A 115343-nucleotide genomic window follows, 5' to 3' on the forward strand; every position below is an offset into this window, starting at 1 on the left:
GTGTGCCCTTTCGGCGATTGGTTGAACTGTTGCAGGAGTTGACGAACGAGAAAAGAGAAGGATCGACACCAAACCCGTGAGCATTCCGACGCCGGCACAGAAGACCAACGGCCACAGCAAGGCGAACTCGTCCGGACCGACGAAGAGCGAGCCGCACAACGCAATTCCGACGGCAAGCCCGAATTGACGCGACGAGTTGGCTGTTGCCGAAGCCGTCCCGGCGCGCTCTGCCGGGGCGTCCGACATCGCGGCACCCGGCAGCACCGGCGACACCATCGCCGAACCGACACCGGTCAGAATCAGCCCGGCGATCAGTGCGGGCCAGAGCGGCTCGGCGAGAACGTACAGCATGGCCACGCAACCGATTCCGCAAAGGATCGTCCCGAATCCGAGCGACAGTCGAAGGTCGACTCGCTGAAGCCGTGATCCACACAAGGCCGATACGAAGACAAAAGCGAGCGGTTGAATCGAGAGCACGAGTGCGGCCGCCGATGCCGACAGTTCCAGCCCGTTCTGCAGCCACAGTGAAAGGACTACGAGCGGGCCGTAGGCCGCGAGGTAGTACCCGAAAGCAGCGACGAGGACGCCGTCGAATTTCAGGGATCGGAACAATGCCGGATCGAGCATCGGACTGCTGCCTCGACGCTGCCAGAACACAAACGCCGTCAGCGCACCGATTGCGATCAGGAAGGCAAGAGCTGTCGACGACGAAGCCCACCCGATGTCGCCGCCCCACGTCACGCCGAGAACCGCGGCAACGGCAGCGAGGGTGAACAAAACGATTCCGGCCCAGTCGATGTTGTCGTCGCCGCGCTCACTGTCGGCGAAACAGAACACAGCCATTGCGAGCGCCACTGCGGCCACGGGGATTCCGGAATAGAAGACCGCACGCCAGTCGAAGAACTGCGTCAGCAGCCCTCCTGCAACATTGCCGATTCCCGCCGCCAATCCAGCGACGGCACCCCACGCGGCAAAAGCCACGTGCCGATCGCGGCCCGAATATGCCTCGCCGAGCAGAGGCAGGAGTGTCGCGAACATCGCCGCACCGGCAATTCCTTGCGCGCCGCGAGCAACGACCAGAACCGTGACGTCCGGAGCAATCGCGCACACGGCCGTTGCAACCAGGAACACGACCAGTCCGCAGATGTAGAGGCGTTTGCGTCCCCACGCATCGCCGAGTGCGCCCATGCCCACAAGAAGCGCGGCAAGAGCCAGCGTGTAGGCGTCGACGACCCATGACATCGCGCCCGTACTGCCGTCCAAACCGACTGCGATGGCCGGCACCGCGATCGTTGTGATCGTGGCGTACGTCAGTAACAGGAAAGTTCCGATGCATGCGGCGATGAGCGGCAGCCATCGTCGTGCCGACATGGTCAACCTCCGGAATAAGGCGGTAAGTGCGCCCTAACTATGAAGGTTCAAGTGAACTTGAAGTCAAGCGCCGCTTCGACACGAATGTCGAGCTGCTCGAGCAACCACGGGCACTGCATCGGACGCTCTTGCCGACACGTCAGGTGATGCTCGAGGATCAGCTTCGCTCGCGTAGCAGCGGCGATCTGTGCCTCGAGTGTCGACACTTGATCTGCGAGAACCGTCGAGAACTGGTCGGACGTGGTGTCGGTTTCGATGAAGGACCGCACCTGTTCCAAGGACATTCCCGTCTCGGTGTACATCCGGATCAATGCCAGCCGGCGCAGCTCACGCTGCCCGTACCAGCGTTTGCCGCCAGTTCGCGACCGCGCGGACAGCAGTCCTTCGTCCTCGTAATACCGCAAGGTCGACGCCGCGATTCCGAACGATTTTGCAACCTCGCCGATCGGGATCAAGTGCTCACGCATTCACCGATCGTAGGCTGAACGCGTAGGCGGTTCCGGCAGTTATGTGTGACTTGGCATACTGACTAACGGAAGGGGTCGCGTAAGTGATCTCACGGCAAAATGCTGGATGCGCTCGTTGAACGAGGGAGAGCTGTGCTGGATCCAACGCGACCTGTCGGGCCGTACTCGTCAGGAGTGCCCGCCACTGCCCTCGAAGTCCACATGCCGGACCTCGAACGCTTCGGCCTCGCCCAGTTGTGGCGTTCCGCGATCATCGCCGTCGTGTTGTCGACGTCGATCATGCTGGCACTGATCGTGTGGCCTTTCCGCAAGCGTGGACGCACGTGGGCTGACGCCGCCTCCGACGGGATGGTCGACGGCTTCATCGCGCTGGGTCCCACCTTCGTCAAGCTCGGGCAACTGGTCGCGTCGTCGTCAGGCCTGTTCCCCGCCCCCGTCGCCAATGCATGCCTACGTTGCCTCGACGACGTTCCGTCATTTCCTGCCGAGCAGGCCAGAAGCGTCGTGCACGAAGACCTCGGATACTCCGTAGACGACCTGTTCGCGAAATTCGACGACGTACCTCTCGCGGCCGCGTCGGTAGCGCAGGTACACGCGTGCGTTCTGCACGATGGCCGCGAGGCCGTCATCAAGATCCAGCGTCCGGACATCTATGCGCGGATGCTGATCGACCTGCGGGCGGCGTACTGGGGCGCGAACATCCTCGAGAAATTTGTCGAGTTCCTTCGAATTGCCAATGCCACCGCCATCATTCGCGATCTGCACAACGCCACGATGACGGAATTGAACAGCGCGGTCGAGGCCGACCGGCAAACCACTTTCCGGAACAACATCAGTGCGTTCGGCGACAACAAAGGAGTCACGACACCGGAGGTTTACTGGGACTACTGCGGCCCCCGAGTCATCTGTATGGAACGCATGCGAGGCGTTCCGCTCGATCGGTTCGTCGCCGGTCCGGACGGTATCGACGAAGCCCGCATGCTGATCCGACGCGGAGTGAAGGTCTGGCTCGAATCAGTCATCGTTCACGGTCCGTTCCACGGAGATGTACACGCGGGAAATTTGTGGGTCCTCGACGACGGCCGGATAGCGATGCTCGACTTCGGCATCGTCGGCGTCCTTCCCGAGACCTGGAGATCCATTCTTTCCGACATGTTCCGAGCCACCCTCATCGACGGTGATTTCGCCCGTGTCGCCCGCGGAATTCGATCCTTGGGATATGCAACCGACTACGAAGTCGACGACGATCAGCTCGGTATGCAGGTCGCAACGGCTCTGGCCCCAATTCTCGGCCGTGACCTCGGTGAACTCAAGCTCAGTGAATTGATCATGGCACTGATTCAGTTGGGCAAGCAGTGGGGTGTTGCGAGTCCCGAGGAATTGGTTCTTTTCGGTAAACAACTCGGATACTTCGAGCGATATGCGACGGCGTTGGCACCTGGTTGGGTGATCGGACAAGACCTTTATCTGTTCAAGAACGTTTTTCCAGAGGCAGTCGCCGAAAAGGTGCAGGAACTCGGCATCACCATGCCTGACGAATAAATTTGTCCCCTATTTCCTTATTCTGCATTTCGTCTGTCGGGGTTAGCCTGTAATGACCCACTGGCCGAGGAGCAAATGTGCAGCCACTTTCTGTAGCCCTCCCGCAAGCGTCGACAGGTCCGAGGAATAACGGGCCGAGTGTCGGCACCACCCTCGGCGCCCTCATGCATTCCACGGACAAGTCCGTGATCGAGCTTCTGGAAAGCCCGGACGGACTCGATGTCGAAATCCGTTCGATCGCCCTCGTCGAGTCCTCCGATATCGACGGCACCGACAGCCGTGGTGCGATCTCCGACATCTACCTCCCCGTGGGGGTTCCCGAATCGACGTTGACGCAGTGGTTGCGAAAGTTCGAAGGCAGGCCGGCGAGGCGTCGTCCGAAGCTCTTGCTCGTCAAGAATGCGCGCGAGGCGACGACGCTTCTCACCGCCGCACGCAACATCGGAATCGCAGTGGCCGCGGTACATCCACAGGCTAGTTCCGGACACGTCTATTCACTCGTACAACGACTTCTGACACAGAGCATGTACCGTTCGCGGGCCGTCTCAGGAGCTGTGGCCGGTGGCGATTCGGATCTGTTCGCGCTCTCGGAGACGATCGCCGAATTGACCGGCGGACTCGTGACGATCGACGACACGGCACTCCATGTCATCGCATATTCAGCTGCTCACGAAGGTGAAGACGAACTCCGTCAGCTCTCCATACTGGGCCGGGAGTGGCCGATCGAATACACCGAATGGATAGAGCGCAGAGGCGTGTTCGAGCATCTCAGGCGATCGGACGAGGTCATCAGTCTGCCCTCCGAGCCGAGCATCGGAGCCGCGCACAGGTTGGCTGTGAGCATCACCCGCCCGGACCTGTCAGCGCCGACGGGTTCTGTTGCACACCAACACAGTCTCGGCAGCATCTGGGTGCAGCGCGCCTCTGAACCTCTTTCCGATGACGCCCAAGCGGTATTGCGGGGTGCAGCGGCAGTCGCCGCACGCATTCTCATGCGAACCTTGGACGCCTCCAGCCGCGAGAATGCCCAATTGCAAAGGCTGTTCGGCGTTCGCTCCGGCGGAGTCGACATGCACTCGCTGGCCGGCTCCTTCGGCATCAACACCGACGGACCGTCTGCGGTCATCGGATTTGCGACATCACTCGCGCCCGGATCGAATCTCGATCGAATCACCAACGCCTTGCGCCTGCGCGCCAGCGCATTCCGCAGCGACGCGGTCACAACGATCATCGACAACCGGATCTACGTGCTGTTTCCTCAGGCCGAACACGAGGTCGCGATCAGCGACTGGGCTTACGACACCGTGGGAGTAGTCGAGGCCCGTGCGGGCATCAGCGTGCGCGCCGCCGTCGCGGTCCCGATCGCGCGATTGCACGGCGTACCCGAGGCGCGTCGAGAAGTGGACCGCGTGCTCGATACCACTGATGATCACGAAACCTCGAAGGTCACCACACTCGCGGCGTCACGCACCGCGGTGTTGCTGGGCGAGATACTCGACCTCGTTGCTGATCACGAGCGATTGCGGGACCCTCGTATCGACAGACTCGTCTCGTACGACGACAAGAACACCTCTGACATGCAGTTCACGCTCACGGCCTACCTGACAGCTTTCGGGGATGTGAAGAAGGCCGCCTCGTCTCTGAAAGTACATCCGAACACGCTGCGCTACCGCATTCGGCGCGCTGAACAGATCATGGGCATTTCGTTGGACGAGCCGGATACGCGACTGCTCACCGAACTGCAACTCGCCATCTTGGGACGCACCCCGGACGGGTCTGAAAGATACGAAACGTCCGATCAGTGAGATAGGCCTCGAGCCCGTCCTGAACTCTCGAGTAGACAACTGAGGAAGCCGAAGAACAACTCTTACCTCAGGAGATACCTTGCGCACTCGTGGAGCCGTCATTCGCCAAGCACCAGGCACATACGAGGTGGTCGATCTCGAACTCGATTCACCCCGCAGCGGCGAACTCACTGTCAAAATGGTCGCCTCAGGCCTGTGCCACTCGGACGATCACATCGCCAGCGGCGACCACGGAGTCGGCCGCTACCCCATCTGCGGCGGACACGAAGGCGCCGGAATCGTCGTCGAGGTCGGGCCGAACACGGAAGGATGGTCCGAGGGCGATCATGTCGTGTTCTCGTTCCTTGCCGCCTGCGGCCGTTGCCGTTGGTGTGCAAGCGGAATCCAGAACCTCTGCGACAACGGCGCCGCCATCATGACTGGCAGCAGACCCGGCGAAACCTCGAGTTACAGAATGTCTCTCGACGGTCAGCCCGTCGCACAAACCTGCGGCCTGTCCACCTTCAGTGAATACACCACGGTCAGCACTCTCTCGGCTGTGAAAGTCGACAAGCACCTGCCACTCGACGCTTTGTGTCTGCTCGGCTGCGGCGTCGGAACCGGTTGGGGCGCCGCGGTCAACTCCGCTCAGGTGTATCCCGGGCAGACGGTCATCGTCATGGGCGTCGGCGGAATCGGAATCAACGCGGTGCAGGGCGCCTCGCATGCCGGCGCCGCCCACGTGATCGCGGTGGACCCGGTTGCGTTCAAGCGCGACAGTGCATTGAAGTTGGGCGCCACCCATGCCGTGGCCACCATGGAGGAAGCCACCGACATAGCGCGCTCGTTCACCAACGGCCAGGGCGCGGATTCGGCCATCGTCACCGTCGGCGTGACCACCGGAGAACATGTCGCGCAGGCATTCTCGTCGATCCGCAAGGCAGGAACCTGCGTCGTCACCGGCCTCGGGAAGATGACGGACGTCGGAATTCCCGTGAGCCTGATGGAACTCACGCTGTACCAGAAGAGAATTCAGGGATCCCTGTTCGGTGCATCCAATCCCACCGCCGACATTCCCTGGATGATCGATCTCTACACCAGCGGCAAGCTCGAACTCGACGGACTGATCACCAACCGATACACCCTCGACCAGATCAACGACGGTTTCGCCGACATGCATGCCGGTCGCAACCTCCGTGGAATCATCGCCTTCTGAGCGAGTTCTCTCCGGACTTTCGATCGAGAGCAAGTCCGGAGAGATCCTCACTACAGCTTCACCAGGCGTTCATGGTGTCGAGGATTTGTCCTCTGGCCATCCACAATTCAGCAGACCAATACGGCCACGAGTGAATTCCGGCGGGCGGAAAGCTGTACGTCGCTGGGATTCCCAAGGATTTCAGGCGAATTTCGAATGCACGCGCGTGCACCCACGAGAGCGCCTCGAGCCCCATACCCGTCGCCGTGTGGAAGTAATCGATCGGCGCAGAGGGATGATCGTACGGTCCCGGGATGCCGTTGGACGACGAAATGTACATCGACAGTCCGCGAAGCGATTCCGCGTTGACGAACGGGTCGTTGCGAAGCCATCCGGATGACCACGGCGGGCCCCACATCGAATCGACGTTGTACCGGCCGGCGTCGAACATGGCTACGCGGATCGCTTCACGCATACCCGGACCCGAGATATTGATGTAGCCGGACAGCGAGCCGGCGAACTTGAACTGATCCCGATGATGCCCCGCCAGGTTCAACGCGGCACTGCCGCCCATCGACAACCCGATGATCGCATTGTTGGTTGGTGAAACACCATACCCTGCAAGGAAGTCCGGAAGCTCGCGGGTGAGGAACGTTTCCCACCTGTACGTTATCGGCTGAGCGTTGAAATTGGACGGCGCGTACCAATCCGTGTAGAAACTCGACTCACCGCCGACCGGCATCACCAACGTGATGTTGTCATTGCGGTACTGATCGAGTGCGTTCGTTTCGAAACTCCAAGCATTTCTGTCGTTTTGCGCGCGAAGACCGTCGAGCAGGTACAACGCGGCGTTGCCACCGCGCGCGGCCCACTGCACCTGAACCTTGATGTTTCCCATCGAAGACGGGACCCACAACTCGTCGTACCCACCCCATGGCGCCGAGCGCGCCGGAGTAGCACTCGCGGCGGTCGGACCGAACATACCGCCGAGCAGGAATATCGACAACAACGCCGCTACGAGCACCCGCACCCGCCGTGTATTGCGTTCGGGCAACGTGAATCTGATTCTCTGCAAGGTTGTGTCTTTCCCCGAAACTGCGCATCAAGAAACTCGCTTCGGTAAGTGCATCGTCGGTTCCACTGTCGACGTGTTTGTCCCTTTCCGGGGGCTCCGGTGTTACAAAGTCGAGGTCATCGCAACAATCGGACAACTGTCGTGCCGAGCGAATCCAGGTGGCGAAAAGCACAATTCACGAAGCACGCTGAATGCGCTCACTCAGCCGAGTGACGAAGCGATCGCATCACGACCTGCGGCAGCACACGCTTGGTCCTGCATTCCGTCTGGAGCGCCACCGACACCGATACCGGCGATCGACCCGGCTCCAGCCTTCAATGTGACTCCACCTGCAAGGAAGAGAGTGCCGGGAAGGTCGGCGATGGTTGATCCTTCGCCTTTGGTACGCTGCGAGAGGTCACTGGTGTCGGCTCCGAAAGCTGCAGAGGTGTATGCCTTCTCGCGTGAGGCTTCCACCGTGTGCTGGGCTGCGTTGTCGCCGCGCACCATGGCGATGACATTTCCCGCGCGGTCTACGACGGAGACGGTGACGAAGCCGAGACCGTCGGCGCGGCATTTCGCCAGGGCCGCACCAGCAGCCTTCGCTGCTGCGTCGGCACTGAGTCGATTCTGAGTGACAATCGCCGAATCACCGGTCGCGGCAGGCTGCTGCGTGGCAGTAATCGACGTCGTGCTCGATGCGTTCGCCACCGGTGTGTCGGTGGTCGAGCATGCGGCGCTGGCAAGGATTGCGACAACCGGAACGGCGACAGCGAGCGTACGGGGAAGTCGTGTGTAAATGCGGTGGTTCATGTCGGGCACACTTTCAATCGAATGGTTCGAAACCGTCCACTACAGCGTCGCGTCCGGGGGCGGGTGCGCACATCGGGCGCTCGGGTGACGAACCGTGCCCCCTACGGCTACCCGGATATCATCCGAATGGTTGATACGACGGCCTGGTGCCCTCCGTAACATTCGAGGGATGAGTAACGGAGCCATGAACGCCGACGCCGAACGCGGCCTACGCGGCCCGTTGGCGTATGCGATCCACGCGTCGTTCTTCGTACTGCTGTCTACATCGGGAGTTCGGTACGTCACAGTCCACGGGACCAGCGGTCGGTTCGGGGTTGTACTCGTCCTGGCCGTGGTCCTCGCCCTGCTCTACGCCGTCATGGCCACGGTGTCCTCGCGAGATGTGGTTCGCCAACGGCTGTGGATGTGGCCGGTACTGAGCGCATGGGCAGCGCTGGTCTGGCTTGCCCCGAGTTTCGCGTGGTGTGCGTTTCCCGTTCTCTTCCTCTGCATTCGTCTGTATCCGAGCAAGATCGCCTACCCCCTCGTCGGGATCCTGGGCGTCCTCGCCGGTATCGCGTTCTACCGGGTCACCGGTCGTGCCGAATTGGTGACACTTCTCGGGCCGCTGTGCACCGCGGCACTGGTCGCGGCCGCGTACGGGCAGATGGAACGCGATGCCCGAGAACGCCTTCGGCTTCTGCGTCAGGTAGCAGAAGCGCAATCTGCATTGGCAGATACCGAACGCGCTGCCGGCGTTGCCGCTGAGCGAGAGCGCCTCGCGCGCGAAATCCACGACACAGTTACCCAGGGACTGGCGAGCGCCCTTCTACGGCTCGAGGCAGCCGAACAAACGTGGAATACAACGGGTTCGCCGTCTCGAGCCGATGTCGATGCCGCAGCAGAGAACATCCGAACGAGCTTGATGCAGAGTCGCGACCTCGTCCACGATCTGGCGCCGACCAAGGGCGGTACGGGCGACTTCGACGCCTTGGTCGTGGCCGCCGCCCGCCAGTTCGTCCCGGCCGTTCGGATCCGCACCGTCGGTGAAGCCGTCATCTTGCCCTCGGACGTAGCTCATGCCGTCGTGCGAGTGGTCTCGAGCGCGTCCTCCAACATCGCCCGCCACGCTCGCGCCGAAACGGCGGGCGTGACGATCACGTATCTCGACCACTCCGTCTCCGTAGACATCTTCGACGACGGCGTCGGCTTCGATCCGGGAAAGCTCGCCGACCATTCTCGGTACGGTGGATACGGCCTGCGTGCGATGCGAAGCCGCGTCGCACAGCTCGGCGGATCGTTCACCGTGGAAAGTGCACCGGGAGACGGCACCGTCGTCGCGGCCCAGTTCCCTCTCGAACGGAGGATCCGGTGACCACCATCATTCGCGTGTTCCTCGTCGACGATCATCTGGTCGTGCGAGCCGGGCTGAGAGCGCTGCTGAACACTCAGCCGGACGTCGAAGTAGTAGGCGAAGCATCGTCCGGCGAGGAGGCGGCCACGGCGATACCGTCGGCCTCACCGGATCTGGTGATGATGGATCTGGACATGGGCACCGGCATGCACGGTGCAGAAGCGATCAAACGCCTGCGAAGCGACGGTGTCGATGTTCCCGTACTGGTTTTCACGACGTATGACACCGACGCCGACGTCGTGCGGGCCGTGGACGCCGGTGCCATCGGTTACCTACTCAAGGACTCGACTCCTGACGAGATCTTCGGCGCGGTGCGCGGCGCGCTCGCCGGGCGCAGCGTCCTCTCCCCCGCCGTGGCCTCTCGTCTCGTCCAGCAGATGCAGCGCCCGCAGGAAGCGCTCACCGCCCGTGAGTCCGAACTGCTCAGCCTGCTCGCCGAGGGGATGACCAACCGCGAGCTGGGTAAAGCGCTCTTCATCAGCGAAGCGACGGTGAAAACACACCTCGGGCACATCTACGCCAAACTCGGTGTCGATAACCGCTCTGCCGCAGTGTCCGTCGCACTACGTCGCGACGGAATACGCTGACCTCGGTGGCAGCCGAACAGCTCAGCCGCCCATCGCCTTACGCACTCCGTCGATCAGTTCGAGGAATTCAGCCTTGGGAGCAAAGTCGACATACTCCGAGTCGTCGATCGCTCCGGGAACGTGACCGGGTGCCCAGTAGAACACGTCGCCGGCATCGTAGGTTTGCCGACCTGCTTCGGAATCTGTGTAGATCCTTCCTTTCAAGACGTATCCGTAGTGCGGACATTGACAGCGCCCGCCTTCCAATTGTGCGAACGGTTCGGCGAAGTCTGCACCAGCAGGAATTTTGACGAAGTTGACGATCATGTCGCCTTCTTCTCGCATCCGCAATTCGAATTCGCCGTCCTGCAACACGATGGGAAGATCGTGAGCCGAGATGGTGTGCATAGGAGTACCTTTCGACTTCAGAAGGGGAAGGTCTGCGCCGCTGGCCGGCTGGTTCGCCACTGCCAGGTGGTGAATTCGTCCCAACTGCTTTGAGTTCCGAATCTCGCGCCGTTTCCGGAGGCACCCGTGCCACCGAATGGTGCATAGGCATCGTTGTTCAAAGTCTGATCGTTGATGTGCACGATGCCGGTACGCAGTCGGTCCGCGATCCGCTCGCCGCGTTCAACCGATCCTGTTTGAATGGCGGCAACCAGACCGTATTCGCTGTCATTGGCCGACCTGACTGCCTCGTCTTCGTCCTTGACGATCACGACGGGCGCCACGGGCCCGAAGATTTCTTCACGGAACGCGGGCATGTCCGAGGTGACTCCGGCCAGGACGGTCGGCTGATAGAAGAGCCCTTCGTATGTTCCACCGGCGCGGATTTCGGCGCCGGCCGCCTTGGTGCCCTGGACGATTCGATCGACGTTCGCAATCTGCCGCGCGTTGATGAGCGGTCCGAGAGCGACGTCGCCTGTATTGGGATCCCCGACCGGCAGGACCGCTGCGCGCTTGGCCAGCAGATCCAGGTACTGATCGGCGATCGATTCCAACACGATGTGGCGGCCTGCGGTCATGCAGACCTGCCCCTGATGCAGGAACGAACCCCACGCGCCCGCCGAGCTCGCGGCATCCAGGTCTGCGTCGTCGAGGACGATCAGCGCATTGTTCCCACCCAGTTCCAGCGAGACACGCTTGAGCGTGCGACCGGCAGTTGCCCCGACCTGACGGCCGACGGCGGTCGAACCCGTGAAGGACACCATCGCGATGCTCGGGCTCTCGCACAATGCCTGACCAGGTGCCGCGTCACCGGCGAGCACATGCAGGAGGCCTTCGGGAAGACCTGCGGACGTGAACAATTCCGCGATGACCGCACCCCCGCTGATCGCGGTTTGAACATCCGGCTTGAGAACGACGCCATTTCCGAGTGCCAAGGCGGGGGCGACAGCGCGCATGGCGAGGAGAAGCGGGAAATTCCACGGGCTGATCACGCCGACCACACCCAGAGGCACCCGGCGACCGATGCTCGTGCGCCCCTCCTGGCTGGCGGGCAGGAGGTGCCCGAACGGCTGTGTCGGCAGTGCCGAGGCTTCCCACAGTTCGGAGATGACAAGATCAACTTCGAATGCGGCTTTCCCTGGTACGGAACCACCTTCACGGATCAGCCAGCGCTCCACCTCGGCTCGCTCGGCTTCCAAAATCTGCGCTGCCTTACGGATCACCGAAGCGCGAGCCTGCCCGATCGTCGCCGCCCACGCCGGCTGCGCGGCCGACGCGATGTGTGCCGCTCGATCGATATCCGCAGCAGTCGCCGTGCCGATCACACCGAGCACCTCGCCGGTAGCCGGTTCGAGCGACTCGACGGTGTCACCGCCTCCGTCGATCCATTGGCCGTCGAAAATCTTTCCGTGCCATTGCTGATGAGCGAGCAGATTCGTCATGCGTTCCTCGATTCGTAGCTTTCGCTGCGGTCCTCGCTGTTCGTGGACCTGAGCTCTTCGTGAGCCTGAAAAAGCGATCTGAAACACACTCTGCCCCGGTATTCGGGCTCCCAGTTGTCGTGATCGGACACGTTTGTTGTTCGGATGCGACAGATCAGTGACGTTCGCGGGCGTTCGGATCAGGCGAGTTACGTACTTCCGACGGCGCCGCACCGAATTCCGCTTTGAACGCACGCGAAAACGCTGGTGCGTCATGGAAACACCATCGTGCGGCCAGGATGGAGATCGAATGACCCCGCAGTGAGACGTCGGTGAGATCGCGGCGTACGCGGATCAACCGTTCGCGGCGAATCAGCGCACTGAGGGTCAGATCCCCGTCACCGAAGTGACGCTGAACGGTTCGCGGCGACAGGTGCAACGCACCGGCGATCGACGCGACCGAGAGGTCTGGTGAGTCGAGATTCCGAAGCGCATATCGCAAGATCTCCTCTCGCGTCGAACGTCCGGGTGTCGCGGGCGCAGATCCTTGCATCAGAACTGCCGAAGCGAGATTGACTCCAGCATCTCCGAGAAGCCCGGCTGCGCTGCCGTCGACCTGGGATGCAACAGCGCCCGAGATGAAATTTTCCAGCAATGCACCGGACCCACGCCGACCGTCGTGGGTGCGCTCGAGCGCGCAATTCAGTTCTCGCTCGGTCAGACTCACCGCACTGCGCGGTAGGGTCATGACGGTGCACGACCAGTGACCGTCGAAGCGCAGCGCGTACGAATGCTCGACGTCGTAGAGAATCATCGCGCCGGGCGGGGCCGTCAACTCGCGGTCCGATTGGCGCAGTATCGCGCTCCCGGTTCGGACCGTGCAGATCTTGAGCAGATCACTACCGTGTCGCTTTGCTGCGCGTGCGCTCCGCCGCAGTATCTGCGGTGAACCGGAGATGTCGAAAGCGCCTACGTCCCCGAGACTTACGCCGCTGACCGTACCGACAGGCGCGGCATCGACGGAACTCTCGGGGCACAGGCCACCGAAGGTCTCCGACATCTCGCAGTGCCACTGCTGCACAGATTCCGGCAGGCTCGCAGGCGTGGCAGACACGGCAGACATGGCGGGCTACTTGATCGAAGATCCGTGCTGCGTCAACGGCATGACCTCGATGGTCATGTACGGGAACAGGGGCAGGTTCCAGAGAATCTCATGGAGTTCGTCAGCCGACTCGACATCGAAGATGCTGATGTTGCTGAACTGTCCCACAATTCGCCACAGATGCACCCACTTTCCCTGTCGCTGAAGGTCTTGCGAGTACGCCTTCTCCGTTGCGACGGTATCGGCGCGTATTTCCGGATCCAGGTCGCGCGGAATATCGACGTCCATCCGAACGTGAAAGAGTGCCATGTTCTTCTATCCTCTAGTTCCTGGTCCAGGTCTTGACGGCGTCCATGTTCAGTTCGACTCCCAGGCCAGGTCCGGCGGGGAGGTGCAACTGACCCTCGGAATACTTCAGGGGTTCCTGAAGCAACTCTTCACTGAAGAGCAGTGGGCCGAAAAGCTCTGTTCCGAAGTTGATTCCGGGCTCGGCGCACGCGAAGTGCAACGAAGCGGCGGTGCCGATCGGGCCTTCGATGGACGTCGCACCGTGGCACGCGATACCGGCGGCCTTGGCAATCGCGACGATGTCGCGGCTGCGCTGGAGGCCACCACATTTGGTGGTCTTGAGGGCGATGACATCGGCGGCGCTCCGGCGGGCGATTTCCAGAGCGTCGTGTGGGGTCTGCACACTCTCGTCGGCCATGATCGGAATCGGTAGAAGCCTACTGAGTTCGGCGAGGACCTCGATTTGGTCTGCCGGAGTGGGTTGTTCGATCAGTTCGACTCCACCCTCGGCGAGTTGTGGCAAGTACCGCAGGGCAGTGAAGCGATCCCACCGTGCGTTGACGTCGACACGGACTCCGGCGTGGCCGTCCAGCGCCTGCGCGATGTTGACGATGCGCGCGACGTCGACTGCTGGATCGAGTGCTCCCATCTTGAGTTTGAAGCTGAAATTGAGCCGGGATTCGAGCTTTTCGTGAGCTTCCTCGATGATCTCGTCCGCCGGCGCAGCACCCAGTGCCCACGTGACGTCGACACTCTCGCGGAAAGCCCCGCCGAGGAGCGTGTGCACGGGGACTCCCAGGCTACGCGCCCAGGCGTCGTGCAACGCCACGTCGACGGCGGCCTTCGCGAATCGTGCATTGGCAACAACTTTTTCGATGTCGGCCATGATCGCGGTGATGTGATCCACGCGCCTGCCGACCACCACGGGAGCGATGTACTTCTCGATGATGACCTGCATCGTCTCCACCGATTCGCCACCCCACCACGGCCCGCCCGGAACGACTCCTTCGCCGTATCCGATCACCCCGTCGGAGGTGCGAATCGCGACCAGCAACAACGGCTGCGCCGTCATCGACGTGGTGGCGAACTTGTGGGGGCGAACCAGCGGAACGTCGAGGATGGTCGTCTCGATGGAGACGATCGACAGGTCTGTCATCAAATCACTTTCTTCAGAGCAGTTGTGGATCAGGCCGGATCGAGCACGAAGTCGTATGTGACCCGGTTGGTTCCGTCGGCACCTGGCTTCGGATCGAGAATCAGTTCGGGCTTCGTCGCCGTTGCCACGTCGTTCTCGATCCACTCTCCATCCTTGAAATAGAGCTGGGTGGTGATGGTGCGCTTACCGGGAGCCTTCACCATGAGGTGCAGGTGAGCCGGACGCCACGGGTGCCAGCCGGCCTTCTCGATGAACCAGCCGGTGGGGCCGTCGGTCGGGATCTGGTACGGCGCAGGCTGAATCGTGGTGATCTCGAAGCGTCCCTCGTCGTCGGCGACGATCGTTCCGCGGAGGTTGCCGTCGGGGATGTGCGGCGCGAAATGGGAGTAGTAGCCCTCGTCGTCCGCGTGCCAGAGTTCGACGGTTGCACCGCCCAACCCCTTGCCGTCGAGATCGCGAACCTGGCCCTCGAAGACCAGCTTCGATCCAACCTCGTTGTCACGCATCGGAAGTTCACACTTGGCAGGCAACGTCTTGGCATCGGCAACGTAGTACGGGCCCTCGATGCTTCCCTTGGTGCCGTGCTGGCCGCGGTACGCGACCTCCTCGACGTTGTGCTCGAGGAAGACGTCCAGCCACAGGGGCCACTCGCCGAACTGGCCGATGTCGATGAGCCACTGCTTGAGGACGCGGTACTCGGGGTAGGTGATGCCGTGCTTGTCGATGACGCCTGCGAGTGCCTCGAGCACGTCCTTGGCGATGGCCGAGACGCGTTCGGGCGGGGTGTCCGCGCTGACTCGTTCCTGGAGGAACTTGTCGGTGGCGGCAGTACCCGAACCTACTGCGGTGGGGCTCTCGGAAGTGGTCATGTGGTCCTCCTCGGGGCCGTATGTGGCTGTTACCGGGTGGGTGCCGTACTGCTGGGCTGCGTCGGCTCCCCAAGTTTGGGTTGTACGCTCTGCGTACATCTGTTACGCTGTGCGTACGCTTGTACTGTGCGCCCAGTCACAAGGTTTGTCAACCTTCGAAGGCGTCGATCGGGCATACCCGCAGATGAAAGGCCATTCCGTGAGCGAGAACGATCGCGATTACATCCAGAGCATCGAGCGTGGATTTGCTGTGCTGACGGCCTTCGACGAGAAGAACCCCAACCCGTCGCTCGCCGATCTTGCCGCCGAAACGGGTCTCTCCCGCCCCGCGGTCCGGCGCATCCTCCTCACGCTGCAGAAGCTCGGATACGTCACCGGCAACAACAGTCGGTGGTCGCTCACCCCACGCGTTCTGAGTATCGGGCAGCACTTCTCGGCATCACATGCTTTGACAGAGGCGGCGCTCCCTCGTCTGTTGGAGATCGCAGAACACACCCACGAGTCGGCGTCGCTCGGGGTGCTCGACGGTGTCGACGTGGTCTACGCCGCGCGTGTACCCGTCCGGCGGATCATGAGCATCAACGTCAGCGTCGGCACCCGAGTGCCTGCATATGCCACCTCCATGGGTCGAGCCCTGCTAGCTTGGGCGCCAACCGAAATCGTCGACAACGTCATCGCGAACTCCACGTTCGACGCCCTCACACCCACCACGATCACCGACGAAGGCGCATTCCATACCGCCCTCCGGGTGGTGCGCGAGCAGGGATACGCGCTCACATCGGAGGAACTGGAAGACGGCCTGATTTCCCTCGCTGCTCCCGTCCGCGACGCCGGTGGAAGCGTCGTCGGAGTGACAGCGTGTTCGACCTCGGCCGGACGAACATCCCCGGAAGCTTTCCGCGCCGACGTCGCGCCTTTCCTCGTCGAGAAGGCGAACCAACTCAGCGCGGACATGGGGTACCGAAGCTAGCGCCTCAACACCTCGGAAGGCAGCAATCCGTACTTACGCCGAAAGGACGACGCGAACCGTCCGGTGTGCGTGAAACCCCATCTCACAGCGACATCGGTGACCGTCGTCGAGTCGTCGGCATCCACCAGATCTGCATGGACCCGCGCGAGACGGATGTCGAGCAGGCATTCCGACGGACTCCGGCCCACGTACTGCCGAAATCCCTCCTGCAATCTCCGTACGCTGACGCCCGCCACCTCCGCCATCTCGGCTGCGGTCCACACGCGGGCCGGGTCGTCGTGCATCTCGTCGAGCACCCGCTTGACGATGCGTGGCCTGGCGTGTCGCACCGCGTCCTCGCTTTCGGGCATTGCGGCAAGGACGAATGCCGTGACCACGGCGCCGGAGAGCTGACCTGCGACCAGTTCGTTGTGCAGCACGCCGACCGGGCCGAGTATCTGATCCGACAGTGAGCGAACAAATTTCAGCCATCTGGCTCCGTCGTCGCCCCGAAGATCCACCTGATCAGGCAAGTGCATTCCGGGTCGACCGAGAACCTTTTCCATCTCACGGTCGAGGTACTGACGGTCCATCCGGACTCCGACGATCTCGCAGTCCGCACTCCACCGCGTAATTCTTGTCGTGATGTCGGGTGGACATACCGTCGCAACACCCTGCGTCGAGAGCACGTGCGAGCCCGCGAACACCGACTCGAGCTCGCCCGAGAGCGGGATGTTCACCCCATAGGCACCGGGATGATCGGATTCGACGGCGACGTCTGCTCCCCACCGAATATGAGCGATCCTCAGCGGTCCCAACTCGGTGGTGCACACCCCGACTCCACTGGCCGCATGCCGAGACAACGGCGTCAGCGTGTGCGGAAAGTAGGCGTCCGAAACCGCATGACACGCCTCGTCCCAGTCGCGGGGAGCAGTACCGATCATGGAGTCGACCATCGTCCTTCTTCACCTTCCAAACCCGTGACCAGCCACATTGCCGAGCAAGGGCGCTGAACATCATTGAACACTGTGTCCCCGGTCACTTCCAAGAGAAAACGGGTACGGGCCGCGATCGGGTGCGCAATCCGGATAGCCACCGCGCTGTACGGATCGACCGAAGCCTGCGCCCGCCGTACGTTCGTCTTCACTCCCGGCGCGAGTCGCCCACTACTTCCCTCCCGCACTTCGCGGCACTCTCACTCAACCGCCATCCGACAAGGAGGTCCGGTCATGGAACAAAATCAGCTTCGAGGAATCTTCGGTCAATTCGCGAGCGGCGTCACCGTCATCACCTGTACCAATGCCGACGGTCAACCACACGGAGCCACGGTCACCGCATTCACGGCCATTTCCCTGGAACCACGGCTGTGCCAGATCACGATGACTCGCAAGTCCAAGGCGTGCGGCTACCTCGGCAACGCGCCGTTTGCGGTCAACATCCTTGCCTCCGACCAAGTGGACACGGCCATGCATTTTGCCGGCCGACCGCAGCGCACCGAACCGAGGTGGATCGACGGACCGACCGCTCCCCTGCTCGACGGCGCCGCAGCAACCATCTCGTGCGTCCCGTGGAGGGAGTACGACGGCGGTGACCACATCATCTTCATCGGCGAGATCGTCGACGCTCAGTCGAGTGGCAAGGATCCGCTTCTGTTCTACCGAAGCACTTTTCACGATCTAGGCGCTACCTCGTCGACCACAGTCTGGAACGGAAGTCAGGACGACCCCCACAGCGGCTGGTTCGACGCCACCACTTCGTTCACCCCGATTCATCTTCAGCCCGCACCCCAAACGATCTGAAAGGCTTTGCCATGACGACCACCGAAATTCCTCCCACCGGCGTCGATCCCGCAGATTCCGGAGCGCCACAGGTCAATCCGGCCGCCGACTGCGAAGCCAACCGTACGAAGAACTTCGCCACCCGACCGATGACCGGTGACGAGTACATCTCGAGCCTGCAGGACGGCCGCGAGATCTGGCTTCACGGTGATCGCGTCAAGGACGTCACGACGCACCCCGCGTTCCGGAATCCGATCCGCATGACCGCGAGGCTGTACGACGCTCTGCATACGGGCGAGCACGTGGACGCCTTGACCGTTCCGACGGACACGGGCAACGGCGGTGTCACCATGCCGTTCTTCCGCACTCCGACGTCGTCGGCCGATCTGCTCAAGGAACGCGATGCCATAGCGACGTGGGCTCGTATGACCTACGGCTGGATGGGCCGTTCCCCCGACTACAAGGCGAGTTTCCTGGGCACCCTCCACGCCAACAAGGAGTTGTACGCACCGTTCCAGGACAACGCCGAACGCTGGTACCGCGAATCGCAGGAGAAAGTTCTGTACTGGAACCACGCGATCATCAATCCCCCGGTGGATCGCCAACTTCCACCGGACGAGGTCGGTGACGTCTTCATGAAGGTGGAGAAGGAAACCGACGCAGGTTTGATCGTCAGCGGCGCCAAAGTGGTCGCCACCGGATCGGCGATCACGAACTACAACTTCATCGCTCACTACGGTCTGCCGATCAAGAAGAAGCAGTTCGCCCTGATCTGCACGGTACCGATGGACGCGCCGGGTGTGAAGCTGATCTGCCGCACCTCGTACACCGAACATGCTGCGGTGATGGGCAGTCCGTTCGATTATCCGCTGTCGAGTCGCATGGACGAGAACGACACCATCTTCGTCTTCGACAAGGTGTTGGTTCCGTGGGAAAACGTCTTCATGTACGGCGACGTCGACCGGATCAACGCATTCTTCCCTCAATCAGGCTTCCTGCCGCGCTTCACCTTTCAGGGCTGCACTCGCCTGGCCGTCAAGCTCGACTTCATCGCCGGACTGTTGATGAAGGCACTCGAAGCCACCGGCGCCGGCGGCTTCCGCGGAGTCCAGACCCGTGTCGGTGAGGTGATCGGGTGGCGAAACCTCTTCTGGTCGTTGACCGAATCGATGGCACGCGATCCCGAACAGTGGGTCGGCGATTCGGTGATCCCGAAGCTCGAGTACGGCCTCACCTATCGAATGTTCATGATCCAGGGGTACCCGCGGATCAAGGAGATCATCGAACAGGACGTCGCGTCGGGCTTGATCTACCTGCCTTCGAGTTCACTCGACTTCAAGAGCCCGGACGTGCGTCCGTACCTCGACAAGTACGTTCGCGGTTCCGACGGCATCACCGCCGTCGACCGCGTGAAAGTCATGAAGGCGCTGTGGGATTCGATCGGGACCGAGTTCGGCGGCCGACACGAACTCTACGAGCGCAACTACTCCGGCAATCACGAGAACGTCAAAGCCGAACTGCTGTTCGCAGCCCAGAATCGTGGACACGCAAGTTCCATGAAGGGACTGGCCGAGCAGTGCTTGAGTGAATACGACCTCGACGGCTGGACGGTCCCTGACCTCATCGGCAACGACGACGTCTCGTTCTTCAAGAACCGGTAATCCCCTCGGCAGGTAGGGCGGACTCGCGATGTCGAGTCCGCCCTGCTCGTCGTCTTCAGCAGGCATGGCCCATCAGCAGAATTCGACGAACACTGCACCCTTGGTCAGGACTAGGCAATTGCCTAGTGTGACCCGAGACACACGATGTCAAGGTGAATTCAGTACCGGACGCAGCCCCGTCCGGAAAGCGGGTCCCACCGATTTGGTCCGACAGCCCTCGGCTTTCTCGGTAGGCGCCCACTCTTATCTGGAGGACACCCATGACGGATATGTTGGATGCTGCCCGCGGCACCGACCAGTTCGCGAACATCCGCGCCGCCCTCGACGACGCGCTCGTCGAGGACCCGGAGACCGGCCGCTACCAGGTGCGGCGCAGCGTCTTCACGGACGAGCAACTGTTCGAACTCGAGATGACGCACATCTTCGAAGGCAATTGGATCTACCTCGCGCACGAGAGCCAGATCCCGAACGTCGGCGACTACTTCACCACCTACATGGGCCGTCAGCCCATCGTGATCACCCGCAACAAGGACGGCGAATTGGGTGCGCTGATCAACGCATGCAGCCACCGCGGTGCGATGCTCTGTCGCCGTAAGACCGACAACCGAACCACCTTCACCTGCCCGTTCCACGGCTGGACCTTCAACAACAGCGGAAAACTCCTCAAGGCCAAGGACGCTCGCACCGGTGGCTATCCGGAGCAGTTCAACAAAGACGGCTCACACGACCTGACCCGGGTGGCGCGGTTCGAGAACTATCGCGGCTTCCTCTTCGGCAGCCTCAACCCCGACGTGCTGCCACTCGAAGAGCACCTCGGTGACACCACGAAGGTCATCGACATGATCGTCGATCAGTCACCTGACGGACTCGAAGTTCTGCGCGGTGCATCCACCTACACCTACGACGGCAACTGGAAGTTGCAGACCGAGAACGGTGCCGACGGCTACCACGTGTCTTCGACGCACTGGAACTACGCCGCTACCACCGCTCGCCGCACCGCCGGTGAATCGTCCAACGAGACCAAAGCCATGGACGCCGGCACCTGGGGGAAGCAGGGCGGTGGATACTTCTCCTACGACTACGGCCACCTCCTGCTCTGGATGTGGTGGGGCAATCCCGAGGACCGACCCCTGTTCGAACGCAAAGCAGAACTGGAGGCTCAGTTCGGTTCCAAGAAGGCCGAATTCATGGTCGGTGCGTCGAGAAACCTCTGCCTGTATCCGAACGTCTACCTCATGGATCAATTCAGCAGCCAGATCCGGCACTTCCGTCCGATCTCCGTGGACCAGACCGAAGTCACCATCTACTGCATCGCGCCCAAGGGAGAGAGCGCCGAAGCGCGCAGCAACCGCATCCGTCAGTACGAGGACTTCTTCAATGCCAGCGGTATGGCCACCCCGGACGATCTCGAAGAGTTCCGTTCCTGCCAGAAGACCTACCAGGCAGCCGGCGCCCCGTGGAACGACCTCAGCCGTGGCGTCACACACCAGATTCCCGGTCCGAACGACGTCGCGAAGGATCTCGGCATGAATCGCGTGCTCTCGAGCGGAGCCAAGACCGAGGACGAAGGCTTGTATCCCATTCAGCACGGGTACTGGCGCGACGCCATGCTTGCGGCCGTAGATGCCGAGCAAGCCGCTTCCAACCGGACCATCTGAGGACGATCACCATGACTGTCACCACCACCAATGCCGTCGCCCTCGAAACAGTGCAGCAGTTTCTCTACCGTGAGGCTCGCTATCTGGACGATCGCGAGTTCGAGAAGTGGATCGAGTGCTACCACCCCGATTCCGAGTACTGGATGCCCGCATGGGCGGACGACGGCGAGCTGACCACGGACCCGGCCGCAGAGATCTCCCTGATCTACTACCCGAATCGCGGCGGTATCGAGGACCGCGTGTTCCGAATCAGGACTGACCGTTCCAGCGCGACAAGCCTTCCCGAGCCCCGCACCGGTCACAACATCACCAACGTGGAAGTGATCGAAGAACGCGGCTTCGTCGTCGACGTCCGCTTCAATTGGTTCACGCTGTACTTCCGCTACAACACAGTCGACACCTACTTCGGCACCTCGCACTACACGATCGACTTCTCGGGCGAGCAGCCGTTGATCATGAAGAAGAAGGTAGTCCTCAAGAACGACTACATCCATCACGTGGTCGACATCTACCACTTCTGACACGACTTCCCTTCGAATCGAGCTGTTTCCCATGAGCATTCAAGCTGCGCCGACCTTTCAAGTAGCCCTGAGTTTCGAAGACGGCATCACCCGCTTCGTCGAATGCAACACCGACGAGACCGTCGCGGACGCATCGTACCGCGCACGAATCAACATTCCGCTCGACTGCCGCGACGGAGCATGTGGCACCTGCAAATCACTCTGTGAGTCAGGTACTTTCGACGCCGGCGACTACATCGAGGAGGCCCTGACGGACGACGAGGCCGAGCAGGGATACTGCCTTCCGTGCCAGATGGTGCCGGAATCTGATCTCGTGCTGCAGATTCCCACCACGTCGGCGGTCGCCAAGACCACTGCCGGTTCGTACACGTCCACCATCACCGAGATCATTCGCCATTCGGATTCCACGGTGGGTTTCACCGTCGCAGTCGACAACCGCGCAGATCTGGTCTTCCTCCCCGGTCAGTACGTGAACATCCTCGTTCCCGGAACCGAAGCGACGCGGTCGTACTCGTTCAGCTCCGGCCCTGAGGTCGCGTCGGCGTCGTTCCTGGTCAAGATCACCCCGGGTGGTCTGATGTCCGAGTATCTCAGTCAGCGTGCGCAGGTAGGCGACACTCTCGAATTGACCGGACCGATGGGTAGCTTCTTCCTCCGGTCAGGTCAACGGAGAGCCCTACTGCTTGCCGGTGGAACCGGCTTGGCCCCGCTGCTCTCCATACTGGAGAAGATGCGTACCGAAAGCTCCACTCGGCCCGTCCATCTGGTCTACGGCGTCAGCTCCAACACCGATCTCGTCGAACTCGACAAACTGCACGACTACGCGAAGTCTCTACCCCAGTTCACCTTCGACTACTGCGTATCCGATCCCGACAGCACAGCACCGAACAAGGGCTATGTCACGGGCTTGATCGAGCCCGATCACCTCGACGACGGCAACGTAGACGTCTACCTGTGCGGCCCGCCGCCGATGGTCGAAGCCGTACGTCTGCACTTCAAGGACGTATCGATCACACCCACGAACTTCTACTTCGAAAAGTTCAACAATGCGGCAGCACCGGCTGATTCACCGGCAGCCTCGGCCGAAGAATCAGCTGCCGGCACGTACGAGATCGGTGAAGAACATCTGCCGGTCACGGAGTCGGACGCACAGTTCGACGCTCGGATGGCCCTCGAACTCGGAGCAATGGAACTCACGATCGGCCGCCTCACTCCGGCACAGTTGACGGAGTACCGCATTCTGGCGGAGAACTCGGCTGCTTCCATCGACCGCGATCACTTCACGGACGCAGCGGCATTCACCGAAACCAATGCCCTGTTCCACGACTTCCTCTTCCGCTGCACCGGAAACGAAGTGCTGCTGCAGGCATACCACCGTCTCGAGGTCACACAACTGATGAACCGAGTGCTCCGCACCGCCGATTGGGTGGACGAACATGTCGCGGAGGATCACTCACGTATCGTGAGTGCATTCGAGCAGAATGATCGCGCCGCGGCCCGTGATCTGATCGTCCAGCACAGCGAACACGCCAAGTCGACGATGCACCGCGCAATCACCGACGCTCGGGAAAGTGTGGCGTCGTGAGCACGAGATTCTTCGCCGGCCGGTTCGACGACCGGGTCGTGGTCGTCACCGGAGCGGCTCAGGGGATCGGGCGCAGCGTTGCCGAAAGAGTCTCCGCAGAAGGTGGTTCCGTCGCGCTTGTGGATCGAGCTGAACTGGTTCACGACATCGCGACACCGCTGGAGCGTTCCCATTCGGTGACCGCGGACCTCGAGACGTTCGAAGGTGCCCAGAATGCAATAGATTCCGCATTGGAGCGCTTCGGACGCATCGACGTCCTGATCAACAACGTCGGTGGGACCATCTGGGCCAAACCCTACGAGCACTACACGCCGCAGCAGATACAAGCCGAGGTCACACGATCACTGTTCCCCACGCTCTGGACGTGTCGCGCCGTACTGCCCCATCTGATCGAGCAGGCGAGCGGCACCATCGTCAACGTCTCCTCGGTCGCCACCCGCGGTGTCAACCGTGTTCCTTACGCGGCGGCCAAGGGCGGGGTCAGCGCGATCACCGCTGCACTGGCGATGGAAGTCGCACAGTACGGAATACGCGTCGTGGCAACCGCTCCCGGCGGAACCGAGGCGCCACCACGCGTCGTGGCACGCGGGCCGGGTGCCGAGACCGACGAGGAGAAGGCCTGGTACCAGCAGATCGTCGACCAGACCGTCGACTCGTCGCTACTCAAGCGTTACGGCACCCTGGACGAACAGGCTGCTGCTATCACTTTCCTTGCCTCCGAAGAGGCTTCGTATGTCACCGGAACGGTTCTGCCCGTCGCCGGTGGCGACCTCGGCTGAATCCAGCCTCCCCCGATTCCTGATCTCTCGAACGGAGATTCGCCATGTCCTCGATCGAACGTGGTTCCTGGGCCAGTGCCCGCCATCGCTCGTCAGTGTTGTGGGTGGTCACCATCGCCGCCATTGCCATTCTGTTCGACGGATACGACCTGGTCGTGTACGGCACGATCCTGCCCGTACTCATGGACGACCCCAGCCATATCGGCACCTTGACCGCATCTCAGGCCGGCGCGTTGGGTTCGTATGCACTCGTCGGAGTGATGGTCGGCGCACTGACGTGTGGAGCTATCGGCGATCACTTCGGTCGCCGAAAGATGATGCTGGTCAACATCATCTGGTTCTCGGTCGGAATGGCACTGGCAGCGTTCGCCACCAGCATCACCACCTTCGGTCTGCTGCGGTTCTTCACCGGCATCGGAGTCGGTGGGCTTGTCGCCACCGCCGGAGCCATGATTGCCGAGTTCGCGCCGCCGGGACGCCGCAATCTGTTCAACGCCATCGTCTACAGCGGTGTCCCGGCCGGTGGCGTCATGGCTTCCGTCCTGGCGATCGTTCTCCGTGATTCCATCGGATGGCGCGGACTGTTCCTCGTCGGCGCCCTGCCATTGGTGTTCCTGTTCCCACTCGCCTGGTTCAAACTGCCCGAGTCTCCCGCGTGGCTGATTGCTCGCGGACGTGTCGACGAAGCTCGCGCCATTTCCTCGAAAACCGGAATTCCATTGCCTGCCGGTACAGATCGACCCAACGACGCCGTAGCTGAGAAGGTCGGCTTCCGAGCGTTGGCGAGCAGACAATATGTCTGGGGCACCGCGCTTCTCGGCCTCATGAGCTTCGCCGGCCTCCTCCTGACCTACGGACTGAACACCTGGCTGCCCAAGATCATGGAAAACGCGGGATACAACGCGAAGGGTTCGCTCTCGTTCCTGTTGGTACTCAACGGCGGTGCCATCATCGGTGGACTTCTCGCCTCCAAGATCGCGGACGTCACCGGTCCACAGCGGGTTGTCGCAACCACCTTCGGCCTGGCCGCACTCGCCCTGCTCCTGTTCACATTCGGGTTCCCGCTTCCCGTACTCCTCGCCTCCGTTGCCATCGCGGGTGTCGGAACCATCGGTACTCAGGTTCTGATCTACGGATTCGTGTCCAACTACTATTCGACGGCCGCTCGGGCCGCAGGTGTCGCGTGGTGCGCCGGATTCGGACGTCTGGGCGGGATATTCGGGCCACTGATCGGCGGAAGTTTGATCAGCGCCGGAATCAGTTCCGAATCGGCGTTCTACGTCTTCGCCGGCATCGCGGTGATTGGCGCCATCGTCACCTTCTTCGTGCCGAAGCAAGCACCCGACCTGGGTGCCACTGCACTTCGATCCGATGGAGACCGTGCCGAAAAGGAAACCCGTGGTGAGCCCGGCGTTACGGTAGTCGGGTGACACTTCGTGACCTGTTGCTCGGCCGAGAACGCGAGCTCGCCGTTCTCGGCCGAGCCTTGGCCGCGGCAGAGACAGGAGTGCCGACTCTCGTGCTGGTCGAGGGCGATGCCGGTAGCGGTAAGTCCACTCTCGTCGACCGGTTCGCCGAAATCTCTTCCGCTCATACGCTCCGCCGCGCTCGTGGGCTGGAGTGGGAATCGAACACTGCCTTCGGAGTGATCGATCAACTACTCGAACGTCCGGTTTCCAACTCGGACCCGGTCGCCGTTGCACACGAGATCGTCGACGCAGCGGAGCAACTGACCCTGATCGTCGTCGACGATGCCCATCACAGCGATGTCAGCTCGCTTCAGGCAATCACCTCCGCCCTCCATCGAGGCCGAACGGCACCACTGCTGTTCGTCCTCGTCGCCGAGGAAACGCCGTTCCTGCGCGAGGATGTCAGGCAGATTCTCGACCTGCACTGGTCGACGCGATTGCACATCAGCCCGATCGACGCACCCGTCATCATCGACATCGCGCGCATGCGAAGCGGAATCGACCTCAGCTCCGGCGTCGCGCTTGCCCTTCAGGACTTCACCGCGGGCAACACACTCGACATCGTCTCGCTTCTCGACGAGCTGCCACCTACCTATTGGACCCAGTGGCACCGAACTTTGCCCGTCCCTCGCCATCGTGCAGTATCGATCGCCGCCGCCCTCGCTACGTGTTCGGCGGGAGCACTAACGTTGATCGAAGCCGCAGCAGTTGTCGGGCGCAGCACGACGTTGTCGCATCTTGCTCAGCTGGCCGAAATCGACGACGTGGTCGGCGCCTTGGACAGCGCCTTCGCCAGCGGCCTCCTTTCTGTCCACGAGCAGCACGGCAGCACCGAGGTGTCACTGAGCAGCACGATGGTCACGGCCGCAGTGCGCGGGGCGTTGGGACCCGCGCACTTGCATCTGCTGCACACACGCGCAGCCGAGATCGCTTGGGGAGAAGGTGAACGGCTTTTCCACCTTGCCGCTGCCAGCACCACCCATGACGAGGACCTCGCCGCCGAACTCGTTGCGTACGCATCACTACGAGCATCCGACGGCGCGTGGTCGGAAGTCGCCGACGCCATGGTCACGGCAAGCCGTCTCACCACGGCCCGAACCGAACACGAGGACCGACTGCTCCGCGGAGTCGACGCGCTGACCGGATCGGGTGACATCCCCCGCGCCATGGTCTTCGTGCCGGAGATCGAGAGTATTTCGCGCGGGCCTCTCCGCGACGCCGTCCTCGGCTACCTCGCCATCCATAGAGGGCGACCGACCGAGGCCGCCGATCTTCTGACCAGAGCGTGGGACAGCTGCAGCGTGGATCGTGAGCCAGGCATCGCTGCGATGATCGCCCAACGAATGGTCCTGCATTCTCTGGCTCGGCTCGATGGCACGGCGCTCGTCGAGTGGGTTGACCGCGCAGTCGAATTGGTGGGCCCTTCTGATCCCGCAGCAGTGGAGTCCGAAGCGATCAAGGGTCTCGGGCTCGGTGCTACCGGAAGAACCGAGAATGCGCTCGCGGCATACGCCGAACTCTCCGATCGTGTCCGCCCCGGAGCCCAAGCACAGCGCTTCCAGATGGGACGCGGATGGCTCGAGCTTGCGTTGGACCACCCGGAGTCCGCCAGACGCGACCTCGAAAGCGCGGTGTCCACAGAGTTTTCCAGTGGTTCGGCAAGAATCTCACTGTGGGCACAGGCCTGGCTCGCCCGCACTCAATTCGCTCTCGGCGCCTGGGACGAAGCGCTCTCGACCGTCGAGGGCGCCGGTGCCGAGGTGGATCGGTTCGAGATCGAGATCATCCGGCCGTTGGTCCACTGGTCGGGAGCACAGATTCACGCTCTGCGCGGCAACTGGGAACTGGCCCGTGACCATGTGCGACGTGCGTACGCCGGCATTCACGCCTACGAAATCATGTATGTTCCTGCACTTCTCGCCAGGGCCCAGGTTGCCGAGGCCGCCGCCGACTACGCCGAAGTTCTGGTGGCGCTGGCTCCGCTCACCTCGAGCAAGGCGCAACAATGGCTCGACGAGCCGGGCTTCTGGCCGTGGGTCGATCTCTACGCCAATGCATTGGTCATGGTCGGGCGAGCTGATGATGCCGACGCCTTTCTGCAACCACACGAGCAGACCGCACGACGTCGGGAGCACCGCTCAGCTGCGGCACGTCTCGGCTACGTTCGCGGCCGGATCCACGGCGCACGGGGCGAACTCGACTCGGCAAGAGAAAGTTTCGATGCTGCACTACTCGGCATCGAGACGCTGCCGCTCCCCTACGACCGAGCCCGAATCAATTTTGCCTACGGCCAAACTCTCCGCCGGGCCGGGAAACGCGCGGAGGCCGACGTCGTCCTCCGCGCCGCCCGCGAGCTGTATCACTCGTTGGGCGCCGCTACTTACGTCGAGCGCTGCGAGCGCGAACTCCGCGCGGGCGGGTTGAACCTCTCGCGGACGGAGAAGGGAATCACCGACCTGACCCCGCAAGAACGAGCCGTCGCCGACCTTGTCGCAGCGGGCAAGTCCAACAAGGAAGCTGCCGGCGAATTGTTCCTCTCCGTCAAGACCATTCAATATCACCTCACGCGCGCGTACGCGAAACTCGGACTGCGATCACGGAGCGAACTCGCGGCTTTGTTCCGCGACCGAGGGCTTTCGGATCCGCATCAGGAGAACTGAGAACATGCCGGACACTACGACGACCGCGCCCGTTCGCGTCGTCACCGAGCCACTCCCCCAACCGCTCTACGGCCCGAAGCGGGTCTTGCGCGACTTCGGCGGAACGTCCATTGCCAACGGAATCATCGGCATCGTCTTCTCGGCCACCGGGCCGGTGGCGGTCATTCTCGCTGCGGGGTTGGCGGGTGGACTGAGTCAAGCTCAATTGGCCTCTTGGCTTTTCGGTGCCTTCTTCGTCAACGGAATTCTCACCATCACGGCTTCCTGGCTGTACCGGCAGCCGCTGGCCTTCTTCTGGACGATTCCCGGAACCGTTGTCGTCGGAGCGTCGTTGGAGCATCTGCCGTGGGAGCAAGTGCTCGGAGCGTTCTTCGCGACCGGCGCCCTGATCTTGCTGTTGGGATTGACAGGGTGGGTCACACCGATCATGGCCGCATTACCCTTGCCCATCGTAATGGCAATGGTGGCAGGCGTTTTCCTTCATTTCGGAACGGATTTGGTCGAAGCGCCCGCCCACGACGCGGTGATCGCCCTGCCGATGATCGCCACCTTTGTCGCTCTGAGCGTGTTCGCCAAGCTGGGAAGATTCGTTCCGCCCGTTCTCGGCGCGTTGATCGTCGGCGTGGTCGTGATACTCGCGGCCGGAAGATTCAACTCCGCCGGCGACGCGCACGAGTGGCTGGCGCATCCGATGCTGACCCCGCCAACCTGGTCTTGGCAGGCGATGATCGAACTGGTTGTACCGCTGGCGATCACAGTCGTCGTCGTGCAGAACGGCCAAGGAATCGCAGTCCTCCGCGCAGCGGGTCATCAACCGCCGATCGGGGCAGCAACGGTTGCCTGCGGTGTGTTCTCTCTCGTGAACGCGGCGGTGGGTTGTGTCTCGACGTGCCTTACCGGGCCGACGAACGCATTGCTCACGGCGTCGGGAGAGCGGACACGCCAATACACCGCCGGAATCTTCTGCGGCTTACTCGCCGTCGTCTTCGGACTGTTCGCCCAGACTTTCGTCGCGATGATGTTGGGAACTCCGACGGCATTCATCGTCACTCTGGGTGGTCTGGCCATGCTCAAGGCCTTACAGGGAGCCTTCGTGACCGCATTCGGCGGGAAATTCACCTTCGGCGCTTTGATCGCGTTCCTCGTGACGATCTCCGACATCGAACTACTCAATATCGGAGCCGCTTTCTGGGGACTCGTCTTCGGGGTCATCGCCTCGCGCATGCTCGAACGAGCCGACTACACCTGACATGCGAATATTCGCATACTCGACTTTGACAATCATTTACATTAAGCAGTAGATCTATACCCATGCACCTCAACACCCGCATGTCGCGGCGCCTCACCCTTGCCACATCAGTAGGCCTCTCACTCGCCCTCGTTACGGGTTGCTCGTCCGACAACAAGGACTCCGCCCAGTCCGAAACCACGACCACGACGTCGGCCGCACCAACCGAACAGGCCTCGGCAACACCACGTCTCGCCGTGTCGTACGACGGCGGCGTCCTGGTGCTGGATGCAACTTCCCTCGACGTGGTCGGCGAGACCGAGATCGACGGCTTCACCCGACTCAACCCGGCCGGCGACGGTCGCCACGTCATGATCTCTGCCGGCGAAGCATTCAAGGTGCTCGACACCGGCACGTGGTCTTCGGCTCACGGTGATCATTCTCATTACTACACAGCCGATCCCGCGATGTCCGAGGTCGAGTTCGCAGCCAACGAGCCCGGACACGTCGTACGCCATGCCGGAAAAACCGTTCTCTTCAACGACGGCTCGGGACTCGTCGAGATCTTCGATCCGGCGCAGTTGGCAAAACGCCAACCCCGCGTCGAGACGTACACCACGCCAGAACCCCATCACGGCGTTGCGGTCGCACTTGCCGACGGCAGCCTGTTGACGACCATCGGAAATTCGGAGTCCCGCAACGGCATTGCCATCCTCGATGCCGACCGCAAGGAAATCCTGCGCAACGAACAGTGCCCCGGTGTCCACGGCGAAGCAGTCGCTGCCGGCGAAGCCATCGTGCTGGGCTGCCAGGACGGGTTGCTCGTGTACAAGAACGGAGCGATCACCAAGGTCCAGAGTCCGGATGCATACGGCCGCATCGGAAATCAGGCAGGCTCAGAGGAGTCGGACATCGTCCTGGGTGACTACAAGACTGACAAGGACGCCGAACTCGAACGTCCGCAACGGGTCTCGCTGACCAACACGACCACGTCCGAACTCAAGCTCGTCGACCTCGGCACCAGCTACACCTTCCGCTCACTCGGCCGCGGACCACACGGAGAGGCACTGGTGCTCGGCACCGACGGCGCCATCCACGTCATCGACCCGAACACCGGCGTCGTCACCAAGAAGATCGCCGTCATAGACGCATGGACCGAGCCCACCAAATGGCAAGAGCCCAGGCCCGCGCTCTTCGTAGAAGATCACACCGCTTACGTCACCGACCCAGCGTCGAAGAAGCTGATCGCAGTCGACCTCGAGGACGGCAGCATCCTGACCGAGACCACTCTCGATCACGCCCCCAACGAATTGACCGGTGTCACCGGCTGATTCCCACCCTCGCTTCGGCCCCCATCTCACACCGAGATGGGGGCCGAAGCCGTTCTCGTCCTTCGCCTACTGACCAGGGAATCTCGATACCCAGGCAATCCTCGAGGTGCTACGAGGCGCACCTCAGAGAATCGAAGCCGTTGTCGCCAGCTCTGCTGGAGCTGAGCGATGAGCAGGACCACGATTGACCGCGGCACAAGTCAGCATGGAATAACTCCGTGTGGAGGTTCGTTGGAGATGGTGTCGGTGTTCGGTTCTTTGCCCCGGGTACCACCCCAGAATTGCCACTTCGAGTGGCCACTTGCCGAGAGGCGCAAGACGGGCACCGACGCGCTGGAGCCGCTGGACACCTGCAGGTGTCCGGCGGCTTCGTCGTGTCCGGGGTCGGACCTCGGTCCGTGACGGTCGAGGTCCACGATGTCGACCGCCGAATCTGCAATAACCGAAAACGCGTGGTTTTCCTACCGGAGGGTGGACACTCGATCATGCGCCAAAGCAGCTATGACCGTCCCTCTGCCGACAGGGCACTCCGATGGCTACTGCTGACATGGGGCCTCGGCAACTCTGTGGTGTGGTGGATCCACCTTTCACGGCGAGGCAGTCGCGCAGTCGAGACGTCACCGATACAGCCGGGCCCGTTCGGGGAGGCCAACTGGCTCGATATGGGAGGTTTCCTCGCATACTCCTCGGCCGCAACCTTGTTGATCATCGCGATTTGGTACGTCGCGGCCCGCAGGTGATCCGCACCGATAGTGTCCATGACATGGACGCCCTTTCACAGTCCGAACGGGAGAATTCGCTAGAGACCGACCGACTGCTTCTGCGACCGTTCCGTGTGCCCGATGCCGTTGTCTTGCGGGAGCTCTGGGGTGAGCGCGATCCTCGTGTCCCACCGCATCGTCGGATCGATTCCGATGGTCGACCCTCCATCGGAGACATCGAGGACCAGATTCGCAGTCGCTCACACCAACCCGGTCTACTGGCGGTGGAGCGTAAAGGATCCCATGACGTCATCGGCTACTGCGGCCTGATCGAGACTGAGCACGGACCTGACGGAGAGCCTGAACTGGCATTCGAATTTCTCCGTAGGGCATGGTGTCAGGGATATGCGACTGAGGCCTCATGGGCGGTAATCCAATGGGCGCAGGCATCAGGCTATCGACGTCTGTGGGCCACGGTCCGTGACTGGAACGGCGCTTCTCGCCGTGTGCTGGAAAAACTCGTATTCGTGGCGACCGACCATGCGGAGCCTCACGAAATCCACGGGGACCTGCTGTTCACGACAAAGGCACTGTGACTGCCTCGGCGACACAGGACTCGATGCCGCAATGACGAAGGTGCTGCGACGCGGTGACTCGGAACGCGCGCCGCAGCACGGGGAGTAGCTAGGCCGGGTTTTCGCCGGCAGCGACGTCGAGGATCCACGTCACCCCGAACGCATCGGTGAGCATGCCGAAACCGGGGCTCCACGCCGCGGCGGCAAGACCCTCGATGATCGATGCACCAGCAGAGAGTTTGGCCCAGTAGTTCTGCACCTCTTCGAGGGTTTCACCGCGAACCGAGACGAAGAACGGTTGGTCAGTGATCGTGGTGCCGTTCTCGCGGTGTGTCGAGCCTGCGTTGCCGGCCGAGCCGCCCGACTGTCCAGGGATGTCGTATGCCATCACACAGAAGCCGTCCTCTGTCTCCACCTGGCCGAACACGACGTTCTCAGCGCCGGGCACCTCCTTGGGCATCCCGAAGTCGCCGTAGGTTGCGATCGTGACCTGGCCACCGAAGACGGACTGGTAGAACTCCAGAGCCTCGCGGGCGTCTCCGCGGAAGTTGAGGTGGGTCGTTGTCTTGATGCTCATGTCTGCTCCTGGTACGAACGTCGCTCGGGTTTTCCCTGACAACGTCGACTCTCACAGCCGTATAGGACTGTTTTCGTCCTAGACTCGTCGTAGTCTCACCGCATGGCGACCACCACTCGACTCTTGAATCTGCTGTCCCTCTTGCAGACGAGACGCGACTGGCCGGGCGCTCTACTCGCCGAGCGGCTCGACATCAGCCATCGCACTGTCCGCCGCGATATCGACCGGCTCAGGGAGATGGGTTACCGCATTGCGGCGACCATGGGCCCGGACGGCGGATACCGACTCGACGCCGGCAGCGAGCTGCCACCCCTGCTGTTCGACGACGATCAGGTCATCGCACTGGCAGTTGCGCTGCAGGCGGCGACGCTGACCGGCGTCGGTATCGAAGAGGATGCGGTTCGAGCGTTGACCACTGTGCGGCAAGTGATGCCGTCGCGTCTGCGCCATCGCCTCGACGCGCTCACGTTCACCACGATTTCGGCCGGTTCCGGCGACGCAGACTCCGTGTCCCCAGAGGTGCTCGTAGCGATTTCCGCTGCAGTCCGCGCTCGCGAGGTGTTCCGCTTCGATTACTCGAACGACCACTCAACCGACAACAGCGAAATAACACCCCCGCGCCGAGTGGAGCCGCATCATCTGGTGACCTCCAAGCGTCGCTGGTACCTCGTCGCGTGGGATCTCGCGCGAGACGACTGGCGAATCTTCCGCGCCGATCGCATCACCCCACGCACCCCGAACGGTCCCCGGTTCACGCCGAAGGAAATCCCCGGCGGCGACGTCAGCGAATACGTGTCCGCGCGCTTCAAAGGATCGGAACATATCAACAATTGGCCGTGCCACGGCAAGGTCGTTCTCCATCGACCAGCCAGTTATGTTCTTCCCTTTGTCGGGGACGGCATCGTCGAAGACCTTGGCCCCGAGCAGTGCAGTCTCGAAGCCGGATCATGGTCTTGGACGGCGCTGGCAGCCTCCTTCAACCGATTCGACACCGACATCGATGTCGTCGGCCCGCCAGAACTTACCCACGCTTTCGCGCAACTCGCCGCCCGCAACGCCGCGACTGCTGAGAGTTAGTCAGTCGTCTCGAATGAGATCCAGGTCTCCAACGCAACCGTGCGCCCGCGGGTTCGTGATAGCTTTCAATTCCTCAGAGGACCTGAGGACTTGAAGACCTGAACGAAGGGATGCCCAAGGAGATGAAGAAGGGGCAAGTTGCATTTCTCACCGGCACACACGTCGTGAACGATCTGTACCAGGGGGCTGTGCCTGCGCTGTTGCCGTTCATGATGCTCGAACGCGGATATTCCTATTCCGCGGTCGCCGGAATCACGCTCGCCGCGACCGGACTATCCAGTGTCGTGCAACCTGCATTCGGCATGCTGGTCGATCGAAAGAGCCGAAACTGGCTGGTACCCACAGGTTTTGTGACGGCCGCAGCAGGCATTGTCGTGGCAGCGATGAGCACCACCTACATCGTCACTTGGCTGGCAATTGCCGTGGCCGGCATCGGCATCGCCGCATACCATCCTCCCGCCACAAATTTGGCACGCGCGGCTGGAGGTCATTCACAGAAAGCCATGAGCGTGTTCTCCGTGGGCGGTACGTTGGGCGCCTCGCTGGCGCCACCGTTTGTCACGCTCGTGGTTGGCTCACTCGGTTTGTCCGGCGGCTATCTACTCGCGGTTCCTGCAGCAGTGGCGGCTATTTGGTGGATGGTCGCCCAGTCGCGATCGGTCAACACGGGTGCGGCCGAGTCAGCCCAGTCGTTGAGTGCGCAACTGGCCGCGAACGGTCCCGTGTCAGACGATTGGCGCTCGTTCACACGACTCGTGCTGGTAACGGTCTGTTGGTCAATTCCGTATGTGACCACACTGTCGTTGGTCTCACCGTTCGTGCTCAACGCACTGAACGGATCGTCCTCGAGCGCTGCAATCGTGTTGTCCTCCTTCACATTGGCGGGAGCGGCCGGAACGCTACTGGGAGGAGTCCTCGCGGACCGTCGTGGTCGACGCGCATCCATCCGACTCGGCTACCTGCTTGCGGTACCTTCACTGGCACTGCTCGCTGCCGCCCCGCACGTAGCAGTTGCCGAATTGGGAATCGTCTGTCTCGGATTTGCTATGTTCCTGCCCTTCGCGCCACAGGTGACATTGGCGCAGGACTACCTACCGAATCGCCCCGGCACAGCAAGTGGGGTGACGCTCGGACTCGCGATGTCCGTGGGGGGCATCGCATCTCCGCTGTTCGGCTACCTGGCAGATCACTTCGGACCGCGCATGGCGATCGGGGCGACAACTGCAGCGCTGTTCGTCGGCGCCGTCATCGCATTCACCTTGCGCGATCGACGCCTCGACCCGGAAGACGAGACGGAGCGCGAACTGGACGTCATCGCCCTTCGATAAACCATAAGACGGCCCCGTAGTCTGAAGATTCATCGGAGGACATGAAGTATTACTCGGTGAGCCGCTCCATTGCGGTTCACCGAGTCAGTCAGGAGCAGTCACATGGCAGTGCGCCAGATCAAGCAGCAGTCGCTGGTACAGAAAGCCGCGGACGAACTTGCGCGCCTCATCGGCGACGGCGAGTGGCCGGTCGGGACCAAAATCCCGAACGAACAGGATCTGAGCACACTCCTCGGAGTCGGGCGTTCGACCGGCAGAGAGGCCGTTCGCGCACTGATTGCGTCGGGCCAGCTCTACTCGCATCAAGGGTCCGGCACCTACGTCATGTCCTCGACACCGGTCACAGAACTCGAGCGAGAACTCAAACGCTCGGACCGCCGCGAAGTCTACGAAGTACGCAGACTCCTGGAAGTGGAAGCGGGCCGCCTGGCTGCCATGCGCCGAACTTCGGCCGACGTCGATCTGTTACAGGCAGCACTCGAAGCCCGTGAAAATGCCTCGACACCAACAGAATTTGTCGACGCTGACATGGAACTACATCGCGCCGTGGTGAATGCTGCGCACAACAGCGTGTTGTCGATGGTGTTCGATTCATTCATCGAAACGCTCCGCAACTCGGCCCTGGACGTGATCACCGACGTCGCGGCGCGAGACCCCGAATCGATCGACGACGAAGCCGCTGCCCACCGAGATCTAGTAGAAGCCATCGTCGCGGGTGATGCCGACGCTGCCAGCGCGGCAACGCGCAGGAACATGGACGGGCTCGACTGACCCTCTCTATCGTTGTCAGGCATGACGTCCACATCGCTCCCTCCACGGGGTCTCCGGATCGGTCTGTCCGCCATCGCGTGGCTAAACCTGCTCTCAGCGCTCGTAGGAATGGCGGGCCTGACGATCGGCGGCGGGATGGGCCTGCCTCCTGAGTGGATCGAGGGAACCGTCTTCCCTTCATATTTCTGGCCCGGAATCCTCCTCGGCGTTGTCGTCGGAGGCATCCAGGCCGCCGCGCTCTTCGCTCAGCACAACAGGTTCCGTCTGACGTGGGGCCTGCACGCCGCCGCCGGCCTGACGATGATGACCTGGATCTTCGTCGAGATAGCCATGATCCTGGCCTGGTCGCCGCTGCAGGGCATCTTCTTCACCACCGGACTCGTCCAGACAACCCTCGCCGTCCTTGCACTCGGCGCCTGGCCCCGCCCCTTCCTTCAACGAACCGACAGCCATCACGGTCAGTGACGAATTATATTGGGATAGAAGGTCACTAGGACCGACCTCGATGCTCTCCATCACCCAATCCAGCTCGACCCACGACCAACAACTGAAATCTGTTCAGCCGATGAGGTCTTTCGAGAAGTTCAGCGAGTCGAAAGACCTGTTCGCTACAAGTTCCAATTGCCTCTGTGTTGCACCGTCTCGGGCGCGCTGAGACATGCCTTGGATGACTACGCCGATGAACTCGGCAAGGTCCTCGGGATCGGAGTCAGCGGGCAAGAGTCCGTTGGCGATATCGGCTGCGATCCTCTGCGACAGCAATACCACGTTGGCATTTCGCATGTCGCGCAATCGGTTTGCTATGTGACTGTTGGCGTCGGTCACGCTGACCGCCGCGCTGATGATCAGACAACCACCCGGACAAGACTCGTCGGTGTAATGGGACGCCGCGTCGTTCAAGAGGCGGCGAATCAATTCGGATGCCTCGCGCTCTTCGGCGAACGCCCGGTCCATGAAGTCGCCGCGAGTCGCGTTGTAGTGATCGACGGCGGCAAAGAACACTCCTTCCTTGCCGCCGAAAGCGCTGTAGAGACTCGGTGGATTGATCTGCATCGCAGCAGTCAACATGGCAACGGATGTCCCCTCGTAGCCGTGCTCCCAGAAGGCGTACATCGCCTTGTCCAAGGCCGCGTCTACGTCGAACTTCCGCCCTTGTCCCGGCACCCCGGCCATGCAACCTCCCAATTCCGCAGCATCTACCGATCCAAATGTGATCTATTCTACTCTTGTAGCGATCACTATGCGAATGTCCTACTGTTCTCCTCGAAAGTTCATTTCGTTCACTGAAGTACCGCCGTACTGCTGACACAGCTCGCGAACGCTCTTTCACACCGTCTAGGGGGATCGACATGCGTAGTGCCGCTTCATTCAAACTGGGTCTCAGCCACAGCGCGGCCACCGATTCGACATGGAAGGTCGAAGCGGTCAAACAGGTCGAGTATCACGTGATCGCCGCACGAAATCTGTTCGCCAAGGACAGCACTCGACTACTCGACGGGCGCAGCGCAACTTCGCTACACCGTGGAGACCGACGGTTGATCGTCATCGACGCGAACGTCGACCGAATTCACGGGGATCGAATTCGAGGCTGAGACACAGTCCCCATCACCGACGGTGCAATCTGCTTCTCCAGCAAGGCCGCATTGGCGGCGCCGAGTCGTATCCTCACCCTCTACTTCGCACTACACGGAGTGCGCGTCAATCTCGTCGCGCCGGGGGAAACCGCCACCGCGATGAACGGCATCGATGACGAATCCTCGTATGCGGACATCGATCGCCCCGCTATCCCGTTGGGCGTCCGGCCGGTGTGCACGAAGTCGCAGCAGCCGCGGTGTTCCTCGCCGGATCCGGTTCGAGCTATCTCACGGGGACCACCGTCGACGGCGGGTTGGGTCTGACTGCAGCCGAAGAGAATGCCCGCTACGCCGTCGATCACTCTCCAGTGCAAGGTCTCACGAAAGGAATCGCATGAAAGTCATCGCAATCGAAGCCACCGGCGACCCGAGCGTTCTCACTCTCACCGAGGTCGACGAGCCGACATCCGGCCCCGGAGACGTCACTGTTTCCGTTGCAGCCGCTGCCGTCAACCCTGTCGATCTGAAGACCCGTTCGGGGTTCTTGCCCATCGAGTTGCACTTCCCAGCCGTATTGGGATGGGACGTCTCCGGAACTGTTATCGCAGTCGGATCCGCGGTAACACGCTTCACGCCAGGAGACCGCGTCATCGGAATGATCGCGCAACCGGCACACCGCTACGGAACCTATGCCGAACGCGTCACCGCTGACCAGTCCCTATTCGCACCCGCTCCGTCGAACGTCACCCTCGAGCACGCTGCTGCGATCCCACTCGCGGCGCTCACCGCTGTGCAATGCCTCGACAAACTCGACCTTGCACCAGAATCCACGGTGTTGGTGACCGGTGCTGCCGGCGCGGTAGGCCGAATAGCGTCGGCGCTGCTGCTCTCGCGAGGGCACCGCGTCGACGCCCTCGCTCGCGAGAGCGACGCTGACGAACTCTTGGCCCTCGGCCTCAGTCGGGTCATCGCGAGTCCCGTTGACCTGGCGCACAAGGAATACGACGCCGTCGTCGACACGGCGGGTGTTTCCGAATCCGTCGACAGCGTGCGAGACGACGGCGCCTTCATCTCCATCGACGACAACGAGCAACCCGCACCGCAACGTGGAATCACACCGGCGAAAAGCTATGTCGACGAGGACGGCTCGGGCCTCGAATCATTCGCCGAACTGGTATCGACCGGTTCGGTCACCGTCCCTGTCGCCCGAACATTCCGGTTCGACGAAGCACCCCAAGCCCACGCTCTGCTGGCCGCGGGTGGAACCCGAGGAAAGGTACTGCTGATCCCATGACCGTGACCGCGAACGTCGAAAATGCCTTGTCCACAGTCGGTGTCACCGTTCCCGATGCGAACGTCGAAGGAACGTCCCGGATGGCGATGGTATCCGTCGGCGACTTGAACATCGAGCTGTTCGAGCACCACATCAGCCGACCGGACACCCCTCTCCCTTTTGCCGCCAACGGGGGAAACGTCCTGACGTTCCGCCGCGGTGGCGCCGCCCGACTGATTCCGAGTTCGTCGTGAAGTACGGAATCAATCTCCCCAATTTCGGGCCGCAGATCGACCCCGACGGGATTCTCGCGTGGGCTCGGACAGCGGAAACTGCCGGATTCGACAATGTCCTACTCTCAGATCACGTGGTGTTGACCGACGACGCGAATCGCCGCTCTCCTGCTCCGTTTTACGAGTGCCTGGCCACGCTGTCCTGGCTCGCAGCGGGAACCGAGTCGATTCGTCTGGGCAGCGGCGTGTTGATCGGCAGTCATCGACACCCGGCCCACCTCGCCCACGCGACCGCGACGATCGATCGACTCAGCGGCGGACGGTTAATCGTGGGCATCGGGGTCGGCTGGACTGCACAGGCTTTCGACGTTCTAGGCGTTCCGTTCACACGTCGAGGTCGACTGACGGATACCACTCTCGAAACCTTGATCGCAGCATGGACGTCGGAGACGTACGACGCCCCGGGCTCGGCCGGAACACATCGCGTGCACAACGGACCCCTTCCCTTGCAACAACCGCATCCTCCGTTGTGGATCGGCGGCAACGGACCCGCTGCGATCGACCGAACCAACAGATTGGGCACCGCATGGCACCCATTGCACCCCTCCCGGGACCTATGCATCGCTGGAGTCGCTTCACTCGCCCCCGGGCGTGAGTTCGTCCCCCGCATCTACTTTCTCCCCGCCGGAGAATCTGTCGAATCGCCGGACCGTCCACTCGGGTACGGAACCATCAACCAGATACGTGCCGACATCGAGTTTCTGACCGAGGTGGGTGCACAGACGATTGTTCTCGATACCGATCCTGGCGACCAGCGACTGCGCCGCTCAACCGACCACGATCTCGATCTGATTCGCATTGCCGGCGAAAATCTGGGAATGCGTCGAACAGCCGTTTTATGACTTAGCGGCCCATTGCCGCCGGTCGCCTCCGTGTAACCAAGCTGTGAAAGAGCATTCATGACAACACAACTCACCCATCGCGACATCGTGAGACGGGGTAAGGTGTCGAGCGTCCAAATATTTCACGAACTCGCATTGCTAGTGTTGAGGACGTGTTTGCACAGGGACCCAACGCGCTGACGGTAGAAGGCCAGTCGACGCTTCAACACATAGATTTCACTGTTTTGGATTCTTTTCGATTTCCCGACCGGCAGGGCTTCCCCGATTCTTATCGCGCATTCATCCGGCACGCAGGTTGGGCGCGGACCTTCGGACTCTGGCTCATCTATCCGCCCGTCCTTCCCGGATTTGCCGACGGCTGGCAAGGGCGCGCCCGCAACCTCACCGCTCATCTTCGGTCCGTCTACCGAGAAGGACGGGATGACGAGTTCGATTGGATGATCGAACCCGACGGCGATTGGTCACTCCCTGACTCGCTGCAGGTTTTCGGATGGAGCGAAAACGGTGACGCACTGCTGTGGGACACAGCATCCCGCGGCGCTGACGGAGAGTTTCCGGTTTGGGAATCGCGCTCGTTCAACTCTCTCCACCGTCTCGGCGGGAGCTTCCACGAAGTACTACCGTCCATTCGCACCCGGGCTATGGGCCTGTTCGGACCTCGCACCTCCGACATAGAACCACTCCAGCCCACCCAACTCTGACGCGCGACCCAAATTATCGATAGGCCGCGGACACAGCCACGAATACGACACCTACGACGACGACCAGGGACAGATAACCGAGAACGAGTCCGGCCACTGCCAATCCGCGCCCACTTTCGCCGGAACGGCGAATCTGGTTCAACGACACATGCCCCACTGGAATAGCAAGAACTCCACCGAAGATTCCAAGTACAAGTGCGACGATGGCCAAGGCATTCGTGCCGACCGCTGGTCGCGCTGGATAGCGCGCTTCAAGTTGATCTGCGAGTACCGGAATCCCGTCCGATGTGAAGCCCACTTGCGCAAAAACGGGTCGGCCATCGGCGGTGTAGCCGACCACCCCGGGGAGCGGCGCCGCCACCTGCCTGACAGGCCCGAACGTCGAACGAAGGCTCCTCCCTAACAGCAGCGCCGCGGCCATATACAGCAACAGCCCCGCCACAGATCCGGCTATCCAGGCTCCACGAAACGCCGGCCCGTCGACGTCGAGGATCCTCCCCGCCGCCCTCACACCGGATCCTGCTGCACCGACCGAGATACTCAAATTCACTGCGCCAGGAATAACGGCAAGCATGGCAATGGCACCGACACCAAGCGACAATGCCGGGCCACCGCGTCGCCGCCACGCCAACGAACTCATCAGCGCTGCAAACAAAGTCACAGCGGTGCCCAGAAGCCCAGTCACAAATCCGACAACGACTCCCGTCTCGAAGTCCCCACCTAGATGACGAGCAACCCACTGTGCCCAGGCCCGCGCGAATGGCGGCCCGAGCGTCAGCGAGACAACGACCGTTGCAACCGCAGCGCACGCCACGACACTGATGACCCGCAGAATCCACCCCAGATAACCGGAATGCGAATTATTCTGCGCAACAGTAGTTTCCGAGTCGATCACCAGGATTCCTTCGTTCAGAGTGTGAGAACAGAACGGCTCTAGCTCACTCCACACAGAACCGTGGCCGGACCGGCTCACTCATCTGATCAAGTTCTGGCGCCTGTGTCTGTAGTTCGTTCGCACGACCAAACCGGCGATAGCAACGATTACATATTTGTGTTAGCGTTGTTTCCATGGGTTCGAGAGCAAAGATTCTGGCCGCGGCAACCGAGCTGCTCAACACCTCCCCCAACGGCGACATATCCACCCGCGCCGTGTGCGAGATGGCCGGCGTCGGCGCCCCCGCGCTCTACCGTCAGTTCGGCGACAAGGACGGTCTGCTCGCAGCCGTCGTCGAGGCGGGCTTCTTCGAATACCTCGAAGGCAAACGGGCTGCGACACCTTCCGATGACCCCGTTGCCGATCTACGGGCCGGCTGGGATGCGCACACCGCCTTCGCGCTCGCGCATCCGGCTCACTACCGCTTGATGCACTCACCTTCCGCCCAGAGCGCCGACACCGCTCTGCAGGCCCAGGCGCTACTTCGATCCGTTGTCGAACGATGCGCTGCGGCAGGTGTTCTGACCGTATCGGTCGACGTGGCTACGCAGATGGTGATGTCCGCGAATGCGGGCGTCGCTCTGATGCTCGTCGTCAGGCCGGAACAGTACCCCGATCCGACGCTGTCACAGCGAGTTCGCGACGGAATCTTCGCGTCCATCATCGACGAATCCGACGCCCACCCGGAAACCTCACTCAACAGAGTTGCATCTACTCTCGACGCCCAACTGGCCGCTGCAGATTCAACTTCTCTCTCCGCCAACGAAGTCGGCCTACTACGAGAGTGGCTTCGCAAGCTGTCCGATGCAACTGAAACCAGTTCAGGAGTTACATCATGACTGACACCACCACCCGCGTCGCCATCGTCACCGGAGCGTCCGGCGGCATCGGGCGAGCGACTGCCGAGAAGCTCGCCGCCGACGGAATGGCTGTCGCCGTGCACTATTCAGGAAACATTCAACGCGCCCAGGAAACAGCTGACGCCATCGTCGCTGCGGGCGGTCGCGCCATAGCGGTGCATGCGGACGTCGCCGACGAAGGTGAAGTCGCCACACTGTTCGATACGGTCGAGGAGGAGTTCGGGGGCATCGACGTCGTCGTCCATGCAGCCGGAATCATGATTCTCTCCACCGTCGCAGAACTGAACTTCGACGATTTCGATCGGATGCATCGGACCAACGTCCGAGGGACCTTCGTGGTCGACCAGCAGGCAGCCAGACGTGTCCGGCGCGGTGGTGCGATCATCAATTTCTCCACCTCCGTGAAGAAGCTGGCTTTTCCGACTTATGCCGCGTACACCGCCACCAAAGGTGCTGTCGACGCGATCACTCTGGTTCTCGCGAAAGAGCTACGGGGACGCGATATCACGGTCAACGCCGTAGCCCCAGGCCCCACGGCCACCGATCTGTTCCTTGACGGGAAAGACGAAGCTACAGTGGAGAACCTGTCCAAGCTGGCTCCCCTGGAACGCCTCGGCACACCGATGGACATCGCGGAGGCTGTCGCATTTCTCGCCGGCCCAGCTCGTTGGGTCAATGGCCAGGTCATCTACGTCAACGGCGGCGTGATCTAGCGAAACCATCGCCTAAGGACCACACCTTGGCAATTCCGACAAAACAGTCAAACCAGTCGACTTTGGTTGTAATGTGCAAACAATGGATAACCAGGATCGAGGGTCCGCCCGGACGTCACGACGGCAGTTCATCAGCGTTGCAGGGCTGGCGGCAACCGCGGTCATAACCCTCGCGACCTCCTCGACCGCCGGCGCCGCCGGCCCCACTGCACCCAATCCAGGTTCGCGGGTCGGCGATCCTGCGGAAGCCCAAGCGGTGCAACGCGTCGCAGAGACACTGCTGAACAGCGGCGTTCCCGGCCTTGCCTTCGCCATCGTCAAACCGGATGAGAAGAACCGCAAGGCGAGTGTCACCACTACGTACCACTACGGCCAGGCCGACGTCGAAAACGGCGTGAGAGTCACTCCACGAACGCAATTCGAGATCGCCTCGGAGACCAAGACCTTCACCGCTGCACTACTGGCGAAACTGATCTCTCGGGGAGAAGTCGGATTGGACGACCTGGCGAGCAAGTATTCGGATGGCAACCCGCTGCCGAAAGGCATCGGCGGCGAGGAGATCACGCTTCGCCAACTGGTCACCCACCGTTCCGGCCTGAGCGACGACCCGCCCAATCTTTCGGCGGGGTGTGCCGATCCCACACGATCGTGCACGGACGAGAAGGCGAAGTACACCAGAAATATGCTCTGGAAAGGACTCCAAGACGCCGGCGCCTTGGAGTTCGCCCCCGGTAGCCACTGGCTGTACTCGGACTTCGGGTTCGGACTGCTCGGCACACTCATGGCCGACAAAATCATTCCGGGACAAGAGAAACCACCATTCGCGGTGGCAGTCGCCCGCGAAATCACCGACCCGCTCGGGATGATGGGTACCGTGATCGAGACCAAAGCAACCGACCTTGCCGTTCCGTACTACCTCGACGGCACACGAGCGCCTCTGTGGAACAACACGGGTGCGATCGCAGGCGGGGGTGGGCTGGTCAGCACCGCCGAGGACATGTCGATCTGGGCTGCAACAACTCTCGGCTACGGAAACAACCCGCTCAAACCAGTCCTGACCTCGATGCTCGAGCAGATCGACACGCAAGCTCCGGAGAATCCTGCATTCGGAATGGGAATGGCGTGGCAGCTCCAACCCCCGACGCCGAACTTCCCACAACGGTTCGCCAAGAAAAACGGAGACAGCTCGGGATCCAACTGCATCACCCTGCTGGTTCCCGACAGCGGCTGGTCGATCACGATTCTGGCGAACGGTGGAAATGCGGCGATGATCGACCCTGCAGCCGTGAACCTGATGCATGATCTGGTTCCGAGACGACCGATATTCGGTAGCTCGACGGGAAGTTCGTCGGGCAGCGACGTCGGCTTCCAGACCGGGTCATTCGGATAAACCCACTTACCTACGGGCGCTACATCTTCGTCGAGCGTGCCATCACGAAGCAGTAGAGCCCGTAGGTGATGATGCCCAATCCGGCAAGGATCAGCAGCGCCACTCCGTACGGCTGCGCGCCCAGCGTCTTGAACGCTCCGTCGAGTCCGGAGGACTTGCCGGGTTCGGAACTGTTGACCGCAAGAAGAACCAGAATGCCGACTGCAGCGATGGCCAAGCCCTTGGCGACGTACCCGACGGTTCCGAGTCGGCGCACGAAGTTGCTGGGTGTGCCTTTCAGATCATCGAGGAAGTTCTGGCTCGCGCCCTTGTACACGTGGTACACACCAACGGCAATGATCGCGATCCCGCCGATCACCAATGCGATAGTTCCAAGCGTGTTCTCCATCAAACGCGCCGTGATCCCCGCACTCTGACCGCTGCTGGACTTCCCGCTACCGCGGGCGAATCCGAATGCAGTGAACGCAAAACCGAAATAGACGAGCGAAATGCCCAGAGCCTTTGCGCGGTTGAAGAACTCTTTCTTCTTGTCGTCAGAGGACGGCGACGACGAGCTTCCCAACGCAGCTTCGGCCAATCTCCACAACGCCATGGCAAGGAAGGCCACGACGCCGACCCACAGAGCGAAGACACCCCCTGGCTTTCCTGCCAACTCGGCCATCGCACCCGATTGGTCCGCAGACCCGGATCCACCGAGAGCAAGGCGGATCGCGATATATCCGATCAGCAGATGAACCACACCGCTGACGACGAATCCGGCACGGGCAAAGCGCTCGAAGACATTGTTCTGTGCGACGTCAGCCGCCGTGGACGCGACGCTCTTCTGGTCGTGCGGAGACGATTCTTTATTCATCATGATCGTCGAACCATATATGGGCAGACGCTTCCCTCGAACGCCTGCATCAAGTGTTTCGAGATCAAGGGTTTCGAGGGTTCTGATCCGGCGTCGACCGCGGTTCTTCGGGGTTGGGAACCTTGGGGTCGATCGCGTCTGCATGATCTCGTTGCTGGTTCAGTTCGTCGCGAGAACTCGTCGCCTCTTTCCGATGCTGCGCTGCATGATGTTGCAGCGCAGACGCTTCCGCCGCTTTGGCGTCGGCCTCAGCCTGCACCATGCGCGCTTTGGCTGCTGTCTCTTCTGCCCGCGCCTCGCGCTCGCCTACTTGCAGTGACTTGTCTGCGACGTCTTCGCGGATCTGTTCTGCCTCGATGTGACGACGCTCGTCACGCCTGTTTCGCGCCACCCACAGGAGTGCGGCCACGATCGCTATCACCACGACCACGGCAACAATTATCCAGATAATGCTGCTGGTACTCATACTGCGAGAGGTACCCACCTGCGACTTTCTCACACGCAGGCAAACAAATACGCTGAAATTACAGGTCGGTCGGACGTGTGTTGGCTCCGCATAGAACCACGCACAGTTCACCGTCGGACGGCGGCGACACCGTTCCGTTCAGAACCGGAGCCAATGCTGCTGCGGTTCCCAACTCCACCAGAATCCGGAACTCCCGCCACAGGAATGCCCGCGCCTGTCGGATCGAATCATCTTCGACCACAACACTGTCTACCGAACTCTCATGCAGTGTCTCCCAGGCGATGGCACCAATTCGTGTAGCCCCCAACGAGTCTCCGGCGATACTGTTTACTTCGATATCCACCGGACGCCCCGCATCGAGCGAGGTGCGCAAGGTGGCAGCCCCGGTCGGCTCGACGGCTACCACGTGATCTTCGGGACGAGCCGCCGCGACGATTCCAGAGACCAATCCGCCGCCGCCGACTGCAACGCAATACGTGATCGGTCCGGATGCGTCGTCTTCGAGCTCGAGAGCGATGGTGCCGGCCCCACTGACGATGTCGGGCAGGTCGTAGGCGTGCAGTTCGAGCGCACCGCTGGTGCGTGCGATGTCCGCCGCAGCGGCAGCAGCGAGTGCATACCGGTCGCCTACCTTGTGAACGGTTGCACCCAACTCTCCGAGAGCCTTCACCTTGGCATCAGGCGCTGTCTCCGGCACCACCACTGTGCAGGTGAGTCCCTGTCGCCGCGCTGCCCACGCGGCCCCGATTGCAGCGTTGCCGCCAGACGCGATCACCACGCCGGCATCGGGCATGGTGCCGTCGGCGACCGCTCGTTCCACTGCATTGAGACTGCCGCGCACTTTGAAGGAACCGCCGTGCTGGAGGTACTCGAGCTTGAACAGAACCGGTACCTCACCCTGTGGCGTCGGTAGCGCAGAGCGAAAGATCGGAGTACGCCGCGCCAGTCCTGCGATACGAGTCCGCGCAGCTTCGACGTCCGAGCGCTCGATTGCCACTGGACCTGCATTGTTGTCGGCGGTGAGAGTCATGTACCAACCCTACGGTTCGCAACGTCGACCCGAAGCAGTCGGCCCATCGTCATCATGATGTCTGTTTTTCACCAAGGAATGCCCGCATCTGACCGAGACAATGCACCTCGGGGTGAATAAATTTACTACTACAAGCACAACGACGACATCAAGGAAAGGCACACCCCATGTCGAAGATCGCAGTATTCGGTGGAAACGGTTTTGCAGGAAGCGCAATCGCGAAAGAAGCCGCTTCACGCGGCCACGAGGTAACCGTCGTCGCTCGCAGCGCGCAGTCCGGAACCGACACGAATGTCGTGCAGGGTTCTGTTCACGACAACACGATCGTGGAGCAGGTCACGGCAGACAACGACGTCGTTGTCGTTGCCATCCCCGCTCGCGAGATCGACGGCAAGCGCCTGCTCGACGCCGTCACTCCCCTCGCAGATGCCGCCGCACGCAACGGTGCTCGCATTGCCGTAGTCGGTGGCGCCGGCAGCCTGTTGGTCTCCGAGGGTGGGCCACGCGTCGTCGACACCCCCGACTTCCCGGACGCATACAAGGGTGAGGCACTCGCTCACGCCGACGTCCTCGATGCGCTCCGCGCGACCGACAGCAATGTCGACTGGTTCTACGTGAGCCCGGCCGCAGCGTTCGGTGCCCATGCCGGCGTCGCCCCGAAGGGATCGTTCCAGTTGGGTGGCGACATTCTCCTGACGGACGCCGAGGGCAACTCCGCCATCGCGGGCGAAGACTACGCCCATGCTTTTGTCGACGAGATCGAGACTCCGGCCCACCGTCGCCAGCGTTTCACCGTCGCACACTGAACATGAGCAACCTCCGTAGGCGCGCAGCCTGGATCACTGTTCCCGCTGCCGCCGCACTCCTGCTCACCGCGTGCTCCAACGACGCGGAATCCGCAACGCCCAGCAGTTCTACGACGTCCACGAGCGTTGTTGCCGAACAGGGCGATCAACTCGAATCCAACAAGACCGTCGTCACGGACTTCTACGAAGTGGCGTTCAACGGCCGTCAGGTACAGCAAGCCGCCGACCGGTACCTTGGCGACGTCTACATCCAACACAACCCCACCGCCGCCGATGGGGCAGCCGGATTTGTCAGCGGCATAGGCGGTTACGTCGAGGCCACACCCGGATTGCATGCCGAGATCATTCGCGTTTTCGCCGAGGGCGATCTGGTTGCCCTCCAGTCCCACACCACGTCTGCACCCGGCGACCGCGGCCAGGCGGTATTCGACATCTTCCGCGTCGACAACGGCAAGATCGTCGAACACTGGGATGCCATTCAAGACGTGCCGGAAACGTCCGCGAATCCGAACACGATGTTCGACGGACCCACCTCGTCGCCGTCCAAGTCGTCAGAAGTCTTGGAGCGCAACACGGCCAACGCGTTGACGTTCCTGCAGCTCGCCTTCAACGAAGGCAAAGCCGCCGAGGCTGCCGACCAGCTGGTCGGTCCGACCTACACCCAGCACAACCCCTCGTTCGCTGACGGCAAGGACGCATTTGTCACCGCACTGGCCGGGATCGAACCCGTTACCGGAGACAAGGCCACCAAGTTTCCACGGACGGTAGCCGAGGGCGACTTCGTCTTTGTTCAGACCTTCGCTTCGTCCGGTGAGGGAACGGCCGGCAGCGGCTCGATGGACATCTTCCGATTCGACGAGAACGGCAAAATCGTCGAGCATTGGGACGCCGTCCAGGACTACCCGTCGACGACTGCAAGCGGCAACACCGTGTGGGACGACGGTCGCTGAGACGACAACTCCGAACAGTTCAGAGAGGGATGCGGATCAGCCGACGTTGATTCGTTCTGTGTCGCCGTCGTAGTAGTCCAACAATCTCTGATCCATCACCCGGCGCCACAGCGGTGGAATCCACGCGATCACGATCATCACTGCGTAGCCGGCCGGAAGTTGCGGCGCTTCGGCCGCGCTACGCAGACTTTGGTACCGCAGCTTCGGGTTGGCGTGGTGATCGCTGTGCCGCTGCAGTTGGTAGAGAAACAGATTGCTCACGACGTGATCGCTGTTCCAACTGTCAGCGGGGCTGCAGCGAACGTACGAGCCGTCGGCACGCTTGCCACGCAGCAGGCCGTAATGCTCGAGGTAGTTCGCGGCTTCGAGGAAGGTGAATCCGGCAACTGCCTGCAGCAGGAGCCAGGGCGCGACCTCCCAACCGAAGATACCGATCAGCGTCGCGAAGAGGACAACACTCATCGCCCAAGCGTTGAGAATATTGTTCTCGAAGCTCCAGGTTCGTTTGCCTTTCCTCTGGAGTCGAGCGCTCTCGATGCGCCATGCCGAACGCAGCCCGCCGAACACACTTCGTGGCAAGAACCTCCAGAAGCTCTCACCGAACCGTGAGCTGGCCGGGTCCTGCGGAGTAGCTACACGCACATGGTGGCCGAAATTGTGTTCCACGTAGAAGTGCCCGTAGAGAGATTGCGCAAGCGCCACTTTCGCGAGCCACTGTTCGATCTTCTCGCTCTTGTGGCCGAGCTCGTGGGCCGCGTTGATACCGACGCCGGCGACGACGCCCACCGTGAACGACATCGCGATCTTCTCCGCGATTCCCATCGGAGCGTTGATCCAGCACCAGCAGGCGAAGACCAGACCGGCGTATTGCAAGGGGAGGAACGCGTAAGTGCACCAGCGGTAGTAGCGGTCCTTCTGCAGTCGTGGGATCGCATCGTCCGGCGGACTTTCGCCGTCTTCACCGGCCAGCATGTCGATGATCGGGATGACGATGACCAGTAGCCACGCGCCGGTCGCCCAGAACAATCCGAGACGAAGGTTGTCGACGAGAATCCAGGAGAGGAACGGGCTGAGTGGAATCAGCAATCCGAGCGGCCACAGGTACCTCTTGCGGTCGCGCCAGCGCGGATTTTCGCCGGACGGCGAGTCGGTGTTCTGGACAGCGTTCGATTCGGTACGCCGTGCGTCGGAAGTCGCTGTCATTCGCCGATCTCGCCTTTCGTCCCCTCGAACGATTCGCCCCACGCACCGTTCACGCTCAGCAAACCAGAACTAATGTCCGGACGGGTATGGTCCCGAAATCCAGAGCGCCCTGCTCGAAAGACGGCACGAGCGCTTGTACTCACCAAAAAACTCCCCCGCACATCACTGCTCACCCCGACAGTAGATACGGACAAAATACCCCACGGATCTGCGGGGATGGCGACCACCTCCGCACGTCGCCGAGGATCGATGATCCCTGCCAAGGCAAGGTTGAACCGCGTCGCCCTCGTCGAAGTAACGGTAACCGGCAGTGACAGAAATCATAAGCAGAGGACAGGATTTCCGCTCGTAGTGGCGACCAAAAAGACTGCGCGCCCTCAACTGGTCAGTTGCGGGCACGCAGTGAAAAGGTGAGCAAGCGTCAGAGCGTTGCAAACACCTTCGTTTTCACTTCGTTCAGCCAACCGTTCGCGGTCACGAAGTCTGTGACGCTCGACTGCAATCCGAAGACGTGCCCGGCCTGCGCCGCCGGCAGCCTCGTGAAGAGGTTGTCGTCGAGGACCGCCTGAACCGCCGCACTGGTCGACCCGTCCGCGTTCAGCGGATACAGCACGACCGTCACGCCGTTCAGGATGTCGGCCAACTGCTCCATCGGATAGGACGCGTATCCGGCATCGGTGTAATTGGTCGGAACACCGGGCCCGTACGCCAATCCGAGTTCGTTGACCACCAAATTGCCGATCGCACCGGTGGGCTGCTGAACCGAGAAAGCGCCGGGCGCGTCTCCGAGTGAAATGTGAATCCACTTGTTGGTCGCGATCACGTCGGCGTACTCGCCACGGACACGTTCGAGATTCTCTTCGTAAGCAGTCCGCGTCGACTCGAGCACGTCGGTCTTGCCAATTGCCTCAGCAAGCTCGGTGGTGATCTTCTTCCAGTCGCCTCGGCTCTCTCCCTTGACGATGACGGTGGGTGCAATGCCGGACAGACGGTCGAACGCCGCTTGGTCCACCTCGTCGGCGTCGCCGACAATGATGTCGGGATCCGCCGCAGCGATCGCTTCGAAGTTCATTTCCCCGAAAGGCCCGATGGTCGGGAGCCCGTCGACGAAGGCCTGCTGCTCCGGCGTGAATTCACTGATCCACTTGCCGTAGTCCTGCACAGCAGCCGGTTTCACTCCGAGAGACATGAGCTGCCAAGGAGTGTCGTACGACGCGGCGACGACGCGCTCAGGTGAAACCGGCACCTCGATGTCCCCGTACGCCGACGCGACGGTCCGGACGTCCGTCTGCTCGGAGTCGGCCGACGACGAGGAACAGCCGGTCACCACCATCGCACCTACGACGGCAACCGCCGCCGCTGCGATGACTCTGGAACCGAAAGAAAATGATCGAATTGCGCGCACGCAGAACTCCTACAGGGTGATTGTTTAGCCAACCCTAAGTTCATTCTGCGGCACGGCACAAGTCCGATCGAGGCACTTAGAGTCGCTGTTCGGACTAGTCCTGTAGCCAATCGGTCATTGGCGCGCGCGGATGATCGATCAGGCTTGCAAACTCCCCCGGCGTCACGCCCATCGTTCGACGAAAAGCCGCACCGAACGCGCTTTCGGAACGAAAACCCGTCTTCCGCGCCACAAACGAGATGCTTCGACCGAGTGCCAGAAGTTGCATCGCATGATGAGCCCGCAGTCGCATACGCCATTCCGAGAAGGTCAATCCGGTTTCGGCCGGAAACCGTCGTGTGAGAGTCCTCGTACTGACCTTCGCGTCGGTGGCCCACTCCTCGACCGATCGGGTGTCGGCCGGGCTGGCAACCAACTGATCTGCGATCTGCCGAAGCCACGGCGTCGTCGGCAGCGGCACATCGAAAATCAGTCGCGGAACGGGTTCGACGAGGTCGATGGCAAACGCCTCGGCTCGTCGACGAGCCGCGTCGGTCAAGTCGTCTCGGGTGAGGTGATCGAGTACTTGTTCGAGCAGCGGAGGGGTGGACAAGGCCACCACACGATCCAACCCGGTCACATCGGATGCCACCAACCACGTGCACGACAATTCTGTGCCGCTACGCGCCGTCACCTCGTGGGGAACATAGGACGGGATCCACAGACTGACCCCGCTCGGCACCGTGTACACAGTCTCCGGAGTACGGACCCCTAGAAAACCGTCGATCGCCCACAGCAATTCGTGATCGCTGTGGCGGTGCATCTCCCAGGTGTAGTCGGAATCGACGGCCAGCCGATTGGTCGCCAACCGCAAGTACCCGTCGGCACTGACGCGCAGCGGTCGAACGACGCGTTGCCACTCGGACAGTTCGTCGAGCGGACTGCTGAGCGGGTAGTCGATCTGCTCGCTCACCGCAGCGTCGACAGTTCGGGATGTCCGAACAGGCCAGGCAACCCACCGGTGTGCAGGAAGACCGTTTTTGATCCCGCCGTGATGGCTTTGTCCTTCACGAGTTGGATCAATCCCGCAAAGGCTCGGCCGGTGTACGTCGGATCGAGGAAGATGCCCTCAGTACGAGCCAAACATCGGATCGCGCCGGCTGATGCTTCCGTGAGCGTCGAATATCCTTGTCCAACTTGGTTTCGCAGGATCTGAAGATCTGCGGCTCGCACGGTCGGACCAGGCATCTCGTCCAACAACCCAGCGACAGTCGACACCGGGTCGGCAACAGCCCCGACGTCGACGCCCACAACTCTGTCGACGCCCAGATGCGCGACAAGGCCTGCCATCGTTCCACCCGATCCGAGTGCAACCACGACGCGATCGACGCCGGCGAGTTGCTGTTCGATCTCGCGTGCGCAGTCCACGTATCCCTGCGCAGCCACCGCGCTGGTACCACCGAAGGGAATGACAAAAGGTACACCGCCCGAGTCCGCGACGGCCTGCACCGCGGCGTCGAGCGCGGATGCCGTGTCCGCACCGGCCCAGACGATCTCAGCGCCCGCGAGTGCATCCAGAACGAGATTTCCCTGCGCGGATTCCGGCTCGGCACCACCGAGCACCAGCACACAACGCAATCCCAAACGGGCTGCTGCCGACGCAGTCAAGCGAGCGTGATTGCTTTGCGGTGCACCGGTAGTGATCAGAGTCGTCGCGCCGACGGCCAAAGCCTGAGCGCAGGTGTACTGCAGCTTTCGGATCTTGTTGCCGCCGCCGCCCAGGCCAGTGACGTCGTCACGTTTGATCCACAGATCTTCCGGCCCCAATCCGAGTGCCTGCGCGCAACGCGCCAGAGGTTCGACGGGCGTCGGCCAACTGCCCAAGCTGATCGGCGGAACGGCGGAACTCAACATTTGACGAGTCTAGTTCGACCGTGCACCTACAGGCTGGGCTCGCATACAGTCGGGACATGGGAACTTTCACGACGACCACACGTGATGTACCGCTGACCGTCAGCCGACCGGATTCGCCGAGTGAACCGAGACATGCGGTAGTAGTTCTCCAAGAAGCGTGGGGCGTGAACCAACACATCGAGAGCATCCTCGAACGCCTCGCCGATGCCGGCTACCTTGCCGTCGCCCCGCATCTCTACCACCGCGGCGCACAGACCTCCTTCACCGACTTCCCGTCCGCGAAGGATGCGCTCATGGCACTCGACAGCACAAGCATCGGCCACGACGTACGTGCCGCCGTCGACTACAGCCGATCCGAGGGAGCAGACAAAGTCGGCTCCCTCGGATTCTGCATGGGCGGCACCGCATCCCTGTGGTGTGCCGCCGTACCCCTCGTCGATTCCGCTGTCACGTACTACGGTGGCGGCGTTGCAGAAGCCCGATGGGATGGGATTGCCGCAGGCACCGAACTTGCAGCGCAACTGCAGGTCCCGTGGCTCGGTCACTACGGCGACCTCGATCCGAGTATCCCGCCGGAGAGCGTCGAGCAATTGCGCGCAACCGCGTCCGATCTCGCCCGGGTGTACCGCTATGCCGACGCCGGCCACGCGTTCAACAACGACACTTCGACCAGCCACTACGCCCCGGATTCTGCTGCCCTCGCCTGGACCCGCACTATGGAGTTTTTCGCCGAAACCCTGTGATTGCCAATGTAAGTCAGGGAACCCGCTTGACCACCGTGCCGGTGATCTCGTCCTGAACCTGTTCAGCCGTTACCGCTCGACTCTGCGCCCGACGTGATCGGGTGAAGTAGTAGATGCCGATCACGGCAAGAACAAACGGCACCCCGAACACCAAGGTCATCTTGAAATCCTCGACCCACAATGTCGTGACGAGGATCGCGACCATGAGGACACCACCCAGTATCGTCCCCACCGGGAAGAACGGAATCGTGAACGAGAGGGTTCGTCCTTCGCTTGCCATCCGCTTGCGAAAGAACCAGTGCGTCACGAAGATCAGCAGCCACGTCGCCATCGCCCCGAACATCGACAGCGAGATCATCAAGGTGAATGCCTGCTCGGGAAAGAGCACGTAGACGATGGTTGCGACGGCGATACCCGACGTCGACAGCAGCAAGGCATTGACCGGTGAGCCGTTGGCCCTGACCTTGCCGAGAATGGCCGGCGCGTCACCAGCACGGGAGAGCGAGAACATCATTCGCGAAGACACGTACAGCTGACTGTTCATCGCGGACAGCGCGGCGATGATCACCACGAAGTTCAGCACACTGTCTGCGCCCGGAATCTTCACAACCTGCATCACCGTGACGAAGGGACTTCCGCCGCTCAAGATCTTGTCCATCGGAGCGATTGCCAGAATCAGGGCAAGCGTTGCGATGTAGAAGACGAACAGTCGGACGATCGTCACACGGAACGCCTTCTTCACCGCCACCGCGGGGTTTTCCGCCTCACCGGCTGCAATGGCGATCATCTCGATGCTCAAGTAGCTGAAGATCGATACGATCACGGCAAACCACATGCCGGACAAACCATTCGGGAAGAATCCGCCACCGGCCGTGTAGTTGTGAAATCCGTAGTCCGGGTTCCCGCTACCGAACACTACGTACGCTGCCATCACGATGAACGCCACGATCGCGAAGACCTTGATCGTCGAGAACCAGTACTCCATCGTTCCGAAGGCCTTGACGTTGAACATGTTCACGCCGATCAGCACTCCGGAGAACAACACGATCCACAGCCATGACGGTACGTCGGCGAACCAGAACTGCATATATTCACCGATTGCGGTGACCTCGGTACCGACCGCGAGGACGATGCACGACCAGTAGAGATAGCGAACGAGGAAGCCGATCAACGGTCCGACGTAGAACTCTGCGTACGCACCGAACGAACCTGATGTCGCATGTGCAACAGTCATTTCGGCGAGGGCACCCATCAGCAGGAGGGCGATCAACCCGCCGATCGCGTAACTGATGATGACGCTCGGGCCGGCAAATCCGATGGCGAACTTACTGCCGAGGAAGAGTCCGGTGCCGATTGCACCGCCGAGCGCGATCATGCTCATCTGCTTGGGGCCGAGTTCGCGTTTGAGACCTGATTCTCGCTGCTGAATGTTTTTGAAATCACTCATGAAAGCTCCTTGCGAAAGGCGGTACCTCCCGGTCCGCGGAAACTTGGAAGAATCAGGTGACTGCGTCGCGCTCGCGGAATTCGGGGCGATCCCAGGACTTGTTCTCGAGGATGCCTCGCAACACGTCGACGGCGTTCCACACGTCGGCGTATCCGAGATAGAGCGGAGTGATACCGAACCTCAGCACTCCTGGTTCGCGGTAGTCGCCGATGACGCCCCGCGCGATGAGAGCCTTCATGATGGAATAGCCCTCGGGATGAACAAAACTCACGTGCGAGCCACGACGCTCGTGCTCGCGCGGCGTGATCAACTCCAAACCGTAGGCAGCGCAACGCTCCTCGACGAGGCTGATGAAGAGATCGGCCAGCGCGAGCGACTTGCTGCGGATGTCGGCCATGTCAGCTTTGAGCATGATGTCGAGACCACATTCGACGAGAGACAACGACGTGATGGGTTGAGTACCACTCAGAAACCGTCGTATTCCTGCGCCCGGTTCGTAGGCCGACTCCATCGCGAACGGTCGCGCGTGCCCCCACCACCCGGACAGCGGCTGGATTCCGGTGTTCTGATGGCGACGGTTGACCCAGATGAATGCAGGTGAACCCGGACCGCCATTGAGGTACTTGTACGTACACCCGACCGCGAAGTCGGCGTCGGCACCGCTCAGATCGACAGTGACGGCGCCGGCCGAGTGTGCGAGATCCCAGATCATGAGGGCGCCACGTTCCTGCACTGCTGCAGTGACTTCCGTCATCGCATACAGGTTTCCGGTGCGGTAGTTGACGTGCGACAACATCACTACGGCGGTGTCCGGTCCTACTGCTTCGGTGAGGTCGCCCGGTTGGTCGATCAGGCGTAGTTCGTATCCCTGATCGAGCAGCGAGATGATGCCCTCCGCAATGTAGAGGTCAGTGGGGAAATTGTCGCGCTCGGAGACGATCACCTTCCGGCTGGGATCCTGTGCAGCCGCGATGGACAGCGCGGAGGCCAATGCCTTGAACAGGTTGATCGACGTCGAATCCGTTACTACCACTTCGCCTTCACCTGCTCCCAGCAACGGGGCAAGTTTGTCACCGAGGCGGACCGGGAGGTCGAACCATCCAGCCTCGTTCCAACTGCGAACCAAGCCGTTGCCCCACTCGTCGCCGATCACTCTCGCGGCGCATTCCTGCGCGGCAATGGGACGCGCGCCGAGCGAGTTTCCGTCGAAGTAGAGAACGCCCTCCGGAATCGCGAACTCGCGGCGGAACTCCCTCAGGGGATCCACTGCGTCGGCCTTGACGCAGTCTTCCAACGAAAGTGTGGTTGTCGATGTCATGACGATTCTTCTCCTGCATGTGTCGGCGTTGAGGGTGATGAAGGCAGAGTCCGGAGCACGGCCCGTACCGGGCTGGCATCGAGGTCGAGGAACTTCAGCGGCAGTGCGATCAACTCGTAGTAGCCTTCGTCGACGTCGTCGAGGCAAAGTCCTTCGAGGATCGCGACGCTACGATCGCTTGCCGCGTGGTGCCCGTCCATGGTCTTGCTGTCCATCGGATCGAACGAGGCGCCGTCGATTCCGATCAGAACTCCACCGCGGTCGGCGAACCAGTGGGTCAGCTCCGGAGATACACCGGCGAAGTCGTTGTCCCACTCGCGTGGGTACTTCGGGTACGTCCTCAGAATCAGCCGTTGCGGCAGATGGCCGCCGAGTCGCTCCACCGTCTCTTCGACGGGCCTGATGCAGGCGGCACCGTCGACCCCCGTCATGTCGACCACCAGTGCTTCGCCGAGATAGGGCTCGAGGGGAACGGAACCAATGGTCGCGCCGTCGATGCGAGTGTGCGCCGGCGCATCGGCATGAGCACCGATATGAGGAGTGGTGGTGATTCGGTTGATGGTGACGGCGTCACTGCCGCCGAGGTCGGACGTGACAGCCCGGTTGAAGGCGGTATCACCTGGCCACACGGGCGTCGATTCGGAGATCGGCGGGCTGATGTCGATCAACCGCGCCCTCCAGTCGCCCGTGTGTCCGTCGCCCGCGTGTCGGCCGATCCTCGGAAGCATCCAGACCCCTTCGTCGCAACAGTCGACTGTGTAGATCTCGACCGTTTGATAATTCGATGTGTTTGGCAAAAGCTAGAATCATCGACGGGCGCGGTCAATAGTTGCTGAATATTTTCGCGACGGCAGGGAGAAATCGGATGATTAATGCGATCGAACGGGCGGCAGCCGCGGCTCGGCCGAATCATGTTCGGCTCGACGACGTCGATACAGCGATTCTCCGCGAACTCGTCCGGGATGCACGCATCCCCAACAACGCACTCGCCGAGAAGGTCGGGATAGCGCCGTCGACCGCTCTGGCGCGGATGCGCGCTCTACGCGAATCGGGCGTCATCAAGGGGTTTCACGCAGACATAGACCTCGAGCTACTCGGCCTCGAGATCTCGGCGATGGTGTCGATTCTGATTCACTCCCACGCCAGAAGTCGAATGACGGAAATTGCCGAGCACCTGAGCGGATTGGATTCCGTTCAGCGAGTGTTCCTGATGAGTGGGGACCGTGATCTCCTGGTGCACGTGTCGTGTGAATCCCCCACTCGGCTTCGCGATTTCGTCAGCGCGCACCTCAACGATCCGGCCATCGCCAATACCCAGACCAACCTGATCTTCAGCGAACTGAGTCAAGGCGGCTGAACTGCAGCTGTCGCCAAGGCGTCTTCGGGTGCTTCCGAGATCGACACCTCAATTCGAACTTCCCCCACTAGAGTCGAACGGCATGTTGCCACTCGGGTTGTCCATGCTCTGGGAGTCGGTGGAGTCGGAAGCCGCTCTGAAGCAGCGATTCGGATTCAACAGCTTCGGCGCAGCCACCCATTGGGTCTCGGCGGTACTCGAGCAGACTTGGGGATTGACGGCCCTCGAATGCTCGCGAATGGCGATCAGTGACCAGAACGCGATCGTGTGGGTTGCGAGCGACCGCGGTGGGCTGGTGGTGAAGTGGTCGCGCGCCACCGATCGCTTCCCGAAGCTGGAGGCGTCGACGCGACTGCTGAGCGCACTCGCCGGGCAGGGTGCGCCCGTTCCGTCGCCAATCACGTCCCTGAACGGATTGGACCGGGAAACACTGCTGGACCGGGAAACACTGGAAGGGCCTTCGTGCGCAGTGTCATTCACCGTACTGCCGGAGTTGGCGGGAGATTGGTTGGACGTGCAGGACCGCGTGGCGGTCCGTTCGGCAGGAGCATGTCTGGCAGAAATACACCGAACGCTCGGCGCCACCCATGTCGACGGATCGGTTTTCTCGTCGCGCAGCACCGGGTTGAAGGAGCGCATCGGTGGTTGGCTCGAGAATTTCGACCGCGCGTTCGCGCCTGAGGCAACGCGTAGGCTCGTGGGCCTCCTGGCGCGTGCGTCCGAGCTCGATGACCAAACTCAACTGGTACACAACGACTTCCGTGCAGCCAACATCTTGACTCGAAACTCTCGGACCACCGGAGTACTCGACTTCGACGACGTGGTGATCGACCACCGGGTGAGCGACCTGGCCAAGGCAAGCGTCTATCTGGGCACCCTGTTCACCGATTGGCGACCGACACCGATCGCGGTACGGCAGAGCCTGCGCGCCGGCTACGAATCCGTCCGTCCCCTCAGCCGATCCGAGACAGAATGGTTCGAGATCCTCGAACTGTGGCACGGCCTGACGGCAATCCCGGGTGAGAACGACACCGCCGGTTGGGCATCAGCGTTGTGACAAAAGTGGGGACGCCGGTACCGGCGTCCCCACTCCGCTTCTGATCACATCAGGATCCGGCGCGGATCCATTCTTCGAGATGCGGCGCCTCGGTACCGATCGTCGTGCCGTCGCCGTGACCGGTGTGAACCTTGGTCTCGGCGGGGAGCGCGAACAGCTTGTCGCGAATGGACCCGATGATGGTCGGGAAGTCTGAGTACGACCGCCCCGTTGCGCCGGGTCCACCGGAGAACAAGGTGTCGCCGCTGAACAGTTCCCCCGCCTCGGGCAGGTAGAGGCAGGTCGACCCCGGGGAATGGCCCGGTGTGTGGATGGCCAGAATGTCCGTACCCGCCACAGCAATACGCTGATCATCTTCCAAGCTCAGATGCTTCACCCCGGGGTGAGTCATCTCCCAGAGGACATCGTCGGCCGGGTTCAGGTAGATCGGAGCGTCGAGTTTCTCGGCCAGCTCCGGCGCAACGGTGACGTGGTCGTTGTGGCCGTGGGTGCAGACGATTCCGATCACCTTGCGTCCACCGACAGCGTCGATGATCGGCTGCGCGGTGTGAGCTGCGTCGACGATCACCACTTCGTTGTCGTCACCGATCAGCCAGATGTTGTTGTCGACGTCCCATGTTCCGCCGTCGAGGCTGAACGTGCCCGAGGTGACGACGCGATCGACTCGCAATGTCACAGGACCACCACCGAACGGAGAACCTCGCCGCGGTGCATCGTCTCGAATGCCTTCTCGACCTCGTCGAGCTTGATGCGCTCGCTGACGAACTTCTCGAGCGGCAGACGCCCCTGCTGGTACAGGTCGACCAGAACGGGGAAGTCACGCTCGGGCAGGCAGTCGCCGTACCACGACGACTTGAGGGCTCCGCCGCGCGAGAAGAAGTCCACCAGAGGCATTTCCAGCTTCATGTCCGGCGTCGGAACTCCCACCAGCACTACGGTTCCCGCGAGGTCGCGGGCGTAGAACGCCTGCTTCCAGGTCTCGGGACGGCCGACTGCGTCGACAACCACGTCGGCACCGAAACCTCCGGTCAGCTCCTGGACTGCTTCGACGACGTCGTCGACCTCGGTGGCATTGATCGTGTGCGTGGCACCAAGTTCCGTGGCCCACTCCAGCTTTCGTGGATCCCGGTCGATGGCGATGATGGTATTGGCACCGGCCAGGCGTGAACCCATGATCGCTGCGTCGCCGACGCCGCCACACCCGATCACGGCCACCGAATCACCGCGTCCGACGTTGCCGGTGTTCATCGCGGCACCCATGCCGGCCATGACGCCGCAACCGAGCAGTCCGACGACAGCCGGATCGGCCGAGGCGTCGACCTTGGTGCACTGGCCTTCGTGAACCAGCGTCTTGTCTGCGAATGCGCCGATGCCGAGTGCCGGCGTCAGTTCGGTGCCGTCTTCGAGCGTCATCTTCTGCTCGGCGTTGAACGTGTCGAAGCAGTACTGCGGGCGGCCACGCTTACACGCACGACACTGCCCGCATACGGCACGCCAGTTGAGGACGACGAAGTCGCCCACCTCGACGTGAGTGACACCGGGGCCGACGCTCTCGACGATGCCCGACGCCTCGTGCCCGAGCAGGAACGGGTACTCGTCGTTGATTCCGCCGTCGCGGTAGGTCAGGTCGGTGTGGCACACACCGCACGCTGCAATGGCGACCACTACCTCGTTGGCGCCGGGATCGGGGATCGTGATGGGGACGATTTCGACGGGGGCACCCTTGGATCGGGCGATGACGCCGCGTACCTGCTGTGGCATGGCTTTGCTCCTGGCTTCGTGCGATTGAGGACGTGTCGTCACATGGCGCCGTGTTTTCACATTGCGATATGTGCACTCGTTGAAAGGTTAGCCCGAAGTAGGTGCCCGCAACCCTGGTCGAACTGACTGACCGACCTGGCCGAAAGGACTAGGGTGCAGGCTTCACGCCGGCCTCGGCGCCCGCGGCGGCCGCCGCACCCCGACTCTCGACGCCCAATTTTCGCAGGACCCCGGCAACATGAAACTTGACTGTGCTCTCACTGACGCCGAGTCGCTCCGAGATTGCCTTGTTGCGCCGTCCGGCCACCAGATGCTCGAGTACCTCGAACTCCCGCGGAGCCAGTTCCGTCAGGACGTCGCGGTTCGGTAGGGCGACGGGCGCGTCGAGCGGGATGGTTGCGCTGATCCGGTTCCCCCACCCGGGCGTCGACTCGGATTCGACGGTTCCACCCAAAGTCTCTACCCTCGAACGTAATTGGCGTTCCACGTCGATCACGTCGGCTTCACCACCACCGTCGTCGCGGATGTCGATCGAGAGCGAAGCCGCGTCGAGGGTCCAGGCCACCCGGATTCGCGAGAGCGTCTGCTGATCCGACAAGGCCAAGACCGCGCCGCGGACGACCGCGCGGGCGCCGTGCGCCACTTCACCGGGTAACCCACGCCCGTCGACGGGTGGCTCCACCAACTCCAACGCGATTTCCCGATGCTTGAGCAGCGAACGCAATTCCCCACGCATCCGCGCAAAAGCGGTGGTGGTCGACTCCTCGGCCAACTCGCGGTGCACGTCGACGGCCGAACGCAGGCCGATCAGGGCCGAAGCCGCAGTCTCCCTGGCCGAGGTTCGAGCACGCGTGTCGTCGAGATCCGCCGAGCGCAGCGTCGCCAGCATCGTCTCGAGGGTGGCCGCATGCACCTCCGTCATCTCTGCCACGGTGCGTGCACGCTCGGACGACGCTGCCCGCGACTCGGCGAGATATGCCGGACTCGCGTTCCGCACCTGGAGCTGAATTCCGGTTGCAGTCACCGCGAACAGTGCCTGGATCAATTCGAGGGATGCCGCCTTCACCGGTCCGGGGTGCGGCGTCAGCATGAGTAGGGTGTCTGTTCGATCGAGCATCGCGAGCGCTTCACGGTCTCGGCCGGCGATAGCGCATTTTCCCCGAAATATCTGTCCGACAGTGAGATCCGTACGGATACGGTCGAGTTCGGCGATGGTCACACGATCGACGACAGCTGGATCCCCGGCAACCTTGCGCGGCCTACCGGTGCATTCACGGGTGAAGATCACCAGAGAGGTGTGCGGCGCCATGTCCGCGATCAACGTCGAAAATCGTCGGCCGATTTCGGGAAGTGGTCCCACCAACACGTCTCGAAGGGCGGTGATCAGTAGCGCATTGTCGGTGGTGCTCACCGTTCAACGATAACCATCCGGTTCACTGGTGCAGCGTGGTCTTCATGAGCATCACGTTGTAGTCGGACCACGTGGTGGCGAGAAAGTAGAGGTCCTGCCCCTGCGACCAGGGGTGCATGTACGCGCCGTAGAGTCCCGGAACCGCGTCGGTGCCGATCACGACGTCCGGTGCGCTCCACGGGCCGGTCAGGTCCGAGGCCGTCCGCAGCACCAGCGCTCCCCACTCGTTGGAGTACATCGCGACGAACTTTCCGAGATAGTTGTTGTACTGCACCGACAGTTCGCTGACATCCCCGTCGAGAACTACTGCAGCGGCAGCAGGATTGTTGGGGACCCATGCCTTTCCGTCCCAGTATTCGTACGCCGCGACGTCCGCGATGGAGGCTTCCTTGACTCGCGAGAGACGCCCCTCGCCAAAGCGTCCGGCGGGGGTGCCGAAGTTGTAGACGTAACCACCGTCTTTGACGAAGGACCCCATCTGGAAGTTGTCGTTACCTGTCAACGGCAGATTGGGCCGGGAGGAGGCCGGTTCGATCTGCCAGGTCTCACCGTTGTCGTGCGAGGACGCGATCTGCGAGAAGTTGGTGACCCACTCGCCCGACCCTCCCCACGAGCGAATCGACATGTAATTGACGTATTGAACGCCACCCACCGAAATACCCGTCGTCGGAATGCTGCTGGTTTCGACGCCGGTGACTTTCAGACTTCCGATGATCTCGCGCGAGTGATTCGGTCGGTCGGTCGGTGAGGAGTCGATGTTCATGCCGTCGGACAGATTTCCGTCCGAGCTACGGAACAGGACGTTGCTGCGCCAGTCGCCGACCACCCCGGAGCACAGAGGGTCAGATCCGATACCGACGGTGTCACCGAAAGCTGTCAGGACCTGACCTGCGCCGTTGTCCCACATGATGCCCAGATCCGTGCCGAGAACGTTGAACCGCTCGACGGTTTGGTTGGGGCTCAGCGCGCCCGTGATGTACTCGACCGCCGAGGTGCGGCCTTGCAATTCCGGCAGTTTGCCATCCGTGCCGTTGAGCCAGGGAATCGGATTGGTCGGCCCACCTGATTGATCCAAGCTCCCGGTGACATTGCAATCCCACGGGGATGCATTGGCCTGGGTCGCCCCCAAGACCGCGGTCGACGCGAGTACACACGTCACTGCTGCTGTCGATATCTTCCGCATCCGGCGCATCGCTCCCCTTTCGCGGGGGAGATCCGGACTCTACGAGGTGTGTTGCTCGACCGGATCGGTTCATCCACCCACGAGAACACAAGGTAACAGGTAAATCGGTCAATCAGGACAAAACGGGCTTATTCGGTGGAGATGGATTTCAACCATTTCTCCATCACGGCTGCGGCAATCTCGAGCCCCTGCGACTCGGCTGCACTCAACTGCTGCATGAAGATGCGCGTACCGTCCGCTCCCAGCGAAGCATGCAGCGAATCGCGGTACTCGGCCAGTTCCATCCATTCGCGCGCCACCGCGGAGGACGCTTCGAGGTGAAACTGAACGGCGTAACTCTGCTTGTATCGGAAGAGTTGATTCGGATACTTGGCTGAACCAGCGAGCCGCACCGCGCCGTTCGGAATGTCGAAGGTATCCGAATGCCATTGCATTGCAGGAAATGTGGAGGGCAGATCTCCCCACACGGGATCTTGCCGACCCTCGACAGTCAAGGTGATCTCCTCAACTCCGACTTCAGGCACAGCGCCCGTGTAGACGCGAGCACCCAGCGCCGCGGCGAGCAACTGCGAACCCAGACACACTCCCCACACCGGGACGTCGCTCTCGACCAGATCGCGAATGTATTCGATCTCGGATGCCAACCACTCGACCTCGCCCTGATCGCCGACGCCCATCGGCCCGCCCATCACGATCACGGCGTCGAACCGTCGATGTGCCGGAAGCGGGTCGGTGCCCAGAAGAACAGTCTGCACGTCTCCGTAGCTCTCCAGGACAGGCGAATACGCCGCTGGGGGTTCACACTGCGCGTGTCGTAGTTCCAGAAAATGCATGTAGGCAATTCCTCTCGAATCCGGTGCCGAAAGCCTATGGTTCTATTCGACATAAGGCACATCGACGGCGTCGGATGTGCTCTGCGCTCGAATCTCCGCTTTCATCGCCCCTTTACCGACAAGGAACGTCTGTGCGAGCACCACACCTCTTTTCGACATCGATTCGCCCGCCCTCAACTGCCGTTCGCATCGGACTCAGCGCATTCGCCTTGGCGTCACTTGCCGCGTGCTCAGGAACAAGCACCGACAGCGAGGCCGAATCAACATCCACCGCGACCACCACTGCAACCTCGACAACTCAACCCACGACGACTCAGGCTCCATTGACCACCTCGGTGATCGGTACGACGAATTCTCCACTGGCCACGACCCCAGTCGCCGCGGAAGTGACGCCCGCTGCAGCTCCCGCGGTCATGCCCAACGTCGTGTGCATGAATCTTCAAGACGCACAGGACACCATTCAGTCGGCCGGAGTCTTCTTCTCCAGAAGTGCTGACGCAACCGGCGCGGGTCGACGCCAACTGGTCGATTCCAACTGGATTGTCGTCGATCAGACACCCTCTGCCGGAAGTCCTTTCGGGGAAATCGAAGCCGTGCTCTCGGCCGTGAAGATCGGCGAACCGAACCCCTGCTGATCGGCTGAGTTCTCGAACTTCGCAATTCCGGGAACACTGCGCCTTACTTGACAACTACCTCCGACCTCCTTCACTGTAGTCAACATTACTAGTATCCAATATATTGGATGCGAAAGGTTGGATTGCAGCATGAAGGTGCCACGAATACGGCAGAGCGCCAGCTCTCCGGCGTCCATGAGCGAACCCGTCATCGGAATACTCGGAGGCATGGGGCCGGCCGCTACTGCGGACTTCTACTCCAAACTCGTTGCCCTGACGCCAGGTTCGACGGATCAGGAGCACCCCAAAGTTGTCATCTGGGCCGATCCCACGGTTCCCGACCGGACATTGGCACTCACCGAGGACGGCCCGGACCCCACCCCCTGGCTGCTCCGAGGTGCGCGCGTCCTCCGAGAGTCGGGCGCAACGACGCTCGCCATCCCATGCAATACCGCCCACGCCTTCCTGCCCGCCATCTCATCCCAACTGGGACTTCCCGTCGTCCACATGATCGACGAAGTTGCTCGGCACATCCGGACGCTCTCACCCGCCGTCACATCCGTCGGACTGTTGGCCACCACGGGGACGGTCCGCACCGGGTTATATCAACAATGGCTGTCGGAATACTCGATTGACGTCCTGGTGCCAGGACCTGCGATCCAGGACGAACTGGTGATGCCGGCGATCCGAGCAATCAAGAGTGGCAACGTCGGAGACGAGACCACCGACAAACTCGTCAGGGCCGCTGATCTTCTCGTCGAATCGGGCGCGCAGGTCGTCGTGGCCGGATGCACCGAGATTCCGCTCGGACTGCCCGCCGACGCCACAACCTGTCAGATCATCGATCCGGCAACAATTCTCGCCCGCGCTCTGCTCCGGCGGGTTGCGGATGCCCGGAGACACCCTTCGATGGTCGTTTCGGGCTGACCTGCAGCAGGGAGGCTGCAGAGTACGATATCCAGTATGTTGCGTGGCGGTAAACCGGTTGAGCGAGCACGAATGAGCGACATCGCTCTCGAACGCATTCGCGAAGCGATCGTCACCGGTGAACTGGCGCCGGGCTCGAAGATCAAGGACAGCGAACTCGCCGAGTATCTGGGACTGAGCAGAACTCCAGTCCGCGAAGCGCTCGCAAGGCTGGTCGACACCGGACTCGTGGAAGCGAAACCTGGTGCGTACACGCGCATCACCACCCTCGACCGCGGCGACGTCGAGGCAACACTCGCAGTCATCGAAGCTCTCGACCAACTGGCCGTCGTCACCGCTGTACCGAATCTCACCGACGAGATGATCGGGGCGATGCGTTCGGCCAACAAGGACTTCGCTGCCGCCGTCAAACGAAACGACATAGGCCGAGCCCTGACCGCAGACGATCGCCTACACAGCGTCATCATCGACGCTGCGGCAAATCCGCTGTTGAAGAAGCTGATTCACCAGGTTCACCCACAAATTCACCGCATCTACTACCGCAAGTTCTCGAGCCTTCTCGGCAGCCAGGACTCCGTCGACCATCACAACAAGCTGATCGAGCTGTGCGCAGACCACGATGCCGAGGCGGCAGCGACACTGTCGGCCGAACATCGACGCCATCTCGGCGGGCTGATCGGTGAACTCTTCGACGCCGACGAGTTCGCGCTCTCGGACTGACCGACGCCCGAATACAAGTTTCGGCGCTTGCCTATATTGGCCATTGCCGATATAAATGACTGGTGCATGCGTTCGACGTTCTCGGAGACCCAGTTCGGCGAAGAATCATGGAACTCCTGTCCAGCGGCGAGCGCTCGGCGGGTCAGATCGCCGAAGTCGTGGCAGCGGAGTTCGGAATCTCGCAACCGACCGCGTCCGGGCACCTGCGAGTGCTCCGAGAAAACGGATTCGCCACCGTCCGCAGCGAAGGCACCAGGCGTCTCTATGCCGTCGAGCCCGCGCCATTGCAAGAAGTGGACCAATGGCTCGACGGATTCCGGCAGTTCTGGAGCGGTCCTCTCGACGCATTGGCCACAGAACTCGCACGCGGGAAACGACGCGGCTCGAAGCGGAGCAGATCTTCACAACCGAATTCTTCCGACGAAGGAGACTCACAATGACCGAGATCGCGAACCAGGACACCAGCCTCACCGCGGTAGAGCGGAGCATGGGCAACCGCGAGATCGCCGAAGGTTCGGCTCGAACAGCCGTACTCAAGCGCCGCTACAACGCGTCGGTCGACGACGTCTGGGACGCCATCACGACCCCTGACCGCATCAACCGTTTCTTCCTTCCGGTGAGCGGAGACTTCCAGGTGGGCGGCTCGTACGCCTTCGCAGGCCAGGCAAGTGGCGAGATCCTGGCCTGCGACGCCCCACACCTGCTGCGACTGCAGTGGACACCGCCCGGCGATCGCGGATACAGCGATCAGGTCGAGATCCGGCTGACTGCAGACGGTCCCGACGCCACCTGGCTCGAGTTGGAGCACGCCTCCGTCGCCAATGTCTTCCGTAACGACCCTGACACCGGCTGCTACGGCGTCGGAACCGGCTGGGAAGGCCCACTTCACTACCTGGGCGAATACTTGCGCGGCACTCTCCCTGATGCGCCGAGCACCGAGTGGTACACCTTCGACGAAGCAGAGGAGCTTCGTCTGGCCAACTTCCGAGGGTGGGAGTGGGCAAAGATCGAGGCAGAGCACGGCGACCGATAACGCCCAATTCTTCGAAAACGGTCACAGGATGGCCGTTTGCTTTGTATCGTGACCGAGCTGGACGTATGTCCAGCAGTTTTGGTGGCTTCCTTTCGTGCCACACCTGCTTCGGTCCACGAGAAGAGAGCTCCACATGGCGCCACAACCCGTAGTCGACAACGCGGCCACGACGCGACGCACGCACATCATCCGGACAGTTCTCGCTGTCCTCGTCATCGCACCGCTGTCGATTGCGGCGTTCTACATGTGGGCACTGTGGGATCCGGGCGACACGGTCAACCGCTTGCCCGTCGCCATCGTCAACGCCGATGCGGGCACAGAACTCGACGGAACACGTCTGCAAGCCGGCGATGAAGTTGTTGCCGCACTCGTCGAGAGCGGAGACGTTGCATGGAAGGTCGTCTCGGAACAGGAAGCCGCCGACGGCGTCAACGACGGCACCTATTACTTCTCTGTCGTCATTCCGAAGACTTTCAGCGCGGATGTGGCCAGTGCCGCATCGGGTTCGGGCCGCAAGGCCGAACTCGACGTCTTGTACAACGATTACAACAGTCTGGTCGCCGGCCCGGTCGGTGAAAGCATCATCGCTCAGGTGCGCTCTGCGGTCTCCGAGTCGATCGGCGAGCAGTCCATCGACCAGGTGCTGGTCGGGTTGGGTGAACTCGGAACAGGATTCGGTGAAGCAGCAGCAGGAGCGCAACAGCTGTCCGACGGATCCTCCGAAGCGCTTGCCGGAACCGACGAGCTCTACGCTGGAAGCAAGGAACTCGCCACCGGCATGGGCGAAGCAAATCAGGGCGGCAAGGAGCTGGCCGCCGGAGCCGGCGAGCTGGCTGCCGGAGCCGGCGAAGCTGCTGCAGGCTCGGGCGAGCTGAGCAGCGGACTCAACCAGTTGGTCGGGGGCACCGACGAACTCGGCGCAGGCGCCCGACAGATCAGCGAAGTGGTCGACATGGTCACCACCCCGGTACTCGACCTCGCGGGGTCCTCGGACGCCGTCGTCGGTCAGATCGACGCCCTCACGTCGATGCTTCGAAACTCGGCCGATCCGGTCTCCGCCGGACTCGTCGAAGCCCTGGGTGGACTGCGGGCTTCCCTGACTGCACAACCGTCGGACGACGACGTGATCGGTCAGCTCGGCCAGCTTCGCGACGGCGCGCGGGAAATCTCGCGGCAGCTCACTGATCCGAGCAGCGACTACCGTGGTGGGCTCCTTGCCGCCGCGGCCGGTGCAGGTGAACTCAACACCGGCCTGGGCCAACTGTCCGACGGTGCAGGCCAACTCGCTACCGGTGCACAGGAACTTTCCACCGGGCTGGGGCAGTTGGACACTGGAAGTATTGCGCTCCGTGACGGTCTCGGGCAGCTATCGGCCGGCGTCGGCGAGCTCGACGCGGGCAGCGCGGAACTCGCCACCGGTTTGTCCGACGGTGCCGCCCAGGTGCCGCAGTTCACGGACGACGAGCGCGCCACCACGGCCAATCTTCTCTCGTCCCCGGTTGCCGTCGACGCGCGGAACAACTATCCCGCAGCCGGTTTCGGACCGGGAGCCGTCCCTGCCGTGATCTCAGTGGCACTGTTCCTGTGCGGAATTCTCACGTGGTTCGTCGTCCGCCCACGACGCGGACGTTCACTGAACTCGCACACCAGCGTGGTACGTGAGGGGCTGCGCCGCTACCGCATTCCCGCCCTGGTCACCTTGGTCGCGGCGCTCGTGTTGTCGGTGGTGTCACTGACCGTGGCAAACGTCGAACCACCTAGTGTTCTGGCGATGATCGCAGTGATGATCCTGGTGGGTGCCGCCGCGGTCAGCTCGGGCAGGCTCTTCACCGTTGTGTTCGGTGCCGTCAACGGAACCTTCATCGCTTTGGGCGCCTTGATGATTCAGATCTTCGCCTTCGGCGCGGTATACCCCATCGAACAGATGCCGACGGTTCTGCAGTGGCTGCACGCTCTGATGCCACTCACGTGGGCGCGCAACGCCATGCGCATGGTCCTTGTCGGATACTACGGCCCGAAATTCTGGGTGGCGGTAATCGCTCTGGCTGCCTTGGTGATCGGAGCCGTCCTGTTCACCATCTGGTGGCGCCGCCGACAAGAACCGCCGACCGACGCCGATGACGACGCGCCGATCACCGAGGAGATCGTGTACCTCCAGCAAACGCAAGCGTGAGCCGGATCAGCGAACGAGCGTCGTACGCATCAACATGACGTTGTAGTCGGCCCACGTGGTGGCAAGGAAATACAGATCCGAACCACTGGACCACGGGTGGATGTATGCGGCGTAGATACCGGGAACCTCGACCAGATTGACCAATGTTTCCGGTGCCGTCCACGGACCGACCGGACTGGGAGCGGTTCGCATCACGATCGAACTGAACGCATCGGCGTACATCGCCACGAACTTGCCGAGGAACTCGTTGTACTGAACTGAGATCTCCCCGATGCGGCCGTCCATGACGGGTACGGCCGCAGCGGGATCGGCAAGGATCCAGCCGTTTCCGTTCCAGTACTCGTAGGCGGAAAGATCGAGGATCGCCCCCTCGGGCACGCGAGAAAGTCGAACCTCGCCGGATCGTCCCGCGGGGGTTCCGTAGTTGTAGACGAACCCGCCGTCCTTCACCATCGAGCTCATCTGGAAGTTCTCGCTACCGGCGACGGGGGCGACACCCGTGGGAAGAACCCCACCGATGTTGGGGCGCAGAGTTTCCGGACGAGTGGTCCACGTCTCGCCGTTGTCCGAGGAGGTAGCAATCTGTGAGTAGTTTGTACTCCACTGCCCGGCCTCGCCCCAGTTGCGCACCGACATGTAGCTCAGATACTGCACACCGTTCACTGCGATGCCGCTCGTGGGGATGCTGGAGGCCTCGACGCCCGGAATCTTCAGACCGGAAATGATCTCACGCGCCTGAGCTGTGCCGTCCATCGGCGCGCTGTCGATGCGCATACCGTCGGCCAGTACCCGATCCGAGCTGCGGAAGAGTACATTGCTTCGCCACTCGCCCACCAAACCGTCGCAGCCGGGGTTACGACTGAGCCCGGTGGTATCGCCGAAAGCGGTCAGAATCTGCCCCGCACCGTTGTCCCACATGATGCCCAGGTCGGTACCCAGGACATTGAAGCGATCAACGGTCTTGTTTGGACTGTATGTGCCGGTGACCTTTTCGATCGCGGTAGTACGACCGGACAGACCTGGCAACCCTCCGGTGTTGCCGTTGAGCCACGGCGCCGCATTGGCCGGACCACCGCTACTACCGACGCCACTGACTCCGACGCAGCCCGGCGCAGCCATCGCCGGCGAAGCCACCGCCGTGACGGCAGCAGCTGCCAGAGCAGCAACTACCCCGAACACCCCCAACGATCTCCCCGCGCGAAACATGACTCCCCCATGGCCGGGATTGTTGGTGTTGTCGTCGTCGTTCCCCCCGAACCTCGGACAATCTAGCAACTGCAGTCACAGATAACCCAATCAGACAAAGACGCGAAAAAGCCTGAAAGCCATAGTAGTTCAGACTTTCAGGCCTTTTCGGACAGAGAAGATCAGTCAGTAGGTCAGCGCGCTCCGCTCGCACCGCCGTCGAGTGGAATCACCGCGCCGGTCAGATAAGCCCCGGCACGTGAAGCCAGGAAGATGGCAAGACCTGCGGCATCCTGGGGAGTTCCGACCCGGCCCAACGGGACCGAGTCCGCCACAGCCTTTGCACTCTGTTCGTCCTCGAGGAGGAATGCCATCATCTTCGACGGGAACGGGCCCGGCGCAATGGCATTGACCGTGATCTGTTCCCCCGCAAGCGTTGCCGCGAGCTTGCGCGTCAACATGTGCACCGCAGCCTTACTGGCTCCGTACGAGAAGTTCTCCGAACCCGACACCACGAGTCCGTCGATCGATCCGATATTGATCACGCGCGCGGGATCTTCCGCCGTGGCTGCAGACCGCAACTGCGGCAACAGCTTCTGCGTCAGGAGGAAGATTGCCTTGACATTGATGTCGAAAATCTTGTCGAAGCCTGCGGCCGGAAAATCGTCGACGGGAGCTCCCCACGTGGCACCGGCGTTGTTGACCAGTACGTCGAGCGTCGGCGAAATCTCGGCGACCTTCGCAGCGAGGCTCTCGACCCCCTCGTCCGTGGACAGATCGGCCGGATGCGAAATGCAGGTGCCGAACTCCGAAAGCTCTCGCGCGGCTTCGTCACAGGCTTCGGCCTTTCGGGCCGAAATGACGACCGTCGCTCCGCCTTCGACAAACCCGCGAGCGATCATGTATCCGATGCCGCGTGATCCACCGGTGACCACAACGGTCTTGCCACTGACGTCGAACAGTCCCTCGATCAAGCTCATGCGACCTCGAAAAGCCCGGCAGCGCCCATACCGCCGCCGATGCACATGGTCACCACCACGAGCTTGGCTCCGCGCCGTTTTCCTTCAAGAAGAGCATGGCCGACCAGACGAGCGCCCGTCATTCCGTACGGATGGCCGACAGAGATACCGCCGCCGTCGACGTTGTACTTCTCGGGATCGATCCCGAGCTTGTCGCGGCAGTACAGGGCCTGAGAGGCGAAGGCCTCGTTGAGTTCCCAGAGATCGATGTCGTCGACCTTCAGGCCGTGAAGATCCAGCAGACGCGGAATCGCGAACACCGGTCCGATGCCCATCTCGTCGGGAGCGCAACCCGCGACAGCCATGCCACGGTAGATACCGAGAGGAGCCAACCCGCGGCGTTGCGCCTCGCCTGCCTCCATCAGCACCGACGCCGAAGCGCCGTCGGAGAGCTGAGACGAGTTGCCCGCAGTGATGGACGAATGAGCACTGACAGTCCCGTCGGCCAGAACCGGTCGCAGACTCGACAGCCCTTCCAACGCGGTGGAAGCGCGGTTGCCTTCGTCGCGGGTCAGCGTCACGGACTCGCTGCGGATCTCACCCGTCTCCTTGTCCTGCACCTGCTTGATCGAGGGCAGCGGGACGATCTCGAGATCGAACCGACCTGCGTCCTGGGCCGCTGCGGTCCGCTGCTGGGAGACGAGCGCGAACTCGTCCTGCTGCTCGCGGGTGACTCCGTAGCGCTCGGCGACGATCTCGGCCGTGTGCAGCATCGGCATGTAGATCGACGGCTTGTTTTCCTTCAGCCACGGATCAGCCGCGCGGAAGTTGTTCATGTGATCGTTCTGGACCAACGAGATCGATTCGACTCCGCCGCCGACCGCGATCTGCATTCCGTCGTCCACGATCTGCTTGGCTGCGGTTGCGATGGCCATGAGACCGGACGAGCACTGACGGTCGATCGTCATTCCGGAAACCGAGTCCGGAAGCCCGGCCCGCAGTACCGCTTGCCGCGCGACGTTGCCGCCGGAAGAGCCCTGCTGCAGCGCGGCGCCGAGGATGACGTCCTCGACCTCGCCGCCCTCGAGGCCCGCGCGCTGAACTGCATTCGAAATGGCATGTGCAGCAAGCTCTTGAGCCTGAGTGTTGTTGAACGCGCCGCGGTACGCCTTACCGATCGGGGTACGGGCGGTGGAAACGATGACAGCTTGCCTCATCGGGGAATCCTTTCGTCGAACACGAAGTGCTGTGCGCCTTTATTAACCGCCGGGGGTTAATAAAGGCGCACAGCAAGAATCAGGGCTGGAACACGACGCGACCGACAGTGGTGCCGTCGCCGAGGCGACCGATACCGTCGGCAACGTCCGTCAACGACAACCGCTCACTGATCAGTGGTTTGACCAAGCCGGCATCGGCGAGCCTGGTGAGCTCGACGTGGCAGTCGTCGATGGCCTGCTGGTTGTAGGCCTTGTACAGCCCCCAGTGCAGTCCGATGATCGAATAGTTCTTGATGAGAGCGTGATTGAGTGCCGGCTGCGGGATCGTGCCACCGGCGAAGCCGATGATGACGATCCGTCCCTCGAAGGCGATGCACTTGGTGGACTTCGCGTATGCGTCGCCGCCGACCGGATCGAAGACCACGTCGGCGCCCTTGCCGCCGGTGAACTCCTTGACCGCTGCCACGAAGTCCTCACTGTGACGGTCTACGACGAGGTCTGCGCCGAGCTTGCGCGCGTACTCGGCCTTGTCCGGGCCGCCGACGACACCGATCACCTTGGCGCCTGCCGCCTTGCCGAGTTGCACTGCCGCACTACCGACACCACCCGCAGCAGCGTGGACCAACAACGTCTCACCCTCGAGCAGTTGGGTGCGGCGATGCAGAGCGAACCACGCTGTCTGATAGCCGATGCTCAGAGCGGATGCTTCCGCGTCGTCGAGAGCCGACGGCGCCGGGAACGTGTTGTTCTGATCCAGTACCGAGTACTCGGCGAATCCGCCGGACGGCAGACTCGGATTACCGATCACCCGGTCTCCCACTGCGAATTTGGTCACCGATTCACCGACCGAGACCACTTCACCACACAGTTCGACACCGGGTGTGAAGGGCAGCGGCGGCTTGATCTGGTACTCACCCCGGCACATGAGGACGTCGGGGAAGTTGGCCGGAGCCGCCAGCACCTTGACCAACATCTCCGTCGCATTCGGGGTGGGATCCGCGGTCTCCTCCAACGCGAGCACATCGCGGGGTTGACCGAGTTCGTTGACGCGCCAAGCCTTCACAGCAATTCTCCAGACAGATAGTGGGTGAGTTTCAGGACGAGATCGGGAGGTCGACCAACTCGGCGAGGCGTGCCCGATACTGATACGCGGTTCCCAGCGACAGCTGATCGCTCTTCGCCCGTTTGAGGTACAGGTGCGCCGGATACTCCCACGTCATTCCGATACCACCATGAAGTTGGACGCATTCCTCCGCAGCATGAACCGCGACGCCGCTGCAGAATGCCTGGGCCACCGTCGCTGCGATCGCCGCATCTTCGTCGCCGCGTGCATAGGTGTCCGCCGCATATCGTGCTGCCGCTCCCGAAGAGCTGACTTCGAGCCAGAGATCGGCGAGGCGGTGCTTGATCGCCTGGTACGAACCGATCGCCCGGCCGAACTGCTTGCGCTCCTTCACATACGCGAGAGTCGTTTCGAGGCACCACTGAGCTACAGCGAACTGTTCGGACGCCAGCAGTGCGCTTCCGCAGAGCAACGCTTCCTCAACCGCTTGCGCCGCGTTGCCGCTGTCGACACGGACCGACGACGACCCCGAGAACTCGACGTCCGCCAATCGGCGCGTCATGTCCAGGGACAGAACCGGCGTGACGGTGGCGTCGGCGATCCGAACGGTATGCAGCTCCAGACCGCTCTCACCGGCAACCGGAACAACAAGAACATCGGACTCGGCGACGCCGGCAACCGTCGTGACGCTGCCGACGAGTCCACTCGCCGTTGCCTTGACAGTGGGTGTGAAAGTTCCTGGTGCAGTGGACAACGGGACGATCAGAGCAGCCGTCGAATCCCCCGCCGCCAATTGACCGAGCACCTCGGTCTCGCCGGCCTTCAGCAACGCCGTGGTCGCCAGCACAGCGCTGGTGAAGAACGGAACGGGAGCGACCGCACGTCCGATCTCCTCCATCACGACCGCCGCCTCACGCGTCGACGCACCTGCCCCGCCCAGTTCTTCGGGTACCAGCAGTCCCGCCAAACCGAGTTCCGACGCCAGCGACTTCCACAGCCCGGTGAAGTCGGCGGACACGTCGTCGTACGCCGTGACCACGGTGTCGGCGCCGGCGCGCTCGCTCAGCAGTCGTCTGACGCTGGCTCGCAGATCTTGTTCGGTCTCGGAGTACAACAGATCGGCGCTCATCGGGGTAAGTCCTTCCAGGCGATGTCCTTGTCGACGCGATGCTCGGGCGGCAACCCGAGTACACGTTCTGCGATGACGTTGCGCAGGATCTCCGACGTTCCGCCCTCGATCGAATTGCCCTTGGCTCGCAGGTACCGGTATCCGGGTTCACGCCCGGTGAAGTCGACGGAATCCGGTCGACGCAGCGTCCAGTCGTCGTAGCGCAGACCGGCTTCGCCGTGCAGTTCGAGGTCGAATCCAGAAATCTGCTGGGCCAAACCGGCAAACGCGAGCTTCATTCCCGAGCCTTCGGGGCCGGGCTGGCCGGCGGCGAGCTGCTGGCGCAGTCGCTCACCGGTCAGACGCGCAACTTCGGATTCGGTCCAGAGCCGCATCAACTCGTCGTGCATCGCCGGGTTACGCAGCTCGGGCTCGTCACGCCAGGCCTGAGCGACCTTTCCGATCATGCCTCCCTCACGCGGTGCGCCCGAACCGATGGCAACACGCTCGTTGTTCAGGGTGGTGGTCGCAACCTTCCACCCCTGGCCTTCGGCTCCGAGGCGATTGGCGTCCGGAATTCTGACGTCCGTGAGGAATACCTCGTTGAATTCGGCCTCGCCGGTGATCTGACGCAGCGGCCGGACATCGACGCCCGGGTCGGTCATGTCGCAGATGAAGTAGCTCAGACCCGCGTGCTTGGAACGTGACGGATCGGTCCTGGCCACGAGAATCGCCAGCTGCGCATTCTGCGCGCCCGACGTCCATACCTTCTGCCCGTTGACTATCCAGTCGTCGCCGTCGCGGACGGCGCGGGTAGCAACGGCCGCGAGGTCCGACCCTGCGCCCGGTTCACTGAACAGCTGGCAGTAGACCGTCTCCGCAGTCCACAACGGGCGCAGGAACTTCTGCTTCTGCTCCTCGGTGCCGAAGGCAGCGATGGTCGGTGCCGCCATGCCCAGTCCGATCCCGTTCTTGCCGGTGGCCGGGCCCGGTGCACCGGCGGCCTCCAGCTGAGCGTTCACCTGACGCTGAAAGCTCTGCGGTACACCGAGTCCCCCATGACCTTCGGGGAAATGAACCCACGCCAGTCCGGCGTCGAATCGTGCGCCGAGGAAGTCCGATACCGACACGCTGTTCGGATCGTTCTCCGCGAGAAGCGTGTTCACCTTCTCGGTGAGATCACGCGATACTGCCTCTTCGTCGAAAGCCATGCCCATTCCTTCGGTTCGAGCGGTGAGCGGACGGTCAGTCCTTCGGTCCACCGGCGACGTAGACGACCTGACCGGAAACAAAGCCTGCGCCTTCGCTGACGAAGAACGACGCGGTGTGCGCGATGTCCTCGGGCTGTCCGACGCGATTGACCGGAATCTGCGAAGCGGCAGCGGTCTTGAAGTCCTCGAAGCCGACGCCCATGCGCTCGGCCGTTGCGGCGGTCATCTCGGTTTCGATGAATCCGGGGGCAATAGCGTTCGCGGTCACGCCGAACTTGCCCAGCTCGAAGGCCAATGTCTTGGTGAAGCCCTGCATTCCGGCCTTCGCAGCGGAGTAGTTGACCTGTCCACGATTACCGAGAGCCGACGTGCTCGAGAGGTTCACGATGCGGCCGAACTTCGCTTCCACCATGTACTTCTGCACCGCACGCGACATGAGGAACGCTCCGCGCAGGTGGACGTTCATCACCGAATCCCACTCGGCAACACTCATCTTGAACAGAAGGTTGTCGCGAGTGATACCGGCATTGTTGATCAGCACGGTAGGTGCACCCAGGTCTGCGGCCACACGATCCACCGCTGCGGCGACCGAAGCCTCGTCGGAGACGTCAGCGCCGACGGCCAGCGCCTGTCCGCCTGCGGCCTTGATCGCGTCGACGGTTCCGGCACACGCCGCTTCGTCGAGGTCGAGCACGGCGACGGCAAAACCGTCTTCCGACAGTCGCTTCGCTACTGCCGCACCGATTCCGCGTGCTGCACCCGTGACAATTGCGGTTCTGCGTTCCTGGCTCACTGGCCCTCCATACTTTCGTGATTCGACGGACACCGGACGATCTCGTCAGATCCCGGCCTGATCTGCAATTTCCCTGGCTTTGGCGACCAAGGCGTCAATACGTTCCACGGTGGGAGTTCCGCTCTCGGCGGCATTCTGCGGTTCGTCGCGGGCGCGACGCATCACGCCCTCGGCGATCACGGCAATCTTCCACAGTCCCAACGTGTGCCAGAACTTCAGCGCAGCAGGATCCCGTCCGGTGGCCTCGAGATAGATCCGGGAGATCTCCTCTCGCGAGGGGAATCCCGGGAGTGCCGACGCCGGGAAATCGCCGCCGGTATTCTCACCAGCCGCCGGCCAGTACGCCAACAAGCTTCCGACGTCCGCCAACGGATCACCGAGTGTGCACAGTTCCCAGTCGAGGGCCGCGACAACTTCGCCGTTGCTCGCCGAGGTGATCACATTGCGTAGGTGAAAGTCGCCGTGCACCAACGTGGTTTCAGTGTGATCCGGCTGGGCTGCAATCAGGCGTCGGGTGAGATCGTCCAGATCAGGGCATTCCCGCGTCTTCGACTGTTCCCACTGACCACCCCACCGCTTCAGCTGCCGCGCGGCGTAGGGCTTGTGACTTGCCAAGTCGTCGAGACCTGCCTGCTCGAGGTCGACGGCGTGTATCTTCGCCAGCGTCTGAGCGAGCGAGATTCCGATTGCCCGGCGACGATCTTCCGACAACGCCTCCGCAAGTGGCATTCGGTCCACCACTTCGCCGTCCACGAATTCCATGAGGAGCAGCGGAACTTCGGTGACGGCAGGATCCTCGGTCAACCCGAATACTCGCGGCGAAGGCACGTCGGTGGATTCGAGAGCGCTCAGGATTCGAGCCTCACGCGCCACGTCGTGAGCCGAGGCCAGCAGATGCCCCAGCGGTGGGCGTCGTAGCACCCAGCGATTGCCGTCCTGATCGCGAACCAGGTACGTGAGATTCGACTGCCCCAAGCCGATTCGATCGAAGGACAACGGCCCGGAAAAGTCGATCCCCAGGCCTGCGATCCACCCGGTGACCGCTTCGGTATCGAGTCCCACTACTCCGACGCTAGCCACCGACGGACGCTCCCTGCCGGAACGGGAGTGCGTCACCCAACAACTGGCCACCGTCGATGGTCATGATCTCGCCGGTGATCCACTGGGCTGCATCCGAAACCAGGAAGGCAATGGCAGCGGCCACGTCCTCGGGTTCACCGATGCGTCCGAGAGCAGTCGACGCGGACACCGCTTCTTCGTGTTCTTTCCACAGAGCTTCGGCGAGTTTGGTTCTCACCACTCCCGGCGCAACGGCGTTGACACGAATCTTCGGTGACAACTCGAGCGCCAACTGCTTGGTGATGTGGATCAGAGCAGCCTTCGACGCGTTGTACGTACCGATTCCCGCCTCGAACGCCATGCCGCCGATCGAAGCGGTGTTGACCACGGAACCACCGTGCTCGCCCATCCAGGCCCGCGCTGCGAGGCCGGTCCACAGGACTGGAGCCCACACGTTGACGTCGAAAGTCTTGGCGAAGCGCGAGTGATCCTGGTTGATGATCGGCCCGAACGACGGGTTGGTGCCCGCGTTGTTCACCAAGATGTCGAGACTGCCGAAACGCTCGATCGTCTGCTCGACGCACTTGCGTGCAGCATCCTCGTCCGCCGCGTGAGCGCCGACGCCGATCGCGTTGCCGTTCACCTGCGCGGCAGCCGCATCTGCGGATTCCTGTGAGCGCGAAGTCAGTACGACGTTTCCGCCCGCCGCCGCAATCGCCTGCGCGGTCGCGAGGCCGATGCCCCGCGATGCGCCTGTGACGATTGCCGTCTTACCGGTGAGATCCAGTCCTGCCATGTCAGTTCGCCTTGACTTCGCGGTACTTGCGCAGTTCCTGCTTGGCGATGGCGCGCTTGTGCACCTCGTCCGGGCCGTCGGCCAGGCGAAGGGTGCGCATGTGGGCGTAAGCCATCGCGAGCGGGAAGTCGTCGGTGACGCCGCCACCGCCGTGAACCTGGATGGCGCGGTCGATGATCTTGAGCGCGATGTTCGGTGCCGCAACCTTGATGGCTGCGATCTCGGTGCGCGCTTCCTTGTTGCCCACCGTGTCCATCATGTGTGCGGCCTTGAGCGTGAGGAGTCGAACCATCTCGATGTCGATACGAGCCTCGGCGATCCAGTCCTGGATATTCGCGTTGTCACTGACGGGCTTCCCGAAGGTGATGCGGGTGGATGCGCGCTTGCACATCAGTTCCAGTGCGCGCTCGGCCATTCCGATTGCACGCATGCAGTGGTGGATGCGGCCGGGGCCGAGGCGGGCCTGGCTGATCGCGAATCCTTCACCCTCACCGGCGAGAATGTCCTTGGCCGGGACGCGCACGTCCTCGAAAGTGATCTCGCCGTGTCCTTCGCGGTCCTGGTAGCCGAAAACCGGCAGGTTGCGCAGGATCGTGACGCCGGGAGCATCGATCGGCACGACCATCATCGACTGCTGACGGTGGGTGGCGGCATTGAAGTCGGTCTTACCCATGACGATCAGAACCTTGCAGTTCTGGTGCAAGGCGTTGGAAGCGAACCACTTACGGCCGTTCAGCACGTACTCGTCGCCGTCACGGTCCATACGGAGCTGGATGTTGGTGGCGTCGGAGCTGGCAACCTCGGGCTCGGTCATCGCGAAAGCGGAACGAATTTCGCCTTCGAGAAGCGGCTTGAGGTACTTCTCCTTGTGCTCGTCGGTGCCGAAGAGCGTGAGCACCTCCATGTTTCCCGTGTCCGGAGCGGCGCAGTTGGTGGCCTCGGAGGCCAGGTGGCTGCGGCCCATGATCTCCGCGAGCGGTGCGTATTCCAGGTTGGTCAGGCCGGGGCCCCATTCGGGATGGGGATGGAAGAGGTTCCACAGCCCGCGGGCCTTGGCTTCCTTCTTCAAGTCGTCGATGATCGGCGGCTGAAAGTGCGGGTTACCGGACTCACGCATCTGCTCTTCGTAGACCGCTTCGGCCGGGTAAACGTGCTTGTCCATGAAATCGAGCAGTTCGGCCTGGTACTTCTTGGTGCGATCCGAGAACTCAAACACTGACATGTGAACTCCTGACAGAGAGGGAAGGAAAATTGGGGGCTCGATGTTCGAGATGGCTGTTGACACCCTCGACGACATCCGGGCCGTGAAATGCGTTCAGCATCAGCGATTCCGCACGCCTGGCGGAATCGGTGAAGGTCGAGTGCGCGTCGGCACTCATCTGAGATTTGATGACGAAGAGGGACGTCGGCGAGCAGTTCGCCGCGATGTCCTCGGCGTAAGCAATCGCCGCATCCAGAACGTCACCGCCGGTGACCAGGTGGTCGATCAGACCGATGCGGTACGCCTCGTCGGCGTCCACCATCCGGCTGGAAAGCAGAAGATCGACTGCTCGACTGTGCCCGACCAAGCGGGGCAACATCCAGGAGATGCCGTACTCCGCAATCAGGCCTCGACGCGCGAACGCGGTAGTGAATCGTGTTGCGCTCGAACCGAAACGAACGTCGCAGTACAGAGCCTCGACCATTCCGAGCCCGGCAGCGACGCCGTTGACGGCGGCGATCAGCGGCTTGCGGATGGTGGTCGGGAAATGACGGTCTCGCGGCCGGACAAGATCACTTTCGGAGACTTCGCCGACGTTCTTCAAATTGCCGAGGTCAGCACCCGAGCAGAATCCTCGGCCGGAGCCGGTGACAACAATTGCTCGGACACTGGGATCTTCGTCTGCCACGGCCAGAAAGTCGTAGTACTGATCTTCGAGCTCGTTGGTCCACGCGTTGAGAACGCGGGGCCGATTGAATGTCAGAACCAGCACCGCTCCTCTCTGCTCGGAGAGGACGAGTTCCTCGGTCATCGTGTTCCCGCGAGGAGCGACGCCTGGTACCGGCGCATCCCGCGCAGCCAACGGTCGTAGTCGGCGCCCTTCTGCCGGTACATGTCCAGCACGTTCCTGTGCGGAAGGATGAGAAATTCTTCGGCATCCACTGCCGCAAGAACGATTTCGGCGCATTCGGCAGGCTCGAGAACATTGCCTGCCGCAAGCACGGCTCCGGTTGCGGCCTTGCCGACCGGATCGCCGGAGTTCTCACCTTCGTAGAGAAGCTTGGTGTTGACGCCCATCGGGCACAGGCAACTGACGCGAACACCCTGATCTCCGTAGGTGATCGAGAGCCACTCGGCAAACGCGACCGCGGCATGTTTGGTCACCGAGTACGCGGCGGACCCGACCTGACTGAGCAAGCCGGCCGCAGAGGCCGTGCTGATGAAGTAGCCCTCCCCGCGCTCCGTCCAGCCGGGGACGAGGAGCCTGGCAGCGCGAATGTGGGCGCGAACGTTGACGTCGATCGTCGTGTCCCAGACGTCTTCACTGATGTCGAGGCCCATGCCACCGGTAACGCCGGCATTGGCGAAGTAGAGGTCGACCGGGCCGAATTCCTTTTCCGCCTGCGCGATCAGGCCCGCAATGACCGTCTCGTCGGAGACGTCGCCACCGGCAGACACGGCCGCTCCGGGACGCTCCGCGTTGATCGCCTCTGCTACTGCCGAAGCTGCTGCCCCGTCCAGGTCAGCCACTACGACGCGAGCACCCTCGGCAGCCAGTCGCTCGGCCAGTGCACCGCCGATTCCCCCGCCGCCACCGGTGACAATTGCTACCTTCTGGGCAACCTTCATGAGCGATTCCTCTCGCTTGCGTCATACCTACGCGCTGACAGTGATCCACGTCTCCCCTCATGTATAGTTGAATCCGGCGTCAGTTTCAACCGTCGAATCGCGACGGTCACCCGAACGGCCCGTTCCGTCCTCCTGAACTGCGAGTAAAGGGATAACGATGACTGAAAACCAATTGCCCGTCCGCCCGTCCACCTTCGCCGAGCTCGAGAAGCTCATCGGCCAGGAACTTGGCCCGACGGAGTGGTACGACATCACCCAGGAGCGCATCAACGCGTTCGCCGAAGCCACAAACGATCATCAGTGGATTCATGTCGACCCGGAACGAGCCGCATCGAGCCCGCTCGGCAGCACGATCGCGCACGGACTCTTCAGCCTCTCACTGGGACCCCAGTTCTCCTACCAACTCATCCACTTCGACGGCTTCGCCCACAGCCTCAATTACGGCTACGACAAGGTTCGCTTCCCCGCTCCCGTTCCCGTGGGATCCCGGGTCCGCATGCGCGCAACCGTCGTGTCCGCGGAGCAGTTGCCCGGCGGAATCCAAGTGAAGATGAGCCAGGTGGTCGAGCGCGAGGGTTCCGACAAGCCCGTCGTGGTCGCCGAATCCGTCGCTCGCGTCGTCGAAAAGAGCTGAACCGAAAAGAGCTGAACCGAGACTGGGACGCCCGGCCGCTCGAACATCGATGCAGCCGGGGCGGCCCACCTCGTCAGAGACGGTCGGGGAACTTCAGAGCGTTCGCCCACAGATCGGTCACAGTGGCGACAATCTGATCGAACTCCGGTGAACGCCCGTCCACCTCACCCTCACGAAGGGTGAACAGACTGTAGGCGAGTCGACTCACCATGCCGGACAGAGCAATCGACGCCGTCATCGGATCCAGCGCCGTGTCCGCGATGCCGCGGGACTGCAGATCTGCGATCCCGCGGGCATTACGGCGTATGAACGCATTGGCACGCTCGCTGCGGAACTTCCGGAACTCCGGGTCGATGTGAGCAACCTGCTCCATGAGCCCCATCAACTTCGCATTGCGTTGATACGCGGCCAGATACGCTCGATTACTTGCCTCGAGCACGGCGTACGGATCGTCCGCGCTCGCAACGCGTCCCATGCCCGGGTGCATCATGTCGTCTCGCGCGACCTCGAGGACGGCGGCGAACACCTCTTCCTTGTTCGCGAAGTACGTGTAGAACGATCCCGTCGCGCAACCGGCTTCTTTTGCGATGTCGATCAAACGTGCATCGAGATAGCCACTGCGCTCGAAAACCTTACGGGCAGCAGCAACCAATGCCGCACGCGTGCGTGTCCCCCGCTCGGTGGTCGGTCGATCCCGGAGCAGCGCGGGCGGAGCCACCGGTAAGGCGGCAATTCGCGATTCGTCGTCGAGCACGGTGCGCTCCTCATCCTTCCGATCAACATCATTTTCGGGACAATCCCAGCAGACTCGATGTTGACGCCGGATTCAAGTGTACGCTCTGGTGAGACCCAGGACACACAATCGGTCGATTCCTCCCGAAAGGCAGAACCATGGTTAGCGTTCTCGACCCGGTGACCCGTCACGCGGAAGCCACTCCGGAAAATATTGCAATTCGCGGCACGGATAGTCATTGGACATACCGACAGCTTCACGACGCGTCTCTGGCGTTCGCCGGCCGCATTCGCGACGAAGGGTTGAGCATCGGCGACCGGGTTCTGCTCGCGGCGCCGTCGGTGCCTGAATTCATCGTGGCATACATGGGGATTCAGGCTGCAGGTTGTGTCGTGGTGCCCATCAACACGATGTCGGCGCAACCCGAAGTCGAGTACGTACTGGACGACGCCGAGATTTCGCTGGCGATCGCCTGGCACCAGCTCGGTCCCGCAGTTCAGGATGCAGGGAGTGCGCGCGGCGTCCCGGTGTGGACGCTCACCGAAGAATCGGCGAAGGCCGACCATCCACCGGCAACGGTGGTCGACCGCGACACAGCGGACACCACGGCGATTCTCTACACCTCCGGTACCACCGGACGTCCGAAGGGCGCTCAGCTGACGGTCGGGAATCTGTTGTCTGCCGGTGAGATCGGCGCCGAGAGCAGCCGCGGAAATCCCTCGGACCGCACCGGTACCGGACTGCCGCTCTTTCACATCTTCGGCCAGGGTTCGGTGATGATGGCAACCTTCACCGGCGGCGGATCACTGTCCCTGCTCGCCCGGTTCGACCCGGCCGCCATGCTCGACCTGGTGCGTCGGGACAAGCTCACCATCATGGCGGGCGTCCCCACCATGTGGAATGCCATGCTGCACGCCGCAGCCGACGTGGACAGCTCCGACTTCGAACAACTGCGGATCGCAATCTCCGGTGGCGCATCACTTCCCGGTGAAGTCGCTCGCGCCTTCGAAGCACGGTTCAACTGCACAATCCTCGAGGGCTACGGCCTGACCGAGACGAGCGCATTCGGAACTTTCAACAGCATCGACCGCGTCGCAAAGATCGGATACACCGGCCGCGCCGTACCGCGCACCGAGGTCGAGGTCCGTGATCACGACGGAAATGTCTGCCAGGCAGGCACAGTGGGCGAGGTATTCATCAAAGGACCGACGGTCATGAAGGGCTACTGGAAGCGCCCGGCCGACACGGCCGCCGTCCTGTCCGACGACGGATGGTTCCGCACCGGAGACCTCGGCGAGACCGACGCCGACGGTGACCTTCGCATCGTCGACCGCGTCAAGGACCTCATCATCCGCGGTGGATACAACGTCTATCCAGGCGAGGTCGAAGAGGTGCTCTACCAGCACCCCGACATCATCGAGGCCGCGGTGATCGGTATACCCGACGACTACTACGGCGAGGAGGTTGCGGCGGTGGTGGCCGTGCGCCCAGGCTCCGACCTCGAAGCAGATGACGTCACCTCGTGGGCTCGGGAACGTCTGTCCGCCTACAAGATTCCGCGGGTCGTCCAGTTCATCGACGCGCTCCCGAAGGGTTCGACGGGAAAGATCCTCAAGCGATCGATCGACCGCACCGAACTCCTCGCCCAGAAGCAGAACTGAAAACACAGGTGAACCCCGGCGAGATTTCGCCGGGGTTCACCTGTCCATGCGCTCAGAGTGCCCTGTCCATACGCTCAGAGTGCGTCGAAGTACTCGATCTGCGGGGCGCCTGCGAGGAAGGGCGCCATCGCCTTTCCTGCGGCCTGGAAATGCTCGGACGATCCATGGGCCTTGATCGCAGCACCGTCTTGATACAGCTCCATGAACTTGTAGGAATTCGTATCCGTCTTCGAGCGGATCAGTTGATACAGAACCGTTCCGGGCTCTTCCGTGCGCACCTTCTCGGCAAGTTCGGCGACTACGGCTTCGAACTGTTCGCCGCTTCCGTCTTTGACGGTGATATCCGCGATGACAGCAATCATTCATTCCTCCAAAAGTGTTCCAGCAGTATTCGAGTGTTACCGAGAACCTACAGTTTCACTGCATGGGCAGTAGTCCGAACGTCGATTCCAACTGACTGCGAGTGCTTTCCGCATCGGTGTGGAGAATGCCGGCGATCCCCAATCGTGCCGCGCCGTCGAGGTTCTGTTGCAGGTCATCGATCATCACGGCGCCTTCGGGCGCAACACCCAGCCGCTCGCACGCGATGGTGTAGATCTGACGAGAGGGCTTACGAATCCCGACTTCCGAGGAGATCACCACTTCGTCGGCGAGGTCCTCGAGCACAAAACCCGCGTAGCAATCACGCCCGAAAGCATTGGACACGAGCGCAACAGGGTGACCCGCCGCTCTGACGTCCGCAATCAGTCGCACCATCTCTTCGTCTCGGACAAGCCCGGCCTGCATACGGTCGACCAATCCTTCGCTGTCCACGACGGCGCCGTGCGCTCGTAGCCGTTCCCTGAATCCTGCTTCGAAGGCCTCCTGGTCGATCTTTCCGGATTCGTGATCGGAGAGCAGTCTCTTCGAGACGTCGTCGCGGGAGAGCAGGGTCAACGGAAGTCGTGGGTCGCCGCCAAGCGAGGCCCCGAAGTCTTCGAAGGCCTGAAGAACACTGGAGGTGAGAACTCCACCGAAATCGACGAGCACTGCCGTACGCGTAGGTGTCATTGCTCCATCAGACACCAAACATGAACCCGGCGTCAACATCAATTTCGGCGTAGCGAGAATTGCAAAGTGTTGATCCACAACCGGTTGACGGTATCGAGCAGACCGTCGAAGGTCACTCCGGCGGCGCCGTCCTCGCCGCCGCGGGATACGAAGTACCCGAACGCAAGTCGACTGATCATCCCGGAGAGTGCCCGAGACGTCAGTAGCGGATCCAGATTCGCGTCCGCCAGTCCGGCCTTCTGCAGCTTCTCGATACTGCGCGCGTTGCGTCGAACAAACGCGTCAGCACGCTCGAGGCGGAGAACCCGGAACTCCGGATCGATGCTTGCTACCTGCTCGAGCAGTCCCATCAGCTTCGCGTTCCGTCGGTACGCCTCGAGGTACGCGCGGTTACTCGCCGCGATGACCTCAGCAGGATCCGCGCCTTTCGGAGTGTGCGGCATACCCGGATGCATCATGTCTTCGCGTGCCAACTCCATCACTGCCGCGAAGATCTCTTCTTTGCTCGCGAAGTAGGTGTAGAAGGTACCGGCCGAGCACTGCGCCTCCACAGTGATGTCGATCAGCCGCGAGTCCAGATAGCCGGACCGTTCGAAAACGGTGCGGGCCGCATCGATCAACGCTCGCCGCGTACGCAAACCACGCTGAGTGGAGGGGAGTTCCCGTGACACTGTCGACGAAGCATCTTCGGAGCCTGTGCGTGCTGCAGCCATGCTCCAGTTATACGTCAGACGCCCGCTACCGGTGACCGATAGCGGGCGTCTGCTCGAAACCGAAAGAGTTACTTGGCGTACAGGTGCGCGCCCGGAATTGCGTTCGGATCGTCCCGAACTTCCTTCGGGTTGGTCTCTTTCAGCACCCAGGCACTGAAGAAGGTCACCAAGCCCATGAGTGCCACGAACACGGCAACCCATGTCGTGGTTCCGGTCTTCGCGATAAGTGCTGTCATGATGAACGGAGTGCCACCGCTGACCGTGATCGCAGCCAACTGGTAGGCCAACGATGCTGCCGAGTAGCGCACGTTGGGTGCGAACAGCTCACCCATGTATGCCGCGATCGGCCCGTAGGTCATCGACTGGAACACGCTGCCAACCGTCACCGCGATGAAGAACAGCGGCAGGGACTTGGTGTTGATCAACCAGAAGTACGGGAATGCCCAGACCACGATCGCCGCGGCGCCGATCAGGATCATCGGACGACGACCGATCTTGTCGGACATCTTCCCGGACCACAGCACCACGCCGACTGTCAGCAACGCGCTCAGGAGCGAGATGATGAGCAGTGAGTTCCGCTTCAACCCCAGTTCGGTTGTGCCGTAGCTGAGCACGCCGGCGATGCTGATGTAGAACAGTGCATTGGTGGCGGCCAGAAGTCCGCAACCGAGCAGAATCTTGCGCCAGTGATCCTTGAGCGCCTGCGCCAGTGGAGCCTGAACGACGACGTCCTTTTGGTTCTTCTTGGCGTCTTCCTGCAACTCGAGGAATTCCGGCGTGTCCTCGACCTTCGTCTGGATGTACAGAACCACAGGGAAGAGCAGCGCGCTGGCGAAGAACGGAACTCGCCAACCCCAGCTCAGGAATGCATCATTGGAAATGGTCGCGGTCGCGACGAGGAAGACCAGGTTGCCCAGCACTACACCGAACGAGACACCCATCTGACCGAAAGTGCCTGAGAATCCGCGCTTCTTGGGACTCGCGGATTCGGTGAGGAGAAGGACGATTCCGCCCCACTGGCCACCGCAGGCGAGACCTTGGATGAATCGCAGTGTCACCAGAAGAATCGGAGCGACGACGCCGATTGCCGAAGCACTCGGGATCGCGCCGATCAGGAACGTCGCGACAGCCATCAGCAACAGGCAGGTGACGACAGCGGGCTTACGCCCATACTTGTCGCCGAAGTGTCCGGCGACCAAACCGCCGATGGGGCGGGCAACGAAGCCGGCCCAGAACGTACTGAACGAGAGCAATGTGCCCATCAGTGCGGATGAATCGGGGAAGAACACATGCGGAAAGACCAGTGCCGCAGCCGTTCCGTACAAGAAGAAGTCGTACCACTCGATGGAACTGCCGAGCAGTCCCGCGCCGAGAAGTTTGCGGTGCGCCTTCTTCTTCTTCCGTTCCTGATCGGACAGGCCCCCTGCCTGCGTGCTCGAATCCACTGCCGATCTCGTCATGGGTTACTCCTCGATGGGTCGGACGCTCGTCGCGCCGGGAGTTGAGAAGCGGAACCGGGCCAGAAGTAGAAACTGACACCAACTTCAACTCTGTGGCGTTGCGATCAGTCTGCGATACAAAAAGAGTGATGTCAATCACTGAAATGCATTGCCGCATAGGGGACTAAATCCCCTACCGATGCTCGTCAGCCACCACGACGAATGGCCGGCTCACCTTGTCGGCGGCCGGCAATTCGTTTGTCAGGCAGATCTAGTTCGGTACCCGCAGTTCACGACGAAGAATCTTGCCGCTCACTGTTTTCGGGAGGTCATTCATGACCTCGACGATGCGTGGATACTTGTATGCTGCAAGCCTTTCCTTGCAGAACTCGACCAGATCCTCGGTGGTCGCCTCGGCACCGTCCTTGAAGGACACGAAGGCCTTCACGGTTTCGCCGCGATACGGATCCATGACACCGACGACAGCAGCCTCTCGTACGGCGGGGTGTTCGTAAAGAACATCTTCCACTTCGCGTGGCCACACTTTGAAGCCCGACGCATTTATCTGATCCTTCATCCGGTCGACGATGTAAAACCAACCGTCGCCGTCCATGAATCCGATGTCGCCGGTGTGAAAACGCCCGTCCGGCATGGCATGTGCGGTCTCGTCCGGCTTGTTCCAGTATCCGAGTGCAACCTGGGGACCGGAGACCACGATCTCGCCGTACTCCCCGACCTGTACCGGCTTGTCGTTCTCGTCCACCACCTCGGCGTACGTATTCGATACCGGTACGCCGACAGCAACGGCCCCCGACGCCGGATCTACCGGCGCTTCACGCGAATTCGGCACCACGATTGCCGGGCTGTTCGTCTCGGTCAGCCCGTAGCCGTTGTGAATGTAGTGACCGAACTTCGCCCGGAACGCTTCCAACGCCGCGTGCGGGATCGGCGCGCCACCCGAATACACCGACTCGAGAGAGCTCAAAGATTCCTTCGAGACTGCGGCGCTGTCCGTCCACGCGATGAATACCGTGATCGCTCCGATGATCGCGGTAGCCCGATGCTCCGAAATTGACTCCGCTGCAACGATGGGATGGAATCGGCAGGTCAGAATCGTGGGCGCGCCGGCTAGGAGTGGAGCCGCGACGTGCCCGATCAACCCGGTGATATGGAACAGTGGCGCCACCGCGAACATCGCGCCGCCGGGGCGCAACCCCAGCCAGTCCCGATAGATCTGCGCTGCGAACACGACATTTGAGTGCGTGTTCATCGACCCCTTCGGCGGGCCGGTTGTCCCTGACGTATAGGGAAGGTAGGCAAGGTCTTCCGGGGACAGATCGACCTTCTCGGGCTTCTGCCCTCGATGAGCCTCGATCAATTCCAGTAGATCCGGAAATCCATCGTGCCGAATCCTGGACGCCGAACCGAAGATCCGTTCATCGTCGCGCGACTGAAAATCCAGTTCCGACGTGGTGATCACCCGTCGCACTGCGGTGCCCTCGGACGCAGTCGCCACGGTCTCGGCCGAGGACTCGAGACAGATGACTGCCGCCGCTCCGCTGTCGGCCAGTACGGTGGACAGCTCACGGTCGCGGTACATCGGATTGACCGGAACGACGACGGCACCGAGCTTCCAGACCGCGACTGTCGCGATCACGAACTGCGGAACATTCTGCAGGACAAAGGAAACTCTGTCTGCGAACCCGATTCCATCCTTGGCGAGGGCTACGGCAAGCGCATCCGACATCTCGTCGAGCTCGGCAAAGCTGACGGTCCTGTCGAAGTACCTGATGATCGGGGCAGTGCGATCGCGCTCCAGCGAAGCACGGAACATCGCGAGGGCGTCGACGTGCTCGATGTCTACGTTCGGCGGAGTGTCGGCGTCGTAATTGGCGAGCCAGGGCTTGCTCTCGTACACGTTGGTCATATCTCAGCTCTCGAAGTACCGACGTGGGTTGTCCACCAGCATCGCCTTGACCTGGTCTTCGGTGACACCACGTTCGAGCAGCGCCGGAATGACATCATCACTGATGTGGGTGTAGTTCCAGTTCGGAAGTGCCGCTTCTCTTGCAGCACTGGGGAAGTAGTCGATGAAACACGACGCGTCATGTGCCAGAACCATCTTCTCCGCGTAACCGCGACGGGCCATCTCCACCACCGTGTTGACACGATCCTCGAACGACAGGAACGGTTCGAGACCGAAACGGTCCATCCCCAGTAGCGAACCGGCATCGGCCAGCGCACACAGATAGTCGAGATCGGTGGTGTCGCCGGAGTGACCGATGACCACCTTGGTCAGATCCGCACCCTCTTCGGCCAGAACCTTCTGCGCGACCAGCCCGGATTCAGTGTGCGGATTGGTGTGCACGGTGATCGGCACTCCCGTTTCCACCTGCGACTGTCCGACCGCGCGCATGACCCGCTCGACGCCGGGGGTAAGGCCCGGCTCCTCGATGGCGCACTTCAGGAAGGAGGCTCGGACACCGGTTCCGGCGATTCCTTCCCTGATGTCCTTGACGAACAGTTCGACCATCGGCTCGGGGCCGTCGAACAGCAATCCCGGTCCGGTGTAATGGAATTGGAAGGGAATGTCGTTGTAGGTGTAGATGCCGGTAGCAACGATGATGTTGAGATCGACCTGCTCGTTGATCCGGACGATGCGCGGAATGTACCGGCCGAGGCCGATCACCGTGGGATCGACGATCGTGCTGATTCCGCGGGACTTCACCTCGGTCAGCTTTGCCACCGCGTCCGCTACCCGTACTTCCTCGTCCCAGGGTTCGGGGTAGTCGGGGTAGTTCTGGCGCAACTCCTCACCCAGAACGAAGACATGCTCGTGCATCAACACCTTTCCCAGATCGGCTGTATCCACCGGCCCACGAACGGTTTGTACTGAACTCATCGATCGAACCCCTGACTGTGATCGCCATCACTAACATGAGACAATGAGCTAGTGTGTCTCACGTGGCCAGGTTCGTCAATAGGCTCGATCCCCCGAGGCTCACCATTTTTCAACGGCCGAAATTGTGCAGTACCGGACAACCGGAGAGAATGTCCCGATGCCTACCGACCTCGAACGCCGACGCGCGATCGACACCGCCGCGAGCATGTACCTCGCGGAGGAACCACTCGACATGTCACTGCTCGCCGAACGTCTCGGCGTAGGCCGCGCGACGCTGTACCGCTGGGTCGGCAACCGCGACGAACTGCTCGGAACAGTGCTGGCCGAGGCCACCGAACGGACATACCGAAAGGCGATGTCACAGGCGTCGGGGCAAGGTCCGGAGTACATTCTCGACGTCTTCGGCCGCGTTATGCGATCGGTGGAATCGTCGACAGAACTGCGCGCGCTGACCAAACGCGAACCGATGGTGTTCATCAAACTCGCGATGATGCCCGGCTCCATCGAATCGATCTCCGCCTCCATCACCGCCGAAATCTTGCAGTCCCAGGTCGACGCCGGCCAACTGACGATCACGCTCTCGCCGCAAGTGCTGGGCGAAGCCCTCGTTCGCATCTGCGACGTACACCTCTACGCCCCCCTGCTCGGCCGAGAAAAGGCCGAGATCGAGACGGCTCTCGACCTGATCGCACTGCTCCTCGGCGTCACCCGCAACTGACACGCTTCGACCGCGTGAACACTACGGCGACACACCGGCCACCCGAGTCCTCAGACGTCTGATGAGTTGTTACTCTTTCGGTACCCACCCGAGAGGCAAGCCGTGTCCGACGACCACACAGGATTCACACTTCGCAGTGGTCCGCTGGTACCGCAACTCGAACAGTTGCTGCGCGGGCGAATCATGCATGGAACGTGGGCGCCGTCCGAGCGCATACCGAGCGAGGCGGCCCTCGCCGTCGAACTCGGCGTCGGGCGTTCCTCGATTCGCGAGGCAATCCGCCTCCTCGCTCGCGACGGACTACTCGAAGTCCGACACGGCGTCGGAACCTTCGTGGCTGCCGCGTCCGAACTCGAGCACGTCGACGAATTCACCAAACTTCTTCGACGCTCGAGGATCCTCGAGGTCTTCGAAGTCCGTCGCGCACTCGAGATCGAGGCCGCCAGACTGGCCGCGGAGCGGGTACAACCTGAGGACCTCGACGGCCTGCGGCGTCGACTGACCATGCGACACAGTCATTTCGAGGGTGATGTCGAGAAGTTCGTCGACGTCGACCTCGACTTCCACACCGAAGTCGTTCGACTGTCAGGAAACGCAGTTCTGCTCTCGCTTTTCACGTCGGTGCGTCCACTCCTTCGTGAATCCCTCGTCGAGATGATGGCCCACGAGGCCGGCGTCCCCGACACCTCACATGCCCATGATCAGTTGGTCGAGGCCCTTCAAGACGCCGACCCAGAAGCCGCGGTAGCGGCAACTCGAGCAAACATCGACACCGTCCTACGACGACTGCGTGTGCTCGACGCCTAAGAGAGGTTAGTTCTCGTGCAACACCCCACCGGCACAGTTCTGTCGACCGAACACGTGGATCTCGTCCGCGACGGCCGATACTTGTTGAAAGACATCAACATTTCGATCGAACCCGGACAACACTGGGTCCTCCTCGGCGCGAACGGCGCGGGCAAGAGCACGCTTCTGAGCCTGCTCGGAGCAACCGCCCACCCGACTCGCGGTTCCGTTTACGTCCTCGGCCACAAGTTGGGCCGCGTCGACATGAGGGAACTGCGGATGGACATCGGGCACGTGAACCCTCGTCACACGATCGGAATTCCGATCACCGTCCGCAACGTCGTGATCACCGGCCTCACCAACACCACCGAGGTGATGCCGCGCTGGTCACCGACGCCGGAGCAAGAGGCTCACGCCGACGCACTGATCGATCTACTCGGAATGAGTCCGCGTTCGGACGCACTGTGGCCCAACTTGTCCCAAGGCGAACGGGGACGAGCCCTGATCGCCCGCGCACTCATGGTCGAACCGCGCCTGCTTCTGCTCGACGAACCGGCGACCGGGCTCGATCTTGCTGCACGCGAACAACTCTTGACGGCACTGGACGACCTCCGCAATCAGAACCCGTCACTTGCCAGCATCCTCGTGACGCACCACATCGAGGAGATCCCCAGCACCACCACACATGCTCTTCTGATCAAGGACGGCGTCGTGACCGCCAGCGGCCTCGCCGAGGATGTGATCACCACCCAGAACATCAGCGAGTGCTTCTCGCATCCCATCGAGATCGAGCGTCGTGGTGGTCGGTGGAATGCCCAGTCGCGGCCACGCGAAAGAATGCGACCGACAGTAGTTTCAGAGACGCCTGGCGCCGGGTCCCTCCCGGCCCAGTTCGTCTCCAGGGTTGAGCAGGTTGCATGTTTTCAGTGACAGACACCCGCAGCCGATACAGCCCGTCAGTTCGTCCTGCATCCGGTTGATGGCCTGCTTGCGATCCTCGAGGCGCTGATTCCACTCCGTGGAAATCTTGCGCCAGTCCTTCTTCGTCGGAGTTCGACCCTGCGGCAACGATCCGAATACTTCGGCAACTTCGGCCAGAGGTATCCCGAACCTGACTGCCAACTGGATCAGCGACACCCGCCGGATCGAGTGCCGCGGGAACTTCCTCATATTTCCTGCCGTCCGCTCCGCAGGAACCAGACCGAGTGTTTCGTAGTAGCGCACAGCCGACACGGCGACGCCAGTGCGCTCCGATACCTCACCGATCGAGAGAAGTTCGTCACTCTTACGGATCATTCTGCCTCCCAATGGCTGCGCGACATTGACCTGAAGCGCACTCGAGATTCTACCTTCGACAACATGCACTCCCCCACCGATGCTCCCGCCGGAACCTGGCGGCAACTCCTGAGCGGTCGATACCTCGGCACCGCTACCGTCCTCGCAGGCGGCGTTGCGCTGTACGCGACCAACGTCTACCTGACGACCAGCCTGCTTCCGACTGCCATCGACGACATCGGCGGTCAGCAGTACTACGCCTGGACCGCGACGGTCTTCCTCATTGCTTCCGTCATCTCTTCGATGTTGGTCACCAACGTCCTCGCTGCCAGGGGACCGCGCGGGGCCTACCTGATCGGCCTCGCGATCTTCGCGCTCGGCACCGTTGTCTGTGCGGTCAGCCCGACGATGGAATTGCTGTTGGTCGGCCGCACGATCCAGGGTTCGGGCGGTGGCCTGCTGGCCGGTCTCGGTTACGCCGTCATCAATGCCGCGCTCCCCAGACATCTGTGGACTCGCGGGGCCGCGCTGGTTTCGGCGATGTGGGGAGTCGGCACCTTCGCCGGCCCTGCAATCGGCGGTGTCTTTGCTCAGTTCGGAGCCTGGCGATGGGCTTTCGGCGTCCTGGTCATCGCGACGATCGCAGTCGCCGCTCTCGTCCCCAGCGCGCTACCGGCACATGAACCGGGCAGCACCACCAGTAGCCCGGTGCCGGTCCTCTCGCTGGCATTGCTGACTGCGGCAGCTTTGCTGGTCAGCGTTGCCGGAATTCTGTCCAACCTCGCCGTGACCGCCGCAATGGTTCTCGCCGCTGTGCTGCTACTGATCGCCTTTGTCGCCGCTGACCGTCGCTCGCGCCACGGCGTACTACCGCCGTCGACGTTCAACGCGTCGTCCCTCAAATGGGTGTACCTGACCATCGTCGTCCTCGCTGTCGCGTCGACCGTCGAGACGTTCATTCCACTCTTCGGGCAACGACTTGCCGGCCTGGCGCCTCTCGCGGCCGGATTCCTCGGGGCCGCACTCGCTCTCGGCTGGACTCTCGGCGAAATCCCGAGCGCCTCGGCCACGACCCCTCGTATCGTGCGACGAATCGTTGTCAGCGGTCCGATCCTCGTCGCGATCGGGTTGGGCATCATGGCAGCATTTCTCACCGAACACGCCGGCGCCGGTGCGATGGTCGCGTGGGTGATCGGACTGCTGTTCGCCGGCGTCGGAATCGGCATCGCCTGGCCTCATCTTGCAGTCGGGGCGATGACCTCGGTCACCGATCCCGGAGAAGGTGCGCGTGCCTCGGCTGCCATCAACACCGTTCAGCTGATCGCCAATGCCTTCGGTGCAGCCCTGGCCGGAGTGCTGGTCAACATCGGCGAACCGTCGACGCTTCGTTCTGCGCAATTGCTTCTCTTCACCTTCGCCGCTGTCTCGATCATCGGCATTGCCGTGGCAGCTCGCGCACTTCCGCGAACGCCCGACAAAATCGGCAGCCCCGAAATCGTTCACGACGCTCGCTAAACTGTGAGAAACCCACACGGAGGAGTTGGCCAGTGACAGAACCGGATCCGGGCACAGTGGAAACCGACTTCCCGAAGACGGGAGCTCCCGCACAGCGCGCGCTGATCGCAGCGGGTTACACCCATCTCGCGCAGCTGACGTCCGTGTCCGAGAAGGAACTCGGCGCTTTGCACGGGATGGGACCGAAGGCCTTGAGGATTCTGCGCGAAGCACTCGCCGAACGTGGTCTGAGCTTCGCCGACTGAGCTCTCACATCAGACCAGGCTCGCCCGCACCTGGTTGCCACCTTCGCGCTTCGCTTCGTACATCACCGAGTCCGCGACGCGGAAGAGTTCGGCAAAAGCAGCGTCGACTGACTCACCCGGATTCCGGGGCGCGGTGCGGACCGCCATTCCGATGCTCGCGCTCGTCGGAGGGTCATCGTTCGCTCCGTCCATCGCGGAGCGGATCTGTCCTTCCAGCCTGGAGATCACGCTGACCGGTACCCGTTCGACCACGACGAACTCGTCACCGCCCATACGAGCAGTCAAGGCGGACTGGGTTGTCCACAAACGGATGCGCAGTGCAGTTCGCATGATCGTGCTGTCTCCTACGTCATGGCCGTGAACGTCGTTGATCGTCTTGAAGCGATCGAGGTCGATCACCACTACGAGCAGTGCATCCGCTTCGGTGACCGGAGCGCCCATCAAGTCGTTCACCCGACGCGCCAATCCGCGACGGTTGAGCAGTCCGGTCAACGGGTCGATGTCGGAGGTAGTGGCATCCGAACCCAGGACCGCCAGAACAATCTGTGACACAACAGGAATCACGATGATCGTAGCCAGCACAACCGAGATCTTCGCCAGTCCCAAGCCGACGTCCGCTGCTGGCCCGAACAACAAAGTCCACCCCGAAAGCACCGTGACGGTCGAGGCGAAGACCAAGTGACCGACTTGGAGTTTCGGATTGTGGAAGAACGCGATGTAGCCGCCGATCGACGCGAAAACGACGCACGCGATGAGTCGTCCCAGCGGTTCCGAGTCGGTTGCGGCCGCCGCCGCAATCGCGACGTCGGAACCCACGACAAAGGTGTACGACCACAGCGGCGTAGGCGGAAACAGCCACCAGATCAGGGCCGCGCCGAGGCACAGCGCGATGACCGCCAGATTGACCGCTCGCCAGAACGTACCTTGCGGACCGACGTCACTGAATCGCGCCGACAGCAACACCAGCCCCATCCAGAATGCTGTTCCGCCGACCAGCGCCCGGCAGGAAGTCAAGAACCCGCGGTCCTGGAGGTACCTGCTGAAACTGTGGAACTGGTCCGGCAACTGCCACCAGCGCATGACGACGTCGACCAAACCGTTCATCGCCGATCAGCCGATGCAGCTCCGCAACTTTTGGGCGTACTTCGACGAAACGGACTCGCTGATTTCCCCCCGGAGCACACTGGCATATCCGGCAGCATAGTCAGCGGCGACAGACAAAAACCGTTCTGCCGGATTTGAATCGGTCGATCAACTCAAAGCGTCGTAGGCCGCCGATACGTACTGCGCCGATCTCTCGGAACCGAGCAGACCCGGCCCCATCTTGTTCATCACGTACGAGAACGTCATGCGCTTCTCGGTGTCGATGATGATCTGCGAGCCACCCCAACCTCCCCAGAAGCAGATTCGCCCCTCCGGAATGAACGGGACGGACTCGGGCGTCGGCAATCCGAATCCGACGCCGAAGCGGACCGGCACGCCGAGGACGAGGTCGACCCCGTACGACTGCTCCTCGAAGATCTTGTCGATCGTTTCCTCCGACAGCAAGCGAACGTCACCGACCTTGCCACCGCACGCGATCACCGATTGGATCCTTGCGAGTGCCCTCGCATTCGAATGACCGTTGGCCGCACCGATCTCGGCGGCGCGCCACCCGTCGGTCCACGAACCTGTAGCGTCAGCGGGCGGCGCGGTGAATGTCTTCACCATGATGTTGTCCATCCCGAGTGCCGCGATGTCGATCGGCAACGGCGGTGGCGCAATCACATTCGAGACTCGCCCGTATTCCGACTTCGGCAAGCCCAGGCGGAAATCAGCATCGAGTGGGCCGGCGATTTCCTCGTCGATGAAGCGGCCGAGGGTTCGTCCGTCGATGCGCCTGACGACCTCGCCGATCAGGTGGCCGTAGTTGAGGGCGTGGTATCCGGATGCCGTACCCGGTTCCCACCACGGAGCCTGCGTCGCCAACCGGGCGGTGGCATATTCGTCGTCGCAAATGTTCTCGAGCGTGAACGGTTGATCCCACCCCGACACACCCGAGGTGTGCGACAACAGTTGCCGGACCCGAATTCGGTCCTTGCCCGCTGCTGCGAATTCCGGCCAGTACTGCGCGACCGGGGCGTCGAGATCAAGCAACCCGCGGTCGACGAGCATGAGCGCGGCCAGTGCGGTCACGGTCTTGCTGCAGGACCAGACATTGGTAACGGTGTCGCGAGACCAAGGAGCAGTGTGCTCGACGTCGACCCAACCGCCCCACATGTCGACGACGGATTCGCCGTCGATCGTCAGTGCGATCGCTGCCCCGACGTCCTCGCCGGAATCGAGATTGCGTGCCAGCGCCTCCTTCAAGCCAGAGAATCGCTGGTCACATACGCCTTCGATGTTCGCCACTGACAGCCTCCACAGGAATGATGAAACTTGACGTCAACTTCAACTACGTTGAGTATGTGTCCGATTCACCTGTGGTGTCAATCACTTCAAGTGCCAGAGTCGGCTCAGACCAACGGGATTCCCTTGGCGATGCGCCGACGCAGATCCCAGAGATAGAAGTTGTAGGGAAACATCCGCAGAATCTTCGGACTGAACCGATTGACCAGCGCGGCGACGCGCATGGATCGGTCGAAGTTACGCTGCTGACGCACTGACCACGGGAGCCGCATTTCGTCACGAAAGGCTTGGGGCAGGAACCCGGTGGTGACAAATCGGTTGAGCGGACCGACCACGGGATGCAACAGCTTCGGAGTGAAGGTCGCCGACGCGATCCCGTAGAGATGCTCACGAATCGTCTCGTCGATCGCCACCTTGTCGAGGTTCTCGTTCCAGTAGACCTCGAACGCATCCCGGTCCGCCGGCCACATGTCGCGTCGCATCTGAAGGGTTGTACCGAACGTGGCGCTGCGCTGATAGAACGCATCCCGGGTTACCGGATCGAGATCCCCGTACAAGATTTTGTAGACGTCCTCGAAGCCTCGGTACAGGCAGGCGGCTACCCACAACTGCAGTTCGGGATCGAACGCGTTGTATTCGACCGCGCTGTTCTCATCGGAGCGAACGTGCTTGTGAGAGCCGTTGACTGCGCGTCGGTACAGCTTCTTTTCTTCGTCCGTCGCCAGGCTCGCCACCGCGAGATACGTCAGCGTCGTCCGGGTTCGCTTCACCGGATGCCGATCCAACCGACCCGTCTCGACCTTGCTCTCGTACACGCCGTACCCCACCGCCGGGCGCGCCAACTGCATGATGACGTTGGCGCCTGCGGCCAACAGTCCGAGCCCGGACATCGCCTTTTCAACCTCGGCGTCGATGTCGACCGCCTGGACGCCGACCGCTCCGATGCCGCCTACCACCGCTTCCTCGCGCCCGTCCATCGAATCCCTACTCACCGTCATGGCAGAACCCCTTCGAGTCGATATCTGCGAACGCATGTTCTCAGATGAGTGAAACGCCGAAATGCCGAGATGTCAAGCAATCTCGGGATGCAAAGATGGTCTTCATGAATGACCAACCGCGTTCGTACGGTGGCGTCGACGGCGCGCTCCGCATAGCCCAACGACGGGAGGCGCTGATCGAGGCCGGTCTGGAACTCATGGGCTCCGCCGAGCCCGAACTGACGGTCCGCGGAGTGTGCAAGAAGGCCGGTGTCGCGGCGCGGTACTTCTACGAGAGCTTCACCGATCGTGATGCTCTGATGTCGGCCGTCTACGACACCGTCATCACGGACATCGCCGTTTCAACCCAGGCTGCAGTGGACGCCGCCGAGACCGAACGCGGCAAGGCGCTCGCTGGAATCGCGAACATCGTCCGCTCTATCGCGAACGATCCCCGTCGCGGACGTCTACTGTTCTCCAGCGCCCTGACGAGCCCTGTCCTGGCCGAGAAACGCCAAGCGTCGACGACGATATTCATCGGTCTCCTGGCCGCCAACGCGAAGACCTTCTACCGATTGAACGACAGCGGTCATCTGACCCTGACGGCCACGTTCCTGGTCGGCGGCCTGGCGCAGACCCTCAGTGCATGGCTCGACGGGTACATCGACGTGACGGAAGAAGAACTGGTCGCCGAATGTGCGGCGATCCTGCTCGCACCCGCCCTGCCGCCGTCTTGAGCTCCTGCATTCAGTCCCAGATCCCGATGTTGTCGAGGTGAGCGAGAAGTCGAGCAGCGCCGTCGGAGAACTGCAGACTCATCTGCGCGTCCACCTGTTCTCGATCGTGCTTCTCGAACGCCGCGATCAAAGCATCGTGGCTCGATACCGCAAGCTCACCCCAGCCTGGATCCGTCGCGTAGAGACGAGCAGGGGTGTACCGAATCGCGCCGAACAGGAACCATGCCAACTTCGCACCACCCGCAGCGCGATTGATCAGGCGATGGAACTCGAATTCGCACTGCTCGATCGCAGCTGCATCCGAAGCGTCGACCGCCGCTCGCAAATCGGCATTGAGTTCCGCGAGTTCCGCGAGTTGATCAGCGGTGATGCTGTCCATCGCCCGCAACGCCAGCTTGACCGCGATCTGCCCCTGCAACCAGAAGATGTCTTCGATGTCCTGGCGACTGAGGGGCGAGACGAGATAGCCGCGATGCGGAACCAACTCGACCATCCCCTCGCCGCGTAATGCGACGAGGGCTTCTCGCACCGGCGTGACGCTGACCCCGAGGTCGGCCGCGGTTTCGTCCAGCCTGACGAACTCGCCCGGACGGACCGAGCCAGACATGATCAGGTTGCGAACGTGGTTGGCCACGTCCTCCGACAACTGTGGCCGTCTCCTCAGCTCAGATGTCGCTCTCCGAGTGCGTGCAGACGTTGCCACAACCGATCCTCACAGTCCGTACGTTTTGCCGATGATGTCTCGCTGAATCTCGTTGGTACCACCATAAATGGAGGACACAAGAGTCTTTCGCACATGGTGCTCCATGTCGAACTCAGTCGCGTAACCGTACCCACCCATCATCTGCATCCCCTCGAGCGCGACCTTCTTGGCGGTCTCGGTCAGCTTGAGCTTGGCCATCGACGCTTCCCGCGGGAACATCTTGGTCGGGTTGGCGTCGACCATCCTGGCCACGCTGTAGACCAGCAGACGGCCGCATTCGATCTCCGTGGCGAGATCCGCGATCCGGTGGCGAAGCGCCTGAAACGATCCGACCGGACGGCCGAACTGCTTACGCGTGGTGACGAATTCGAGGGTGTCGTCGAAAGCGCGCTGCGCGGTCCCGAGCATCATCGCCGCGAGGATGAGGCGTTCGATGTTGAGTCCGGCCATGAGTTGACGCCAGCCGTTGCCGACTTCGCCAACCACCGCGTCCTCGGGCAGGAATGTGTCGGTGAAGTAGAGATCGTTGACCTCCTTGCCGCCCATGGTGTCGATTCCACTGATCTTCAATCCGGAGATGTCGGCCGGGACATGGAACATCGTCAGGCCCTCATGCTTGCCTTCACCTCGGGATGTGCGAGCCACCAGAAGGATGTTCTCGGCGAAGTGCGCGTTGGAACACCACGTCTTCTGGCCGTTGATCAGCCACCCACCGTCGACCTTCTCGGCGCGGCAACTCAGATTTCCCACGTCGGAGCCCGCTTCGGGTTCGGACATCGAGATCGACTGAGACGCGCCACGGACGATCCCGCCGAGCACTGCCTCCTTCTGGGCCGGACTGCCGAACTTCTCGTATGCAGCCCCGGTGATGACGGTCGGGCCGAGTCCACCGATCGGCGCCATGCCCTTGGCGGCTTCCTCCAGAAAGATGCACAGGTCGACCGTGCTTCCGGCGGATCCGCCGTATTCCTCCGGGACAGTCAGCCCGAGCCATCCCAATTCCGCCATCTTCTCGTAGAACGCCTGGTTGTGGTTATGGGCGCCATGATCGGTCAGCAGGTCTCGCTGCTCACGGGTACCACTTTCCTTCTTGCAGAACGACGCTACCGACTTGGCGAAATCAGACTGCTCCTGCGTGAAATCCATGTACATCGAAAACTCCCGAGTGAGATGAGGCTGGAGGCTTGTCGGAGCTCGGTCCGACGCATACTGTGACTACCAGCACAGTAAATCACATCACATATATGTGATGCACCGACATGTGGAGGATCTGAAGAACATGACAGAACAGCTCGGCCGCCAGAGCACGTCCACGTCGACAGATCCGAGATCGGACGATCACACTTTCGCGAGCCTCGACCCTCGCAATGATTCCGTGGTCGCGCAGCACCCCATTGCAGACCAGCAGGAGATCGAGAAAGCGGTCGCCGCAGCACGCACGGCGTCGAAGTGGTGGGATCAACTCGGATTCCAAGGCCGCCGGAAGGTGCTCGGCAATTTCCGCGCCGCGATCGCCACTCACGCCGAATCGATGGCGGCGATCATTTCCGCCGAGACCGGAAAACCCAGCGACGACGCACTACTCGAAGTCATGCTGGCCGTCGAACATCTCGACTGGGCGGCACGCAACGCACAGAAAGTGTTGCGCCGCAGACGCGTCGGTGCAGGACTGATCAGCGCCAACCAGTCTGCATCCGTTGGCTACCGGCCGATGGGCGTCGTCGGCGTGATCGGCCCCTGGAACTATCCGCTGTACACACCGATGGGGTCGATCGGCTACGCACTGGCCGCCGGCAACGCCGTAGTCTTCAAACCGAGCGAACTCTCACCAGGCGTCGGCGTCGAATTGGCCCGGCTGTGGAACATCGCCGCACCCGGACACCCTGTCCTGCAGACCATTACCGGTGACGGAAAAACCGGTGCACTTCTGTGTTCGTCCGGTGTCGACAAGATCGCATTCACCGGTTCGACCGCTACCGCAAAGCGCGTAATGGCCGCCTGCGCGGACACCCTCACCCCCCTGGTCGCCGAATGCGGCGGCAAGGACGCCATGCTGGTGGACTCCGACGCCAACCTCGATGCGGCCGTGAGCTTCGCGGCATTCGGGGCAGTGGGCAACGGCGGACAAACCTGTGCCGGCGTCGAACGAATCTACGTCGCAGCGCCCGTGTACGACGCCTTCCTGTCCAAGCTCACCGCCGCGCTACGAGACGCCCACGCCGGCGCCACCGACAGCTCGACCTACGGGCCGATGACGCTGGGAAAGCAGACTGGGATAGTCCGGGGCCAGATCGAAGACGCTCTCAGTCGCGGCGCGAAAGCTGTACTCGGCGGACTTGATTCGTTCAACGGTCCGTTCATCGATCCGATCATCCTGACGGATGTTCCGGAGGATTCCACGGCGATCACCGAGGAGACGTTCGGCCCGAGCGTCGTGGTGAACAAGGTCGCCGACATGAACGAGGGGATCGAGCGCGCCAATGCATCGAAGTACGGCTTGGGCGCCTCGGTGTTCACCAAGAGTTCGTCGAAGGGCCGAGCGATTGCCGAAAAGCTCGAATGCGGTGTCGTAACGGTCAATTCGGTTCTCGGATTCGCCGGAATCGCCGCCCTGCCGTTCGGCGGGGTCGGCGATTCCGGATTCGGCCGTATCCACGGAGCCGATGGGCTGCGTGAGTTCAGCAGTGTGAAATCACTGGCCGTTCAGAAGTTCAACGCTCCGCTGGACCTGCTGACCATCGAGCGAAAAGCCAGGGACATGAAGATCTCACGTTGGATGCTGGCGAAACGCCACGCGAAGTCCTGAGAGATCAGGCGATCAGCCGGCGGTGACGAGCACCTGCTCGTCGCTGTCGGCTGCTTCGAGTTCACGAACCAGCGGAAGCACCTTGGCCCCGAAGTATTCGATCTCCTCCTGGAAATGCAGGAATCCGCCGAGAATCAGATCGACACCGCGACGGCGATATTCGACGATCCGATGCGCGATTTGTTCCGGCGTGCCGATCAGTTGCGAGCGGAAACCGTCGTTGTACTGAACCAAGTCCTCGAACGTCGAATCCGCCCACATCCCGTCCTTGGACGCGGTCGACGCGCCGGCCTGTTGGACTGCATTCTTGAATCCCTCGACCGCAGGGCGGTTGGCCTTGGCGATGATCTCGCGCAGTGTGTCCTTTGCTTCCGCCTCGGTGTCGCGGGCGATGATGAATCCGTTGAGCCCGAACTTGACCTCCCGATCGTTCTCACGAGCAACACGGCGAACGTCGACCAACTGTTCGGTGACGCCGTCGTAGTCCTTGCCGTTACTGAAGTACCAATCCGAATACCGGCCAGCGTTCTCACGGGCTGCCGCCGAGTTACCACCTTGGAACAGTTCGGGATTGGGGCGCTCCGGAGTGTTGAGAGGCTTCGGCTTCAACGTGAAGTCGTGGATGCGGTAGAAGTCGCCACGGAAATCGACGTCGTCCTCCGTCCAGATCTTACGAAGAACCTGAAGGAACTCGGCGCTCCGCCGATAGCGCTCGTCGTGCTCGAGCCACGGCTCGCCTAGATGTGTGAACTCGTCCTTGAACCAACCACTGACGACGTTGACGGCAAATCGACCGTTCGACAGGTGATCGGCGGTAGCGCCCAGTTTCGCCAACACTGCCGGCTGCCAGAGTCCCGGATGCACCGCGGCGATCACCTTGAGCTTCTCGGTGGCCAGGAGAAGCGCAAGGCTGAAGCTCGTGGATTCGTGCTGGAATTCGGCCCCGTAGCTCGCCTCGTAACGTACCTGGCTCAGGGCGTACTCGAAGCCGTTGTTCTCGGCGGTCTGTGCCAGCTTCTTGTTGTACTCGTAGTCCCAGCTGGTCCGCTGCTCGATGTCGGAGGTGACCAGACCACCACTGACATTGGGCACCCAGTAGGCGAACTTGATCTCGTCGGCGATACGTTCAGTAGACATGAAACCCAGCAAACATGCAGTTCCCAGTGGTTTCCAGGGTAGCGATCACACAGGTTGTAAGTGTTGGGTGGGTGCTGCGACTGTGAAACGGTGGCAGCATGACTGCTGTGGACATTCAGGAGATCGCGCACCGCATCACCAGCGAGGACGAGGCGCTCTCGGTGGCGTCACAGCTGTCCGACGAGTTCGCGGCAGGTGCCGGAGTCCGCGATGCGCAGCGCCTCCTTCCCCACGACGAGGTTCGCACCCTGGCGCGGTCCGGCTTGCTCGGACTCTCGGTGCCGAAGGAGTTCGGTGGCATCGACGCAAGCACCGAGACGTTGGCCGAGGTCTTCCGCCTACTCGCCGAGGGCGATCCCAGCATCGCGCAGATTCCGCACAGCCACTTCACTTTCCTGGAAGCGCTCCGGTACCAGGGGTCTAATGAGCAGAAGCAGTTCTTCTACGCCGAAGCATTGTCGGGCAAGCAGTTCGCCAACGCCCAGAGCGAGCGCGGCAACCAGACCATCGACATCGACGGCACCACTCTCACCCCCGACGGGGAAGACTTTGTGCTCGAAGGTCGAAAATTCTATTGCACCGGAGCGCTTTTCGCAGATTGGATCGTGGTGCGTGCCGCCAATGCGGATCAATTCACCGAGACCGGCGCACAGGTGAAATCCGCGGTCTACCTACCCCGGAATACTCCCGGACTGTCGATCGTCGACGACTGGGACGGCATGGGACAGAAGACAACTGCAAGCGGAACCGTGACCCTGGAATCCGTTTCGGTACCGCAGTTCAATGTCGTACCCTTCACGTCGCTCTTCACTCACCCGACCACCTACGGAGCACAGGCCCAGATCCTGCACGCCGCGATCGACACCGGCATCGCGTCGGCTGCACTGCGTGAATCCGTGAAACTCGCGGCAAAGGCGCGTCCCTTCTTCGAGGCGAAAGTCGATACAGCGGTGGAGGATCCACTGCTCGTTCAACTCACCGGCGAAGCGGCAATCGAGGTTCGCGCTGCCAGATCCCTCTTGGCGGAAGCAGCGCGATCGATCGACGTGGCGCGTCGTGATCCCACCGAGGACTCCACGGCCCGAGCATCCATCGACGCTGCAACTGCCAAAGTGGTCGGCGCCAGGGCGTCATTGGCGGCCACGAGCACTTTGTTCGAGATCGGTGGCACCAGAAGCGCGGGCGAATCGGCGAACCTCTCCCGATTCTGGCGTGACGCGCGCACGCACACCCTGCACGATCCGACGAGGTGGAAGGTCCAGCACATCGGCCGGTGGACACTGTCCGGGACAATCCCACCGCGGCACGGACTGCTGTGAACACACTCAGTCGGAGTTCATATATCCGCTGATCAAGACTTCCAGTCCTTCCAAGTAGCTCTCAGTCGTCGTCCCTCCCGGCCAGTCCTCGAGCACCTCACTGAGCACCGGCAGTTTCTCGGGCCCGATTTCTCGGATCTTGACCGTGAGAGGTGACACGCTGCCTTCCGGTCGCGTAGTGGTGTCGTAGATGTTGAGCAATGCGCCGAGTGTGTAGTTCCACAGCGCTCGATAGACCAACAGTGCGCGACGAGGTGACATACCGAGTTCGACACACGCGGCCATCGCCCGATCGACCAAGACCACAGCGCCGCTCCCACCACGGCCACCGCGCTGAAGCAACTCGATGATCCAGCGCTCCGACGCCAGCGTTTCGAAGATCGCGGTGAAGATCGTGCGAAGCCGTTCGACCTGATCCTGCGGCAGGACCAGCGCGCCGAGATCTTGTGAGTACACATCGAGCACCGCGCTGATCAGCTGTTCCTTGTCGCCCACGTGCCGGTACAGCGCCATCGGCGTGGTGCCGAGCGACTTCGCCAACGCTCGCATGCTCAACGCGTCGGCGCCGCCGGTCTGTAGCTGCCGTTTCGCCTCGTCGACTATCTGCTCCGACGTGATCGTCGGGGGACGTCCGAGCCGCGGTGATCTCGGTTCCATCTTTTCGGCCATCCGTCGATTGTGCGCGCCCCTGCTACGACGCTCTCGCCCGGGGAACCCCTTGCATCTCAGTCGCCAGCAAGGTAAACCTAACTACTTATGAGAACGCGTATACAAATTAGGTACCTGCAATGACAACAACAACTCGAGCGGTAGCCGCACCGGCTCTGGTCCTCACAGCCGCCGCGGCAGCGCAGTTCCTGGTGGCCTTCGACATGTCGGTCATCAACGTCGCGCTGCCAGACATCCAGGAATCGCTGAACTTTTCCGACGCCGGGTTGTCCTGGGTCGTCAACGCGTACGCCCTCGCCTTCGGCGGACTGCTGCTTCTCGGCGGTCGTCTGTGCGACGTGATGGGCACTCGTCGAGTTCTGGTTTCCGGGCTTCTGCTGTTCGCCCTCGTCAGCATCGTCGGCACCTTCTCCGTGTCCGCCGAAATGCTTGTCGGAGCGCGGGCGCTTCAAGGCGTCGGCGCTGCACTGATCGCGCCTGCCGGGCTCGCCGCACTCAGTCAGGCCTTTCCCACCGGACGCGCCAGGGCCAAGGCATTCGGCATCGGCGCAATGTCGTCAGCACTGGGCGGCGCACTCGGTGTCGTCCTGAGCGGCATTTTGACCGAAGGGCTCAGTTGGCGATGGGTGATGTTCGCCGGCGCACCAGTGGCCCTGATCGCCGCAGTTGCCGGTGCCCGTGGCCTGCCGGCCGGCCAAGCCGCCAGAGGCGGCTCCCTCGATCTCCCCGGAGCCATCTTGGCGACGGCCGGAATCACCGCCCTTGTCGGCACAGTGATCGCCACGGAATCACATTCCTGGACTTCGGGTTACGTGCTGGGTGGATTCGCGCTCACGATCGCGCTGCTCACTGCGTTCGTTGTGGTCGAAAGCCGCTGCGCCACACCACTGGTAAGACTGTCCACCCTGCTTCGACCCCGAATCGGACTGGCCAACGCCATCATGTGCCTGGTGTGCGCGGCACAGTTCAGCGCGTTCTTCTTCGTCTCACTCTTCCTGCAACGCGGGCTGAGCTATTCACCGACCACCACCGGTCTGGCTTTCCTGCCCTTCTGCTTCGGCCTGGTGATCGGCATCCTCGCGTCCACCAAACTCCTTCCGCGCTACGGAGTTCGACCGCTGCTCGTAGTCGGAACAGCGGTCGCCGCAATCGGAACTTTCATGTTTTCGACCATGAACCTCGACAGTCCCTTCTGGGCCGTCATCCTGGTGCCTTCGCTTCTGGCGAGCATCGGCATCGGTCTGTCGTTCATGCCGCTCAGTAACGTCGCCACCGCCGACGCTCCCCCCGAAGAAGTCGGCATGGCATCCGGGCTACTGAGTACATCGCGTCAGATCGGCGGTTCACTCGGACTAGCCGTTCTCGTGAGCGTCGCCGCTTCCTCGACGGCACGTTCGGACAGCGCGCCGACCGAAGCACTGGTTTCCGGATACTCCCAAGCCCTCTTCGTCTGCTCCGGCCTACTGCTGGCCGGTACCCTCCTGTCCTTCTTCTTCCCACGAATGGATCGTTGACCTCAGATGTTCACCACCCGAACCGCATTCGGCATCGTCTCGGCGCTTCTCCTGACCGTCGCCGGCGCAAGCGCGTGCAGCAGCTCCGCCGAGTCCGACACCGCCTCTGCAACTCGCTCCGTCACCCACGAACTCGGCACCGTCGAAGTTCCGGCCTCACCGCAGCGCATTCTCGCGCTCGACGAGTACGCGGGGTTGAGTGCACTCGCACTCGGCGTGAAGCCCACCGTCGTCTACAGCACCCTGCGATCGGACGTCGCCAAGTCGATCCTGCGCGAGCAGGGCGTCGAAGTTCTCGACAAGCCGACCTTCTTCGCCAACCCCGCCGTCGAGGAGATCGCGTCCGTCGAACCCGATGAAATCTTGATGAGCAATGCCGGTCCATTACCGAGCCTGTTCGCTCAGATCAACGCCGTGGCGCCAACCTTGGTCCTCCCGTACTCGGCGCCGTGGCGTGACGTGCTCGAACAAGCTGGGGCACAGCTCGATCGAGGCAGCGAAGCTACCGCCATGATCGGAAAGCTGGAATCCGGCCTCGAAGGCGTCAAGTCCGCGGCTGCCGGCCAGAGCCTTGCGATCCTTCTCGGCTACAGCGGAAACCTGTTCACCGTGCCACCGACCACTCCCATCTCCACACTGGTCACCGAGGCCGGATTCACCAGGCCGGCATCGGAAGTCAACGCGACCAACAATCAAGTCACCGGCACGATTTCCCCCGTCTCGCCGGAACTCCTACCCGAGCATGCGGCGCAGACCGTCGCCGTACTTTCCGGGCAGCAGTACGACGCATCCATCGTGCGAAACACTCCACTGTTCGACAACCTGACACCCGATCCGGCGCACGCTCTGGACGTCAGCGGTGATCTCTGGTTCGGCAGCCATCCTTTTGCCATCTACTGGATCATCCAGGATCTGGACGGCATCGCACATGGCAAGGGGCAGAACAGTATCGGAACCCTCGACAGCGCCGACGCGCGATGGGCGGCATTCAGCGCGCTCTGACGTCCTGACGGAAGGTCAGCGGAGAAACACCCACCCGGGTGGCGAAGAACTTCGTGAAGTTCGCAGAATCGTCGAACCCCAACTTCGACGCCACCTGGGTGACCGTGTCCGTGCCGAAAGACAGCAGACGTTTCGCTTCGAGAACCACACGCTGATCGATGTACTGCTTTGCCGTCATCCCAGCAGCGGCTCGGGTAGCCCGCAGCACAGTCTTCTCGGAGTACCCGATCTTGTTGGCGTACTCCGAAACCGAACGGACCGTGGCGAAGTCACGTTCGACAACGGCATGAAACCTTTCGAACACGTCATTGTGCGCCAGCACGGAACTCTGTTCCTGTCCACCGAGATGGGTCAGTTTCAACAGAATTGCTGTCAGCGTGTGCCGCAGAATGGCCGCGCGAACGACCGGCGCGGAAGTATCCGGGCAGCCGTAGTTCAGGTTCAGGTGTTTCATACCCGTGCTGATGGTCTCGAGGTTCTCACCGGACAACTGCCACGCTGCCTGCCGACTGCGAGCGTTCCCGTCCAACAACTGCTGACTGACGGCATCGAGCGACGAGGGCGTGAACAGAACAACCGTCGCCTCGAAATCCTGGATTCGCCCCCACTGTTGCACCTGCCCCGGTCTGACCCAGAACACGGTCCCCGGGCTCACCGCGTAGTTCACGAAGTCGATGGTGTGTAGCGCCGAGCCCTCGGTCACCAGAGCGAGCAAGTGAAATTGCGGACGTTGGGGGCCGACGAACTCTGCGCTTCCCCCGTTGATGCGAATGGTGTCCAGGCTGAGTACTTCGATCTCGGTCGCATCTGCCACCGACGATGCGTACCCGACGTCCCGGACGGGTACTTGTCTGTTTTTCACTAGTTCGGGACTCATCTTCACCGTGACCGAATACCCGAATGCGACATACCGTCAGAGTATCAATCAGTTCACGCTCGGATAGGAATCTTCCAGTGCAGACATCACGCTCGGAAACAGCAGGCAAGACGCAACTCACCTACGTCTTCGACGCCTATTGCGGGTGGTGTTTCGGCTTCGGCCCTGCGTTGACGGAGTTCGTCCGTCAAAATGCCGATTCCATCGACTTGTCCGTGGTCAGCGGCGGACTGTTCACCGGTGAGCGCGTCGCGCCCATGTCTTCGGCTCCGTACCTGAAATCAGCCAACGCGACCATCGCCGCCCAGACCGGCGCTGTCTTCGGTGACGGATATTCACAACTGGTGACTGATGGGCGGTTCGTCATGGATTCGACGGATGCAGCGATCGGACTCGCCGCACTGCGCGCGCAAGATCCGACACGCGCCCTCGACATCGCGGAGGCCATGCAGATCGCGTTCTACCGAGACGGTCGCAGCCTTTCCGATCCCGAGACGTACCGATCCATCGCGGAATCCCTCCAACTCGACCCATCTGCCGCGGTGTCTTCCCTGTTCACCGCCGCCTCGAAGGATGCTGCCCGCGCTGATTTCGTCCGAGCACGCAGGCTCGGCGCCACTTCGTTTCCGACGCTGTTGTTCCACGGGAGCGACGGGTCCGTCGTGAAATTCGGTTCTCCGACCAGTACCGCGGCCGATCTCACCCGCGACCTGAACACGTGTGTGCGGGCGTATGCGGTGGCTTGACCCACGCACTTTTGCGAGCGAAAGGTACGCCCGGCGCCTTCAGTACGCCGAACGTACCTTTCGCTCAGCGTGACTTCACCCAAATCACTTCGGCCCCCCTTCTGGTTTGATGAACACCGAACGAATCGCACCAAAGGGGAAACGACAGTGGTTTCAGATCCGATCACGGGCCTGGAGATGGAACTTGCCGACATGTGGCAACGAGGACGCGCCCAGGCGCGCACCTATGCGCGCGCAATTCATCCCAAACTCGATCCGGCGCTCTACCCGGTTCTGGTCATCCTGAACCGTTCGGATGCGGTGCGGATGTCCGACCTGATCTGCACCCTCGATATCGAGAAGTCCACCTTGACCAGGCAAATCGACGCCGCAGCTCGACTCGGCCTGGTGGAACGAATCCCCGATCCCGACGACGCTCGCGCCAAGTTGGTAGCTCTGACCCCTGAGGCGCGAACGAAGCTCACGACCATCCGCAATCACCAGATAGATCGCTGGCGCGCTCGACTCGCGAAATGGGATACGGACGACATCACCACGCTGACAGCGCTGCTTCACCGACTGGGCAGTTCCGAGGACTGACGACAAATTAGTCGTGATGGGCAGCCCACTCGAACAGCCGGACGATTTACGCCGTCACGACAATTCTGCAGCAGCACGCAGGATCAACTGGGTGACCTCGTGCGGGTGGGACGCCAAGGATGCATGGCCTGCGTCGAGTTCCTCGATCTCGCGGGCACCGATACGCTCTGCCATCCATCGCTCGGTTTCCGGCGGAATCATTCGGTCCTGCCCTGAAACCTGATACCAACTGGGCTTCCCACGCCATGCCGGCGGCCCTGACGGGTCCGAGAAGCACTGACCCGCAATGGGTTTCTGCGTCAGCGCCATGACCAATGCTTCCGTGTCGTCGAGATCCTGACTGAAACTCTCCTGAAACTTGTCCGGGGCGATCCACAAGAAGCCCTCGGCGTCCGGCGCGATGTTCGCCGCGCCCGCCGGCTGATCCGTGCGGGCGAAGATACTTCCCAGGCTGTCACCCTCGTCCGGCGCGAAGGCAGCGATATATACCAGTCCCACAACGTTTTCCGCATGACCCGCGCCTGTGATCACCGCGCCGCCGTACGAGTGTCCGACCAGCAGGGTCGGGCCGTCCATCGATTCGGCCAACTTCCTGGTCCGGTCCACGTCGTCGGCGAGCGAAGTAAGTGGATTCTGGACCGCAACCACTCGATGCCCGGCGTTGTGCAGGGTGGGTATGACGTGACGCCAATGAGAACCGTCTCCCCAGGCTCCATGCACCAGAACGATGTTTACCTTCTCTGTCATGACCAACTCCTCCAGATACGCAGTGCGACGAATACTCCGACGATCGGCAAGCCTTCGAAACCCAGGCCTTGCCTGTTACCCACGTTAAGGGGATCCTGGATCAATAACCATGACCAGATTGCCAAGTTTTTGTGCAGAAACGCCGAATGCTCGAGACATCGGAGTGATCGATCCATGAGGACAACATCATCACAGCGGTACGTACCCACCACCGACGAGACTCGAACCCGGGACACCCTCTCGCACGTTCTCGAAGTCGTCCACCTTCGCGGTGATCAGATTCATCGCTGCGTCCACGGCGAGAACTTCACCGTGGAGGTACCCACGGGGGTGCGAGCACTTCACATTGCCGAGCACGGTGACATCGTGATCAGAACGCAGGGCAAAGCCCCGATCGAACTCGGCCCCGGGGAACTCGTACTGCTACCCCATGGGCATGCTCATACGATCGAGAATGCGATGCCGATGCCCCCGAAAAACGAAACATGTTGGCTTTTCGGTACTTTCACACTCGACGACGTCGCAGCGCAGCGACTGCTGTCCGTTCTGCCGGACTTCGTCGAACTGCGCGCGACACAAGGGACCCCGGTCGAGTGGCTCGATGTGAGCAGCCGACTGTTGGGCGCCGAGGTGGACGATCCGAAACCTGGTTCCTCCGTGATGGTTTCCCGGATTCTCGACCTTCTCTTCGTCCAGATCCTCAGAGCGTGGGCTCGAGCGGACGGATCGAACGGCGGATGGTTGACCGCAGCAATGGATCCACGAATCGGGCAGGCCCTCGAGGCCGTCCACAACGACCCGTCACGCAACTGGACCATCGACGAACTGGCGACGCTGTCCACCCTGTCGAGATCGTCTTTTGCGGAGCGCTTCTCGCGACTGGTCGGCCAGACGCCCGGCGCTTACATCACCGAGCGCCGACTCGACCGTGCCGCCGAACTACTCGTGCAAACCACCGAGCCGGTCGGAACCATTGCGATAACTGTCGGCTACGAATCCGATGCCGCGTTCAGCCGCGCCTTCCGTCGACGATTCGACGCCTCGCCGTTGAACTGGCGAAAGTCCAACTCCCACAATCACTGACGTCAGGTCGCAGCGATTACGCCTGCGACCGGGATCCGGCCGAGAACTGCAACGCGGAAGTCCACCATCGCGCGCTCCACGTGATTGGCGCTCGAGACCACAACCACGCCGGTCGCGCCTCGATCGGCGAGAATCCGCGCAGAGTTGATCGCATTCTCGACCGTCGACCACGAAGTTCCCTCTTCGGTGATCCGGCCCGGGTTGACGCCGTTGGCAACGAGCCATTCGCGCATCGCCCTGGCTTCCGTTACTCCGGCCTTCGGAGCCCCACCGCTTGTGATGATCGGAGACTGCGGGTACTGACGGGCCAGCTGGAGCGCCGCCTGAAGCCGGTCGACCAACATCGGACGCATCGTGCCGTCGTCGAAGAGGCCGGCACCCAAGACGACGATGTTCGTGCCCACGGGGTTGAGGTCGAGCAGCACGGGCGACTGGCGTGTCAGCGTCTCAGCACTCGTGCACGCGAGAATGAGAGACCGCACCGGTGTTTGGCAGCCGCCCACCGTCGACAGGATGCCGTTGACGACCGTCGTCGGAGTGATGTCGGCACTCGCTGTCGCCGGCGTCAATCCCACTCCGGCTGCGGCGATTACCGAAGCAGCAATCAATCCCTTCGTCAGAGACCTACGAACATTTGCCATATAGCCGAACCCCCAGATTGTCGATTGTCCAGCCCACGGTAACGAACATTTCGTCGCGATTGCATCATTTGACTCAAATTTACTGTTCACTGACCGTCACACAGATTAAACATAAATATTGGGCAACAATTCGGGTTCGAAACCGTCATCTACCAGCATCTCGAATCGACGCGCCTGCCGCGTTACCGATCTGAGCTGCAGCATCCCCGAGCAGGTCGGCGACACTGAACGGCAACAATTCGTTGTTGCAGATCACGATGTTGCATCCGGGTGTTCCTGCTCGCCCCGTCCCGACCATCGTGTCGAAGATCAATTCGGGGTTCGCGAAGCCGACGAGCTGTGACGGATCGTCGATGAGCGGACCACCCGACCCATGCACGGGAGGCCCGACGTACGGCGGCGGTGAAACGTCCACGATCGAAGCGACGACAAGCCGCAAGAACTCCTGGAGATAGAGATCCCGAGGCGCGTTCTGCCACACCGGATGCGAAACATACTTGCTCACCGGCGCATTCACGGAGTAGAAGTCCTCGCCCGCGTTCACCCAGGTCAAGAAGCCGTACCCCCATTGGACGGAGAGGGCGCGGACAACTCGTCGAGGTAGGCGGAGTCGATCAACGTCTGATCACGCCACGCGCCTCGTTGCACCATCAGCTGACCCAGTCTGGCCATGTCTCCCGGCCGCATTGCCAATCCGAGAATCAGACACGTTCACAGAGAACCACAGACGCATCACGTTTGGGAAGAGTCCGCCTCCATTCCGAGCGCGCGACGCGCTCCCAGCGCCATGGTGACCTGTACAAGATCTTTCGGTGACGACAGGTCAAGTCCCGTCAGGGAACTCGCTTTACGCAGGCGGTACACGACCGTGTTCGGGTGTACGTGCAACTGCCGAGCGGTGGTAGCTCGATCGAATCCGGAGTCGATGAAAGATTCGAGCGTCTCGAGCACGGCAGGATCGGACTCCAACCGCGACAACACATCTGCGAGGATCGGCAGCGCAGCGCTCGGGCGGGTCAGTTGATACTCGACTGCAAGATCCTCGAGACGCACGACCCCACTTGTACGGCCGTACTTTCGGGCAACGTTCAGCACCTCGCGCGCCTGCGACACCGCTGCGGGAATTGCCGGCGGTGCCGCGACATGTACGGCGGCAACCGTCGATGCACCGATGACCTTCTCGAGATCACCCAATCGTCGACACAATGAAAGATACTGCGGACTCGACGCCCAGTTCCCCTCAGCGGGTTCCGATTCCACAATAGGAATCAGTACGGCTCCGCCACTGCTCCCGAGCACCCCGAGCGCTTTGTCACGCCCCACCTGATCAAGCTCTCGTTGCAGGTGGCGCACCTTTCTCCGCTCGGCGACGGCAGTGTCCACCTCGGTCGAGGACTCGTCGTCATTCCGTTCGACGTGCAGCGCCACCACCCAGTACAGGCGCGCCAACCTGATGCCCACATCGTCGGAGACCCGATCAACATCGACACCCGTCGAAAGTGCTACGAACAATGACCTTCGCGCAGAATCCTCGTCCGTCTGGGTGACATGGTCGGAACCGTAGCCGGCAAGAACCGCCGACGCGGAAGCCGCGGTGTATGCATTCAAGAGTCGTCCGGTGCGGGCAAGTGCGACAGCGTCTTCCGG

118 protein-coding genes and 1 pseudogene (2 of these 119 cut by a window edge) are annotated in these 115343 nt (G+C 61.9%); 57 read left to right on the forward strand and 62 right to left on the reverse strand.

The annotated features are described in order from the left end of the window. Both GN300_RS07600 and GN300_RS07605 read right to left on the reverse strand, forming a co-directional pair. A protein-coding gene (locus GN300_RS07600; protein WP_063315594.1) for an MFS transporter crosses the window boundary here: on the reverse strand, positions 1-1371 show its 5' portion. It extends 6 nt beyond the left edge of the window; the window shows 1371 of its 1377 coding nt (coding positions 1-1371); it begins with the start codon at positions 1369-1371; its stop codon lies beyond the left edge, outside the window. 47 nt (positions 1372-1418) lie between these two features. Continuing rightward, positions 1419-1838, reverse strand: coding sequence for a MerR family transcriptional regulator (locus GN300_RS07605; protein ID WP_021345761.1), 420 nt, complete (start codon positions 1836-1838; stop codon positions 1419-1421). A 132-nt stretch (positions 1839-1970) separates the two neighbouring features. On the opposite strand from GN300_RS07605, the gene GN300_RS07610 reads away from it, so the two are divergent. The 3 genes from GN300_RS07610 to GN300_RS07620 all read left to right on the forward strand — a co-directional run bounded on the left by GN300_RS07610 (position 1971) and on the right by GN300_RS07620 (position 6380). Beyond that, positions 1971-3380, forward strand: coding sequence for an AarF/ABC1/UbiB kinase family protein (locus GN300_RS07610; RefSeq protein WP_019745620.1), 1410 nt, complete (start codon positions 1971-1973; stop codon positions 3378-3380). 77 nt (positions 3381-3457) lie between these two features. Then, positions 3458-5185, forward strand: a complete 1728-nt coding sequence (locus tag GN300_RS07615; RefSeq protein ID WP_233405588.1) for a CdaR family transcriptional regulator — start codon at positions 3458-3460, stop codon at positions 5183-5185. A 79-nt stretch (positions 5186-5264) separates the two neighbouring features. Then, positions 5265-6380 (forward strand): NDMA-dependent alcohol dehydrogenase, encoded by a 1116-nt coding sequence (locus GN300_RS07620; RefSeq protein ID WP_042447159.1) that lies wholly within the window; start codon positions 5265-5267, stop codon positions 6378-6380. A 58-nt stretch (positions 6381-6438) separates the two neighbouring features. Here GN300_RS07620 and GN300_RS07625 read toward each other — a convergent pair whose 3' ends face one another. After that, positions 6439-7389, reverse strand: coding sequence for an alpha/beta hydrolase family protein (locus GN300_RS07625; RefSeq protein ID WP_003940156.1), 951 nt, complete (start codon positions 7387-7389; stop codon positions 6439-6441). A gap of 246 nt (positions 7390-7635) precedes the next feature. Then, a complete protein-coding gene (locus GN300_RS07630; RefSeq protein ID WP_063315592.1) occupies positions 7636-8226 on the reverse strand; it encodes a heme-binding protein in 591 nt (196 codons plus the stop codon). Positions 8227-8410: 184 nt separating this feature from the next. On the opposite strand from GN300_RS07630, the gene GN300_RS07635 reads away from it, so the two are divergent. Beyond that, the gene (locus GN300_RS07635) at positions 8411-9580 is read left to right on the forward strand and encodes a sensor histidine kinase (protein WP_030536467.1); all 1170 of its coding nucleotides are present in this window, start codon (positions 8411-8413) and stop codon (positions 9578-9580) included. Beyond that, on the forward strand, positions 9577-10206 hold the full coding sequence (locus GN300_RS07640) for a response regulator transcription factor (protein ID WP_082845721.1): 630 nt from the start codon (positions 9577-9579) through the stop codon (positions 10204-10206). The genes GN300_RS07635 and GN300_RS07640 overlap by 4 nt, the downstream gene beginning before the upstream one ends. Before the next feature lie 21 nt (positions 10207-10227). Here GN300_RS07640 and GN300_RS07645 read toward each other — a convergent pair whose 3' ends face one another. The 6 genes from GN300_RS07645 to catA all read right to left on the reverse strand — a co-directional run bounded on the left by GN300_RS07645 (position 10228) and on the right by catA (position 15468). Continuing rightward, entirely contained in the window at positions 10228-10593 is a 366-nt protein-coding gene (locus GN300_RS07645) for a hypothetical protein (protein ID WP_003939951.1), read from the reverse strand. A 17-nt stretch (positions 10594-10610) separates the two neighbouring features. Continuing rightward, positions 10611-12074 carry a benzaldehyde dehydrogenase gene (locus GN300_RS07650; RefSeq protein ID WP_063315591.1) on the reverse strand — a complete coding sequence of 488 codons (1464 nt, stop codon included), beginning with the start codon at positions 12072-12074 and terminating at the stop codon, positions 10611-10613. A gap of 154 nt (positions 12075-12228) precedes the next feature. After that, a complete protein-coding gene (locus tag GN300_RS07655; RefSeq protein WP_042447166.1) occupies positions 12229-13176 on the reverse strand; it encodes a helix-turn-helix domain-containing protein in 948 nt (315 codons plus the stop codon). 6 nt (positions 13177-13182) lie between these two features. Next, positions 13183-13464 (reverse strand): muconolactone Delta-isomerase, encoded by a 282-nt coding sequence (gene catC, locus GN300_RS07660; RefSeq protein WP_042925169.1) that lies wholly within the window; start codon positions 13462-13464, stop codon positions 13183-13185. A 13-nt stretch (positions 13465-13477) separates the two neighbouring features. After that, a complete protein-coding gene (locus tag GN300_RS07665) occupies positions 13478-14599 on the reverse strand; it encodes a muconate/chloromuconate family cycloisomerase (RefSeq protein WP_003940572.1) in 1122 nt (373 codons plus the stop codon). A 29-nt stretch (positions 14600-14628) separates the two neighbouring features. Continuing rightward, positions 14629-15468, reverse strand: coding sequence for a catechol 1,2-dioxygenase (gene catA / locus GN300_RS07670; RefSeq protein ID WP_003940427.1), 840 nt, complete (start codon positions 15466-15468; stop codon positions 14629-14631). A 199-nt stretch (positions 15469-15667) separates the two neighbouring features. Here catA and GN300_RS07675 point away from each other — a divergent pair, with 199 nt between their 5' ends. Next, complete coding sequence (locus GN300_RS07675) at positions 15668-16438, forward strand: IclR family transcriptional regulator (RefSeq protein WP_003939932.1); 771 nt, start codon at positions 15668-15670, stop codon at positions 16436-16438. Here GN300_RS07675 and GN300_RS07680 read toward each other — a convergent pair. Continuing rightward, positions 16435-17373: an AraC family transcriptional regulator gene (locus tag GN300_RS07680; RefSeq protein ID WP_042447172.1), complete on the reverse strand. Its 939-nt coding sequence runs from the start codon at positions 17371-17373 to the stop codon at positions 16435-16437. The genes GN300_RS07675 and GN300_RS07680 overlap by 4 nt on opposite strands. Before the next feature lie 273 nt (positions 17374-17646). Between GN300_RS07680 and GN300_RS07685 the strand changes: the two genes are divergently transcribed. The 11 genes from GN300_RS07685 (at position 17647) to GN300_RS07735 (ending at position 32384) form a co-directional block, all read left to right on the forward strand. After that, on the forward strand, positions 17647-18216 hold the full coding sequence (locus GN300_RS07685; RefSeq protein ID WP_007729773.1) for a flavin reductase family protein: 570 nt from the start codon (positions 17647-17649) through the stop codon (positions 18214-18216). Positions 18217-18227: 11 nt separating this feature from the next. Beyond that, positions 18228-19856, forward strand: coding sequence for a 4-hydroxyphenylacetate 3-hydroxylase family protein (locus GN300_RS07690; protein ID WP_003939685.1), 1629 nt, complete (start codon positions 18228-18230; stop codon positions 19854-19856). Between the two features lie 260 nt (positions 19857-20116). Continuing rightward, positions 20117-21514 (forward strand): benzoate 1,2-dioxygenase large subunit, encoded by a 1398-nt coding sequence (gene benA / locus GN300_RS07695; protein WP_042447174.1) that lies wholly within the window; start codon positions 20117-20119, stop codon positions 21512-21514. An 11-nt stretch (positions 21515-21525) separates the two neighbouring features. Next, positions 21526-22035 (forward strand): benzoate 1,2-dioxygenase small subunit, encoded by a 510-nt coding sequence (gene benB, locus GN300_RS07700; protein ID WP_003939939.1) that lies wholly within the window; start codon positions 21526-21528, stop codon positions 22033-22035. 31 nt (positions 22036-22066) lie between these two features. Beyond that, positions 22067-23620, forward strand: coding sequence for a benzoate 1,2-dioxygenase electron transfer component BenC (benC, locus tag GN300_RS07705; RefSeq protein ID WP_063315590.1), 1554 nt, complete (start codon positions 22067-22069; stop codon positions 23618-23620). After that, entirely contained in the window at positions 23617-24399 is a 783-nt protein-coding gene (locus GN300_RS07710; protein ID WP_007729779.1) for a 1,6-dihydroxycyclohexa-2,4-diene-1-carboxylate dehydrogenase, read from the forward strand. Before benC ends, GN300_RS07710 begins: the two co-directional genes overlap by 4 nt. 44 nt (positions 24400-24443) lie before the next feature. Next, the gene (locus GN300_RS07715; RefSeq protein ID WP_047271892.1) at positions 24444-25829 is read left to right on the forward strand and encodes an aromatic acid/H+ symport family MFS transporter; all 1386 of its coding nucleotides are present in this window, start codon (positions 24444-24446) and stop codon (positions 25827-25829) included. Continuing rightward, the gene (locus GN300_RS07720; protein ID WP_063315589.1) at positions 25826-28528 is read left to right on the forward strand and encodes a helix-turn-helix transcriptional regulator; all 2703 of its coding nucleotides are present in this window, start codon (positions 25826-25828) and stop codon (positions 28526-28528) included. The genes GN300_RS07715 and GN300_RS07720 overlap by 4 nt, the downstream gene beginning before the upstream one ends. Before the next feature lie 4 nt (positions 28529-28532). Continuing rightward, positions 28533-29777 (forward strand): benzoate/H(+) symporter BenE family transporter, encoded by a 1245-nt coding sequence (locus tag GN300_RS07725; RefSeq protein ID WP_063315588.1) that lies wholly within the window; start codon positions 28533-28535, stop codon positions 29775-29777. Between the two features lie 62 nt (positions 29778-29839). Continuing rightward, complete coding sequence (aztD, locus tag GN300_RS07730) at positions 29840-31087, forward strand: zinc metallochaperone AztD (RefSeq protein ID WP_007729787.1); 1248 nt, start codon at positions 29840-29842, stop codon at positions 31085-31087. A 763-nt stretch (positions 31088-31850) separates the two neighbouring features. After that, complete coding sequence (locus tag GN300_RS07735) at positions 31851-32384, forward strand: GNAT family N-acetyltransferase (RefSeq protein ID WP_007729791.1); 534 nt, start codon at positions 31851-31853, stop codon at positions 32382-32384. A gap of 88 nt (positions 32385-32472) precedes the next feature. On the opposite strand, the gene GN300_RS07740 is transcribed toward GN300_RS07735, so the two are convergent. After that, positions 32473-32940 carry a VOC family protein gene (locus GN300_RS07740; RefSeq protein ID WP_063315587.1) on the reverse strand — a complete coding sequence of 156 codons (468 nt, stop codon included), beginning with the start codon at positions 32938-32940 and terminating at the stop codon, positions 32473-32475. Between the two features lie 102 nt (positions 32941-33042). Between GN300_RS07740 and GN300_RS07745 the strand changes: the two genes are divergently transcribed. The 4 genes from GN300_RS07745 (at position 33043) to GN300_RS07760 (ending at position 36581) form a co-directional block, all read left to right on the forward strand. After that, entirely contained in the window at positions 33043-34017 is a 975-nt protein-coding gene (locus GN300_RS07745; RefSeq protein ID WP_063315586.1) for a YafY family protein, read from the forward strand. Between the two features lie 122 nt (positions 34018-34139). Then, entirely contained in the window at positions 34140-35345 is a 1206-nt protein-coding gene (locus GN300_RS07750) for an MFS transporter (protein ID WP_063316023.1), read from the forward strand. Positions 35346-35447: 102 nt separating this feature from the next. Continuing rightward, complete coding sequence (locus GN300_RS07755; RefSeq protein ID WP_003939850.1) at positions 35448-36116, forward strand: FadR/GntR family transcriptional regulator; 669 nt, start codon at positions 35448-35450, stop codon at positions 36114-36116. Between the two features lie 21 nt (positions 36117-36137). After that, complete coding sequence (locus GN300_RS07760) at positions 36138-36581, forward strand: hypothetical protein (protein WP_232329933.1); 444 nt, start codon at positions 36138-36140, stop codon at positions 36579-36581. A gap of 93 nt (positions 36582-36674) precedes the next feature. Here the strand turns inward: GN300_RS07760 and GN300_RS07765 are convergent, their stop codons facing one another. Continuing rightward, positions 36675-37289 (reverse strand): TetR/AcrR family transcriptional regulator, encoded by a 615-nt coding sequence (locus GN300_RS07765; protein ID WP_063315585.1) that lies wholly within the window; start codon positions 37287-37289, stop codon positions 36675-36677. 176 nt (positions 37290-37465) lie between these two features. Between GN300_RS07765 and GN300_RS07770 the strand changes: the two genes are divergently transcribed. The 7 genes and pseudogenes from GN300_RS07770 (at position 37466) to GN300_RS07800 (ending at position 40799) form a co-directional block, all read left to right on the forward strand. Continuing rightward, a complete protein-coding gene (locus tag GN300_RS07770; protein ID WP_063315584.1) occupies positions 37466-37708 on the forward strand; it encodes a hypothetical protein in 243 nt (80 codons plus the stop codon). Positions 37709-37759: 51 nt separating this feature from the next. Further along, positions 37760-37852 (forward strand): annotated as a pseudogene (locus tag GN300_RS29885) (SDR family oxidoreductase); the annotation flags it as partial. Positions 37853-37923: 71 nt separating this feature from the next. Further along, positions 37924-38088: a hypothetical protein gene (locus GN300_RS29890; RefSeq protein WP_232330069.1), complete on the forward strand. Its 165-nt coding sequence runs from the start codon at positions 37924-37926 to the stop codon at positions 38086-38088. Next, positions 38085-38984 carry an NADP-dependent oxidoreductase gene (locus GN300_RS07785; protein ID WP_063315583.1) on the forward strand — a complete coding sequence of 300 codons (900 nt, stop codon included), beginning with the start codon at positions 38085-38087 and terminating at the stop codon, positions 38982-38984. Before GN300_RS29890 ends, GN300_RS07785 begins: the two co-directional genes overlap by 4 nt. Next, on the forward strand, positions 38981-39217 hold the full coding sequence (locus tag GN300_RS07790; RefSeq protein ID WP_063315582.1) for a hypothetical protein: 237 nt from the start codon (positions 38981-38983) through the stop codon (positions 39215-39217). Before GN300_RS07785 ends, GN300_RS07790 begins: the two co-directional genes overlap by 4 nt. Continuing rightward, positions 39214-40098 carry a TIGR03619 family F420-dependent LLM class oxidoreductase gene (locus GN300_RS07795; protein WP_063315581.1) on the forward strand — a complete coding sequence of 295 codons (885 nt, stop codon included), beginning with the start codon at positions 39214-39216 and terminating at the stop codon, positions 40096-40098. Before GN300_RS07790 ends, GN300_RS07795 begins: the two co-directional genes overlap by 4 nt. 152 nt (positions 40099-40250) lie before the next feature. Further along, positions 40251-40799 (forward strand): SMI1/KNR4 family protein, encoded by a 549-nt coding sequence (locus GN300_RS07800; RefSeq protein ID WP_232329934.1) that lies wholly within the window; start codon positions 40251-40253, stop codon positions 40797-40799. A 13-nt stretch (positions 40800-40812) separates the two neighbouring features. On the opposite strand, the gene GN300_RS07805 is transcribed toward GN300_RS07800, so the two are convergent. Next, positions 40813-41694: a DUF4190 domain-containing protein gene (locus GN300_RS07805; RefSeq protein WP_063316020.1), complete on the reverse strand. Its 882-nt coding sequence runs from the start codon at positions 41692-41694 to the stop codon at positions 40813-40815. A 173-nt stretch (positions 41695-41867) separates the two neighbouring features. On the opposite strand from GN300_RS07805, the gene GN300_RS07810 reads away from it, so the two are divergent. The 3 genes from GN300_RS07810 (at position 41868) to GN300_RS07820 (ending at position 44696) form a co-directional block, all read left to right on the forward strand. Next, positions 41868-42572, forward strand: a complete 705-nt coding sequence (locus GN300_RS07810; protein ID WP_063315580.1) for a TetR/AcrR family transcriptional regulator — start codon at positions 41868-41870, stop codon at positions 42570-42572. Further along, positions 42569-43306 carry an SDR family oxidoreductase gene (locus GN300_RS07815; RefSeq protein ID WP_063315579.1) on the forward strand — a complete coding sequence of 246 codons (738 nt, stop codon included), beginning with the start codon at positions 42569-42571 and terminating at the stop codon, positions 43304-43306. Before GN300_RS07810 ends, GN300_RS07815 begins: the two co-directional genes overlap by 4 nt. An 82-nt stretch (positions 43307-43388) precedes the next feature. Further along, positions 43389-44696 (forward strand): serine hydrolase, encoded by a 1308-nt coding sequence (locus GN300_RS07820; RefSeq protein ID WP_063315578.1) that lies wholly within the window; start codon positions 43389-43391, stop codon positions 44694-44696. Positions 44697-44715: 19 nt separating this feature from the next. On the opposite strand, the gene GN300_RS07825 is transcribed toward GN300_RS07820, so the two are convergent. The 3 genes from GN300_RS07825 to GN300_RS07835 form a co-directional block, all read right to left on the reverse strand. Next, the gene (locus GN300_RS07825; RefSeq protein WP_003943056.1) at positions 44716-45552 is read right to left on the reverse strand and encodes a DUF1206 domain-containing protein; all 837 of its coding nucleotides are present in this window, start codon (positions 45550-45552) and stop codon (positions 44716-44718) included. 61 nt (positions 45553-45613) lie between these two features. Beyond that, on the reverse strand, positions 45614-46015 hold the full coding sequence (locus GN300_RS07830; protein WP_063315577.1) for a hypothetical protein: 402 nt from the start codon (positions 46013-46015) through the stop codon (positions 45614-45616). Between the two features lie 58 nt (positions 46016-46073). Next, complete coding sequence (locus GN300_RS07835) at positions 46074-47045, reverse strand: serine/threonine dehydratase (protein ID WP_063315576.1); 972 nt, start codon at positions 47043-47045, stop codon at positions 46074-46076. A 167-nt stretch (positions 47046-47212) separates the two neighbouring features. On the opposite strand from GN300_RS07835, the gene GN300_RS07840 reads away from it, so the two are divergent. Together GN300_RS07840 and GN300_RS07845 are read left to right on the forward strand one after the other, a co-directional pair. Then, positions 47213-47851: an NAD(P)-dependent oxidoreductase gene (locus GN300_RS07840; protein ID WP_063315575.1), complete on the forward strand. Its 639-nt coding sequence runs from the start codon at positions 47213-47215 to the stop codon at positions 47849-47851. A gap of 2 nt (positions 47852-47853) precedes the next feature. Further along, a complete protein-coding gene (locus GN300_RS07845; RefSeq protein ID WP_063315574.1) occupies positions 47854-48801 on the forward strand; it encodes a nuclear transport factor 2 family protein in 948 nt (315 codons plus the stop codon). A gap of 36 nt (positions 48802-48837) precedes the next feature. Here the strand turns inward: GN300_RS07845 and GN300_RS07850 are convergent, their stop codons facing one another. The 4 genes from GN300_RS07850 to GN300_RS07865 all read right to left on the reverse strand — a co-directional run bounded on the left by GN300_RS07850 (position 48838) and on the right by GN300_RS07865 (position 53302). Then, entirely contained in the window at positions 48838-50004 is a 1167-nt protein-coding gene (locus GN300_RS07850) for an alkane 1-monooxygenase (RefSeq protein ID WP_007730881.1), read from the reverse strand. Between the two features lie 421 nt (positions 50005-50425). After that, positions 50426-51409, reverse strand: coding sequence for an ABC transporter substrate-binding protein (locus tag GN300_RS07855; protein WP_030536016.1), 984 nt, complete (start codon positions 51407-51409; stop codon positions 50426-50428). Positions 51410-51503: 94 nt separating this feature from the next. Beyond that, a complete protein-coding gene (locus tag GN300_RS07860) occupies positions 51504-52361 on the reverse strand; it encodes an AraC family transcriptional regulator (protein ID WP_063315573.1) in 858 nt (285 codons plus the stop codon). Then, the gene (locus tag GN300_RS07865; protein WP_063315572.1) at positions 52358-53302 is read right to left on the reverse strand and encodes a D-cysteine desulfhydrase family protein; all 945 of its coding nucleotides are present in this window, start codon (positions 53300-53302) and stop codon (positions 52358-52360) included. The genes GN300_RS07860 and GN300_RS07865 overlap by 4 nt, the downstream gene beginning before the upstream one ends. Before the next feature lie 56 nt (positions 53303-53358). Between GN300_RS07865 and GN300_RS07870 the strand changes: the two genes are divergently transcribed. Further along, positions 53359-54045 carry a dienelactone hydrolase family protein gene (locus GN300_RS07870; protein ID WP_019745675.1) on the forward strand — a complete coding sequence of 229 codons (687 nt, stop codon included), beginning with the start codon at positions 53359-53361 and terminating at the stop codon, positions 54043-54045. 13 nt (positions 54046-54058) lie between these two features. On the opposite strand, the gene GN300_RS07875 is transcribed toward GN300_RS07870, so the two are convergent. From GN300_RS07875 to kynB, 3 genes are read right to left on the reverse strand one after another with little or no spacing between them, the layout of a single operon-like run. After that, a complete protein-coding gene (locus GN300_RS07875) occupies positions 54059-55492 on the reverse strand; it encodes an amino acid permease (RefSeq protein ID WP_003943087.1) in 1434 nt (477 codons plus the stop codon). Between the two features lie 52 nt (positions 55493-55544). Further along, positions 55545-56810, reverse strand: coding sequence for a kynureninase (gene kynU, locus GN300_RS07880; protein ID WP_063315571.1), 1266 nt, complete (start codon positions 56808-56810; stop codon positions 55545-55547). Then, positions 56807-57538 carry an arylformamidase gene (gene kynB / locus GN300_RS07885; RefSeq protein ID WP_063315570.1) on the reverse strand — a complete coding sequence of 244 codons (732 nt, stop codon included), beginning with the start codon at positions 57536-57538 and terminating at the stop codon, positions 56807-56809. The genes kynU and kynB overlap by 4 nt, the downstream gene beginning before the upstream one ends. 137 nt (positions 57539-57675) lie before the next feature. On the opposite strand from kynB, the gene GN300_RS07890 reads away from it, so the two are divergent. Both GN300_RS07890 and GN300_RS07895 read left to right on the forward strand, forming a co-directional pair. Further along, on the forward strand, positions 57676-58167 hold the full coding sequence (locus tag GN300_RS07890; protein ID WP_007730865.1) for an Lrp/AsnC family transcriptional regulator: 492 nt from the start codon (positions 57676-57678) through the stop codon (positions 58165-58167). An 82-nt stretch (positions 58168-58249) separates the two neighbouring features. Continuing rightward, on the forward strand, positions 58250-59224 hold the full coding sequence (locus GN300_RS07895) for a phosphotransferase enzyme family protein (protein ID WP_233405589.1): 975 nt from the start codon (positions 58250-58252) through the stop codon (positions 59222-59224). Between the two features lie 49 nt (positions 59225-59273). On the opposite strand, the gene GN300_RS07900 is transcribed toward GN300_RS07895, so the two are convergent. The 5 genes from GN300_RS07900 to GN300_RS07920 form a co-directional block, all read right to left on the reverse strand. Then, complete coding sequence (locus tag GN300_RS07900; protein ID WP_007730862.1) at positions 59274-59900, reverse strand: MBL fold metallo-hydrolase; 627 nt, start codon at positions 59898-59900, stop codon at positions 59274-59276. Beyond that, positions 59897-60985 carry an S-(hydroxymethyl)mycothiol dehydrogenase gene (locus tag GN300_RS07905; RefSeq protein WP_007730860.1) on the reverse strand — a complete coding sequence of 363 codons (1089 nt, stop codon included), beginning with the start codon at positions 60983-60985 and terminating at the stop codon, positions 59897-59899. Before GN300_RS07905 ends, GN300_RS07900 begins: the two co-directional genes overlap by 4 nt. Before the next feature lie 148 nt (positions 60986-61133). Continuing rightward, positions 61134-62396 (reverse strand): response regulator transcription factor family protein, encoded by a 1263-nt coding sequence (locus GN300_RS07910; protein WP_063315568.1) that lies wholly within the window; start codon positions 62394-62396, stop codon positions 61134-61136. A 22-nt stretch (positions 62397-62418) separates the two neighbouring features. Then, the gene (locus GN300_RS07915; RefSeq protein WP_050655976.1) at positions 62419-63588 is read right to left on the reverse strand and encodes a DUF4185 domain-containing protein; all 1170 of its coding nucleotides are present in this window, start codon (positions 63586-63588) and stop codon (positions 62419-62421) included. 119 nt (positions 63589-63707) lie between these two features. After that, on the reverse strand, positions 63708-64334 hold the full coding sequence (locus GN300_RS07920; RefSeq protein ID WP_082845747.1) for a type 1 glutamine amidotransferase: 627 nt from the start codon (positions 64332-64334) through the stop codon (positions 63708-63710). Between the two features lie 209 nt (positions 64335-64543). Between GN300_RS07920 and GN300_RS07925 the strand changes: the two genes are divergently transcribed. The 6 genes from GN300_RS07925 (at position 64544) to GN300_RS07950 (ending at position 69879) form a co-directional block, all read left to right on the forward strand. After that, positions 64544-65047, forward strand: a complete 504-nt coding sequence (locus GN300_RS07925) for a PASTA domain-containing protein (RefSeq protein ID WP_030536029.1) — start codon at positions 64544-64546, stop codon at positions 65045-65047. Between the two features lie 129 nt (positions 65048-65176). Beyond that, positions 65177-65953 carry an aspartate/glutamate racemase family protein gene (locus tag GN300_RS07930; protein ID WP_233405590.1) on the forward strand — a complete coding sequence of 259 codons (777 nt, stop codon included), beginning with the start codon at positions 65177-65179 and terminating at the stop codon, positions 65951-65953. Between the two features lie 36 nt (positions 65954-65989). Further along, positions 65990-66673 (forward strand): GntR family transcriptional regulator, encoded by a 684-nt coding sequence (locus GN300_RS07935; protein WP_019745689.1) that lies wholly within the window; start codon positions 65990-65992, stop codon positions 66671-66673. Between the two features lie 62 nt (positions 66674-66735). Further along, entirely contained in the window at positions 66736-67113 is a 378-nt protein-coding gene (locus GN300_RS07940; protein WP_050655974.1) for a helix-turn-helix transcriptional regulator, read from the forward strand. Beyond that, positions 67110-67706, forward strand: a complete 597-nt coding sequence (locus GN300_RS07945; protein WP_063315565.1) for an SRPBCC domain-containing protein — start codon at positions 67110-67112, stop codon at positions 67704-67706. The genes GN300_RS07940 and GN300_RS07945 overlap by 4 nt, the downstream gene beginning before the upstream one ends. 133 nt (positions 67707-67839) lie before the next feature. Continuing rightward, complete coding sequence (locus GN300_RS07950; RefSeq protein ID WP_063315564.1) at positions 67840-69879, forward strand: YhgE/Pip domain-containing protein; 2040 nt, start codon at positions 67840-67842, stop codon at positions 69877-69879. Between the two features lie 6 nt (positions 69880-69885). Here the strand turns inward: GN300_RS07950 and GN300_RS07955 are convergent, their stop codons facing one another. From GN300_RS07955 to GN300_RS08010, 12 genes are all read right to left on the reverse strand, one after another. After that, positions 69886-71085 carry a DUF4185 domain-containing protein gene (locus GN300_RS07955; protein ID WP_063315563.1) on the reverse strand — a complete coding sequence of 400 codons (1200 nt, stop codon included), beginning with the start codon at positions 71083-71085 and terminating at the stop codon, positions 69886-69888. A 173-nt stretch (positions 71086-71258) separates the two neighbouring features. Then, positions 71259-72044 (reverse strand): RhlG family 3-oxoacyl-ACP reductase, encoded by a 786-nt coding sequence (locus GN300_RS07960; protein ID WP_007730838.1) that lies wholly within the window; start codon positions 72042-72044, stop codon positions 71259-71261. After that, positions 72041-73240, reverse strand: coding sequence for an acetyl-CoA C-acyltransferase (locus GN300_RS07965; protein WP_063315562.1), 1200 nt, complete (start codon positions 73238-73240; stop codon positions 72041-72043). The genes GN300_RS07960 and GN300_RS07965 overlap by 4 nt, the downstream gene beginning before the upstream one ends. Before the next feature lie 79 nt (positions 73241-73319). Further along, entirely contained in the window at positions 73320-74303 is a 984-nt protein-coding gene (locus GN300_RS07970; protein ID WP_003943088.1) for an NADPH:quinone oxidoreductase family protein, read from the reverse strand. 31 nt (positions 74304-74334) lie between these two features. Next, a complete protein-coding gene (locus GN300_RS07975; protein WP_063315561.1) occupies positions 74335-75432 on the reverse strand; it encodes an acyl-CoA dehydrogenase family protein in 1098 nt (365 codons plus the stop codon). Beyond that, positions 75429-76622: an acyl-CoA dehydrogenase family protein gene (locus tag GN300_RS07980; RefSeq protein ID WP_003943047.1), complete on the reverse strand. Its 1194-nt coding sequence runs from the start codon at positions 76620-76622 to the stop codon at positions 75429-75431. The genes GN300_RS07975 and GN300_RS07980 overlap by 4 nt, the downstream gene beginning before the upstream one ends. A 34-nt stretch (positions 76623-76656) precedes the next feature. Further along, entirely contained in the window at positions 76657-77415 is a 759-nt protein-coding gene (fabG, locus tag GN300_RS07985) for a 3-oxoacyl-ACP reductase FabG (protein ID WP_042446291.1), read from the reverse strand. A gap of 45 nt (positions 77416-77460) precedes the next feature. Continuing rightward, on the reverse strand, positions 77461-78495 hold the full coding sequence (locus GN300_RS07990) for a phosphotransferase family protein (RefSeq protein WP_039973187.1): 1035 nt from the start codon (positions 78493-78495) through the stop codon (positions 77461-77463). Further along, positions 78488-79270, reverse strand: a complete 783-nt coding sequence (locus GN300_RS07995; RefSeq protein ID WP_063315560.1) for an SDR family oxidoreductase — start codon at positions 79268-79270, stop codon at positions 78488-78490. Before GN300_RS07995 ends, GN300_RS07990 begins: the two co-directional genes overlap by 8 nt. A gap of 1 nt (position 79271) precedes the next feature. Then, a complete protein-coding gene (locus tag GN300_RS08000) occupies positions 79272-80492 on the reverse strand; it encodes an acyl-CoA dehydrogenase family protein (protein ID WP_019745701.1) in 1221 nt (406 codons plus the stop codon). Next, entirely contained in the window at positions 80479-81282 is an 804-nt protein-coding gene (locus GN300_RS08005; RefSeq protein ID WP_042446294.1) for an enoyl-CoA hydratase-related protein, read from the reverse strand. Before GN300_RS08005 ends, GN300_RS08000 begins: the two co-directional genes overlap by 14 nt. Further along, the gene (locus GN300_RS08010; protein WP_007730822.1) at positions 81279-82100 is read right to left on the reverse strand and encodes an SDR family oxidoreductase; all 822 of its coding nucleotides are present in this window, start codon (positions 82098-82100) and stop codon (positions 81279-81281) included. Before GN300_RS08010 ends, GN300_RS08005 begins: the two co-directional genes overlap by 4 nt. 157 nt (positions 82101-82257) lie before the next feature. Between GN300_RS08010 and GN300_RS08015 the strand changes: the two genes are divergently transcribed. Further along, on the forward strand, positions 82258-82734 hold the full coding sequence (locus tag GN300_RS08015; protein WP_003942878.1) for a MaoC family dehydratase: 477 nt from the start codon (positions 82258-82260) through the stop codon (positions 82732-82734). Positions 82735-82807: 73 nt separating this feature from the next. On the opposite strand, the gene GN300_RS08020 is transcribed toward GN300_RS08015, so the two are convergent. Beyond that, positions 82808-83488: a TetR/AcrR family transcriptional regulator gene (locus GN300_RS08020; protein ID WP_054187502.1), complete on the reverse strand. Its 681-nt coding sequence runs from the start codon at positions 83486-83488 to the stop codon at positions 82808-82810. Between the two features lie 137 nt (positions 83489-83625). Between GN300_RS08020 and GN300_RS08025 the strand changes: the two genes are divergently transcribed. Continuing rightward, complete coding sequence (locus GN300_RS08025) at positions 83626-85128, forward strand: class I adenylate-forming enzyme family protein (protein ID WP_063315559.1); 1503 nt, start codon at positions 83626-83628, stop codon at positions 85126-85128. Positions 85129-85202: 74 nt separating this feature from the next. Here the strand turns inward: GN300_RS08025 and GN300_RS08030 are convergent, their stop codons facing one another. The 6 genes from GN300_RS08030 to GN300_RS08055 all read right to left on the reverse strand — a co-directional run bounded on the left by GN300_RS08030 (position 85203) and on the right by GN300_RS08055 (position 91232). Then, entirely contained in the window at positions 85203-85490 is a 288-nt protein-coding gene (locus GN300_RS08030; protein ID WP_042446304.1) for a putative quinol monooxygenase, read from the reverse strand. A 55-nt stretch (positions 85491-85545) separates the two neighbouring features. Next, positions 85546-86178, reverse strand: a complete 633-nt coding sequence (locus GN300_RS08035) for an HAD family phosphatase (protein ID WP_063315558.1) — start codon at positions 86176-86178, stop codon at positions 85546-85548. Positions 86179-86216: 38 nt separating this feature from the next. Beyond that, entirely contained in the window at positions 86217-86891 is a 675-nt protein-coding gene (locus tag GN300_RS08040) for a TetR/AcrR family transcriptional regulator (protein ID WP_007730817.1), read from the reverse strand. Between the two features lie 68 nt (positions 86892-86959). Further along, the gene (locus GN300_RS08045; RefSeq protein ID WP_030536042.1) at positions 86960-88351 is read right to left on the reverse strand and encodes an MFS transporter; all 1392 of its coding nucleotides are present in this window, start codon (positions 88349-88351) and stop codon (positions 86960-86962) included. 250 nt (positions 88352-88601) lie between these two features. Further along, positions 88602-90257, reverse strand: coding sequence for an AMP-binding protein (locus GN300_RS08050; protein ID WP_063315557.1), 1656 nt, complete (start codon positions 90255-90257; stop codon positions 88602-88604). A 3-nt stretch (positions 90258-90260) separates the two neighbouring features. Next, positions 90261-91232, reverse strand: a complete 972-nt coding sequence (locus tag GN300_RS08055) for a phosphotriesterase (protein WP_030536044.1) — start codon at positions 91230-91232, stop codon at positions 90261-90263. A gap of 157 nt (positions 91233-91389) precedes the next feature. Here GN300_RS08055 and GN300_RS08060 point away from each other — a divergent pair, with 157 nt between their 5' ends. The 3 genes from GN300_RS08060 (at position 91390) to GN300_RS08070 (ending at position 93666) form a co-directional block, all read left to right on the forward strand. Further along, the gene (locus GN300_RS08060; protein ID WP_003943195.1) at positions 91390-91950 is read left to right on the forward strand and encodes a QsdR family transcriptional regulator; all 561 of its coding nucleotides are present in this window, start codon (positions 91390-91392) and stop codon (positions 91948-91950) included. A gap of 102 nt (positions 91951-92052) precedes the next feature. After that, positions 92053-92757, forward strand: coding sequence for a FadR/GntR family transcriptional regulator (locus GN300_RS08065; protein WP_003943086.1), 705 nt, complete (start codon positions 92053-92055; stop codon positions 92755-92757). Positions 92758-92772: 15 nt separating this feature from the next. Then, positions 92773-93666, forward strand: coding sequence for an ABC transporter ATP-binding protein (locus GN300_RS08070; RefSeq protein WP_233405591.1), 894 nt, complete (start codon positions 92773-92775; stop codon positions 93664-93666). Here the strand turns inward: GN300_RS08070 and soxR are convergent. Beyond that, positions 93592-94032: a redox-sensitive transcriptional activator SoxR gene (gene soxR, locus GN300_RS08075; protein ID WP_003943238.1), complete on the reverse strand. Its 441-nt coding sequence runs from the start codon at positions 94030-94032 to the stop codon at positions 93592-93594. The genes GN300_RS08070 and soxR overlap by 75 nt on opposite strands. Before the next feature lie 63 nt (positions 94033-94095). Between soxR and GN300_RS08080 the strand changes: the two genes are divergently transcribed. Continuing rightward, positions 94096-95526 carry an MFS transporter gene (locus tag GN300_RS08080; RefSeq protein WP_042446339.1) on the forward strand — a complete coding sequence of 477 codons (1431 nt, stop codon included), beginning with the start codon at positions 94096-94098 and terminating at the stop codon, positions 95524-95526. A 32-nt stretch (positions 95527-95558) separates the two neighbouring features. Beyond that, positions 95559-95771 carry a hypothetical protein gene (locus tag GN300_RS08085; protein WP_007730800.1) on the forward strand — a complete coding sequence of 71 codons (213 nt, stop codon included), beginning with the start codon at positions 95559-95561 and terminating at the stop codon, positions 95769-95771. A gap of 9 nt (positions 95772-95780) precedes the next feature. Here the strand turns inward: GN300_RS08085 and GN300_RS08090 are convergent, their stop codons facing one another. The 3 genes from GN300_RS08090 to GN300_RS08100 all read right to left on the reverse strand — a co-directional run bounded on the left by GN300_RS08090 (position 95781) and on the right by GN300_RS08100 (position 99136). Beyond that, positions 95781-96875: a GGDEF domain-containing protein gene (locus GN300_RS08090; RefSeq protein ID WP_042446343.1), complete on the reverse strand. Its 1095-nt coding sequence runs from the start codon at positions 96873-96875 to the stop codon at positions 95781-95783. 147 nt (positions 96876-97022) lie between these two features. Next, complete coding sequence (locus GN300_RS08095; RefSeq protein ID WP_042446349.1) at positions 97023-98162, reverse strand: EstA family serine hydrolase; 1140 nt, start codon at positions 98160-98162, stop codon at positions 97023-97025. Positions 98163-98266: 104 nt separating this feature from the next. Next, positions 98267-99136, reverse strand: coding sequence for an oxygenase MpaB family protein (locus GN300_RS08100; RefSeq protein WP_042446353.1), 870 nt, complete (start codon positions 99134-99136; stop codon positions 98267-98269). A 116-nt stretch (positions 99137-99252) separates the two neighbouring features. Between GN300_RS08100 and GN300_RS08105 the strand changes: the two genes are divergently transcribed. Continuing rightward, positions 99253-99873, forward strand: coding sequence for a TetR/AcrR family transcriptional regulator (locus tag GN300_RS08105; RefSeq protein WP_063315555.1), 621 nt, complete (start codon positions 99253-99255; stop codon positions 99871-99873). 10 nt (positions 99874-99883) lie between these two features. Here the strand turns inward: GN300_RS08105 and GN300_RS08110 are convergent, their stop codons facing one another. Both GN300_RS08110 and GN300_RS08115 read right to left on the reverse strand, forming a co-directional pair. Beyond that, positions 99884-100576 carry a GntR family transcriptional regulator gene (locus GN300_RS08110; protein ID WP_054781111.1) on the reverse strand — a complete coding sequence of 231 codons (693 nt, stop codon included), beginning with the start codon at positions 100574-100576 and terminating at the stop codon, positions 99884-99886. A 9-nt stretch (positions 100577-100585) separates the two neighbouring features. Beyond that, the gene (locus GN300_RS08115) at positions 100586-101728 is read right to left on the reverse strand and encodes an acyl-CoA dehydrogenase family protein (protein ID WP_007730792.1); all 1143 of its coding nucleotides are present in this window, start codon (positions 101726-101728) and stop codon (positions 100586-100588) included. 127 nt (positions 101729-101855) lie between these two features. Here GN300_RS08115 and GN300_RS08120 point away from each other — a divergent pair, with 127 nt between their 5' ends. Next, the gene (locus tag GN300_RS08120; RefSeq protein ID WP_050656790.1) at positions 101856-103382 is read left to right on the forward strand and encodes an aldehyde dehydrogenase family protein; all 1527 of its coding nucleotides are present in this window, start codon (positions 101856-101858) and stop codon (positions 103380-103382) included. Positions 103383-103394: 12 nt separating this feature from the next. Here the strand turns inward: GN300_RS08120 and sfnG are convergent, their stop codons facing one another. Next, positions 103395-104519 carry a dimethylsulfone monooxygenase SfnG gene (gene sfnG, locus GN300_RS08125; protein WP_007730790.1) on the reverse strand — a complete coding sequence of 375 codons (1125 nt, stop codon included), beginning with the start codon at positions 104517-104519 and terminating at the stop codon, positions 103395-103397. 98 nt (positions 104520-104617) lie between these two features. On the opposite strand from sfnG, the gene GN300_RS08130 reads away from it, so the two are divergent. Further along, positions 104618-105838 (forward strand): SfnB family sulfur acquisition oxidoreductase, encoded by a 1221-nt coding sequence (locus GN300_RS08130; RefSeq protein ID WP_054781112.1) that lies wholly within the window; start codon positions 104618-104620, stop codon positions 105836-105838. Between the two features lie 6 nt (positions 105839-105844). On the opposite strand, the gene GN300_RS08135 is transcribed toward GN300_RS08130, so the two are convergent. Beyond that, positions 105845-106507, reverse strand: a complete 663-nt coding sequence (locus GN300_RS08135) for a TetR/AcrR family transcriptional regulator (RefSeq protein ID WP_054781113.1) — start codon at positions 106505-106507, stop codon at positions 105845-105847. 119 nt (positions 106508-106626) lie between these two features. Between GN300_RS08135 and GN300_RS08140 the strand changes: the two genes are divergently transcribed. Beyond that, the gene (locus GN300_RS08140; protein ID WP_082845719.1) at positions 106627-108021 is read left to right on the forward strand and encodes an MFS transporter; all 1395 of its coding nucleotides are present in this window, start codon (positions 106627-106629) and stop codon (positions 108019-108021) included. Between the two features lie 6 nt (positions 108022-108027). Continuing rightward, positions 108028-109023, forward strand: a complete 996-nt coding sequence (locus GN300_RS08145) for an ABC transporter substrate-binding protein (RefSeq protein WP_054781018.1) — start codon at positions 108028-108030, stop codon at positions 109021-109023. Here GN300_RS08145 and GN300_RS08150 read toward each other — a convergent pair. Then, a complete protein-coding gene (locus tag GN300_RS08150) occupies positions 109010-109837 on the reverse strand; it encodes an AraC family transcriptional regulator (RefSeq protein WP_030536057.1) in 828 nt (275 codons plus the stop codon). The two genes, GN300_RS08145 and GN300_RS08150, sit on opposite strands and share 14 nt — an antisense overlap. Before the next feature lie 140 nt (positions 109838-109977). Between GN300_RS08150 and GN300_RS08155 the strand changes: the two genes are divergently transcribed. Together GN300_RS08155 and GN300_RS08160 are read left to right on the forward strand one after the other, a co-directional pair. After that, positions 109978-110646, forward strand: a complete 669-nt coding sequence (locus GN300_RS08155) for a DsbA family protein (RefSeq protein ID WP_007730785.1) — start codon at positions 109978-109980, stop codon at positions 110644-110646. A 147-nt stretch (positions 110647-110793) separates the two neighbouring features. Then, entirely contained in the window at positions 110794-111225 is a 432-nt protein-coding gene (locus tag GN300_RS08160; RefSeq protein ID WP_003942924.1) for a MarR family winged helix-turn-helix transcriptional regulator, read from the forward strand. Between the two features lie 54 nt (positions 111226-111279). Here the strand turns inward: GN300_RS08160 and GN300_RS08165 are convergent, their stop codons facing one another. Beyond that, entirely contained in the window at positions 111280-111972 is a 693-nt protein-coding gene (locus tag GN300_RS08165) for an alpha/beta hydrolase (RefSeq protein WP_007730784.1), read from the reverse strand. Between the two features lie 174 nt (positions 111973-112146). On the opposite strand from GN300_RS08165, the gene GN300_RS08170 reads away from it, so the two are divergent. Continuing rightward, positions 112147-113055 carry an AraC family transcriptional regulator gene (locus GN300_RS08170; protein ID WP_064113671.1) on the forward strand — a complete coding sequence of 303 codons (909 nt, stop codon included), beginning with the start codon at positions 112147-112149 and terminating at the stop codon, positions 113053-113055. A 2-nt stretch (positions 113056-113057) separates the two neighbouring features. On the opposite strand, the gene GN300_RS08175 is transcribed toward GN300_RS08170, so the two are convergent. The 4 genes in view from GN300_RS08175 to GN300_RS08185 are tightly spaced (at most 60 nt apart) and all read right to left on the reverse strand, a layout consistent with a single transcriptional unit that may run on beyond the window. After that, positions 113058-113786 carry a YdcF family protein gene (locus GN300_RS08175; protein WP_054781017.1) on the reverse strand — a complete coding sequence of 243 codons (729 nt, stop codon included), beginning with the start codon at positions 113784-113786 and terminating at the stop codon, positions 113058-113060. A 55-nt stretch (positions 113787-113841) separates the two neighbouring features. Then, the gene (locus GN300_RS08180) at positions 113842-114249 is read right to left on the reverse strand and encodes a hypothetical protein (RefSeq protein ID WP_156511707.1); all 408 of its coding nucleotides are present in this window, start codon (positions 114247-114249) and stop codon (positions 113842-113844) included. Next, entirely contained in the window at positions 114246-114368 is a 123-nt protein-coding gene (locus GN300_RS29680; protein WP_256520072.1) for a hypothetical protein, read from the reverse strand. The genes GN300_RS08180 and GN300_RS29680 overlap by 4 nt, the downstream gene beginning before the upstream one ends. A gap of 60 nt (positions 114369-114428) precedes the next feature. Then, positions 114429-115343, reverse strand: the 3' portion of a protein-coding gene (locus GN300_RS08185) for a CdaR family transcriptional regulator (RefSeq protein WP_063316017.1). 369 nt of this gene lie beyond the right edge of the window; the window shows 915 of its 1284 coding nt (coding positions 370-1284); the start codon falls outside the window, past its right edge — the gene reads right to left on this strand; the stop codon is at positions 114429-114431.

The organism is Rhodococcus sp. Ni2, assembly GCF_021352185.1.
GTDB classification, from domain to species: Bacteria; Actinomycetota; Actinomycetes; order Mycobacteriales; family Mycobacteriaceae; genus Rhodococcus_F; species Rhodococcus_F qingshengii.

Bases quoted from the DNA above. Each gene is read 5' to 3' on its own strand.
- GN300_RS07605 (WP_021345761.1), bottom strand. From the start codon at position 1,838: ATGCGTGAGCACTTGATCCCGATCGGCGAGGTTGCAAAATCGTTCGGA.
- GN300_RS07630 (WP_063315592.1), bottom strand. From the start codon at position 8,226: ATGAACCACCGCATTTACACACGACTTCCCCGTACGCTCGCTGTCGCC.
- GN300_RS07635 (WP_030536467.1), top strand. From the start codon at position 8,411: ATGAACGCCGACGCCGAACGCGGCCTACGCGGCCCGTTGGCGTATGCG.
- GN300_RS07645 (WP_003939951.1), bottom strand. From the start codon at position 10,593: ATGCACACCATCTCGGCTCACGATCTTCCCATCGTGTTGCAGGACGGC.
- GN300_RS07650 (WP_063315591.1), bottom strand. From the start codon at position 12,074: ATGACGAATCTGCTCGCTCATCAGCAATGGCACGGAAAGATTTTCGAC.
- GN300_RS07655 (WP_042447166.1), bottom strand. From the start codon at position 13,176: ATGTCTGCCGTGTCTGCCACGCCTGCGAGCCTGCCGGAATCTGTGCAG.
- catC (WP_042925169.1), bottom strand. From the start codon at position 13,464: ATGGCACTCTTTCACGTTCGGATGGACGTCGATATTCCGCGCGACCTG.
- GN300_RS07665 (WP_003940572.1), bottom strand. From the start codon at position 14,599: ATGACAGACCTGTCGATCGTCTCCATCGAGACGACCATCCTCGACGTT.
- catA (WP_003940427.1), bottom strand. From the start codon at position 15,468: ATGACCACTTCCGAGAGCCCCACCGCAGTAGGTTCGGGTACTGCCGCC.
- GN300_RS07680 (WP_042447172.1), bottom strand. From the start codon at position 17,373: ATGGTCGACTCCATGATCGGTACTGCTCCCCGCGACTGGGACGAGGCG.
- GN300_RS07685 (WP_007729773.1), top strand. From the start codon at position 17,647: ATGGAACAAAATCAGCTTCGAGGAATCTTCGGTCAATTCGCGAGCGGC.
- GN300_RS07690 (WP_003939685.1), top strand. From the start codon at position 18,228: ATGACGACCACCGAAATTCCTCCCACCGGCGTCGATCCCGCAGATTCC.
- benA (WP_042447174.1), top strand. From the start codon at position 20,117: ATGACGGATATGTTGGATGCTGCCCGCGGCACCGACCAGTTCGCGAAC.
- benB (WP_003939939.1), top strand. From the start codon at position 21,526: ATGACTGTCACCACCACCAATGCCGTCGCCCTCGAAACAGTGCAGCAG.
- benC (WP_063315590.1), top strand. From the start codon at position 22,067: ATGAGCATTCAAGCTGCGCCGACCTTTCAAGTAGCCCTGAGTTTCGAA.
- GN300_RS07715 (WP_047271892.1), top strand. From the start codon at position 24,444: ATGTCCTCGATCGAACGTGGTTCCTGGGCCAGTGCCCGCCATCGCTCG.
- GN300_RS07725 (WP_063315588.1), top strand. From the start codon at position 28,533: ATGCCGGACACTACGACGACCGCGCCCGTTCGCGTCGTCACCGAGCCA.
- aztD (WP_007729787.1), top strand. From the start codon at position 29,840: ATGCACCTCAACACCCGCATGTCGCGGCGCCTCACCCTTGCCACATCA.
- GN300_RS07735 (WP_007729791.1), top strand. From the start codon at position 31,851: ATGGACGCCCTTTCACAGTCCGAACGGGAGAATTCGCTAGAGACCGAC.
- GN300_RS07740 (WP_063315587.1), bottom strand. From the start codon at position 32,940: ATGAGCATCAAGACAACGACCCACCTCAACTTCCGCGGAGACGCCCGC.
- GN300_RS07745 (WP_063315586.1), top strand. From the start codon at position 33,043: ATGGCGACCACCACTCGACTCTTGAATCTGCTGTCCCTCTTGCAGACG.
- GN300_RS07750 (WP_063316023.1), top strand. From the start codon at position 34,140: ATGAAGAAGGGGCAAGTTGCATTTCTCACCGGCACACACGTCGTGAAC.
- GN300_RS07755 (WP_003939850.1), top strand. From the start codon at position 35,448: ATGGCAGTGCGCCAGATCAAGCAGCAGTCGCTGGTACAGAAAGCCGCG.
- GN300_RS07760 (WP_232329933.1), top strand. From the start codon at position 36,138: ATGACGTCCACATCGCTCCCTCCACGGGGTCTCCGGATCGGTCTGTCC.
- GN300_RS07765 (WP_063315585.1), bottom strand. From the start codon at position 37,289: ATGGCCGGGGTGCCGGGACAAGGGCGGAAGTTCGACGTAGACGCGGCC.
- GN300_RS07770 (WP_063315584.1), top strand. From the start codon at position 37,466: ATGCGTAGTGCCGCTTCATTCAAACTGGGTCTCAGCCACAGCGCGGCC.
- GN300_RS07785 (WP_063315583.1), top strand. From the start codon at position 38,085: ATGAAAGTCATCGCAATCGAAGCCACCGGCGACCCGAGCGTTCTCACT.
- GN300_RS07790 (WP_063315582.1), top strand. From the start codon at position 38,981: ATGACCGTGACCGCGAACGTCGAAAATGCCTTGTCCACAGTCGGTGTC.
- GN300_RS07810 (WP_063315580.1), top strand. From the start codon at position 41,868: ATGGGTTCGAGAGCAAAGATTCTGGCCGCGGCAACCGAGCTGCTCAAC.
- GN300_RS07815 (WP_063315579.1), top strand. From the start codon at position 42,569: ATGACTGACACCACCACCCGCGTCGCCATCGTCACCGGAGCGTCCGGC.
- GN300_RS07820 (WP_063315578.1), top strand. From the start codon at position 43,389: ATGGATAACCAGGATCGAGGGTCCGCCCGGACGTCACGACGGCAGTTC.
- GN300_RS07825 (WP_003943056.1), bottom strand. From the start codon at position 45,552: ATGATGAATAAAGAATCGTCTCCGCACGACCAGAAGAGCGTCGCGTCC.
- GN300_RS07830 (WP_063315577.1), bottom strand. From the start codon at position 46,015: ATGAGTACCAGCAGCATTATCTGGATAATTGTTGCCGTGGTCGTGGTG.
- GN300_RS07835 (WP_063315576.1), bottom strand. From the start codon at position 47,045: ATGACTCTCACCGCCGACAACAATGCAGGTCCAGTGGCAATCGAGCGC.
- GN300_RS07840 (WP_063315575.1), top strand. From the start codon at position 47,213: ATGTCGAAGATCGCAGTATTCGGTGGAAACGGTTTTGCAGGAAGCGCA.
- GN300_RS07845 (WP_063315574.1), top strand. From the start codon at position 47,854: ATGAGCAACCTCCGTAGGCGCGCAGCCTGGATCACTGTTCCCGCTGCC.
- GN300_RS07850 (WP_007730881.1), bottom strand. From the start codon at position 50,004: ATGACAGCGACTTCCGACGCACGGCGTACCGAATCGAACGCTGTCCAG.
- GN300_RS07865 (WP_063315572.1), bottom strand. From the start codon at position 53,302: ATGTTGAGTTCCGCCGTTCCGCCGATCAGCTTGGGCAGTTGGCCGACG.
- GN300_RS07870 (WP_019745675.1), top strand. From the start codon at position 53,359: ATGGGAACTTTCACGACGACCACACGTGATGTACCGCTGACCGTCAGC.
- GN300_RS07875 (WP_003943087.1), bottom strand. From the start codon at position 55,492: ATGAGTGATTTCAAAAACATTCAGCAGCGAGAATCAGGTCTCAAACGC.
- kynU (WP_063315571.1), bottom strand. From the start codon at position 56,810: ATGACATCGACAACCACACTTTCGTTGGAAGACTGCGTCAAGGCCGAC.
- kynB (WP_063315570.1), bottom strand. From the start codon at position 57,538: ATGCTTCCGAGGATCGGCCGACACGCGGGCGACGGACACACGGGCGAC.
- GN300_RS07890 (WP_007730865.1), top strand. From the start codon at position 57,676: ATGATTAATGCGATCGAACGGGCGGCAGCCGCGGCTCGGCCGAATCAT.
- GN300_RS07895 (WP_233405589.1), top strand. From the start codon at position 58,250: ATGTTGCCACTCGGGTTGTCCATGCTCTGGGAGTCGGTGGAGTCGGAA.
- GN300_RS07905 (WP_007730860.1), bottom strand. From the start codon at position 60,985: ATGCCACAGCAGGTACGCGGCGTCATCGCCCGATCCAAGGGTGCCCCC.
- GN300_RS07915 (WP_050655976.1), bottom strand. From the start codon at position 63,588: ATGCGCCGGATGCGGAAGATATCGACAGCAGCAGTGACGTGTGTACTC.
- GN300_RS07930 (WP_233405590.1), top strand. From the start codon at position 65,177: ATGAAGGTGCCACGAATACGGCAGAGCGCCAGCTCTCCGGCGTCCATG.
- GN300_RS07935 (WP_019745689.1), top strand. From the start codon at position 65,990: ATGTTGCGTGGCGGTAAACCGGTTGAGCGAGCACGAATGAGCGACATC.
- GN300_RS07945 (WP_063315565.1), top strand. From the start codon at position 67,110: ATGACCGAGATCGCGAACCAGGACACCAGCCTCACCGCGGTAGAGCGG.
- GN300_RS07950 (WP_063315564.1), top strand. From the start codon at position 67,840: ATGGCGCCACAACCCGTAGTCGACAACGCGGCCACGACGCGACGCACG.
- GN300_RS07955 (WP_063315563.1), bottom strand. From the start codon at position 71,085: ATGTTTCGCGCGGGGAGATCGTTGGGGGTGTTCGGGGTAGTTGCTGCT.
- GN300_RS07960 (WP_007730838.1), bottom strand. From the start codon at position 72,044: ATGAGCTTGATCGAGGGACTGTTCGACGTCAGTGGCAAGACCGTTGTG.
- GN300_RS07965 (WP_063315562.1), bottom strand. From the start codon at position 73,240: ATGAGGCAAGCTGTCATCGTTTCCACCGCCCGTACCCCGATCGGTAAG.
- GN300_RS07975 (WP_063315561.1), bottom strand. From the start codon at position 75,432: ATGAGCGCCGATCTGTTGTACTCCGAGACCGAACAAGATCTGCGAGCC.
- GN300_RS07980 (WP_003943047.1), bottom strand. From the start codon at position 76,622: ATGGCTTTCGACGAAGAGGCAGTATCGCGTGATCTCACCGAGAAGGTG.
- GN300_RS07995 (WP_063315560.1), bottom strand. From the start codon at position 79,270: ATGGCAGGACTGGATCTCACCGGTAAGACGGCAATCGTCACAGGCGCA.
- GN300_RS08000 (WP_019745701.1), bottom strand. From the start codon at position 80,492: ATGTCAGTGTTTGAGTTCTCGGATCGCACCAAGAAGTACCAGGCCGAA.
- GN300_RS08005 (WP_042446294.1), bottom strand. From the start codon at position 81,282: ATGACCGAGGAACTCGTCCTCTCCGAGCAGAGAGGAGCGGTGCTGGTT.
- GN300_RS08010 (WP_007730822.1), bottom strand. From the start codon at position 82,100: ATGAAGGTTGCCCAGAAGGTAGCAATTGTCACCGGTGGCGGCGGGGGA.
- GN300_RS08015 (WP_003942878.1), top strand. From the start codon at position 82,258: ATGACTGAAAACCAATTGCCCGTCCGCCCGTCCACCTTCGCCGAGCTC.
- GN300_RS08025 (WP_063315559.1), top strand. From the start codon at position 83,626: ATGGTTAGCGTTCTCGACCCGGTGACCCGTCACGCGGAAGCCACTCCG.
- GN300_RS08030 (WP_042446304.1), bottom strand. From the start codon at position 85,490: ATGATTGCTGTCATCGCGGATATCACCGTCAAAGACGGAAGCGGCGAA.
- GN300_RS08035 (WP_063315558.1), bottom strand. From the start codon at position 86,178: ATGACACCTACGCGTACGGCAGTGCTCGTCGATTTCGGTGGAGTTCTC.
- GN300_RS08040 (WP_007730817.1), bottom strand. From the start codon at position 86,891: ATGGCTGCAGCACGCACAGGCTCCGAAGATGCTTCGTCGACAGTGTCA.
- GN300_RS08045 (WP_030536042.1), bottom strand. From the start codon at position 88,351: ATGACGAGATCGGCAGTGGATTCGAGCACGCAGGCAGGGGGCCTGTCC.
- GN300_RS08050 (WP_063315557.1), bottom strand. From the start codon at position 90,257: ATGACCAACGTGTACGAGAGCAAGCCCTGGCTCGCCAATTACGACGCC.
- GN300_RS08055 (WP_030536044.1), bottom strand. From the start codon at position 91,232: ATGAGTTCAGTACAAACCGTTCGTGGGCCGGTGGATACAGCCGATCTG.
- GN300_RS08060 (WP_003943195.1), top strand. From the start codon at position 91,390: ATGCCTACCGACCTCGAACGCCGACGCGCGATCGACACCGCCGCGAGC.
- soxR (WP_003943238.1), bottom strand. From the start codon at position 94,032: ATGATCCGTAAGAGTGACGAACTTCTCTCGATCGGTGAGGTATCGGAG.
- GN300_RS08080 (WP_042446339.1), top strand. From the start codon at position 94,096: ATGCACTCCCCCACCGATGCTCCCGCCGGAACCTGGCGGCAACTCCTG.
- GN300_RS08090 (WP_042446343.1), bottom strand. From the start codon at position 96,875: ATGAACGGTTTGGTCGACGTCGTCATGCGCTGGTGGCAGTTGCCGGAC.
- GN300_RS08100 (WP_042446353.1), bottom strand. From the start codon at position 99,136: ATGGACGGGCGCGAGGAAGCGGTGGTAGGCGGCATCGGAGCGGTCGGC.
- GN300_RS08105 (WP_063315555.1), top strand. From the start codon at position 99,253: ATGGTCTTCATGAATGACCAACCGCGTTCGTACGGTGGCGTCGACGGC.
- GN300_RS08115 (WP_007730792.1), bottom strand. From the start codon at position 101,728: ATGTACATGGATTTCACGCAGGAGCAGTCTGATTTCGCCAAGTCGGTA.
- GN300_RS08120 (WP_050656790.1), top strand. From the start codon at position 101,856: ATGACAGAACAGCTCGGCCGCCAGAGCACGTCCACGTCGACAGATCCG.
- sfnG (WP_007730790.1), bottom strand. From the start codon at position 104,519: ATGTCTACTGAACGTATCGCCGACGAGATCAAGTTCGCCTACTGGGTG.
- GN300_RS08130 (WP_054781112.1), top strand. From the start codon at position 104,618: ATGACTGCTGTGGACATTCAGGAGATCGCGCACCGCATCACCAGCGAG.
- GN300_RS08135 (WP_054781113.1), bottom strand. From the start codon at position 106,507: ATGGCCGAAAAGATGGAACCGAGATCACCGCGGCTCGGACGTCCCCCG.
- GN300_RS08140 (WP_082845719.1), top strand. From the start codon at position 106,627: ATGACAACAACAACTCGAGCGGTAGCCGCACCGGCTCTGGTCCTCACA.
- GN300_RS08145 (WP_054781018.1), top strand. From the start codon at position 108,028: ATGTTCACCACCCGAACCGCATTCGGCATCGTCTCGGCGCTTCTCCTG.
- GN300_RS08165 (WP_007730784.1), bottom strand. From the start codon at position 111,972: ATGACAGAGAAGGTAAACATCGTTCTGGTGCATGGAGCCTGGGGAGAC.
- GN300_RS08170 (WP_064113671.1), top strand. From the start codon at position 112,147: ATGAGGACAACATCATCACAGCGGTACGTACCCACCACCGACGAGACT.
- GN300_RS29680 (WP_256520072.1), bottom strand. From the start codon at position 114,368: ATGGCCAGACTGGGTCAGCTGATGGTGCAACGAGGCGCGTGGCGTGAT.